The sequence below is a fragment of the Streptomyces sp. BK340 genome, from assembly GCF_007827595.1.
In the GTDB taxonomy this organism is placed as follows: domain Bacteria; phylum Actinomycetota; class Actinomycetes; order Streptomycetales; family Streptomycetaceae; genus Streptomyces.
Genome location: NZ_VISR01000005.1, coordinates 228,217 through 340,154 on the forward strand (window position 1 = coordinate 228,217; position 111,938 = coordinate 340,154).

104 protein-coding genes, 1 tRNA gene, 6 pseudogenes and 1 riboswitch (1 of these 112 running past the window's edge) are annotated in these 111,938 nt (G+C 71.6%); of the genes and pseudogenes, 55 read left to right on the plus strand and 56 right to left on the minus strand.

Features of this window, described 5'->3' with window-relative positions; genetic code table 11:
* The 3 genes from FB157_RS12875 to FB157_RS12885 form a co-directional block, all read right to left on the minus strand.
* Positions 1–705, minus strand: partial view of a Stp1/IreP family PP2C-type Ser/Thr phosphatase gene (locus FB157_RS12875; protein WP_145879434.1) — the beginning only. It extends 837 nt beyond the left edge of the window; only the first 705 of its 1,542 coding nucleotides appear in the window; the start codon lies at positions 703–705; the stop codon falls past the left edge of the window.
* Positions 706–837: 132 nt separating this feature from the next.
* A complete protein-coding gene (locus FB157_RS12880) occupies positions 838–1,356 on the minus strand; it encodes an FHA domain-containing protein (protein WP_145879050.1) in 519 nt (172 codons plus the stop codon).
* 10 nt (positions 1,357–1,366) lie between these two features.
* Positions 1,367–2,215, minus strand: coding sequence for a DUF3662 and FHA domain-containing protein (locus FB157_RS12885; protein ID WP_145879053.1), 849 nt, complete (start codon positions 2,213–2,215; stop codon positions 1,367–1,369).
* A 394-nt stretch (positions 2,216–2,609) separates the two neighbouring features.
* Here FB157_RS12885 and FB157_RS12890 point away from each other — a divergent pair.
* Positions 2,610–2,693, plus strand: a tRNA-Leu gene (locus tag FB157_RS12890).
* 263 nt (positions 2,694–2,956) lie between these two features.
* Here the strand turns inward: FB157_RS12890 and FB157_RS12895 are convergent.
* From FB157_RS12895 to FB157_RS12905, 3 genes are read right to left on the minus strand one after another with little or no spacing between them, the layout of a single operon-like run.
* Positions 2,957–3,412 carry a hypothetical protein gene (locus FB157_RS12895; RefSeq protein WP_145879055.1) on the minus strand — a complete coding sequence of 152 codons (456 nt, stop codon included), beginning with the start codon at positions 3,410–3,412 and terminating at the stop codon, positions 2,957–2,959.
* A 29-nt stretch (positions 3,413–3,441) separates the two neighbouring features.
* Positions 3,442–4,371, minus strand: coding sequence for an NAD(P)-dependent oxidoreductase (locus FB157_RS12900; protein WP_145879057.1), 930 nt, complete (start codon positions 4,369–4,371; stop codon positions 3,442–3,444).
* Between the two features lie 29 nt (positions 4,372–4,400).
* Positions 4,401–5,045 carry a ScbA/BarX family gamma-butyrolactone biosynthesis protein gene (locus FB157_RS12905; RefSeq protein ID WP_145879059.1) on the minus strand — a complete coding sequence of 215 codons (645 nt, stop codon included), beginning with the start codon at positions 5,043–5,045 and terminating at the stop codon, positions 4,401–4,403.
* On the opposite strand from FB157_RS12905, the gene FB157_RS12910 reads away from it, so the two are divergent.
* The gene (locus tag FB157_RS12910; RefSeq protein ID WP_145879060.1) at positions 5,035–5,661 is read left to right on the plus strand and encodes a ScbR family autoregulator-binding transcription factor; all 627 of its coding nucleotides are present in this window, start codon (positions 5,035–5,037) and stop codon (positions 5,659–5,661) included. The two genes, FB157_RS12905 and FB157_RS12910, sit on opposite strands and share 11 nt — an antisense overlap.
* Positions 5,662–5,700: 39 nt before the next feature.
* Here the strand turns inward: FB157_RS12910 and FB157_RS12915 are convergent, their stop codons facing one another.
* Entirely contained in the window at positions 5,701–6,075 is a 375-nt protein-coding gene (locus FB157_RS12915; RefSeq protein ID WP_145879062.1) for a helix-turn-helix transcriptional regulator, read from the minus strand.
* A 459-nt stretch (positions 6,076–6,534) separates the two neighbouring features.
* Between FB157_RS12915 and FB157_RS47245 the strand changes: the two genes are divergently transcribed.
* From FB157_RS47245 to FB157_RS12940, 5 genes are all read left to right on the plus strand, one after another.
* Entirely contained in the window at positions 6,535–7,212 is a 678-nt protein-coding gene (locus FB157_RS47245) for a hypothetical protein (RefSeq protein ID WP_186581478.1), read from the plus strand.
* Between the two features lie 97 nt (positions 7,213–7,309).
* Positions 7,310–8,743 carry a DUF2252 domain-containing protein gene (locus FB157_RS12925; protein WP_398946594.1) on the plus strand — a complete coding sequence of 478 codons (1,434 nt, stop codon included), beginning with the start codon at positions 7,310–7,312 and terminating at the stop codon, positions 8,741–8,743.
* A gap of 40 nt (positions 8,744–8,783) precedes the next feature.
* Positions 8,784–9,260 (plus strand): hypothetical protein, encoded by a 477-nt coding sequence (locus tag FB157_RS12930; RefSeq protein ID WP_145879064.1) that lies wholly within the window; start codon positions 8,784–8,786, stop codon positions 9,258–9,260.
* 49 nt (positions 9,261–9,309) lie between these two features.
* Complete coding sequence (locus FB157_RS12935; protein ID WP_145879066.1) at positions 9,310–10,122, plus strand: hypothetical protein; 813 nt, start codon at positions 9,310–9,312, stop codon at positions 10,120–10,122.
* 50 nt (positions 10,123–10,172) lie between these two features.
* On the plus strand, positions 10,173–10,502 hold the full coding sequence (locus FB157_RS12940) for a rhodanese-like domain-containing protein (protein WP_145879438.1): 330 nt from the start codon (positions 10,173–10,175) through the stop codon (positions 10,500–10,502).
* A gap of 18 nt (positions 10,503–10,520) precedes the next feature.
* Here FB157_RS12940 and FB157_RS12945 read toward each other — a convergent pair whose 3' ends face one another.
* From FB157_RS12945 to paaA, 6 genes are all read right to left on the minus strand, one after another.
* Complete coding sequence (locus FB157_RS12945) at positions 10,521–11,654, minus strand: acyl-CoA dehydrogenase family protein (RefSeq protein ID WP_145879068.1); 1,134 nt, start codon at positions 11,652–11,654, stop codon at positions 10,521–10,523.
* A gap of 124 nt (positions 11,655–11,778) precedes the next feature.
* Positions 11,779–12,843: a 2Fe-2S iron-sulfur cluster-binding protein gene (locus FB157_RS12950; RefSeq protein WP_145879070.1), complete on the minus strand. Its 1,065-nt coding sequence runs from the start codon at positions 12,841–12,843 to the stop codon at positions 11,779–11,781.
* Positions 12,843–13,370 carry a 1,2-phenylacetyl-CoA epoxidase subunit PaaD gene (gene paaD / locus FB157_RS12955; RefSeq protein ID WP_145879072.1) on the minus strand — a complete coding sequence of 176 codons (528 nt, stop codon included), beginning with the start codon at positions 13,368–13,370 and terminating at the stop codon, positions 12,843–12,845. The genes FB157_RS12950 and paaD overlap by 1 nt, the downstream gene beginning before the upstream one ends.
* Positions 13,364–14,083, minus strand: coding sequence for a 1,2-phenylacetyl-CoA epoxidase subunit PaaC (paaC, locus tag FB157_RS12960; protein ID WP_145879074.1), 720 nt, complete (start codon positions 14,081–14,083; stop codon positions 13,364–13,366). Before paaC ends, paaD begins: the two co-directional genes overlap by 7 nt.
* Entirely contained in the window at positions 14,080–14,367 is a 288-nt protein-coding gene (gene paaB / locus FB157_RS12965; protein WP_145879076.1) for a 1,2-phenylacetyl-CoA epoxidase subunit PaaB, read from the minus strand. Before paaB ends, paaC begins: the two co-directional genes overlap by 4 nt.
* A complete protein-coding gene (gene paaA, locus FB157_RS12970) occupies positions 14,364–15,365 on the minus strand; it encodes a 1,2-phenylacetyl-CoA epoxidase subunit PaaA (protein ID WP_145879078.1) in 1,002 nt (333 codons plus the stop codon). The genes paaB and paaA overlap by 4 nt, the downstream gene beginning before the upstream one ends.
* Before the next feature lie 308 nt (positions 15,366–15,673).
* Between paaA and FB157_RS12975 the strand changes: the two genes are divergently transcribed.
* From FB157_RS12975 to FB157_RS12985, 3 genes are read left to right on the plus strand one after another with little or no spacing between them, the layout of a single operon-like run.
* Positions 15,674–16,480, plus strand: a complete 807-nt coding sequence (locus FB157_RS12975; protein ID WP_145879079.1) for a DUF5819 family protein — start codon at positions 15,674–15,676, stop codon at positions 16,478–16,480.
* Positions 16,477–17,697 carry an HTTM domain-containing protein gene (locus FB157_RS12980; RefSeq protein ID WP_145879081.1) on the plus strand — a complete coding sequence of 407 codons (1,221 nt, stop codon included), beginning with the start codon at positions 16,477–16,479 and terminating at the stop codon, positions 17,695–17,697. Before FB157_RS12975 ends, FB157_RS12980 begins: the two co-directional genes overlap by 4 nt.
* Positions 17,694–18,449: an RNA methyltransferase gene (locus FB157_RS12985; RefSeq protein WP_145879083.1), complete on the plus strand. Its 756-nt coding sequence runs from the start codon at positions 17,694–17,696 to the stop codon at positions 18,447–18,449. The genes FB157_RS12980 and FB157_RS12985 overlap by 4 nt, the downstream gene beginning before the upstream one ends.
* Here FB157_RS12985 and paaN read toward each other — a convergent pair.
* The gene (gene paaN / locus FB157_RS12990; RefSeq protein ID WP_145879085.1) at positions 18,446–20,137 is read right to left on the minus strand and encodes a phenylacetic acid degradation protein PaaN; all 1,692 of its coding nucleotides are present in this window, start codon (positions 20,135–20,137) and stop codon (positions 18,446–18,448) included. The two genes, FB157_RS12985 and paaN, sit on opposite strands and share 4 nt — an antisense overlap.
* Before the next feature lie 160 nt (positions 20,138–20,297).
* Between paaN and FB157_RS12995 the strand changes: the two genes are divergently transcribed.
* Positions 20,298–21,812: a 3-hydroxyacyl-CoA dehydrogenase gene (locus FB157_RS12995; protein ID WP_145879087.1), complete on the plus strand. Its 1,515-nt coding sequence runs from the start codon at positions 20,298–20,300 to the stop codon at positions 21,810–21,812.
* On the plus strand, positions 21,809–22,396 hold the full coding sequence (locus FB157_RS13000; RefSeq protein ID WP_145879089.1) for a TetR/AcrR family transcriptional regulator: 588 nt from the start codon (positions 21,809–21,811) through the stop codon (positions 22,394–22,396). Before FB157_RS12995 ends, FB157_RS13000 begins: the two co-directional genes overlap by 4 nt.
* A gap of 2 nt (positions 22,397–22,398) precedes the next feature.
* Here the strand turns inward: FB157_RS13000 and FB157_RS13005 are convergent, their stop codons facing one another.
* Positions 22,399–22,893 carry an Lrp/AsnC family transcriptional regulator gene (locus tag FB157_RS13005; RefSeq protein WP_385163586.1) on the minus strand — a complete coding sequence of 165 codons (495 nt, stop codon included), beginning with the start codon at positions 22,891–22,893 and terminating at the stop codon, positions 22,399–22,401.
* A 175-nt stretch (positions 22,894–23,068) separates the two neighbouring features.
* On the opposite strand from FB157_RS13005, the gene pdhA (FB157_RS13010) reads away from it, so the two are divergent.
* The 5 genes from pdhA (FB157_RS13010) to FB157_RS13030 are packed head-to-tail and all read left to right on the plus strand — an operon-like array spanning position 23,069 to position 28,811.
* Positions 23,069–24,214, plus strand: a complete 1,146-nt coding sequence (gene pdhA, locus FB157_RS13010) for a pyruvate dehydrogenase (acetyl-transferring) E1 component subunit alpha (protein ID WP_145879091.1) — start codon at positions 23,069–23,071, stop codon at positions 24,212–24,214.
* Positions 24,211–25,215: an alpha-ketoacid dehydrogenase subunit beta gene (locus tag FB157_RS13015; protein WP_145879093.1), complete on the plus strand. Its 1,005-nt coding sequence runs from the start codon at positions 24,211–24,213 to the stop codon at positions 25,213–25,215. The genes pdhA (FB157_RS13010) and FB157_RS13015 overlap by 4 nt, the downstream gene beginning before the upstream one ends.
* Complete coding sequence (locus FB157_RS13020) at positions 25,215–26,525, plus strand: dihydrolipoamide acetyltransferase family protein (RefSeq protein WP_145879094.1); 1,311 nt, start codon at positions 25,215–25,217, stop codon at positions 26,523–26,525. The genes FB157_RS13015 and FB157_RS13020 overlap by 1 nt, the downstream gene beginning before the upstream one ends.
* Before the next feature lie 46 nt (positions 26,526–26,571).
* Positions 26,572–27,462: an NTP transferase domain-containing protein gene (locus FB157_RS13025; protein WP_145879096.1), complete on the plus strand. Its 891-nt coding sequence runs from the start codon at positions 26,572–26,574 to the stop codon at positions 27,460–27,462.
* A complete protein-coding gene (locus FB157_RS13030) occupies positions 27,459–28,811 on the plus strand; it encodes a molybdopterin molybdotransferase MoeA (RefSeq protein ID WP_145879098.1) in 1,353 nt (450 codons plus the stop codon). Before FB157_RS13025 ends, FB157_RS13030 begins: the two co-directional genes overlap by 4 nt.
* 235 nt (positions 28,812–29,046) lie before the next feature.
* Here the strand turns inward: FB157_RS13030 and FB157_RS13035 are convergent.
* A pseudogene (locus FB157_RS13035) lies at positions 29,047–29,931 on the minus strand (recombinase family protein); the annotation flags it as partial.
* 56 nt (positions 29,932–29,987) lie between these two features.
* Between FB157_RS13035 and FB157_RS13040 the strand changes: the two are divergent.
* Both FB157_RS13040 and FB157_RS13045 read left to right on the plus strand, forming a co-directional pair.
* Positions 29,988–30,683: pseudogene (locus FB157_RS13040) on the plus strand (potassium channel family protein); the annotation flags it as partial.
* A 47-nt stretch (positions 30,684–30,730) separates the two neighbouring features.
* Positions 30,731–31,711 (plus strand): NAD(P)H-quinone oxidoreductase, encoded by a 981-nt coding sequence (locus FB157_RS13045; protein WP_145879102.1) that lies wholly within the window; start codon positions 30,731–30,733, stop codon positions 31,709–31,711.
* Positions 31,712–31,724: 13 nt separating this feature from the next.
* Here the strand turns inward: FB157_RS13045 and FB157_RS13050 are convergent, their stop codons facing one another.
* The gene (locus tag FB157_RS13050) at positions 31,725–32,378 is read right to left on the minus strand and encodes a hypothetical protein (protein WP_145879103.1); all 654 of its coding nucleotides are present in this window, start codon (positions 32,376–32,378) and stop codon (positions 31,725–31,727) included.
* 164 nt (positions 32,379–32,542) lie between these two features.
* Between FB157_RS13050 and FB157_RS13055 the strand changes: the two genes are divergently transcribed.
* Positions 32,543–33,079, plus strand: a complete 537-nt coding sequence (locus FB157_RS13055; RefSeq protein ID WP_145879105.1) for a bacterial proteasome activator family protein — start codon at positions 32,543–32,545, stop codon at positions 33,077–33,079.
* Between the two features lie 112 nt (positions 33,080–33,191).
* Here FB157_RS13055 and FB157_RS13060 read toward each other — a convergent pair whose 3' ends face one another.
* Positions 33,192–34,823 carry a protein kinase domain-containing protein gene (locus FB157_RS13060; RefSeq protein WP_145879107.1) on the minus strand — a complete coding sequence of 544 codons (1,632 nt, stop codon included), beginning with the start codon at positions 34,821–34,823 and terminating at the stop codon, positions 33,192–33,194.
* Between the two features lie 343 nt (positions 34,824–35,166).
* On the opposite strand from FB157_RS13060, the gene FB157_RS13065 reads away from it, so the two are divergent.
* Entirely contained in the window at positions 35,167–36,786 is a 1,620-nt protein-coding gene (locus FB157_RS13065; RefSeq protein WP_145879109.1) for a protein kinase domain-containing protein, read from the plus strand.
* A 37-nt stretch (positions 36,787–36,823) separates the two neighbouring features.
* Here the strand turns inward: FB157_RS13065 and FB157_RS13070 are convergent, their stop codons facing one another.
* Positions 36,824–37,867: a phosphotransferase gene (locus FB157_RS13070; protein ID WP_186581479.1), complete on the minus strand. Its 1,044-nt coding sequence runs from the start codon at positions 37,865–37,867 to the stop codon at positions 36,824–36,826.
* 220 nt (positions 37,868–38,087) lie between these two features.
* A pseudogene (locus FB157_RS48350) lies at positions 38,088–38,724 on the minus strand (DNA-binding response regulator).
* 341 nt (positions 38,725–39,065) lie between these two features.
* Here FB157_RS48350 and pdhA (FB157_RS13080) point away from each other — a divergent pair.
* Genes pdhA (FB157_RS13080) through FB157_RS13090 form a run of 3 tightly spaced genes read left to right on the plus strand, consistent with a single transcriptional unit; the run spans position 39,066 to position 42,705 of the window.
* Positions 39,066–40,277, plus strand: coding sequence for a pyruvate dehydrogenase (acetyl-transferring) E1 component subunit alpha (pdhA, locus tag FB157_RS13080; protein WP_145879111.1), 1,212 nt, complete (start codon positions 39,066–39,068; stop codon positions 40,275–40,277).
* 2 nt (positions 40,278–40,279) lie between these two features.
* Positions 40,280–41,266, plus strand: a complete 987-nt coding sequence (locus FB157_RS13085) for an alpha-ketoacid dehydrogenase subunit beta (RefSeq protein WP_145879113.1) — start codon at positions 40,280–40,282, stop codon at positions 41,264–41,266.
* 11 nt (positions 41,267–41,277) lie between these two features.
* On the plus strand, positions 41,278–42,705 hold the full coding sequence (locus tag FB157_RS13090) for a dihydrolipoamide acetyltransferase family protein (RefSeq protein ID WP_145879115.1): 1,428 nt from the start codon (positions 41,278–41,280) through the stop codon (positions 42,703–42,705).
* A gap of 72 nt (positions 42,706–42,777) precedes the next feature.
* Here the strand turns inward: FB157_RS13090 and FB157_RS13095 are convergent, their stop codons facing one another.
* Positions 42,778–43,743 (minus strand): Bro-N domain-containing protein, encoded by a 966-nt coding sequence (locus FB157_RS13095; protein ID WP_145879116.1) that lies wholly within the window; start codon positions 43,741–43,743, stop codon positions 42,778–42,780.
* A gap of 339 nt (positions 43,744–44,082) precedes the next feature.
* Between FB157_RS13095 and FB157_RS13100 the strand changes: the two genes are divergently transcribed.
* Complete coding sequence (locus FB157_RS13100; RefSeq protein ID WP_261386292.1) at positions 44,083–44,844, plus strand: hypothetical protein; 762 nt, start codon at positions 44,083–44,085, stop codon at positions 44,842–44,844.
* 142 nt (positions 44,845–44,986) lie between these two features.
* Positions 44,987–45,886, plus strand: coding sequence for an alpha/beta fold hydrolase (locus tag FB157_RS13105; protein WP_145879118.1), 900 nt, complete (start codon positions 44,987–44,989; stop codon positions 45,884–45,886).
* A gap of 108 nt (positions 45,887–45,994) precedes the next feature.
* Here FB157_RS13105 and FB157_RS13115 read toward each other — a convergent pair whose 3' ends face one another.
* The 3 genes from FB157_RS13115 to FB157_RS13125 all read right to left on the minus strand — a co-directional run bounded on the left by FB157_RS13115 (position 45,995) and on the right by FB157_RS13125 (position 47,958).
* The gene (locus FB157_RS13115) at positions 45,995–46,447 is read right to left on the minus strand and encodes a hypothetical protein (RefSeq protein ID WP_145879119.1); all 453 of its coding nucleotides are present in this window, start codon (positions 46,445–46,447) and stop codon (positions 45,995–45,997) included.
* Positions 46,444–46,986, minus strand: a complete 543-nt coding sequence (locus tag FB157_RS13120; protein WP_145879121.1) for an RNA polymerase sigma factor — start codon at positions 46,984–46,986, stop codon at positions 46,444–46,446. The genes FB157_RS13115 and FB157_RS13120 overlap by 4 nt, the downstream gene beginning before the upstream one ends.
* 66 nt (positions 46,987–47,052) lie before the next feature.
* Positions 47,053–47,958: a D-alanyl-D-alanine carboxypeptidase family protein gene (locus tag FB157_RS13125; protein WP_145879123.1), complete on the minus strand. Its 906-nt coding sequence runs from the start codon at positions 47,956–47,958 to the stop codon at positions 47,053–47,055.
* Positions 47,959–48,146: 188 nt separating this feature from the next.
* Between FB157_RS13125 and FB157_RS13130 the strand changes: the two genes are divergently transcribed.
* Together FB157_RS13130 and FB157_RS13135 are read left to right on the plus strand one after the other, a co-directional pair.
* Positions 48,147–48,797 carry a GntR family transcriptional regulator gene (locus FB157_RS13130; RefSeq protein ID WP_145879125.1) on the plus strand — a complete coding sequence of 217 codons (651 nt, stop codon included), beginning with the start codon at positions 48,147–48,149 and terminating at the stop codon, positions 48,795–48,797.
* The gene (locus FB157_RS13135; protein ID WP_145879127.1) at positions 48,794–50,089 is read left to right on the plus strand and encodes a nitrate/nitrite transporter; all 1,296 of its coding nucleotides are present in this window, start codon (positions 48,794–48,796) and stop codon (positions 50,087–50,089) included. Before FB157_RS13130 ends, FB157_RS13135 begins: the two co-directional genes overlap by 4 nt.
* 54 nt (positions 50,090–50,143) lie before the next feature.
* Here FB157_RS13135 and FB157_RS13140 read toward each other — a convergent pair whose 3' ends face one another.
* Positions 50,144–50,968: a maleylpyruvate isomerase family mycothiol-dependent enzyme gene (locus tag FB157_RS13140; protein WP_145879129.1), complete on the minus strand. Its 825-nt coding sequence runs from the start codon at positions 50,966–50,968 to the stop codon at positions 50,144–50,146.
* A 181-nt stretch (positions 50,969–51,149) separates the two neighbouring features.
* Between FB157_RS13140 and FB157_RS13145 the strand changes: the two genes are divergently transcribed.
* Complete coding sequence (locus FB157_RS13145) at positions 51,150–51,968, plus strand: carbon-nitrogen family hydrolase (protein ID WP_145879130.1); 819 nt, start codon at positions 51,150–51,152, stop codon at positions 51,966–51,968.
* Between the two features lie 189 nt (positions 51,969–52,157).
* On the opposite strand, the gene FB157_RS13150 is transcribed toward FB157_RS13145, so the two are convergent.
* Both FB157_RS13150 and FB157_RS13155 read right to left on the minus strand, forming a co-directional pair.
* Complete coding sequence (locus tag FB157_RS13150) at positions 52,158–52,652, minus strand: LURP-one-related/scramblase family protein (protein WP_145879132.1); 495 nt, start codon at positions 52,650–52,652, stop codon at positions 52,158–52,160.
* Positions 52,649–53,764, minus strand: coding sequence for a helix-turn-helix domain-containing protein (locus FB157_RS13155; RefSeq protein ID WP_145879134.1), 1,116 nt, complete (start codon positions 53,762–53,764; stop codon positions 52,649–52,651). Before FB157_RS13155 ends, FB157_RS13150 begins: the two co-directional genes overlap by 4 nt.
* Before the next feature lie 51 nt (positions 53,765–53,815).
* Here FB157_RS13155 and FB157_RS13160 point away from each other — a divergent pair, with 51 nt between their 5' ends.
* The 3 genes from FB157_RS13160 (at position 53,816) to FB157_RS13170 (ending at position 57,082) form a co-directional block, all read left to right on the plus strand.
* Complete coding sequence (locus tag FB157_RS13160) at positions 53,816–54,202, plus strand: cupin domain-containing protein (protein WP_145879136.1); 387 nt, start codon at positions 53,816–53,818, stop codon at positions 54,200–54,202.
* Positions 54,203–54,348: 146 nt separating this feature from the next.
* Positions 54,349–55,200, plus strand: a complete 852-nt coding sequence (locus FB157_RS13165) for a calcium-binding protein (protein ID WP_145879138.1) — start codon at positions 54,349–54,351, stop codon at positions 55,198–55,200.
* A 55-nt stretch (positions 55,201–55,255) separates the two neighbouring features.
* Entirely contained in the window at positions 55,256–57,082 is a 1,827-nt protein-coding gene (locus tag FB157_RS13170; RefSeq protein ID WP_145879140.1) for an NHL domain-containing thioredoxin family protein, read from the plus strand.
* 21 nt (positions 57,083–57,103) lie between these two features.
* Here FB157_RS13170 and FB157_RS13175 read toward each other — a convergent pair whose 3' ends face one another.
* The 3 genes from FB157_RS13175 to FB157_RS13185 form a co-directional block, all read right to left on the minus strand.
* Positions 57,104–57,355: a DUF6458 family protein gene (locus FB157_RS13175; protein ID WP_145879142.1), complete on the minus strand. Its 252-nt coding sequence runs from the start codon at positions 57,353–57,355 to the stop codon at positions 57,104–57,106.
* 106 nt (positions 57,356–57,461) lie between these two features.
* The gene (locus tag FB157_RS13180; RefSeq protein WP_145879144.1) at positions 57,462–58,760 is read right to left on the minus strand and encodes a M18 family aminopeptidase; all 1,299 of its coding nucleotides are present in this window, start codon (positions 58,758–58,760) and stop codon (positions 57,462–57,464) included.
* Between the two features lie 94 nt (positions 58,761–58,854).
* Entirely contained in the window at positions 58,855–60,681 is a 1,827-nt protein-coding gene (locus FB157_RS13185; RefSeq protein WP_145879146.1) for an acyl-CoA dehydrogenase, read from the minus strand.
* Between the two features lie 141 nt (positions 60,682–60,822).
* On the opposite strand from FB157_RS13185, the gene FB157_RS13190 reads away from it, so the two are divergent.
* The 4 genes from FB157_RS13190 (at position 60,823) to FB157_RS13205 (ending at position 65,721) form a co-directional block, all read left to right on the plus strand.
* Positions 60,823–61,305, plus strand: a complete 483-nt coding sequence (locus tag FB157_RS13190; RefSeq protein ID WP_145879148.1) for an SseB family protein — start codon at positions 60,823–60,825, stop codon at positions 61,303–61,305.
* Positions 61,306–61,480: 175 nt separating this feature from the next.
* Positions 61,481–63,424, plus strand: coding sequence for a YncE family protein (locus FB157_RS13195; RefSeq protein WP_186581481.1), 1,944 nt, complete (start codon positions 61,481–61,483; stop codon positions 63,422–63,424).
* Between the two features lie 133 nt (positions 63,425–63,557).
* Positions 63,558–64,535, plus strand: a complete 978-nt coding sequence (locus tag FB157_RS13200) for a pirin family protein (RefSeq protein ID WP_145879152.1) — start codon at positions 63,558–63,560, stop codon at positions 64,533–64,535.
* Positions 64,536–64,674: 139 nt separating this feature from the next.
* A complete protein-coding gene (locus tag FB157_RS13205; protein WP_145879154.1) occupies positions 64,675–65,721 on the plus strand; it encodes an AI-2E family transporter in 1,047 nt (348 codons plus the stop codon).
* Here FB157_RS13205 and FB157_RS48355 read toward each other — a convergent pair.
* Positions 65,691–65,849 (minus strand): annotated as a pseudogene (locus FB157_RS48355) (ATP-binding protein); the annotation flags it as partial. The gene FB157_RS13205 and the pseudogene FB157_RS48355 overlap by 31 nt on opposite strands.
* A gap of 174 nt (positions 65,850–66,023) precedes the next feature.
* Between FB157_RS48355 and aspS the strand changes: the two are divergent.
* A complete protein-coding gene (aspS, locus tag FB157_RS13215; protein ID WP_145879156.1) occupies positions 66,024–67,787 on the plus strand; it encodes an aspartate--tRNA ligase in 1,764 nt (587 codons plus the stop codon).
* A 106-nt stretch (positions 67,788–67,893) separates the two neighbouring features.
* On the opposite strand, the gene FB157_RS13220 is transcribed toward aspS, so the two are convergent.
* The gene (locus tag FB157_RS13220) at positions 67,894–68,613 is read right to left on the minus strand and encodes a nucleotidyl transferase AbiEii/AbiGii toxin family protein (protein WP_145879158.1); all 720 of its coding nucleotides are present in this window, start codon (positions 68,611–68,613) and stop codon (positions 67,894–67,896) included.
* 92 nt (positions 68,614–68,705) lie between these two features.
* Here FB157_RS13220 and FB157_RS13225 point away from each other — a divergent pair, with 92 nt between their 5' ends.
* Positions 68,706–69,053, plus strand: coding sequence for a DoxX family protein (locus FB157_RS13225; RefSeq protein ID WP_145879159.1), 348 nt, complete (start codon positions 68,706–68,708; stop codon positions 69,051–69,053).
* A 122-nt stretch (positions 69,054–69,175) separates the two neighbouring features.
* Here FB157_RS13225 and FB157_RS13230 read toward each other — a convergent pair.
* The 4 genes and pseudogenes from FB157_RS13230 to FB157_RS13245 all read right to left on the minus strand — a co-directional run bounded on the left by FB157_RS13230 (position 69,176) and on the right by FB157_RS13245 (position 71,926).
* Positions 69,176–69,522 (minus strand): annotated as a pseudogene (locus FB157_RS13230) (hypothetical protein).
* A gap of 164 nt (positions 69,523–69,686) precedes the next feature.
* Complete coding sequence (locus FB157_RS13235) at positions 69,687–70,298, minus strand: Uma2 family endonuclease (RefSeq protein WP_145879161.1); 612 nt, start codon at positions 70,296–70,298, stop codon at positions 69,687–69,689.
* 49 nt (positions 70,299–70,347) lie between these two features.
* A pseudogene (locus FB157_RS13240) lies at positions 70,348–71,230 on the minus strand (helix-turn-helix domain-containing protein).
* A 222-nt stretch (positions 71,231–71,452) separates the two neighbouring features.
* The gene (locus tag FB157_RS13245) at positions 71,453–71,926 is read right to left on the minus strand and encodes an ATP-binding protein (protein ID WP_145879163.1); all 474 of its coding nucleotides are present in this window, start codon (positions 71,924–71,926) and stop codon (positions 71,453–71,455) included.
* Between the two features lie 155 nt (positions 71,927–72,081).
* Here FB157_RS13245 and FB157_RS13250 point away from each other — a divergent pair, with 155 nt between their 5' ends.
* Together FB157_RS13250 and FB157_RS13255 are read left to right on the plus strand one after the other, a co-directional pair.
* Positions 72,082–72,945, plus strand: coding sequence for a helix-turn-helix transcriptional regulator (locus FB157_RS13250; protein WP_145879165.1), 864 nt, complete (start codon positions 72,082–72,084; stop codon positions 72,943–72,945).
* Positions 72,942–73,151: a DUF397 domain-containing protein gene (locus tag FB157_RS13255; RefSeq protein ID WP_145879167.1), complete on the plus strand. Its 210-nt coding sequence runs from the start codon at positions 72,942–72,944 to the stop codon at positions 73,149–73,151. The genes FB157_RS13250 and FB157_RS13255 overlap by 4 nt, the downstream gene beginning before the upstream one ends.
* Positions 73,152–73,170: 19 nt before the next feature.
* On the opposite strand, the gene metG is transcribed toward FB157_RS13255, so the two are convergent.
* The 5 genes from metG to FB157_RS13280 all read right to left on the minus strand — a co-directional run bounded on the left by metG (position 73,171) and on the right by FB157_RS13280 (position 80,778).
* Entirely contained in the window at positions 73,171–74,886 is a 1,716-nt protein-coding gene (gene metG / locus FB157_RS13260; protein ID WP_145879169.1) for a methionine--tRNA ligase, read from the minus strand.
* A gap of 176 nt (positions 74,887–75,062) precedes the next feature.
* A complete protein-coding gene (locus FB157_RS13265; protein WP_145879171.1) occupies positions 75,063–76,919 on the minus strand; it encodes a VWA domain-containing protein in 1,857 nt (618 codons plus the stop codon).
* 122 nt (positions 76,920–77,041) lie between these two features.
* The gene (locus FB157_RS13270; protein ID WP_145879172.1) at positions 77,042–78,982 is read right to left on the minus strand and encodes an FUSC family protein; all 1,941 of its coding nucleotides are present in this window, start codon (positions 78,980–78,982) and stop codon (positions 77,042–77,044) included.
* A gap of 38 nt (positions 78,983–79,020) precedes the next feature.
* Complete coding sequence (locus FB157_RS13275) at positions 79,021–79,980, minus strand: endonuclease/exonuclease/phosphatase family protein (protein WP_145879174.1); 960 nt, start codon at positions 79,978–79,980, stop codon at positions 79,021–79,023.
* A 9-nt stretch (positions 79,981–79,989) separates the two neighbouring features.
* Positions 79,990–80,778 carry an alpha/beta fold hydrolase gene (locus FB157_RS13280; protein WP_145879176.1) on the minus strand — a complete coding sequence of 263 codons (789 nt, stop codon included), beginning with the start codon at positions 80,776–80,778 and terminating at the stop codon, positions 79,990–79,992.
* 123 nt (positions 80,779–80,901) lie between these two features.
* Here FB157_RS13280 and FB157_RS13285 point away from each other — a divergent pair, with 123 nt between their 5' ends.
* On the plus strand, positions 80,902–82,227 hold the full coding sequence (locus tag FB157_RS13285) for a PLP-dependent aminotransferase family protein (protein ID WP_145879446.1): 1,326 nt from the start codon (positions 80,902–80,904) through the stop codon (positions 82,225–82,227).
* 211 nt (positions 82,228–82,438) lie between these two features.
* Here the strand turns inward: FB157_RS13285 and FB157_RS13290 are convergent, their stop codons facing one another.
* Positions 82,439–83,383: a hypothetical protein gene (locus FB157_RS13290; protein WP_145879178.1), complete on the minus strand. Its 945-nt coding sequence runs from the start codon at positions 83,381–83,383 to the stop codon at positions 82,439–82,441.
* Positions 83,384–83,614: 231 nt separating this feature from the next.
* On the minus strand, positions 83,615–84,061 hold the full coding sequence (locus FB157_RS13295) for a hypothetical protein (RefSeq protein ID WP_145879179.1): 447 nt from the start codon (positions 84,059–84,061) through the stop codon (positions 83,615–83,617).
* A 164-nt stretch (positions 84,062–84,225) separates the two neighbouring features.
* Here FB157_RS13295 and FB157_RS13300 point away from each other — a divergent pair, with 164 nt between their 5' ends.
* The gene (locus FB157_RS13300) at positions 84,226–85,368 is read left to right on the plus strand and encodes a PP2C family protein-serine/threonine phosphatase (protein WP_261386306.1); all 1,143 of its coding nucleotides are present in this window, start codon (positions 84,226–84,228) and stop codon (positions 85,366–85,368) included.
* A gap of 64 nt (positions 85,369–85,432) precedes the next feature.
* Complete coding sequence (locus tag FB157_RS13305; protein ID WP_145879183.1) at positions 85,433–86,491, plus strand: hypothetical protein; 1,059 nt, start codon at positions 85,433–85,435, stop codon at positions 86,489–86,491.
* A gap of 5 nt (positions 86,492–86,496) precedes the next feature.
* Here the strand turns inward: FB157_RS13305 and FB157_RS13310 are convergent, their stop codons facing one another.
* From FB157_RS13310 to FB157_RS13320, 3 genes are all read right to left on the minus strand, one after another.
* A complete protein-coding gene (locus tag FB157_RS13310) occupies positions 86,497–88,470 on the minus strand; it encodes an Ig-like domain repeat protein (RefSeq protein ID WP_145879185.1) in 1,974 nt (657 codons plus the stop codon).
* Between the two features lie 119 nt (positions 88,471–88,589).
* On the minus strand, positions 88,590–89,831 hold the full coding sequence (locus FB157_RS13315) for an amidohydrolase (RefSeq protein ID WP_145879187.1): 1,242 nt from the start codon (positions 89,829–89,831) through the stop codon (positions 88,590–88,592).
* Between the two features lie 46 nt (positions 89,832–89,877).
* Positions 89,878–91,443: an LCP family protein gene (locus FB157_RS13320; RefSeq protein ID WP_186581483.1), complete on the minus strand. Its 1,566-nt coding sequence runs from the start codon at positions 91,441–91,443 to the stop codon at positions 89,878–89,880.
* A 203-nt stretch (positions 91,444–91,646) separates the two neighbouring features.
* Between FB157_RS13320 and FB157_RS47255 the strand changes: the two genes are divergently transcribed.
* Both FB157_RS47255 and FB157_RS13330 read left to right on the plus strand, forming a co-directional pair.
* Positions 91,647–91,913: a hypothetical protein gene (locus FB157_RS47255; RefSeq protein ID WP_186581484.1), complete on the plus strand. Its 267-nt coding sequence runs from the start codon at positions 91,647–91,649 to the stop codon at positions 91,911–91,913.
* Between the two features lie 133 nt (positions 91,914–92,046).
* Positions 92,047–93,390: a transcriptional regulator gene (locus FB157_RS13330; protein WP_145879193.1), complete on the plus strand. Its 1,344-nt coding sequence runs from the start codon at positions 92,047–92,049 to the stop codon at positions 93,388–93,390.
* A gap of 9 nt (positions 93,391–93,399) precedes the next feature.
* Here the strand turns inward: FB157_RS13330 and FB157_RS13335 are convergent, their stop codons facing one another.
* The 3 genes from FB157_RS13335 to FB157_RS13345 are packed head-to-tail and all read right to left on the minus strand — an operon-like array spanning position 93,400 to position 96,151.
* Positions 93,400–94,983, minus strand: a complete 1,584-nt coding sequence (locus tag FB157_RS13335) for a transglycosylase domain-containing protein (protein WP_145879195.1) — start codon at positions 94,981–94,983, stop codon at positions 93,400–93,402.
* On the minus strand, positions 94,980–95,651 hold the full coding sequence (locus FB157_RS13340) for a hypothetical protein (protein ID WP_145879197.1): 672 nt from the start codon (positions 95,649–95,651) through the stop codon (positions 94,980–94,982). The genes FB157_RS13335 and FB157_RS13340 overlap by 4 nt, the downstream gene beginning before the upstream one ends.
* Positions 95,648–96,151, minus strand: a complete 504-nt coding sequence (locus tag FB157_RS13345; protein WP_186581485.1) for a sigma factor-like helix-turn-helix DNA-binding protein — start codon at positions 96,149–96,151, stop codon at positions 95,648–95,650. Before FB157_RS13345 ends, FB157_RS13340 begins: the two co-directional genes overlap by 4 nt.
* 115 nt (positions 96,152–96,266) lie before the next feature.
* Here FB157_RS13345 and FB157_RS13350 point away from each other — a divergent pair, with 115 nt between their 5' ends.
* Complete coding sequence (locus tag FB157_RS13350) at positions 96,267–96,770, plus strand: SigE family RNA polymerase sigma factor (protein WP_145879200.1); 504 nt, start codon at positions 96,267–96,269, stop codon at positions 96,768–96,770.
* Positions 96,760–97,482 (plus strand): L,D-transpeptidase, encoded by a 723-nt coding sequence (locus tag FB157_RS13355; protein WP_145879202.1) that lies wholly within the window; start codon positions 96,760–96,762, stop codon positions 97,480–97,482. The genes FB157_RS13350 and FB157_RS13355 overlap by 11 nt, the downstream gene beginning before the upstream one ends.
* A gap of 189 nt (positions 97,483–97,671) precedes the next feature.
* Here FB157_RS13355 and FB157_RS13360 read toward each other — a convergent pair whose 3' ends face one another.
* Complete coding sequence (locus tag FB157_RS13360) at positions 97,672–98,454, minus strand: hypothetical protein (protein ID WP_145879204.1); 783 nt, start codon at positions 98,452–98,454, stop codon at positions 97,672–97,674.
* 340 nt (positions 98,455–98,794) lie between these two features.
* On the opposite strand from FB157_RS13360, the gene thrS reads away from it, so the two are divergent.
* The 3 genes from thrS to FB157_RS13380 all read left to right on the plus strand — a co-directional run bounded on the left by thrS (position 98,795) and on the right by FB157_RS13380 (position 103,364).
* On the plus strand, positions 98,795–100,033 hold the full coding sequence (gene thrS, locus FB157_RS13365; RefSeq protein WP_145879206.1) for a threonine--tRNA ligase: 1,239 nt from the start codon (positions 98,795–98,797) through the stop codon (positions 100,031–100,033).
* A 31-nt stretch (positions 100,034–100,064) separates the two neighbouring features.
* Positions 100,065–101,030, plus strand: coding sequence for a nucleoside hydrolase (locus FB157_RS13370; RefSeq protein WP_145879208.1), 966 nt, complete (start codon positions 100,065–100,067; stop codon positions 101,028–101,030).
* Positions 101,031–101,431: 401 nt separating this feature from the next.
* A riboswitch (cobalamin riboswitch) is annotated at positions 101,432–101,578 on the minus strand.
* Positions 101,579–101,717: 139 nt separating this feature from the next.
* Entirely contained in the window at positions 101,718–103,364 is a 1,647-nt protein-coding gene (locus tag FB157_RS13380; RefSeq protein WP_145879209.1) for a glycoside hydrolase family 13 protein, read from the plus strand.
* On the opposite strand, the gene FB157_RS13385 is transcribed toward FB157_RS13380, so the two are convergent.
* A complete protein-coding gene (locus FB157_RS13385) occupies positions 103,361–104,113 on the minus strand; it encodes a DUF4142 domain-containing protein (RefSeq protein ID WP_145879447.1) in 753 nt (250 codons plus the stop codon). The two genes, FB157_RS13380 and FB157_RS13385, sit on opposite strands and share 4 nt — an antisense overlap.
* A 252-nt stretch (positions 104,114–104,365) precedes the next feature.
* Between FB157_RS13385 and FB157_RS13390 the strand changes: the two genes are divergently transcribed.
* Positions 104,366–105,052, plus strand: a complete 687-nt coding sequence (locus tag FB157_RS13390) for a DUF6445 family protein (protein ID WP_145879211.1) — start codon at positions 104,366–104,368, stop codon at positions 105,050–105,052.
* 331 nt (positions 105,053–105,383) lie between these two features.
* On the opposite strand, the gene FB157_RS13400 is transcribed toward FB157_RS13390, so the two are convergent.
* Positions 105,384–105,674: a DUF2871 family protein gene (locus FB157_RS13400; RefSeq protein ID WP_398946619.1), complete on the minus strand. Its 291-nt coding sequence runs from the start codon at positions 105,672–105,674 to the stop codon at positions 105,384–105,386.
* Between the two features lie 479 nt (positions 105,675–106,153).
* Positions 106,154–106,429, minus strand: coding sequence for a hypothetical protein (locus tag FB157_RS13410; protein WP_145879215.1), 276 nt, complete (start codon positions 106,427–106,429; stop codon positions 106,154–106,156).
* Between the two features lie 148 nt (positions 106,430–106,577).
* Between FB157_RS13410 and FB157_RS13415 the strand changes: the two genes are divergently transcribed.
* The 4 genes from FB157_RS13415 to FB157_RS13430 all read left to right on the plus strand — a co-directional run bounded on the left by FB157_RS13415 (position 106,578) and on the right by FB157_RS13430 (position 109,663).
* Complete coding sequence (locus FB157_RS13415; protein WP_145879218.1) at positions 106,578–107,111, plus strand: NUDIX hydrolase; 534 nt, start codon at positions 106,578–106,580, stop codon at positions 107,109–107,111.
* 59 nt (positions 107,112–107,170) lie between these two features.
* Positions 107,171–107,890, plus strand: a complete 720-nt coding sequence (locus tag FB157_RS13420) for a DUF4328 domain-containing protein (RefSeq protein WP_398946622.1) — start codon at positions 107,171–107,173, stop codon at positions 107,888–107,890.
* A gap of 64 nt (positions 107,891–107,954) precedes the next feature.
* Entirely contained in the window at positions 107,955–108,620 is a 666-nt protein-coding gene (locus tag FB157_RS13425) for an SDR family NAD(P)-dependent oxidoreductase (RefSeq protein WP_145879220.1), read from the plus strand.
* 95 nt (positions 108,621–108,715) lie between these two features.
* Positions 108,716–109,663: an MIP/aquaporin family protein gene (locus FB157_RS13430; RefSeq protein ID WP_145879222.1), complete on the plus strand. Its 948-nt coding sequence runs from the start codon at positions 108,716–108,718 to the stop codon at positions 109,661–109,663.
* 2 nt (positions 109,664–109,665) lie between these two features.
* Here FB157_RS13430 and FB157_RS13435 read toward each other — a convergent pair whose 3' ends face one another.
* The 3 genes from FB157_RS13435 to FB157_RS13445 all read right to left on the minus strand — a co-directional run bounded on the left by FB157_RS13435 (position 109,666) and on the right by FB157_RS13445 (position 111,929).
* A complete protein-coding gene (locus tag FB157_RS13435) occupies positions 109,666–110,019 on the minus strand; it encodes a transcriptional regulator (RefSeq protein ID WP_145879224.1) in 354 nt (117 codons plus the stop codon).
* Complete coding sequence (locus FB157_RS13440; RefSeq protein ID WP_145879226.1) at positions 110,016–110,480, minus strand: hypothetical protein; 465 nt, start codon at positions 110,478–110,480, stop codon at positions 110,016–110,018. Before FB157_RS13440 ends, FB157_RS13435 begins: the two co-directional genes overlap by 4 nt.
* 123 nt (positions 110,481–110,603) lie before the next feature.
* Positions 110,604–111,929, minus strand: coding sequence for a hypothetical protein (locus FB157_RS13445; protein WP_145879228.1), 1,326 nt, complete (start codon positions 111,927–111,929; stop codon positions 110,604–110,606).
* Positions 111,930–111,938 lie beyond the last annotated feature (9 nt).

The window sequence follows — 111,938 nt, forward strand, 5'->3', positions numbered from 1 at the left end:
GGCGACGATGACGGTGATGTTGTCGGGGCCGCCGCCGCGCAGTGCGAGCTGGATCAGCTCCTGCACGGTCTCTTGCGGGCCCTGGTAGCTGGCGAGGGTCTCCTCCATCGTCTGGTGGGAGACGACGCCGGACAGGCCGTCGGAGCAGATCAGGTAGCGGTCGCCGGCCCGGACCTCGCGGATCGACAGGTCGGGTTCGACGTGGTCGCCGCTGCCGAGGGCGCGCATCAGCAGGGAGCGCTGCGGATGGGTGGTGGCCTCTTCCTCGGTGATCCGGCCCTCGTCGACGAGCCGCTGCACCCAGGTGTGGTCCTGGGTGATCTGGGTCAGCACCCCGTCGCGCAGCAGGTACGCCCGCGAGTCGCCCACGTGCACGAGACCGAGCCGCTGCCCGGTCCACAGCAGGGCGGTGAGGGTGGTGCCCATGCCCTCGAGCTGGGGGTCCTCCTCGACCATGGCGCGCAGCTGGTCGTTGGCGCGCTGCACGGCGGTGCCGAGGGAGGTGAGGATGTCGGAGCCGGGCACGTCGTCGTCGAGCGTGACCAGGGTGGAGATGACCTCGGAGGAGGCGACCTCGCCGGCCGCCTGGCCGCCCATGCCGTCGGCGATGGCGAGCAGGCGCGGACCGGCGTAACCGGAGTCCTCGTTGCCCTCCCGGATCATGCCTTTGTGCGATCCGGCGGCGAAGCGCAGGGACAGGCTCATGCGCACCTCGCCAGTCGGCTCCGGGTACAGCCGGTCGTGTCGAGCCACACTGCCCACCCTCCGGTCGGGAGCGCGCCGGAGACCGGGGTGCGGCCTGCCGCTGCGTGCTCGCTCCGCTCGCTCATTGTCGTACTACTTCCGCAGCTCGATGACGGTTTTGCCGATGCGGATCGGCGCGCCCAGTGGGATCGGTGTGGGGGTCGTCAGCCGGGACCGGTCCAGGTAGGTGCCGTTGGTGGAGCCGAGATCCTCGACGATCCACTGTCCGTCGCGGTCCGGGTAGATCCTGGCATGGCGGCTGGAGGCGTAGTCGTCGTCCAGCACGATCGTGGAGTCGTGTGCCCGGCCCAGGGTGACGGTCTGGCCCTGCAGCGCGACGGTGGTGCCGGTCAGTGTGCCTTCGGTCACAACCAGCTTGCTGGGGGCGTTGCGGCCGCGCCGCCCGCCGCCGCCCTGCTGGGCGCGCTGCTGCGGTGGTGCGGGCTGCTGCCGGGCGGCCTGCTGCGGACGCGCGGCCTCTCTGCGCGCCCCGCGCTGGGTGACACGCGTACCGAACAGGTCGCTCCGGATGACCTGCACGGCCACGATCACGAACAGCCACAGTACGGCCAGGAAACCCAGCCGCATGACCGTGAGGGTCAGCTCTGACATTGCCCCCGCTTCACCCTTCGGCTTGCCGGTAAATGATGGTGGTGCTGCCCACGACGATCCGCGAGCCGTCGCGGAGCGTAGCGCGGGTGGTGTGTTGCCCGTCCACCACGATGCCGTTGGTGGAACCGAGATCCTGGATCGTCGAGGGCGTTCCGGTCCGGATCTCGCAGTGCCGGCGGGAGACGCCGGGGTCGTCGATCCGCACGTCGGCGTCGGTGCTGCGGCCCATCACCAGCGTCGGCCGGGAGATCTGGTGGCGGTTGCCGTTGATCTCGATCCAGTAGCGGGTGCGCCCGCCGCTCGCCGGGGCGGCCGAGGGCCGCTGCGGGGCGGGCTGAGGGTAGCCGTAGCCGCCGGGGCGCCCGCCGGGCGGCGGCGCGGACGGCATCGGAGGCGCACCGGCGGGAGCGGCGGGCGGGTAGCCGGAGCCGCCCTGGCCGGGGCGGCCGGCCGGAGCCGAGGGGGCCGCGCCCTGCTGGCTGGCGGAGGAGGCGAGGGTGCGCGAGCGCACCCGGTAGAGCCCGGTGTCGAGGTCGTCCGCCTTCTCCAGGTTGACCTTGATCGGGCCCATGAAGGTGTAGCGCTGCTGCTTGGCGTAGTCGCGCACCATGCCGGCCAGCTCGTCGCCGAGCTGCCCGGAGTAGGGGCTGAGGCGCTCGAAGTCCGGCGCGCTCAGTTCCACGATGAAGTCGTTGGGGACCACGGTGCGGTCCCGGTTCCAGATGGTGGCGTTGTTGTCGCACTCGCGCTGGAGCGCACCGGCGATCTCCACCGGCTGGACCTCGGACTTGAAGACCTTGGCGAAGGTGCCGTTGACCAGACCTTCGAGGCGCTGCTCGAACTTCTTCAGGACTCCCATGGGGCACCTCCTCCGTCGCTGACGCTGCTTCCTTGCCCTGCTCTGTGCCGCTGTCCTGCCCGGTACTGCTTACTGATCGTATCTACGCGTCCGGCAATCAGCCGGTTCCCCGATCGGCTCCCCTTCGAACTCCTCCAGACAAGGATCGTAGAGGCGGGCACTGACCAGTGTCCCGCACCCTGCTGTGGTCCTGGCCCGCCTCCTGGGGAGATGCCCGTGACCGGTACGAGGTTGATACGTGAACAGGGACTCCCTGAAACGTGGCCGGGTGGCCGGTGCGGGGCGGGGCCCGGCGGCCGGGAAGGGATGTGAACCCACCCCGTACGACGTGCTAATGTTCTGCATGTCGGAAGGGGCCAGCCCGAAAGGGACGGAGCCGGAAGACACACCCAATGCGCGGGTGGCGGAATAGGCAGACGCGCTGGATTCAGGTTCCAGTGCCCGCAAGGGCGTGGGGGTTCAACTCCCCCCTCGCGCACAACGAGAAACCGATGAAACGGGTCTCTGCCGGTGACGGAAGTCACCGCAGGGGCCCGTTTCTCGTTGTGTCCGGGTTTGTGAGGGATCGCACAGCCTGGAGATCGCCGCCGCCCGCCCCGCCGGTGAGTTATTTCACGGACGGGGCCAAGGGTTCTGCCGCGGGTGATGCCGTGTTGTTATCGAGGCCGGCCCGGGCGGGCGGCAGATGTGCCGTTGCGGTCCGCGTGGATCACGCACCGGCTCGTCGTGCGTGGCCGCCCTTCAGGAGGCAGCCGGGGTGGCGGTCGAGGCCGGTGTCCTGCCGGGCGCGGCGGGCTGTCCGGTGAGGACGACGAGGTGCCACGTTCCCTCGTCGCGGGTCACCGTGAAGGTGTCGTGCATGGGTTTACCCGCCCTGTCGGTGGCGGAGAGACGGGCGCTGCCGGTGTCGGGGCCCATGTCGTGGTCGATCTCGAGGCCGCTGATCCTCCATCCTCGTCCGCCCTTGTCGGCGAGGATCTTCGCCGCTTCTCGTCGGGACCAGGGCTCGTCCTTGACGCCGCTGATCCGGATGAGGCCGGTCGTACTGCGGGCGTTGAGAGCGGAGACGTAGTCGGTGACGGCCCGGCGCACGCCGTCGGCGGGTGAGGCAGCGGGTTCGGATCGGTCGTGGTCCGACGAGCAGCCGGGCAGGGCCAGTAACGCGAGTGCGGCGACGGCGGTGAGGCGACGGTTCACGGCAGGGCTCCTTCTTCGACGTCGTACGGTCAGACGGCGAGCAGACTCCGGCGGTACCACCCGGCCGACTCGGCGAAGTCGGTCTCGAAGTCCGGGCCGGGTGTCAGACGCAGCTCGCGCCAGAGTGGGGCACCGTCGAACCAGTGGTCGGTCCGCAGCATGTCGAGCGCGTGCGACGTCCGAGTGTCCGCCGCCAGGTGCGTCCGCGCACGGGACACCGACAGATCTTGTCGCGGCCAGGGGAGCGAGGCACACGCGGCAACCGCGCGCAGCAGCGTCGCCGCGCGGACCGGCACCGGGTGAGTCGCGTGGTACGTCAGGGACTTGAGGTCGGCCGCGGGCGCGAGACCGGCACCGACCACGAGGCGGGCCAGGTCCCGCGCGGAAACCAGCGAGATCTGGGAGGTCCAGCCCTCGACGCTGCCGGGCAGCGCGCGCAGGAGCCCGGCGAGAGCCGGGACGACCCACATGTCCCCCGGGCCGTGGACCAGATGCGGACGCAGGACGGTCCCGCCGGCTTCGAGAACGGCGTCCTCAGCCACGGCCCGGCTCATCGACGTGGGTGAACCCGGGTTCCGGACGAGCTGCCCGGGTGCGGCGTCCCGGAAGGTGCCGCGGCCGCAGACGGACGCCGTGCTCACATAGACGATGCGGGACACCCCGGAGCGGCGGGCTTCGGCGACCAGGTTTCTCGTTCCCCGGGCGTTGACGGACTCGTTGCTGTCGGGTGCCGCGCCGATGTACGACGCGCAGTGCAGCACGACGTCCACCCCCTCGCACACGCCTCGCAGCGAGCCCGGGTCGGTGAGATCGGCGGGCACGATGCGATGCCCGGTCCCGGCGGCGAGCACCGGACGACTGTGCGACAGCAGGGTGAGGGCCACGCCCTGCCGCGCGGCCTCCTGGACCACATGGCCGCCGACGAAGCCCGCGGCGCCGGTGATCAGAACGGTACGCACGTTGAGACTCTCCGGATGACGTGTGGGGATCAGACGACCGGACGCCGCCGGGTCAGGTCCGCGGTGAAGACCTGCTGTCCCTGCTGAGTGCCGGTCACCTGCACCCGGAGGTCTCCTGCCGCGTCGGGGTCGTCGGCACGGGCCTCGATCCAGCACGGGACGTCGAGTCCGGCGTAGCGCGTGAAATCGGTTTCCAGGCCCAGCAGAAGGGCGCTGGGCTGCCCTGTCGCAGCACGGGCGGCCTGTCGGGCGGCCTCGATCAGGGCCATGCCGGGGACATGGTCCACCGGGTGGTCGAAGAAGCCCGAGTGCCCGGTGTCGACGCGGAGCTCCCACCGGGGTTCGCCGGGCTCGGCAGGAGCGGCGAGTACGACGTGCCCGGGGTTGCTGTGACCCACCTCGGCCGGGTCGACCGGTGCCGGAAGGACGTGCCCGGTGGCGGTGGGGCGCCCGTCGCGCAGCCGTCGGTAGGCGGCGGGGCTGGTGCAGCTGAAGCCGGCGCCACCGGTGGCGATGGTCAGCCCGTCGCGCCGGACGGAGACCTCGTAGCGCATGCCGGAGATGGTTCTGCCCCTGCGGACGATGTCGTGGCACACCGTGTGCAGTTCGACGTCGGTCGGGGCGGAGCCGACCTCGAACGCCGAAGCGGAGGCGGTGAAGAACATGTCCCGCATCGGGATCCTGGAGGCCGCAGCCGCTGTGTTCGGCGAGCGCGGATACGACGCGGCGAGCACGAACGAGATCCTCGCCAGAGCCGGTCTCACCCGCGGCGCGCTGTACCACCACTTCCCCTCGAAGGAGTCGATCGCGGCAGCGGTGCTGGAGGCGCAGGGCGAGGCCTTGGTGGTGCCGGACCAGCCGGTGAAGTTGCAGGCCGTCATCGACCTCACCCTGGCGTTCTCGGTCCGGCTGCAGACGGACATGGTGCTGCGGGCCAGTGTGCGGCTGGCCGTCGAACAGTCGTCCTTCTCGACCTCGGCACAGGCTCCCTACAACCAGTCGATCACTTTGGTGGAGGACCTCCTGCGGCAGGCCGAGAAGCAGGGCGAGCTGCTGCCGGGGGCCGATCTGGCGGAGGTCGCCTCGACGGTCGTCGCCGCTTTCACCGGCATGCAGGTGATGTCGGAGGCCTTCAGCGGCCGGCAGGATCTGCCCGCCCGGATCTCCACACTGTGGCGACTGCTCCTGCCCGGAATCGCCGCGCCGGGCATGCTGCCGCGCCTGCGTACCAGTTGTCCGCCCGAGCCGGAGAACCCGACGGGTGCTTTTGGCGGGACGGCACCCGCATGACGGATGCGCCCGGGGTGCAGAGGCGGTCCGGGCCCGGAGTCACGAGGGAAGGAGAGCCGCCGTGTGCTCCTTTCCGACGGCCCGTTCGAACTGCTCGATGAGCGAGGCGATGCGCTCTTCGTCGCGCCGGTAGTGGGTCCACTTCCCGACGCGCGTGGAGCGCACGAGACCCGCACGTTCGAGCACCGCCATATAGGCGGAGACGGTGGACTGCGCGAGTCCCGTCCTGGCCTGGATGTGGCTGACGCAGACACCGACCGCGCGCGGGTCCGTGACGGCGGGATCGACCGGGAAGTGCGCTTCCGGTTCACGCAGCCACTGAAGCACCTGGAACCGCACGGGGTTGGCGAGCGCCTTGAGGGGTTCGAGCAGGGCCGCGAGGTCGCCTGTCACGGGCAGGTCGTTTGTCGTCATGGGCCTTCCGGTGCTGACGCGGAGCCGACTATGGTCGCATCGACGATAATCGATGCGTTGTACCTTCGCGAGCTGCGGGCGGTTCCCTCCGGGGTGGCCGGAGGGGATTCGGTATCGGCCTCATGGAACTCGGTAACCGGTCGACGCCGTATTCGGTAATCGCCAAAATAAATCGGGGTCGAGAGCCCGGAAGGCTCTCGGTCCATTTTTTTGTTTTGCCGAAGTTTGACCTCCGCGGCCCTGCTGTGCAGCGTCTTTGAAATCCTCTGGCGTTCCCTTGCAGAGGCTCACAGAGACTTGACAGAAGCCTGTGGAGGCTTGAAGAAGCCTGTATCGGAATGTGTTGAATCGGGTTCGGGCGGGCGGAAATAATTCATTTCACACTCGCGAATGAGAATTCCCCGCGCCCAAAGACGAGCGTGTGATGTTGCCGCCCAGAAGACCCGGGAGGCGATGCTTGTGTCCCGCTCTCCGTCCCTTGCTCCTTCCTCCGTCCACCCCGCACCGGCCACTGCCGCACGACCCGCGCTCGTCGAGGACGTCCTCAGTACCAAGGACCGCATACGCGTGGCCGGGTTCTTCCCCGGCCTGAAGGCCGCGGTGGCGAGCGGCTCCCTCTCCGTCTTCGACGGTGTCAAGATCGCCCAGGTCTTCACGCCGCTGATGCTCCAGGCCGCCGGCGCGCAGAGCACGCACGAGTCCTTCGCCCGCAGCGTCGCCTCCTATATGGACGAGTCCGTCCGGCAGAAGCCCCTGGTCGGGGAGCCGTACCACGTGGTCGCCGTGAAGGCGCAGAACCCGGACGCCCTCGCGGTGGTCCTGGACGGGATGCGAGCGGCCTTCCCGCTCACGGACGTCGAGCCGCACAAGACCTACGCGCCGACGCAGGCGAACCTCTACGTCCGCTCCGGAGCCAAGCCCGAGTTCGACGCGTTCGCCGCCTCCTTCACGGACGCGACGACCTGGGAACTGAAGGAACCGAGCGTGAACGATCAGGGCGGTGGGAGCGGCATCGAAGGTCGGCATGCCAAGATCGTATCGACGTACCGCGATACGTCAATCCATGGAGGTGGAGGGTCGATGGAGGTGGAGGGTCACGGGGTTCTCCACAGGCGCTTACTTGTCCACAGGGTGTGACGCGTTTCGGCCACCGGTTGTACCGTCTGCACGAGTTGATGTTCGAGCTGATCCGCGTGCGAGTACGCGTGCGGTGTCTTCGGGGGAGGCGGTCGCGGTGACCGAGAGCGGTGCGGGAGTGGCGGAATCGGCCGAGCAGGCGGCGGCACCCCGGCTGCCCCGGATGCGCGGGTTCGCCGAGTGGCCGCCGCAGGGCTCGCCCAAGGAGGAGGGCAAGGCACTGCGGGCGAGCGTGCCGCGCAGCGCACACCGCACCCTCGACCTGGACGGCGCCCGCCCGGACGCGGTCACCGCGGTCGAGGAGTCCAACGCCGGCCGCATCCCCGAACTGACGCCGATACGCGTGGGCCGGATGGCGGCCACGCCGTTCGCCTTCCTGCGCGGCTCGGCCGGACTCATGGCCCACGACCTGGCGCGCACCCCGATGACCCGGATCGGCGCCCAGATATGCGGCGACGCGCACGCGGCCAACTTCGGCCTGTACGGCGACGCCCGCGGTGGCCTGGTCATCGACCTCAACGACTTCGACGAGACCGTGTACGGCCCCTGGGAGTGGGACCTGAAGAGGCTCGCCGCCTCGCTGGTGCTGGCCGGGCGCGAGGCGGGCGCCGACGAGGACACCTGCCGCAAGGCGGCAGGCGACGCGGCAGGCGCCTACCGGCGCACCATGCGGCTGCTGGCCAAGCTGTCGGTGCTGGACGCCTGGAACGCCATCGCGGACGAAGAACTGGTCTCCCACACCGACGCCCACGACCTGCTCGGCACCCTGGAGCGCGTCTCCGAGAAGGCACGGGCCAACACCAGCGGCCGGTTCGCGGCGAAGTCGACCGAGGAGGTGGCCGGCGGCGGACGCCGCTTCGTCGACGCACCGCCGGTGCTGCGCCGGATCCCGGACGCCGAGGCGGCCACGGTGGCCCTGGCCCTGGAGCCGTACGTGGCGACGCTCTCCGAGGACCGGCTCCCCCTGCTGGCCCGGCACGCGGTGCACGACGTCGCCTTCCGGGTCGTCGGCACCGGCAGCGTCGGCACCCGGTCGTACGTGGTGCTCCTGCTGGACCACCGCGGGCAGCCGCTGGTGCTCCAGGTGAAGGAGGCCCGCCCGTCCGCGCTGGTCCCGCACCTGGCCACGGCGGGCTTCGAGGCGGCGCCGGTGGAGCACGAGGGACGCCGGGTGGTCCTCGGCCAGAAGCGGATGCAGGTGGTCAGCGACATCCTGCTCGGCTGGACGACGGTGGACGGGCGGCCCTACCAGGTGCGCCAGTTCCGCAACCGCAAGGGCAGTGTCGACCCGGCCGCGCTCGCCGCCGACCAGGTCGACGACTACGGCCGGATGACCGGCGCCCTGCTGGCCCGCGCCCACGCCCACAGTGCCGACCCGCGCCTGATCGCCGGCTACTGCGGCAAGAACGACGAGCTGGACACGGCGATGGCCGACTTCGCCGTCGCCTACGCCGACCGCACCGAGGCGGACCATGCCGAACTGCTGGCGGCGGTGCGGTCGGGGCGGATCGCGGCCGAGACCGGCGTGTGACGGTGGGGACTGGGAAGGGGAGGGCCGAGGTGGTGGTGAGGTGAGGTACGTCGAGCTGACCGACGACGAGGACGGGTACCCGGGGTTCATCGACCCCCGGCCCTACCTCGACCGGCTGCCCGCACTCGCGGCCGAACTGCCGCCGGGCGCCCGCGCGTTCGCCACCGACCCCGGACACTACGACTTCGGCGGCAAACGCTGCGTGAAGGACCTCCGGCCCGAGCGGGTGCGCCGCACCCGCGACGGGGACGTCGAGATCCGCTTCCGGCACAACTGCTTCAAGCACGACGAGGACCTCCTCGTCCGCTACACCGGCGTCTCCCGCTTCCAGTCGGACGTCCTGGGCGTCTGCGACCCCGCCTCCCTCGGCGACGTGATCCTCGACGAGATCCTGCCGCACCCCGGCGGCTGCACCCACGAGCTGGCCTGCCGGCCCGGCACGCTCGTGGTCGCCTGCCGGGACCTGGAGGCCGAATGGGTACCGGCCGACTGCCCGGACGCGCCACCGGCAGGCTGAGCCGGGGCGTCTACGGCGACGGGTTTCGGCCGTGGCCTACGCTGGTCGGGTGACGACCCCGGAAGCTGAGCAGTCCCAGGCACCGCGGCCCGAGGAACGGCTGGAACAGGCCGTGCGGGCCGCCGAGCAGGCGTTGATCGAGTACGAGATCGCCGTGGAGACGTACCGCGTCGAGGTCGAGAACTTCTCCCGGCTGCACGAACAGAGGCTCGGCCCGCTCTACTCCCGCATCGAGGAGCTGGACGCGCTGATCGCCGAGGCGAAGGCCGCCCGCACCGGCGACCCCGAGGACATCCGCCGGGCCGAGGAGGCCCGCGCCCAGGTGCTGCCCATCCCCGGCGTCGAGGAACTGCTGCACGGCTGGATGGACGGCAACGGCCTGTTCCCGGAGGCCGCCGCCATGCTCACCGACCAGGCGGTACGGCCCCCCGAGCGGGTGCGGCCCAGCGAAGAGGCCCGCAAGCTCTACCGCGACCTCGCCCGCAAGGCCCACCCCGACCTCGCCCAGGAGGAAGCGGAGCGGCTGCGGCGCGAGGAATTCATCACCCGCGTCAACGCCGCCTACGCCCGCGGCGACGAGATCCTCCTCGCCGAACTGGCCGCGGAGTGGGCGGCGGGCCCCGTGCCGCCGGAGCGGCGCCCCAGCCCCGCCGAGGAGCTGTACGCCCGCCTGGAGTGGCTCACCCAGCGCAAGGAGATGCTCACGCTGATCGCCTGCGAGCTCGAGGACGGCGCGATCGCCGGCATGCTGCGCCTGGCCCCCGACGACCCCGACGCCCTGCTGGAAGAGATCGCGACCCGCCTCCGCGCCGACATCGAGCAGCGGGAGACCCTGCTGGCGGGCCTGCAGGGGCAGGGGTGAACCCCGGCGTCGGTCGGGGTAGCGTCGGGGACATGAGTTTTGGAGCTGCGGTGCCCACGGTCGAGGTCACGGACCTCAAGGACGACGACTTCCTGCTGGACGTCCGCGAGGACGAGGAGTGGGAGGCGGGCCACGCCGCGGGGGCGCTGCACATCCCCATGAGCGAGTTCGTCGCCCGCTACGGCGAGCTGACCGAGGCCGCCCCGCAGGACGGCCGCGTCCACGTGATCTGCCGCTCCGGCGGCCGCTCCGCCCAGGTCGCGATGTACCTGGGCCAGCAGGGCGTCGACGCCGTGAACGTGGCCGGCGGCATGCAGGTCTGGGAGGCCACGGGCCGCCCGGTGGTCACCGACGCCGGGGCACCCGGCGTGGTCGTCTGACCTTCTCGGCAGGCGCTGTCAGCTGAGCGGGTGGGCCGCCAGCAGGTCCCCGAGCGTCTCCTCGTACGCCGCCGCCGGGCCCAGCGCCAGCTCCAGCTGCTTGGCCCAGGCGTGGTACCGGTGCAGCGGGTAGTCGGTGTCCGCACCGAACCCGCCGTGCAGGTGCTGCGCCGTCTGCACCACGCGGCGCACGCCCTCGGCCGCCCAGATCTTCGCCACGGCGACGTCTCCGGCGGCGGGCAGCGCCCCCGGTGCTCCCGAGGCGATCCGCCAGGCCGCCTGCCACAGGGTGGCCTCCATGGCACGCAGATCGATGTACCGGTCGGCGGCCTGGACGGCGACCGCCTGGAAGGTCGCGATCGGATGGCCGAACTGTTCCCGCTTGCCGGTGTACTCCCCGGTCATCCTCAGTACGCGTTCGCCCAGACCGAGGGCCAGCGCACAGGTGCCGGTGGCCAGCAGCGCGTGCAGCCACTCCCAGGCACCGTCGGCCTCGATCACGTCACCCGCCCCGATCCGTACGGACCGCAGCCGCAGCTCGGCCAGCCGCTCCCCGCTGGTGGAGAACTGTTCCGCGAGCACCAGTCCGTCCTGCGTGCACGGCACCACCGCGAGCACGGTCCGGTCGGCGTCGGTGTGCGCCGGCACGAGGACCAGGTCCGCGTCGTACGCCCACGGCACCGCCGTCTGCACCCCGTCCAGCACCCAGGCCGGACCGTCCCGCCGCGCGGTGACGGCGAGCCCCGCCGGGTCGTGTCCGGTACGGCCGTGCGCGGCGACGGTCAGCACCAGTTCACCACGTCCCGCCCGGGCCAGCAGCCGCTCTGCCGACTCCTTGGCGCCATAAGCCTGTACGACCGCGGCGGCCGCGCTGTGTTCCAGCAGCGGCACCCGGGCGAGCACCCCGGCGGACTCGCGCAGTACCAGGCACAGCGCGACGGCGTCGAGCCCTGCCCCGCCGTACCGCTCGTCCAGCAGCAGGCCGGTCAGGTCCGCGCCGGCCAGCCGGGACCACAGCGCCCGGTCGAAGCCCTCGGCCACGGCGCCGGTGGTGAGCGCCGGACTGGGCACCGTGTCCGGCGCCACCCCGGCGAACACCCCCCGCGCCGCCTCGGCCGCCGCCAACTGCTCCTCGCTGAAGGTGAAGTCCACGGCCTGTCCTCCCGGCGGATCCGGTCATCTGACGGTTCGTCCGGCGCATTCGCCTGACGGGGCGTCAAGATAGAACAGGTTCTAGAAGAAGGGAACGGGGAGGGAGCCGCCTCCGAGGCAGGCCTCAGCGGTCGAAGTCCAGCTCCACCTTCTCCGTGAGCGGATGCGACTGGCAGGCCAGCACATATCCGGCGTCCGTCTCCTCCGCCTCCAGCGCGAAGTTGCGGTCCATGCGCACCTCGCCCGAGACCAGGAAGGCCCGGCAGGTTCCGCACACCCCGCCCTTGCAGGCGTAGGGCGCGTCGGACCGGTTGCGCAGAACCGTCTCCAGCAGGGACTCGCCGTCCTGGACCGGCCAGGTGCCGCCGCGTCCGTCGAGCCGGGCGGTGACGGTGCTGTGCGCGGGTACCGGCACACCGGCCGCCGGGGCCGCCCCCGCGTCCACGTGGAAGATCTCCTGGTGGACGAGGGCCCGGTCCACGCCCAGCTCGCGCAGCGCCTTCTCCGCGCCCTCGACCAGCCCGAACGGCCCGCACAGGAACCATCCGGCCACCCGGTCCACCGGCAGCAGCGCCGGCAGCAGCCCCGTCAGTCGCTCCCGGTCGAGCCGGCCTGAGGGCAGGCCGGCCTGCTGCTCCTCGCGGGAGAGCACGGTCACCAGCTGCAGCCGCTCCGGGTAGCGGTCCTTCAGATCGGCGGCCTCCTCCAGGAACATCGTCGAAGCGGCCGTGCGGTCACTGCGGATCAGGCAGAACCGGGCCTCGGGCTCACGCGCCAGCAACGTGGAGACGATCGACAGCACGGGGGTGATGCCGCTGCCGCCGACGATCGCCGCGTACAGGCCCGGTGCCGGTTCGAGGGTGAAGCGTCCGGCCGGGGTCATCACCTCCAGCTCGTCGCCGACGTTCACCTCCTTGAGCGCGTATGTCGAGAACGCGCCGCCCTCGACCAGCCGCACGCCCACCCGCAGCGTGGCCGGGCCCTCGCCGTCCGGGTCGGGAGCCGGGGAACAGATCGAGTACGTCCGCCGTATCTCGACACCGTCCTCACGCCGCCGCAGGGCGAGGTGCTGGCCCGGTGCGTGCCGGTACTCCTCGCGCAGCTCGGGCGGGACGGTGAGGGTGAGCGCGACGGAGTCGTCGGTGAGCCGGTCGACCGCGGCCACCGGGAGCGGGTGGAAGCGTGCCATCACAGCTCCTTGAAGTGGTCGAACGGTTCACGGCAGGACAGGCAGCGGCGCAGCGCCTTGCAGGCGGTGGAGGAGAACCGGCTCAGCAGCTCGGTCTCCGCGGACCCGCAGTGCGGGCAGCGCACCGGGTCGGTGTCCTCGGTGAGGGTGCGGGTCGCGCCCAGGGTCAGCGTCACCGGTCCGGAGCCATGGCGCACGCGCGGGGGAGCGATGCCGAACTCCTGGAGTTTGCGGCGGCCTTCGGGGGTGATGTCGTCGGTCGACCAGGCGGGGGTGAGTACCGTGCGGACGGTGACCTCGCGCATGCCGTGGGCGCGCAGCACCTGCTCGATGTCCACGCTCATCGCCTCGACGGCGGGGCAGCCGGTGTAGGTCGGGGTCAGGTCGACCTCGACCGTGTCCGGGCCGCTGATGTGCACCGCGCGCACCACGCCCAGCTCCTGGAGCGTGAGCACGGGCAGTTCGGGGTCGGGCACCGAGCCGGCCAGCTCCAGCAGCTCCGCCTCCAGGGCGGTGGCGGTCACCATGACGCCCCCGGGTGGCTGCGGTGCAGGTGCTGCATCTCGGCGAGCATCCGCCCGAACGACTCGGTGTGCAGGCCCTGCCGGCCGGCGCCCGCCGCCCACGCTCCGGTGCGCGGCCCCTCGGGGACGGTCAGGGTGGCGCGGCCGAGGACGTCCGTCATGGACCGGAGCCACTGGGCCTCCATGCCCGCCCAGTCGGCGTCCAGGCCGTCCACCGGCTGGAACATCTCCCCCGTGAACCGCCACAGCGCCTCGCAGGCCCGCTGCATCCGCTCCCGGCTCGTCTCGGTGCCGTCGCCGAGCCGCAGCGTCCACAGCTCGGCGTGGTCGCGGTGGTAGGCGACCTCCTTGACGGCCTTCGCGGCCAGCGGGGCGAAGGGGCCGTCGGTCGCGGCCAGTTCGGTGTAGAGCAGCTGCTGGTAGGTGGAGAAGTACAGCTGGCGTGCGATGGTGTGCGCGAAGTCGCCGTTGGGCTGCTCGACCAGCTGGAGGTTGCGGAAGGAACGCTCCTCGCGCAGGTAGGCCAGCTCGTCCTCGTCGCCGGCCGTCGAGAGCAGCACGCGGGCCTGGCCGAGCAGGTCGAGGGCGATGTTGGCGAGGGCGACCTCCTCCTCCAGGACGGGAGCGTGCCCGGCCCACTCCCCCAGGCGGTGGGAGAGCACCAGGGCGTCGTCGCCGAGGGCGAGGGCGGCGGTCGTGGTGACGGTCGCGGTCACAGGTGCTTCACCCCTTCCGGGATCTCGTAGAAGGTCGGGTGCCGGTAGGGCTTGTCCGCGGCCGGTTCGAAGAACGGGTCCTTCTCGTCGGGCGAGGACGCGGTGACGGCGGCGGCCGGGACGACCCAGATCGAGACGCCCTCGCCGCGCCGGGTGTACAGGTCGCGGGCGTTGCGCAGGGCCAGCTCCGCGTCCGGGGCGTGCAGGCTGCCGGCGTGGGTGTGGGAGAGGCCGCGCCTGGAGCGCACGAAGACCTCCCACAGGGGCCAGTCGGTGTTGGTCATGCCTGCTTCGCTCCCGTCTCACCGGTGTGCTTGGCCGCGTAGGCGGCGGCCGCTTCCCTTACCCACGCGCCCTCGGCGTGGGCGTTTCTGCGCTGGGTGATCCGCTGCTCGTTGCAGGGGCCGTTGCCCTTGAGGACGTCCCAGAACTCGGTCCAGTCGATCGCGCCGAAGTCGTGGTGCCCCCGCTCCTCGTTCCACCGCAGGTCCGGGTCGGGGAGGGTCAGGCCCAGGGATTCGGCCTGTGGCACGCAGATGTCGACGAAGCGCTGGCGCAGCTCGTCGTTCGAGTGGCGCTTGATCTTCCACTCCATGGACTGCGCGGAGTGCTGCGACTCGTCGTCGGGCGGGCCGAACATCATCAGCGAGGGCCACCACCAGCGGTCCACCGCGTCCTGAGCCATCGCGTGCTGCTCCTCGGTGCCCTTGCTGAGGGCCAGCAGCAGCTCGTACCCCTGGCGCTGGTGGAAGGACTCCTCCTTGCAGATCCGCACCATGGCGCGCGCGTACGGGCCGTAGGAGCAGCGGCACAGGGGGACCTGGTTGGTGATCGCGGCGCCGTCCACCAGCCAGCCGATCGCGCCGACGTCGGCCCAGGTCAGAGTGGGGTAGTTGAAGATCGAGGAGTACTTCTGGCGGCCGCTGTGCAGCTTGTCGAGCAGCTCGTCACGGCTGGTGCCGAGGGTCTCGGCCGCGCTGTACAGGTACAGGCCGTGGCCGGCCTCGTCCTGGACCTTGGCCATCAGGATCGCCTTGCGGCGCAGGCTGGGCGCGCGGCTGATCCAGTTGGCCTCCGGCTGCATGCCGATGATCTCGGAGTGCGCGTGCTGGGCGATCTGCCTGACCAGGGTCGCGCGGTAGGCCTCGGGCATCCAGTCGCGGGGCTCGATGCGTTCGTCGGCGGCCACGGCCGCGTCGAAGGCGCGCTCGAACTCCGCCGTGCCGTCGGCGGTGGTCCGTGCGCCGTCCGTGTCCGTGCGGTGCGCGGCTGCTGTGGCCATGCCTTCCCCCTGACCTCGGGCTTTCCTGGAACATGTCCCGACCGATCGTTCGGTCCGTGCGCAATCAATGGTGTGCCGGGCCGCTGCGGGTGTCAACCGCTGTGGAAAACCTTGCGCGCCACCTGTGGATAACCGCGGGTCGGCGGCACGGCGTGGCGAGAGCCACTGAGCCGGCCCGTACCTGGGGCTGCGCCGGACGGCCGGTGCTGAGTACCGTTCCGTGCGAGTGCCGAGGAGTGGCGCTCGGGAAGAACGCGGCGCCTGTGGCGGTGCCGCGACGGCCGAGTGGAAGCGGGGGACGGGGCGGAATGGACGCGTACGACGAGGACTCGCAGGCCCTGCGCGGGCCCGACGGGTCGACCGGGGCGCGTCGCCCACCGGACCCGGAACAGCACGGGGATCCCGCGCCGGAGGCCTCCGGCGACCCCGACGGCTCGCCGGCTCCCGACTCCCCGGCCCCGGCGCCCCGCACCGGCGTCGCCGCCCTCTCCCCCGGCTACCAGGTCGGCGCCGCCGTGGCGCTCGCGATCGTGGCCGTCGCCGCCTGCGTGCATCTCGGCATGGTGTTCCTGAGCCTCGCGCCGGCGAACACGGTGACCAAGCAGCACGGCAAGGCGATAGAGGAGTGGGTGTACCCGGAGTTCGAGCAGAACTGGAAGCTGTTCGCCCCGAACCCGCTGCAGCAGAACATCGCCGTCCAGGTGCGCGCGGAGGTGCGCATGAAGGACGGCAGCCTGCGCACCACCGGCTGGACCGACCTCTCAGCCCAGGACGGCGCCGCCATCGACGGCAGCCTGGTGCCCAGCCACACCGAGCAGAACGAGCTGCGCCGCGGCTGGGACTTCTTCGTCGCCACGCACGGCACCGACAACCGGCCCGTGGGCATGCGCGGCGCGCTCTCCGAGCAGTACGTGCGCCGGATCGTGGTGATGCGCATGTACCGGACCGACCCGATCAGCAGGGAGGGCGTCATCCAGCGCGTGCAGGTCCGCTCCAGCACCACCAATGTGCAGCCGCCGAAGTGGAGCCGCGAGAAGATCTCCGACAAGCCCTTCTACCGGCTGCTGCCGTGGTGGACCGTGACCCCCGACGAGGCCGCCGGAGGTGTGCGGTGAACCGCCTCTCCCTGACGGTCTCGCGCGGCATCGCCCGCGTCACCGAGTCGGCGCTCGGCCCGTACCAGAGCGCCGTCATCCGCATCGGCTTCGCCGCGACCTGGCTGCTGTTCCTGCTGCGCGAGTTCCCCCACCGCCAGGAGCTGTACGGTCCCGACGGCCCCTGGGGCTGGGGCCTCGCCCAGCAGCTGATCTCCGACAACCACGCCTTCACGGCCCTGATGTGGTCCGACGGACAGGCCTGGTTCGAGACCTTCTATCTGCTGGCGATCCTCGCCGCCGCGGCCCTGCTGCTGGGCTGGCGCACCCGGACCGCCTCCCTGCTGTTCATGGTCGGTGTGCTGTCGCTGCAGAACCGCAGCGTCTTCGTCGGTGACGGCGGCGACAACGTGCTGCACCTGATGTCCATCTACCTGGTCTTCACACGCTGCGCCCAGGTGTGGTCGCTGGACGCGCGCCGGGCGGCCCGCGACGAGGCGGCACGTGCGCGTGGGGAGCAGGTCCGCCCCGACCGCGTGGGACCCGTGCTGTGGGCGGTCCTCGGGCTCGCGCTCAGCGGAGTGACGCTGGCCGGCCGGTTCGACAGCGGCCGGCTGGTGCCCGCGCTGCTGTGGACGGCGTGGGTCGGGCTCGGCCTGTGGTGGGCGATACGGCGCTGGGCGAGGTCGCAGCAGCCGCGGATCCTGCTGGACGTCATCGCCAACATCCTGCACAACGGTGCCCTCGCCGTGATCATGGCGGAGGCCTGCCTGATCTACGCCACCGCCGGCTGGTACAAGATCCAGGGCTCCCGCTGGCAGGACGGCACCGCCGTCTACTACCCGCTCCACCTGGACTACTTCTCCCCCTGGCCGGGCCTTGCCGACCTGATGTCCTCCAGCGGCACGATGATGATGATCGTGGCCTACGGGACGGTCATGGTGCAGGTCGCCTTCCCGTTCACGCTGTTCAACCGGCGGGTCAAGAACGTCCTGCTGGTGCTGATGATGGCCGAGCACGCCGTGATCGCGGTCGTCCTCGGCCTGCCGTTCTTCTCGCTGGCGATGATCACCGCGGACGCGGTCTTCCTGCCGACGTCCTTCCTGCTGCTGCTCGGCGGCTGGGTGGCCCGGGCGTGGGGCCGGCTGGGGCGCCGCGGCGCCGGTGGCGACCCCACGCTGCCGACGCAGCGCACCCCGGAGGACAGCACGCCGGGACGCGTAGGGTTCACGGCATGACCGACCCCGTGACCCGGTGGCGCGAGCGCGCCGACGGCGCCGTGCTGCTCGACGGCTTCCACGCCCTCAAGCACGCGCTGCGCTTCGGCGCGGAGGTGCCCGTCGCGGTCACCACCGACCGGCGGGCGGCGCTCGCCCTCGCCGGGGAACTGGCCGGGGACGTCAGGGACGCGCTGGACGCGCTCCTGACGGAGGTGCCGCGGGAGACGTACGCCTCGCTCGTGCCGCGCCCCCATCCGACGGGCGTGGCCGCCCTGGCCGTACGGCCGCCCCGCGAGGCCGGTCTGCGGGCGCTCGCCCACACGCCCCGCACCGCGCCGATCGTGGTCCTCGACAACCCGCGCAACCTCGGCAACGCCGGGGCCGTGATCCGGCTGGCCGCCGGTTTCGGGGCGACCGGAGTGGTCACCACGGGCAGCCTCGACCCCTGGCACCCCACCGTGGTGCGCGGCGGGGCAGGACTGCATTTCGCGACGGCCGTGGAGCGGCTCGAGATCGAGGAGCTGCCCGCCGGGCCGCTGTTCGCCCTGGACCCCGAGGGCGACGACATCCGGGGCACCAAGCTGCCGGACGACGCCCTGCTCGCCTTCGGGTCGGAGCGCAGCGGTCTGTCGGCCGAGCTGCGCGCGCGTGCCGACCACCTGCTGGCGCTGCCGATGCGCCCCCAGGTCTCCAGCTACAACCTGGCCACGAGCGTGGCCATGACGCTGTACCACTGGAGTGCGACCGGGGGCGCACCCACGGCTTCCTAGACCTCCCGGCGGACCTCCACCACCCGGAAGCGGTTGGCCACGAACGCGCCGTCGGTGAGGGCCGCGTTCGCCGCCGGGTTTCCGCCCGAGCCGTGGAAGTCGGAGAAGGCCGCCGTCTGGTTCACGTACACCCCGCCGATCAGGTTGAAGGACAGCTGGGCAGCCTCCTCCAGGCAGACCTCCTCGATGGCCTGCGCGACGTCCTGGTCGGTGGTGTAGGCGCCGACCGTCATGGCGCCCTTGTCGCGGACCGTGCGGCGCAGCAGCTCGACCGCGTCGGTCGCCGAGTCGACCGCGACGGCGAAGGAGACGGGGCCGAAGCACTCGTTCATGTAGGCGGCCTCGTCGTCCGGCTTGGCGCCGTCCAGCTTGACGATCACCGGGGTGCGGACGACCGCGTCCGGGAACTCCGGGTTGCTGATCTCGCGCGAGGCCAGGGCGACCTCACCGAGGCCGGCCGCCGCCTCCAGGCGGGCCTTGACGTCCGGGTTGACGATCGCGCCCAGCAGGGCGTTGGCGCGGGCGTCGTCACCGAGCAGGCCGTCGACCGCGCGGGCCAGGTCGGCGGTCACCTCGTCGAAGGTCTTGGGGCCCTCGTCGGTGCGGATGCCGTCGCGCGGGACGAGCAGGTTCTGCGGGGTGGTGCACATCTGGCCGCTGTACAGGGACAGCGAGAAGGCCAGGTTGGACAGCATCCCCTTGTAGTTGTCGGTCGACTCCACGACGACCGTGTTGACGCCGGCCTTCTCCGTGTAGACCTGCGCCTGGCGGGCGTTGGCCTCCAGCCAGTCGCCGAAGGACGTCGAGCCGGTGTAGTCGATGATCCGGATCTCGGGGCGGGTGGCGAGCGTCTTGGCGATGCCCTCGCCGGGGCGCTCGGCGGCGAGCGCCACCAGGTTCGGGTCGAAGCCCGCCTCGGTGAGGACCTGCCGGGCGACCTGCACGGTCAGCGCGAGCGGCAGCACCGCGCGCGGGTGGGGCTTGACCAGGACCGCGTTGCCGGTCGCCAGGGAGGCGAACAGGCCCGGGTAGCCGTTCCAGGTCGGGAAGGTGTTGCAGCCGATGACCAGGCCGATGCCGCGCGGGACCGGCGTGAACTGCTTGGTCAGCGCCAGCGGGTCGCGCTTGCCCTGCGGCTTGGTCCACTCGGCCGTCTCGGGGGTGCGGACCTGCTCCACGTATGCGTAGGCCACCGCTTCCAGGCCGCGGTCCTGGGCGTGCGGGCCGCCCGCCTGGAACGCCATCATGTAGGCCTGTCCGCTGGTGTGCATGACCGCGTGCGCGAACTCGTGCGTCCGGTCGCTGATCCGCTTCAGGATCTCCAGGCAGACCACCGCGCGGGTCTCCGCGCCCGCGTCCCGCCAGGCGCGCTGTCCGGCCTTCATCGCGGGCAGCAGCACGTCGACGTCCGCATGCGGGTAGGTCACGCCCAGCTCGACGCCGTACGGCGAGAGCTCGCCGCCGACCCAGTCGTCGGTGCCGGGCTGGCCGAGGTCGATGCGGGTGCCGAGGAGGGCGTCGAAGGCGGCCTTGCCCGCAGCCGGGTCCAGGCTGCCGTGCTCGCCGTAGGCCTTCGGATGCTCGGGATGCGGGGACCAGTACGCGCGCGTGCGGATCGCTTCCAGGGCCTGGTCGAGAGTGGGCCGGTGCTTCGCGATCAACTCGTGCGCGGTCAGTTCGGCGGCCATGCGGGACCAACTCCTCGTCTGGAGAACTCTTCGTCGAGTTCATGACCTGGGTGGAAACAGAGGCGGGAAAGGGCGGTCAGAGCTAGAGTAACCGAACGATCGGTCGGGACAAGAGGGCCTGCCGCATCCGTGGACAACGTCGTGCGGGAGGATCGCGCACATGACAGCACTCGACCTCAGCAGGCCCGTGGCCGTCGTCGGCACCGGCACCATGGGCCAGGGCATCGCCCAGGTCGCGCTGGCCGCCGGCCACCCGGTGCGGCTCTACGACGCCGTGCCCGGGCGGGCCCGGGAGGCGGCCGAAGCGATCGGCGCCCGACTCGACCGGCTCGTCGCGAAGGACCGGCTCACCACCGCCGACCGGGACGCGGCCCGCGCCCGGCTCACGCCCGCGGACAGCCTCGCCGAGCTGTCCGACTGCACGCTGGTGGTCGAGGCCGTCCTGGAACGGCTGGACGTCAAGCAGAAACTCCTGCGCGAGCTGGAGGACGTCGTCGCCGACGACTGCCTGCTCGCCACCAACACCTCGTCCCTGTCGGTGACGGCCATCGGCGGCGCGCTGGTCAACCCCGGCCGCTTCGTGGGCCTGCACTTCTTCAACCCGGCCCCGCTGCTGCCGCTGGTCGAGGTCGTCTCCGGGTTCGCCACCGACGTCACGTCGGCCACGCGCGCGTACGAGACCGCCCGCGCCTGGGGCAAGACCCCGGTGGCCTGCGCGGACACCCCCGGCTTCATCGTCAACCGGATCGCCCGGCCCTTCTACGCCGAGGCCTTTGCGGTGTACGAGGCCCAGGCCGCCGACCCGGCCACCATCGACGCGGTCCTGCGCGAGTCGGGCGGCTTCCGGATGGGCGCGTTCGAGCTGACCGACCTGATCGGGCAGGACGTCAACGAGTCCGTCACCCACTCGGTGTGGCAGTCCTTCTTCCAGGACGTCCGCTTCACGCCCTCGCTGGCCCAGCGCCGGCTGGTCGAGTCCGGGCGGCTCGGCCGCAAGAGCGGGCACGGCTGGTACGACTACGCCGAGGACGCCGAGCGTTCCGAGCCGCACACGGCCGAGAAGGAGCGGCCGCCCGTGTACGTCGTCGCCGAGGGCGGCCTGGGCCCGGCGGCCGAACTGCTCACGCTGGTCCGTGAGGCGGGCATCGAGGTCCGCGAGGAGGACGAGGACAGCGGCACCCGGCTGGTGCTGCCGAGCGGCGGCCAGCTGGTCCTCGCCGACGGCCAGACCTCCGTGGAGTTCCGCGACGTCGTCTACTTCGACCTCGCCCTCGACTACCGCAAGGCCACCCGCATCGCCCTGTCCGCCTCCCAGGACACCGCGCCGCAGACCCTCGCCGAGGCGATCGGCCTCTTCCAGGCGCTCGGCAAGGAGGTGAGCGTCATCGGTGACATCCCCGGCATGATCGTCGCCCGCACGGTCGCCCGGATCGTGGACCTCGCCCACGACGCCGTCGCCAAGGGCGTGGCCACCGAGGAGGACATCGACACCGCGATGCGCCTCGGCGTCAACTACCCGCTCGGCCCCTTCGAGTGGAGCCGCCGGCTCGGCCGCGGCTGGGCCTACGACCTGCTGGACGACCTGCACCTGCGCGACCCCTCCGGCCGGTACGCGCCGTCCCTCGCGCTCTACCGGCACGCGTACGCCACCGACAAGCGGGAGGGCACCTCATGACGACCGCAAGGCGCGACACTTACACCCCCGAGACGCTGCTCTCCGTCGCCGTCCAGGTCTTCAACGAGCGCGGCTACGACGGCACCTCCATGGAGCACCTGTCCAAGGCGGCAGGCATCTCCAAGTCGTCCATCTACCACCACGTCAGCGGCAAGGAGGAGCTGCTGCGCCGAGCCGTCAGCCGGGCGCTGGAAGGCCTGTTCGGGATCCTCGAGGAGGAGCACGCGCGCGTGGGGCGCCCCGTGGAGCGTCTGGAGCACGTCGTGCGGCGCATGGTCGAGGTGCTGATATCCGAGCTGCCCTACGTCACGCTGCTGCTGCGCGTGCGCGGCAACACCGAGACCGAGCGCTGGGCGCTGGAGCGGCGCCGCGACTTCGACCACCGGGTCGCCGAACTGCTGAAGGCCGCCGCCGACGACGGTGACGTACGCGGCGACGTGGAGGTGCGGCTGGCCACCCGGCTGGTCTTCGGAATGATCAACTCCGTCGTGGAGTGGTACCGGCCCGACGCCCGTGGCGCCAGCGGCCGCGAAGTGGCCGACGCCGTGGTCCTGCTGGCCTTCGCGGGCCTGCGGCAGAACTGAGCTCAGGTCGGCTCCAGGTCCTCCTCCTCGAACACCAGCAGGGTGCGGGTGCTGAGCACCTCGGGGATCGCCTGGAGCCGGGTGAGCACCAGCTCGCGCAGCGCCTTGTTGTCGGGCGTGTGCACCAGGAGCAGGACATCGAAGTCACCGCCCACCAGAGCGATGTGTGAGGCGCCGGGCAGCTGCCTGAGCTGGTCGCGAACCGTGCGCCAGGTGTTCTGGACGATCTTCAGCGTGACGTACGCCGATGTGCCGTGCCCTGCCCGCTCGTGGTCGACGCGGGCGCTGAACCCCCTGATCACACCGTCCTCGACGAGACGGTTGATCCGCGCGTAGGCGTTGGCGCGCGAGACGTGCACACGCTCGGCGACGGAACGTATCGAGGCGCGGCCGTCCGACTGCAGGATCTTCAGGATGTCCTGGTCTATGGCGTCCAGCGGACGCGGCGGCGGCAGCACGCCGTCCTGCGGTCCATCGGCCATTTGTTCAGCTGCCATGTCCCCCCGCTCCCTCGCCGTGGACGTCCTGCATTCATTGCAGGATGTGGAGAACCGTTTGTCCACAGCCTGACGGGGCCTGTAGCCAAAATGTGCCAACGACCGAACAATCGGTAGGTGAGGCGGGTCACAGCCGACACGCCTCCCGTAGCCGCTCCCACGAGGAGGTGCCGTCATGACGGTCATGGAGCAGCGAGGCGCGTACCGGCCTTCGCCGCCGCCCGCCTGGCAGCCCCGTATGGACCCCGCGCCGCTGTTGCCCGACGCCGAGCCCTACCGCGTCCTCGGCACCGAGGCGGCCGCCAAGTCCGACCCGGACCTGCTGCGCCGGCTGTACGCACAGCTGGTGCGCGGCCGCCGGTACAACGCCCAGGCCACCGCGCTCACCAAGCAGGGCCGCCTCGCCGTCTATCCGTCCAGCACCGGCCAGGAGGCCTGCGAGGTCGCCGCCGCCCTGGCTCTCGAGGAGCGCGACTGGCTGTTCCCCAGCTACCGCGACACCCTCGCCGCCATCGCCCGCGGCGTGGACCCCGTGGAGGCCCTCACCCTGCTGCGCGGCGACTGGCACACCGGCTACGACCCGTACGCGCACCGTGTGGCGCCGCTCAGCACCCCGCTGGCCACCCAGCTCCCGCACGCCGTCGGCCTCGCCCACGCCGCCCGCCTCAAGGGCGACGACGTGGTCGCGCTCGCCATGGTCGGCGACGGCGGCACCAGCGAGGGCGACTTCCACGAGGCGCTGAACTTCGCCGCCGTCTGGCAGGCACCGGTGGTCTTCCTGGTGCAGAACAACGGCTTCGCCATCTCCGTCCCGCTCGCCAAGCAGACCGCCGCGCCCTCCCTGGCCCACAAGGCCGTCGGCTACGGCATGCCGGGCCGGCTGGTCGACGGCAACGACGCGGTCGCCGTGCACGAGGTCCTCGGCGACGCCGTGCGGCGCGCCCGCGCGGGCGGCGGCCCGACCCTGGTCGAGGCGGTGACGTACCGCATCGAGGCGCACACCAACGCCGACGACGCCACCCGCTACCGCGGCGACTCCGAGGTCGAGGCCTGGCGTGCACACGACCCGATCCTGCTGCTGGACCACGAGCTGACCGCGCGTGGCCTGCTCGACGACGCGGGCCGGGAGGCCGCCCGGCAGGACGCCGAGGAGATGGCTGCGGACCTGCGTGCACGCATGAACCAGGACCCCGAGCTCAACCCCATGGACCTCTTCGACCACGTCTACTCCGAGACCACCGCGCAACTGCGCGAGCAGCGCGCCCTGTTGCGTGCCGAGCTGGAGGCGGAGCAGGACGACCAGGAAGGCGACCACCGATGACCACCGTCGCCGTCAAGCCCGCCACCATGGCGCAGGCCCTCACGCGCGCGATGCGCGACGCGATGGCCGCCGACCCCACCGTGCACGTCATGGGCGAGGACGTCGGCACCCTCGGCGGTGTCTTCCGGGTCACCGACGGGCTCGCCAAGGAGTTCGGCGAGGACCGCTGCACCGACACCCCGCTGGCCGAGGCGGGCATCCTCGGCACCGCCGTCGGCATGGCCATGTACGGACTGCGTCCGGTCGTGGAGATGCAGTTCGACGCCTTCGCCTACCCGGCGTTCGAGCAGCTGATCAGCCATGTCTCCCGGATGCGCAACCGCACCCGCGGCAGGATGCCCCTGCCGATCACGGTCCGCGTCCCCTACGGCGGCGGCATCGGCGGAGTCGAGCACCACAGCGACTCCTCCGAGGCCTACTACATGGCCACCCCGGGCCTGCACGTCGTCACCCCCGCGACCGTCGCCGACGCCTACGGGCTGCTGCGCCAGGCCATCGCCTCCGACGACCCGGTCGTCTTCCTCGAGCCCAAGCGGCTGTACTGGTCGAAGGACTCCTGGAACCCCGAGCACCCCACGGACGTCGAGCCCATCGGCCGTGCGGTGGTGCGCCGCCCGGGCAGCAGCGCCACGCTCATCACCTACGGTCCGTCCGTGCCGGTCTGCCTGGAGGCCGCCGAGGCCGCCCGGGCGGAGGGCTGGGACCTGGAAGTGGTCGACCTGCGCTCCCTTGTGCCGTTCGACGACGAGACGGTCTGCGCCGCCGTCCGCCGCACCGGACGCGCGGTGGTCGTGCACGAGTCGACCGGATTCGGCGGCCCGGGCGGCGAGATCGCGGCCCGCATCACCGAGCGCTGCTTCCACCACCTGGAGGCGCCGGTGCTGCGCGTGGCCGGCTTCGACATCCCCTACCCGCCGCCGATGCTGGAGCGGCACCACCTGCCCGGCGTCGACCGCATCCTGGACGCCGTGGCGCGCCTGCAGTGGGAGGCCGAGGGCTGATGGCACAGGTGCTGGAGTTCAAGCTCCCCGACCTCGGCGAGGGTCTCACCGAGGCGGAGATCGTCCGCTGGCTGGTGCAGGTCGGTGACGTCGTCGCCATCGACCAGCCGGTCGTGGAGGTCGAGACGGCCAAGGCGATGGTCGAGGTCCCCTGCCCCTACGGCGGCGTGGTCACCGCCCGCTTCGGCGAGGAGGGCACGGAACTGCCTGTCGGCGCCCCCCTCCTGACGGTGGCGGTGGGACCCCCGGCTTCCCAGGTCACCGGCGGGGACACCGAGGGTTCGGGCAATGTCCTGGTCGGCTACGGCACCTCCGAGGCGCCCGCACGGCGCCGGAGGGTGCGGTCGGCGGCCCCTGCCAACGGGACGGTGAAGGAGCCCGCTCCGGCATCGCCCGCCCCCGCGGTCGCGGCGGCACCCGTGCTCGCCGAGGGCCCCGTCCCCGTGATCTCCCCGCTGGTGCGCCGGCTCGCCCGGGACAACGACATCGACCTGCGGCAGCTGGCCGGTTCAGGTCCCGACGGGCTGATCCTGCGGGCCGACGTCGAGGGCGCCCTGCGGGCCAAGGCCACCCCTGCCCCCGTGGCGGCGGAACCGGCCGTCCCCGTGTCCCCCGACCGCAACGGCATCCGCATCCCCCTCAAGGGCGTCCGCGGTGCCGTCGCCGACAAGCTGTCCCGCAGCCGCCGGGAGATTCCCGACGCGACCTGCTGGGTCGACGCCGACGCGACGGAACTCATGCGCGCGCGGGCCGCGATGAACGCGGCCGGAGGACCGAAGATCTCGCTCCTCGCACTGTTCGCCCGCATCACCACCGCCGCCCTCGCCCGCTTCCCCGAGCTGAACTCCTACATCGACACCGGCGCCCGCGAGGTCGTCCAGCTCGACCACGTGCACCTCGGGTTCGCCGCGCAGACCGAGCGCGGGCTGGTCGTGCCGGTGGTCCGGGACGCCCACGCACGCGACGCCGAGTCGCTGACCGCGGAGTTCGCCCGCCTCACCGAGTCCGCCCGGGCCGGGACGCTGACCCCCGGGGAACTCACCGGCGGGACCTTCACGCTGAACAACTACGGGGTCTTCGGCGTCGACGGCTCCACCCCGATCATCAACCACCCCGAGGCCGCCATGCTCGGCGTCGGCCGCATCGTCCCCAAGCCCTGGGTACACGAGGGCGAGCTGGCCGTGCGCCAGGTCGTCCAGCTCTCGTTCACCTTCGACCACCGGGTGTGCGACGGCGGCACGGCAGGCGGTTTCCTGCGGTACGTGGCGGACTGCGTGGAGCACCCGGCGGTGCTGCTGCGCACGCTGTGACGCACGCGAAGGCCTGAAGGAGCAGGAGGCAGGACATACTCGGGGGGTGACCGACAACGCTCCCGCCGCCCCCGGGACAGCCCCGCCGTACGACGCCGTCGTGCTGGCCGGCGGCGCCGCCCGGCGGCTCGGCGGGGCCGACAAGCCCGGGCTGCGGGTCGGCGGGCGCGCACTGCTCGACCGGGTGCTCGCGGCCTGCGCCGGGGCGGCCACGACCGTCGTCGTCGCCGCCCCCCGGCCCACCGCACGCCCGGTGCGCTGGGCGCGCGAGGAACCGCCCGGCGCCGGACCGGTCGCCGCACTGGAGGCCGGGCTGCGGTCCAGCACCGCCGAGCACGCCGTCGTCCTCTCCGCCGACCTGCCCTTCCTCGAAGCGGCCACGCTGGAGCGGTTGTTGACGGCCCTGCGGGACACCGGGGCCGACGGCGCGCTGCTCACCGACGCCGACGGCCGCGACCAGCCGCTCGTGGCCGCCTACCGCACCGCCGCCCTGCGCCGCGAACTGGCCGCCCTCGCTGCCGGACCCGACGGCCTGACCGGCCTGCCCCTGCGCCGGCTGACCGGCGCCCTCGACCTCACCCGCGTCCCGGACCCGCTCGCGTCCTTCGACTGCGACACCTGGGACGACATCGCCGACGCCAGGGCGCGCATCAGGGAGCATGGGCACGTGTTGGATGAATGGATCTCCGCAGTCAAGGACGAGCTGGGCATCGACCTGGACGTCGACACCGGCGTCCTGCTCGACCTGGCCCGTGACGCCGCCCATGGAGTGGCCCGGCCCGCCGCGCCCCTGACCACCTTCCTCGTCGGCTACGCCGCAGCCCTCGGTGGCGGCGGCCCCGAAGCCGTCGCCGAAGCCGCGCGCAAGGCCGTCGCCCTGGCGCTGCGCTGGGAGGAAGAGAACAGCGGGGGCGCGTCCGCCCCGGACGCGGGATGACCGCCCCCGGCATCCGGGCCGGTGCGCCCGCCGAGGACAGCGACGACCTCGACGTCGAGGAGGCCCTGGCCCTCGTGAGGGAACCCAAGGACGACAGCAGCGGCCCCGCGCCCTCCTCCACCGGTGCCCGGCAGCGGCACGAGCGGCACAAGGCCACTCCCTGGCCCCGCGCCCGCGAGATCGCCGCCCGAGCCGCCCGCTCGGTCAACCGCCGCACCCCTGTCTCCGTCTCCCTCGCCGACGCCCTCGGCCTGGTCCTCGCCGCCCCCCTCGACGCACTCACCGACCTGCCCTCGTTCGACACCTCGGCGATGGACGGCTGGGCGGTCGCCGGACCGGGCCCCTGGGAGATCCGGGACGAGGGCGTACTCGCCGGACACGCACAGCCCGAGCAGCTGACCGACGGTGAGGCCGTCCGCATCGCGACCGGTGCCCGCATCCCGGCCGACACCACCGCGGTGCTGCGCACCGAACACGGCCGCACCGACGCCCAGGGCCGCCTCCACGCGACCCGGGAGGTCAGCCACGGCCAGGACATCCGCCCGCGCGGCCAGGAGTGCCGCAACGGCGATCAGCTGCTCCCCGTCGGCACCCTCGTCACCCCGGCCGTGCTGGGCCTCGCGGCGGCCGCCGGGTACGACACGGTCACGGCCGTCCCCCGTCCCCGCGTCGAAGTCCTCGTCCTCGGCGACGAGTTGCTCACCGAGGGACTCCCGCACGACGGGCTGATCCGGGACGCGCTAGGCCCCATGCTGCCCCCCTGGCTGCGCGCGATGGGCGCCGAGGTCACCGCCGTACGCCGGCTGGGCGATGACGCCAAAGCCCTGCACAAGGCGCTCACGGTCTCCGGAGCCGACCTGATCGTCACCACCGGCGGCACCGCGGCGGGACCCGTCGACCATGTCCACCCCAGCCTGGAACGCATCGGCGCCGAACTCCTCGTCGACGGTGTCAAGGTGCGCCCCGGCCACCCCATGCTGCTGGCCCGCACCAAGGAGAACCAGCACCTGGTCGGCCTGCCCGGCAACCCCCTCGCGGCCGTCTCCGGCCTGCTCACGCTCGCCGAGCCCCTGCTGCGGACCCTCGCCGCCCGCCCCGCCCCCGAGCCGTACACGCTGCCGCTCAGGGAGGCGGTGCAGGGGCATCCGTACGACACCCGGCTCGTCCCCGTGGTGCTGCGCGGCGACCGTGCCGTACCGCTGCACTACAACGGCCCGGCCATGCTGCGCGGTATCGCCGCCGCCGACGCGCTGGCCGTCGTACCGCCGGGCGGGGCACGACAGGGCGAGGAGACGGAGCTGCTGGACCTGCCGTGGGCGGCGGCCGGAATCGGGGTGTGTTTCACGTGAAACTTCCGGGCCATGACGCCATCGCCCGCCAAGCGGACGAGCGTGTGGTGACCCATCGGGTGATGGTCCGAGACCGTGCGCGCCCGCAGACTCCCGTTGGAAGGAGACGAAGACTGGGCCTGGGCCCGTGAACAGGCACGGAACGCACCTGCCTGGTCTGACGACGACTGGCGACGGGCAAACACGATCCTCGGTCTGCCCGTCGCCCCGCGTCTCGCTCCGCCTCAGACCGAGATCACTCCGAACCGTCCTCGGACCCAGCTCCCGCCTGATCCCCCTTCGGCCTCCACACCGGAGTCAGTCGATCACGCACCGGCTTCCCACGACCGACGGCAGGGCCGACGAGTACGGCAAGCAGTGTGTCCTCGATGTACCCGCGCTTCTCACTGAGCTGCAGGTCATCCCACGTCTCGGCGAGATCAACGGGCTCACTCTGTGCGGAGTGCCTGTGCCATAGGAATCGGTTCCGCTCCGTCGTGAGACGTCGCTTCTCGGCCTCGTGCTCCGCAAGCTGCGAAAAGTACGTCTCCGCTGTGATGATCCGCGACTTCCGGGCCTGCTTCAGGTCGTCGGTGTCTTCGAGGACGCGCTTTAGCTCCTCCTCCTTGTCCCACGTCGTGGGTGCGGGACTGGCCTGCCGCTTGGCGGCCTCCTCCTGGTGCCTGACGATCACCATCATGGATACGACCTTGTCCGTTTCCGGGCCGGGAATCCGCGTGCCTCCGCACCCTGAGTAGGGGCTGCCGCTGCTCGGACACGTGTAGTAGAAGTAGCCCTCTGGCTTCTTGAGACGCTTCTCCGCTTTGGAGATCCGAAGCTGCGCACCACAGCCGTTCCGGTCACACCGAAGGGTGCCCCGCAGTAGGGACTTGCGCGTGTTGAAGCCCTGCCCCGGAGCGGGATTCGAACCGAGTAGCTCCGTGACGGCCTCCCACTCCTCGACGGTGATCGCGGGTTCCCACTGCCCGATCACCGGCTTCCCGTGGTCGTCCAAGACGATCTCGACGCGCTTGTTGGTCGTTCCCGTGACGGGGTCAACGTCTATGACCTGGCGCGAGCGGTACCCGCACAGCCGAGGGTTACGGATCACGGCTTTGAGCCCCGCGTGTGACCAGGTGCGGCCGGACGGGCCCGCTGTACAAGGTCGTTGTCCATGGCCTAAGGGTACTTCCGGAAAACCGCTGGAGGTCCGCCTTGCGCGACCACACCGTCGTCGTCGGCTTCGGCACGAAGGGACGGTCGGCCGTCCAGACCGTCTGCGCGACGGGTCTGAAGAAGGAGCAGGTGGTCGTGGTCGACCCCAGTTCCAAGGTGATCGACGCGGCGACCTCCGAGGGCTACGCGGGCGTCATAGGCGACGCCACCCGCAGCGAGGTGCTCAAGCGTGCCGAGGTGCACCGGGCCCGGCAGATCATCGTCGCCCCGCAGCGCGACGACACCGCCGTCCTCGTCACCCTGACGGCCCGGCAGCTCAACCGGAGCGCGAAGATCGTGGCCGCCGTCCGTGAGGAGGAGAACGCGCCGCTGCTCAAGCAGTCCGGCGCCGACGCCGTCATCACCAGCTCCGGCGCGGCCGGCCGGCTGCTCGGCCTGTCCGTGCTCAGTCCCGCGGCCGGCATGGTCATGGAGGACCTGATCCAGCAGGGCAGCGGGCTCGACCTCATCGAACGCCCGGTGGTCCGGGCCGAGGCGGGCAAGTCCCCGCGCGAGACGGACGACCTGGTGGTGAGCGTCGTACGCGGGCACCGGGTGCTCGGCTACGACGACCCCTCCATCGGCACCCTCCAGCTGACGGACCGACTGATCACCATCGTCCGGGCGACCCCTGGAGCGCATGTCGCCCCGCACACCCGCCCGCTGCCCCGCGACTGAGCGGGCCTGCCCCGGAGAGGACACCGGCGGGGAGTAGCGTCGCGCTCATGCATGCGATCACGATTCCCGAACCTGGTGGTCCCGAGGCGCTGGTGTGGGGCGAGGTGCCCGATCCGGTGCCCGGCGCGGGGGAGGTGCTGGTCGAGGTGGTGGCCAGCGCCGTCAACCGTGCCGACATCCTGCAGCGGCAGGGCTTCTACAACCCGCCGCCCGGCGCGTCCCCGTACCCCGGCCTGGAGTGCTCCGGCAGGATCGCCGCGCTCGGCCCCGGGGTCTCCGGCTGGGCCGTCGGCGACGAGGTGTGCGCGCTGCTCTCGGGCGGCGGCTACGCCGAGAAGGTCGTGGTTCCGGCCGGGCAGCTGCTGCCCGTGCCCCGTGGTGTGGACCTGAAGCGGGCGGCCGCGCTGCCCGAGGTGGTCTGCACGGTCTGGTCCAACGTCTTCATGATCGCCCATCTGCGCCCGGGCGAGACGCTGCTGGTGCACGGCGGCTCCAGTGGTATCGGCACGATGGCGATCCAGCTGGCCAAGGCCGTCGGCGCCAAGGTCGCGGTGACCGCGGGGACGAAGGAGAAGCTGGAGCACTGCGCCGAGCTGGGCGCGGACGTGCTGATCAACTACCGGGAGCAGGACTTCGTCGCCGAGATCGGGCAGGCCACGGACGGCGCGGGTGCCGATGTCATCCTCGACAACATGGGCGCGAAGTACCTGGACCGCAACGTCCAGGCCCTCGCCGTCAACGGGCGGCTCGCGATCATCGGCATGCAGGGCGGGATCAAGGGTGAGCTGAACATCGCCGCCCTGCTGAACAAGCGAGCCGCCATCAGCGCGACCTCGCTGCGGGCCCGGCCGCTGAACGAGAAGGCCGCCATCGTGGCCGCCGTTCGCGAACATGTGTGGCCCCTGCTCGCCGCGGGCCAGGTCCGCCCGGTCGTCGACAGCGAGCTGCCGATGCCGGAGGCGGCCGAGGCACACCGGGTGGTGGAGGCGAGCCGGCACGTCGGCAAGGTGCTGCTGGTGGCGCCGTAGCAGGCCGGTCGGATCAGCTGCGCCGTACCCGCAGGCCCACGAATGCCAGACCCAGGCCCAGGCCGATGAGGACCAGACCGGAGCCCAGCGGCAGGATCTGCAGGGTCGGTTCGGCGGAGGTCCGGCCCTGTTGAACGGCGTTCTGGCCCGCGGGCTGCTGCGGGGGCCGGGCGGGGTTCAGTCCGGCCTCCGCGGGCGACTCGGAGGCCGCCGGCGCCTGGTCCGGGATCACCGCGGTCTCCGCCTCCTCCGGGTAGCCGTCCTCCGGATCGGTGTCGGGGGCCCCGGTGACCGTGCCGGTGTCGTCGTCGCCCTCCTCCGCGGCGGCAGGTCCGTCCGGTCGGCCCGGCCGCAGCCTGCCTTCACCGGCACGGCTCCCGGCCCGGGACGGCTCGGCGGGAGCGGAGGGCGAGGCGGAGGCCGAGTCGGAGGCCGAGTCGGAGTCGGAGTCGGCGTCGGAGTCGGAGTCGGAGTCGGAGTCGGAGAACCGTGCCGCCGGCGAGGCCGTGACCCGCAGGGCGGGGGACGGGGACGCCGAGGGCACGGGGGAGTCCGGCGGGGCGGTCTCCGCGCCGTATGCGATGGCCGTGCCGCACACCGGCACGGCTGCCGCGAGGACGAGCAGCATCCGCAGCAGGCGGAGCGTCAGTCGCAGCCATGGAGTCACGTCGGTGACCTCCCAGAGCCAAGTCGTCGAACATCGACGGAATCCAGCCTCACATTTCATGGCAGACAGGGCATTCCGGATTGGGCCGACAGGTCTAAACGGTGGATCAGTCCCAAGAGGGGGCACGACGGTGATGAGGTGTAGGCGTGCGAGAGAATGGCGGCATGGAGATGCCGAGGAACGAACGGTCGCCAGAGAATCCCCAGATCCTGGTCGTGGGCCAGGACGGCATGACGATTGGCGGCGGCGGAGACGAGGACTCCCGCGAGACCCCGCTGACGGAGCAGGTCGAGCAGCCGGCCAAGGTCATGCGGATCGGCAGCATGATCAAGCAGCTCCTCGAGGAGGTGCGTGCGGCTCCCCTGGACGACGCGAGCCGGGCCCGGCTGAAGGAGATCCACCGCAGCTCGGTCAAGGAGCTGGAGGACGGGCTGGCGCCGGAGCTGGTCGAGGAGCTGGAGCGGCTCTCCCTGCCGTTCACCGACGACGGAACCCCGAGCGACGCGGAACTGCGGATCGCACAGGCCCAGTTGGTCGGCTGGCTGGAGGGTCTGTTCCACGGGATCCAGACGACGCTGTTCGCCCAGCAGATGGCCGCGCGGGCCCAGCTGGAGCAGATGCGCCGGGCGCTGCCGCCGGGCGTGGGCCACGAGGGCGACGATCACCACACGGGCGGCCGCTCGGGCGGACCGTACCTGTAATCCCAGGCCCACCTCAGCACGAAGGGCCCGGCGGCAGTCCGCCGGGCCCTTCCTATGTCTGCCGTTCTGCGACCGTGCCTGCCGTTCTGCGGCGGTGTCGGCCCGTGGCTGCTTAAGGGTTGCCCGACGACACGTTGAGCTGGATCTCGACGCTCTTCGGGTCGACGTCCGTGCCCTGCTTCGGGAACTGGTCGATGACCGCGCCCTCACCGTAGGTGTTCTCGTCGACTTCCTTGGTCGTGATGCGCCAGCCCGCGGCGGCCGCGCAGTCCTTGACCGACTTGATGTACTTGAACCGGAAGTCCGGGAGCGTGATCTTCTTCGGGTCGTTGTACGACTCCTGCGGCTCCGTGCACTCGGTCTTGTCGACCGTCTTGCTCGTGTCCGGACCCCGGTAGCCGTCCGCGTGGGCCGACGCGGAGGGGCTGGCGCCGCCGCCTCCCTTGTCGTCCTCGCCGCCGTTGTTCAGTGTCACCGCGACGATCAGACCGACCACCGCGACGAGGGACACCACGATCGAGCCGATGATCACCGGCTTGTTGCTCTTGCCGCCGCCTCCGCCGGAGTGGGACTGCACCGCGGTCTGGGGCGTGAGGTTGTACGGCGGCGGGGTCGCGGGGGCCTGCTGCCCGTACCCCGCGGGCGGGGTCTGGTAGCCGGCCTGCTGCGGATAGCCGTACGCCGGCGCGGGGGTCGGGGCCGGGGTGCCGTACGGGCCCGGAGCCGGGGTCGGCTGGTATGGCGTCTGGACCGGGCCGGTGGGCGCCGGAGTCGCCTGGTCGACCGGCGGGAACACCGCGGAGCCGACACCCGCGCCGCTCTGCGTCGGACCGGAGCCCGGCACGATGCTCGGCGCCGCAGCCTGGAGGGAGGCGGCGACGCGCAGGCACTCGTCGCGCATGGACTCGGCGGTCGGGAAGCGCTCGTTCGGGTTCTTCTTCAGCGCGCGGGCGATCAGCGCGTCCACCGCGGGCGGAAGGGAACGGTTGATCGAGGAGGCGGCGACCGGCTCCTCCTGGACATGCGCGTAGGCGATCGCCAGCGGGGAGTCCGCGTCGAACGGCAGCCGCCCGGTGACCAGCTGGAACAGCATGATGCCGACCGAGTACAGATCGGAGCGGGCGTCCACGCCGCGGCCCAGGGCCTGCTCCGGTGAGAGGTACTGCGGGGTGCCGACGACCATGCCGGTCTGGGTCATCGAGGTGACGCCGGACTGCATGGCGCGCGCGATACCGAAGTCCATGACCTTGACGACGCCGCGCTTGGTCATCATCACGTTGCCCGGCTTGATGTCGCGGTGGACCAGGCCCATCTCGTGGCTGATCTCCAGCGCGGCCAGCACGTCCGCGGTGACCTTCAGGGCCTTGTCGGCGGGCATCGCGCCGTACTGCCGTACGTCCGCGTCGAGCACCGAGCCGAGCGGGCGGCCCTCTACGTACTCCATGACGATGTACGGCATCGTCGCGCCGTCCAGATCGTCCTCGCCGGTGTCGAAGACCGAGACGATGTTGGTGTGCGTGAGCTTGGCCACTGCCTGGGCCTCGCGGCGAAAGCGCTCGCGGAAGGCCTGCTCCCGGCCCAGCTCGGTGTGGAGCGTCTTGATCGCGACCTGGCGGTCCAGCACGGCGTCGTACGCCAGGTGAACCGAGGCCATGCCGCCTTCACCGAGCAAGTCACGCAGCTGGTAGCGACCGCCGGCCAGCGACCTTCCCGCGTACCGGCCCTGTGCGCCGTCGTGGCTCATCTCTCCGCGTCCCCCACTGGCCGTCCGGCGCCGTCATTCAGCGAACAAGCCTTGATCGAATGTGTCATTCCCGGCCAAGTCTGCCCCAGGGCACTGACACGTCAAGCTCGGTGCCCGTTCCGTGACCGTACGCGAAAGAAGCGTCGCGGAAGCGTTACAGCGCCCGTACGACCAGTCCACGGAATTTGCACGAGAGCGCGTGCTAGGGGTTTCATGACCGGTCAGTCTCGGGCCGGTCCCGGCACCGGATCCGGACCGGTGGCCCATGCGAAGGCTGTAGCGTGGCCGACGGAGACCGTAACAACACCGCGCGCACCGCGGGCAGAAACGACGGCGAGGACCGATGGCACAGACGCACAGCGCCCAGGGCCCGTCCGACCCCGAGGCGACTGGCGGCGGCATGTCAGACACGCCGGAGATGTGGGGCAACGGCGGGCTCGTCGGCGACGGCCGGTACCGGCTGACCCACCGGCTGGGCCGGGGTGGCATGGCCGAGGTGTTCGCCGCCGAGGACGTCCGTCTGGGCCGCACGGTCGCGGTCAAGCTGCTCCGTGCCGACCTGGCCGAGGACCCGACCTCCAAGGCCCGCTTCACGCGCGAGGCCCAGTCGGTGGCCGGTCTCAACCACCACGCGATCGTCGCCGTGTACGACTCCGGTGAGGACTACGTGGGCGGCCAGTCCGTCCCGTACATCGTGATGGAGCTGGTCGAGGGCCGCACCATCCGCGACCTGTTGCTGAACGCCGAGGCGCCGGGCCCCGAGCAGGCCCTGATCATCGTCTCCGGCGTGCTGGAGGCGCTCGCCTACTCGCACCAGCACGGCATCGTGCACCGCGACATCAAGCCGGCCAACGTCATCATCACCAACAACGGTGCCGTCAAGGTGATGGACTTCGGCATCGCCCGCGCCCTGCACGGCGCTTCGACAACGATGACGCAGACCGGCATGGTCATGGGTACCCCGCAGTACCTCTCGCCCGAGCAGGCGCTCGGCAAGGCCGTCGACCACCGCTCCGACCTCTACGCGACCGGCTGCCTGCTGTACGAACTTCTCGCGCTCAGGCCCCCGTTCACCGGTGAGACTCCGCTGTCGGTGGTCTACCAGCACGTACAGGACATCCCGACCCCGCCGTCCCAGTTCGCCGACGCCTGTCCGCCGGAGCTGGACGGCATGGTGATGCGCTCGCTCGCCAAGGAGCCCGACGACCGGTTCCAGACGGCCGAAGAGATGCGCGGCATGGTCCAGTACGGCCTGCAGATGCTGTACGACCAGGGCGGCCACACCGGCACCTGGAACACCGGCCCGGTGACGACGCACGAGGGCCGGCACACCCCGGCGGGCGGCTTCGCGGGGACGACCGCGATGCAGCACCCCGGCGAGTTCGGCGCCGGCACCACGCAGATCCCGCAGCCGATCCTGCCCGGCGGGTACGGCAACGGCGACGACGGCGGCTTCGAGGGGCACGGCAACAGGGGCAGCGGCCGCGGCAAGCTGTGGATCCTCGCGGTCCTCGCGGTGATCGCGATCGCGGCCGGTGTCGCGATCGCGATGAACAACACGGGAGACGGCAAGGGCGCGGGCACCGATCCGACGCCGAGTCACTCGCAGACCACGAAGGACGACAAGCCCTCCAAGACGCCGACGGACGAAGACACCGGCCGGCCCACGGACACGTCCACGGACGACAACTCGAACACGGGCGGCAGCTCGGGCTGGACGCCGTCGTACACACCGTCGACGGCCCCGTCCGACACGGAGACCTCCGACCCGACCACCGAGCCGACCTCGCAGGAGCCGACGGATCCGGCGACCACCCCGACGGACGGCGGCACGGACACCGGCACCACGGACGGCGGCACGGACACCGGCACCACGGACGGCGGTACGGACACCGGCGCCACGGTCGGTGGCACGGACACGGGCACCACGGACGGCACCACGGTCGGCAACGGCACCACTTGAAGGCCGCCGACGCCGTCCACCCCGCCGACCCCCTAGTTCACCCGACGAAGGCGTCGCACACCGCGTCGTACTCCCGGGTCCACCACACCGCGAGCGCCGAGGCGGCCGGGAACTGGCAGTCCGCGCGCGTGTCGCCGCGTTCGTAGTGCCAGCGCAGCATCCAGAAGTCGTTCAGGCGTTCCCACCACACCCGGTGCACGGCCGCCGCGAGCTCCGAGGGAGTGGCGCCGGCCGCGCGCCGGTACGCGCGCGCGTACGCCAGCACCTTGGGCAGGTCCAGCGCCCCCGCGGGCCGTACGAAGAAGATCGCGGCGGCGCGTACGGCCTCCTCGGCGCGGGGCTGCACGCCGAGCCGGTCCCAGTCGACGATGGCGGCCGGGGCGTCCCCCTTGTAGAGCAGGTTGAAGGGGTGGAAGTCGCCGTGCACCCAGCCCACCGAGGCGCCGCGCGGGGGGCGCCGGTCGGCGTGCTGCTCCAGGAGGGAGCGGCGTTCCAGGAGGCGGTGACGGGCCAGTTCGTCGAAGGCGTCGGCGGGTCGGTGGCGGCGGACGTGGGCGAGCAGGTCGTCGATGAGGGCGAAGGTGTCCGCCGGGTCGGCGCTCTCCACGGGATGTGGGCTCGTGGCCGGGCGCGTGCGCGCCTTGGGAGGCATCACGCGCTCCAGACAGGCGTGTACGGCGCCCAGGAGCGCCCCCAGGCGTGCGCTCTCCCCGCGGGTCAGCTGCCCGCCGTGGCGGTGCCTGCCGTCGATCCAGGGGTGCAGGGCGTAGGCGTGGCCGCCGACGACGGCGACCGTACGGCCCTCGCGGTGGGCGAGCGGCTGGGCGACCGGGACACCGAGGTCGGCCAGCCGCTGGGTGGCCCGGTGCCGGCGTTCGATGGCGGCGGGGTCGGCGGTGTCCGGGTCGAAGTGGTGCTTGAGGAAGTAGCGGCCGCGGGTGGTGCACAGCCGGTAGCCGCGGTTGAGCAGGCCCTGGTCGACGGGTTCACAGGTGAGGGCGGTACCGGCGGCGTACAGGCGCAGCAGGGCGCCCAGAGGGGGCGCGTGGGGTACGGGGGGTGGTACACATGAGCGCGGCACGCGCCAGATGTTAGGGCACGAAAAGCGGCTGTGAGCTGGGGCTTGTCACAGGCAGTCGCCGCTGGTCGCTTCCGGTCACGCTGCGCACCGTGATGAACTCGGCCCTTCGAAAGATCCGATGAAAGGCCGGGCTTTCGGGTAAAGGAGCGGCAAAACCTGACCGGGCCGTCAATGACTTTCATGCTTTTTCCGACTGCATGCGCGTCATATGCGCGACCGCTCAGGAATGCGGTTTCATGCCGAGTCCGGCGATCATGCCGGAAACGTATTTCTTGATCGTTTTCCGGCGGGGTGCAACCGGCGGGATGCGACCTGTCGCCGATCTGCCGGCCGGTGCGCCCTTCGCCGGTCAGTTCGAGGATCTTGTGCCCCTGCCCGGTGTGCCCGTCCGGTCCGCGGTCGGTGCGCGCGCTGCCGCCGTCGCGCAGCCGCTCCGGGGCGCGAGCCGTCGCGACCGGGCCGGACCGGGAGGCGCCGACGGCCACGGCCCTTACGTCGCACGGAAGTTGTTCGCCTACGTCGCACGGCAGTCGTTCACCGCGGATCGCCTTCGACGCGTGTCCGCAGACCCCGGCCACGAGCGCGCCGAAGAGGGCCTCGTCGTCCGTGAACGGGGTCGGCGTCAGGCACCCGACCGTCCCGTCCAGGGGCCGCATCCCCCGGCACGCCCCGACCCGCTGCCGTCCGGGAGCCGGCACGTCGAGCACCGCGCGGCCGGGCCGGGTGGCCGGAATCCGTACCGGTGCACCGGCCGCCGCAGCGGCCTCCCCGACCACCTCGGCATCCGCTTCGACGCAGAGCGTCTCGTGCACTCCGCGGCGCACCGCCTCGTGGTCGCCGAGCGGGAATAACCGGATTTTTCACTCTTCGTGTACGAGGGCGGTGTCACACATTGACTCTTCCCGTGCCCGGGGTGGCCGGGATAACGTGCCGTTGCTCCGGCCTCCTGCAAGGCTGTGACCAGCGGCCTTCCAGCCTCTGCGGATTTACTTGGAAATCCAAGCAAAAACGCAGGTCAGGAGGGGTTTCACAGAAATGTGGAGCACTGGGTAACGTGAAAGTTGCAGGGCGCTCGCCGGGGCACCTGTCACGCCTGTTCCCGGCCGAGTGGCACCCACCCCGTGCCCGGTGGTCGAGAACAGGTGAGCCGCACTGGCCTACCGGCAACCCCGGGGGCCGGACCGACGGAGGAGCACACGTGACCGTGGACAGCAGTGCCGCGCGCAAGCCGCGACGCAGCGCCGCAGGCAAGGCCGGCACCACCGGCACCAGTACCGGGACCACCGGCACCAAGCGCACCACCCGCACCACCAAGAAGAGCGTCGACCCGGAGCTCGTTCAGCTCCTGACGCCCGAGGGCAAGCGGGTCAAGAACGCGGAGTACGACGCCTACGTCGCCGGGATCACCCCCGAAGAGCTGCGTGGCCTGTACCGCGACATGGTGCTCACCCGCCGGTTCGACGCCGAGGCCACCTCCCTGCAGCGCCAGGGCGAGCTGGGCCTGTGGGCCTCGCTGCTCGGCCAGGAGGCCGCCCAGATCGGCTCCGGCCGGGCCCTGCGTGACGACGACTACGTCTTCCCGACCTACCGCGAGCACGGCGTCGCCTGGTGCCGCGGGGTCGACCCGGCCAACCTGCTCGGGATGTTCCGCGGCGTGAACAACGGCGGCTGGGACCCGAACGGCAACAACTTCCACCTGTACACGATCGTCATCGGCTCCCAGACGCTGCACGCCACCGGCTACGCGATGGGCGTGGCCAAGGACGGCGCGGACTCGGCCGTCATCGCCTACTTCGGCGACGGCGCCTCCAGCCAGGGCGACGTGGCCGAGTCGTTCACCTTCTCCGCGGTCTACAACGCGCCGGTGGTCTTCTTCTGCCAGAACAACCAGTGGGCCATCTCCGAGCCCACCGAGAAGCAGACCCGTGTGCCGCTCTACCAGCGTGCCCAGGGCTTCGGCTTCCCGGGCGTGCGCGTGGACGGCAACGACGTGCTGGCCTGCCTCGCGGTCACCAAGTGGGCGCTGGAGCGTGCCCGCAACGGCGAGGGTCCGACCCTGGTCGAGGCGTACACCTACCGCATGGGTGCCCACACCACCTCCGACGACCCGACCCGCTACCGGGGTGACGAGGAGCGGCAGTCCTGGGAGGCGAAGGACCCGATCCTGCGCCTCCGCCGGTTCCTCGAGGCCTCAAACCACGCGGACGAGGGATTCTTCGCGGAACTCGAGTCCGAGTCCGAGGCGTTGGGCAGGCGAGTGCGCGAAGCGGTCCGCTCCATGCCGGACCCGGACCACTTCGCCATCTTCGAGAACGTGTACGCGGACGGGCACGCGCTCGTCGACGAGGAGCGAGCCCAGTTCGCCGCCTACCAGGCGTCGTTCGCGGACGTAGAGGCAGAGGGGGTCTGATCATGGCAGCCGAGACCAAGACCATGGCGCTGGCCAAGGCGATCAACGAGTCGCTGCGCCGCGCACTGGAGACGGACCCCAAGGTCCTCGTCATGGGCGAGGACGTCGGCAAGCTGGGCGGTGTCTTCCGCGTCACCGACGGCCTGCAGAAGGACTTCGGCGAGAGCCGCGTCATCGACACCCCGCTCGCCGAGTCGGGCATCGTCGGCACCGCGATCGGCCTGGCCCTGCGCGGCTACCGCCCGGTGGTGGAGATCCAGTTCGACGGCTTCGTCTTCCCGGCCTACGACCAGATCGTCACGCAGCTGGCGAAGATGCACGCCCGTGCGCTGGGCAAGGTCAAGATGCCGGTCGTCATCCGCATCCCCTACGGCGGTGGCATCGGCGCGGTCGAACACCACTCCGAGTCCCCCGAGGCGCTGTTCGCGCACGTGGCGGGCCTGAAGGTGGTCAGCCCCTCCAACGCGTCCGACGCGTACTGGATGATGCAGCAGGCCATCCAGAGCGACGACCCGGTAATCTACTTCGAGCCCAAGCGCCGCTACTGGGACAAGGGCGAGGTCAGCACCGAGGCGATCCCCGGCCCCCTGCACAAGGCCCAGGTCGTCCGTGAGGGCACGGACCTGACCCTGGCCGCGTACGGGCCGATGGTGAAGCTGTGCCAGGAGGTCGCCGCCGCGGCCGCCGAGGAGGGCAAGTCCCTGGAGGTGCTGGACCTGCGCTCGGTCAGCCCCCTCGACTTCGACTCCATCCAGGCCTCGGTCGAGAAGACCCGCCGCCTGGTCGTCGTGCACGAGGCCCCGGTGTTCTTCGGCTCCGGCGCGGAGATCGCCGCCCGGATCACGGAGCGCTGCTTCTACCACCTGGAGGCCCCGGTGCTCCGGGTCGGCGGCTACCACGCCCCGTACCCGCCGGCGCGCCTGGAGGAGGAGTACCTGCCGGGTCTGGACCGGGTGCTCGACGCCGTCGACCGTGCCCTGGCGTACTGAGGAGAGGGTTCGTGACGACGATGACGGAAGCTTCCGTGCGCGAGTTCAAGATGCCCGACGTGGGCGAGGGACTCACCGAGGCCGAGATCCTCAAGTGGTACGTCCAGCCCGGTGACACGGTCACCGACGGCCAGGTGGTGTGCGAGGTCGAGACCGCCAAGGCGGCCGTCGAACTCCCCATCCCCTACGACGGCGTGGTCCGCTCACTGCACTTCCCCGAGGGCACCACGGTCGACGTGGGCACGGCCATCATCGCGGTGGACGTGGCCGGCGGCGCACCGGCGCAGGCTCCCGCCGAGCAGCCGAAGGCGGAAGAGCCCAAGGCGGAGGAACCCAAGGCGGAGGAGCCCAAGACGGAGGGCCGCCAGCCGGTCCTGGTCGGCTACGGCGTGGCGACCACCTCCACCAAGCGCCGCCCGCGCAAGGGCCCGGAGGTCACGGTCCCGGCCGCGGCCCAGGCCGTCCAGAGCGAGTTGAACGGGCACGGCGCCGCCGTCCCCGCCCAGGCCCGCCCGCTGGCCAAGCCGCCGGTGCGCAAGCTGGCGAAGGACCTCGGCGTCGACCTCGCCACGGTCACCCCGTCCGGCCCGGACGGTGTGATCACCCGCGAGGACGTCCACGCCGCGGCGACCCCCAGGGCCGCCGAGCCGGCCGTGGCCGCCCAGGTCACCGCCCCCGCTGCGGCCGCTCCCGCCGTGACGGCTCCTGCCGCGACCGCCCCCGTGGCGTACGACGGCGCCCGCGAGACCCGCATCCCGGTCAAGGGCGTCCGCAAGGCGACCGCGCAGGCCATGATCGGCTCCGCGTTCACGGCGCCGCACGTCACGGAGTTCGTGACGGTGGACGTGACGCGCACGATGAAGCTGGTCGAGGAGCTCAAGCAGGACAAGGAGTTCCAGGGTCTGCGGGTGAACCCGCTGCTCCTGATCGCCAAGGCCCTGCTGGTCGCCATCAGGCGCAACCCGGACATCAACGCGTCCTGGGACGAGCCCAACCAGGAGATCGTGCTCAAGCACTACGTGAACCTGGGCATCGCGGCGGCCACCCCCCGCGGCCTGATCGTCCCGAACATCAAGGACGCCCACGCCAAGACGCTCCCGCAGCTGGCCGAGTCCCTGGGCGAGCTGGTGGGCACGGCCCGTGAGGGCAAGACGTCCCCCGCGGCGATGCAGGGCGGCACGGTGACCATCACCAACGTCGGCGTCTTCGGCGTCGACACCGGCACGCCGATCCTCAACCCCGGCGAGTCCGCGATCCTGGCGGTCGGCGCGATCAAGCTCCAGCCGTGGGTCCACAAGGGCAAGGTCAAGCCGCGCCAGGTCACCACCCTGGCCCTCAGCTTCGACCACCGCCTGGTCGACGGCGAACTCGGCTCCAAGGTGCTCGCCGACGTGGCGGCCGTCCTGGAGCAGCCGAAGCGGTTGATCACCTGGGCGTGACAGCCCTCGGCCCTGTAGCCTCTGAGGCCTGAAGGGGGCGGCCGCAACTTTGTCTTGCGGCCGCCCCCTCTCTCAGGGCTGGTTCAGCACATACACCGGTGCGCCGTCCTCAGCCGCGCCCCGTGAACGGATGCAGGCGTGCTTGCGCAGCAGGCGCAGGCATTCGTTGACGCGGCGCACCGACAGCCCCGTACGGGCCGCGATCGATTCGAGCGGCTCGCGCAGCTCACCGCTCTCGACGAGAACCGGGGCGATCACCACAGCAACCGTCCACACGTCCTCCGTCACGGACAGCCGTTGCCGCCAGTCGGCCAGCACGGTCTCCGTGGTGGGGTGACCGGTGGGGGCGGCGCGGACGAGGGTCAGGGCGTCGAACCGGTCTGCGATGCGTTCCAGCGCCCGGACCATGGCCTGTTGCACGGCGAGTGTGGCCTTCTGCGTCGCCAGCGTCTCCCTCTGGACGGCCAGCATCTCCTTCTGCAGCTCGACCGATTCGCGCTGCCCGTTCGCCAGCTCCTCGTCCAGCTGAAGGTTGTGCGCCTCAAGCCGGACGATGGCCTCCGCGACCTGCTCCGGCATGGCGTACGCGATGGGCGCGCCCGGTTCGGCCGGCTGCACCTCGGCCTCTTCGAGAGTGTAGGAACCCTCTCGCTGCACGGTCTCGACGACCTCGGCGACCCACTGCTTGAAGGGGGCGCAGGAGGGTTTCGTGCAGGCCTGGACGAGCAGGATCAGGCCCTGGAGATCGATCAGATTCATGTCTCGGCGCCACTCCCGACCTGCGGGAATGCTGAGACCGTAACCTCCAGTTACGTTCTCGAGGATCTCTCGGTGCTCTTCCGGGACATGGTCGGCGAGAGCCTTCCTCGAGTTGGTGTGCCCGAGTTCCCGGCAGACATCCACAGCCGGAAACCAATGCGTCCCGTCCGGCATGGTCAGCCGTCGTACCCGGGCTCCGGTGGCCGCGTACACGAAGTCGCTGATGTCGATCGCTTCGTGCCGTCCGGCGGGCTTCGCCTGCTTGCTGGGTTCGTTCATGTGAACCACCTCCGCTGCGGAAGGTAGAGCGGAGGAAATCGAATATGCCAACTGCAATCTGGATATTCATCATTGAGAGGGAAGATCGCCGATTCAGCTGGCGTGGACCGCTATTGAGCGAGAGTGATCTCAACTGCCTTAAATTGACCGCATGGTAGCGGGGGTAAATAGTGCGACGCGGCATGCGAAGAGACGGACCGGGAGGAGAAGGGCGGGCAGAAGAGGCCCGTCCCGAAAGGGGCATTGGCCAGAACCCTGACAGGGCATCAGGGGTGACTCCGGGTCGTGCCGGGGATGTCACCGATGGTGGTCGAGTGACAGCAGCGGCACGTTGGGCGCATGACGAAATCCACTGCTGCTCGCCCGACTTCCGCCACCGCCCGCCGTCTCGCCGCTGTCGCCGGCGCCGCCGTCCTCGCCGGTACCGCAGCGGTGTGCGCGCCGGGTGTCGCCTACTCCGCGCCTCGTTCCACCACCGCGTCCACCACCGCGTCCGCGACCGGCTTCGGCGACTGTCCCGCTCTGCCCGACGGTGTCGACCCGGCCCGCTGGAGGTGCGAAGTGCACACCGCCGCACCGCGGTTGACCATGGGCGCGGTCACAGTGGATCTGGCCCCGATCACCATGACGCATGCCGAGGGTCCTCTGCCGGACGGCAGCAACGGGCAGGTGTGGGGAGCGATGCACAGCACGCCGACCGCCGTGCCGGGCGGGCTGACCGGCACCCCCGCGGGCGATCACGCGCCGGCGCTGGGGATGGCGATACAGCCGGAGTACGGTGGCCGGTCCGACTTCTACACCGGCACGTTCAGCCTCCGCTTCCGGCTCGTGGGTCCGCTGCTGCCGCACGGCTGCACCATCGGCGCGAGCGCACCCGTCGACTTCCGGCTGAAGCGCTCGGGCCCCTCCAAGTGGGTCTCCCAGGATCCGCCGGTGATCGAGTTCTCGGCGTACGACGACACCTTCACCGCTCCGGCGGCCGAGCACTGCGGTCCGCTCACCCCTTCCCTCAACCGACGGCTCGGCCTGCCGGCGGCCGGCCACAACCTGATGTCCTACGACGCCTCCTACACCTTCAAGACGTACGACCAGCTCTCGTGAGAACCCGGCCCTGGTGCCGGACGGGAAGGAGAGACGAGATGAGCTGAGATGAGAAAGGAGGGAACCTTTCGCACCCACCCCTGCTCCTGACCCGGCGACGCGGACCCGACGGGGGACCGCACGGGCCCGAGAGGGGTCATGGATGGCACCGCACACCGTGGTCGTGTCCGACCGGCCGATGCCGGAGGACATACGTGCAGAGCACCGCAGGCTGGAGGTCCGGCGCACCCGGCTGCACCTCGCCGAGTACGGCGGCAACGGCACCCCGCTGCTGATGCTGCACGGCTTCCCGCAGCACTGGTACGCCTGGCACAAGGTCGCCGCCCTGCTTCCGGACGGATACCGGCTGATCTGCCCGGACCTGCGCGGCTTCGGCTGGTCCGAACCCACCCCGCACGGCTACGACATGGACGCCCTGGCCGAGGACGCCCTCGCACTGCTGGACGCGCTCGGGCTGGAGCGGGTCGGGCTGGTCGGTCACGACTGGGGCGCGTACCTGGGGTTCCGGCTGTGCCTGCGGGCGCCGGAGCGGTTCACCGGGTACCTGGCCCTGAACATGCCCCACCCCTGGCCCCGGCACCGGGCGGTCCTGCCCAACCTGTGGCGGATGTGGTACACCGCGTTCGTCGAGTACCCGGTGCTCGGGCGGGCCGTACTCCGGCACCGGCCCGGCTTCACCCGCTTCCTGCTGCGTCACCAGGCGGCCGACCCGGGCGTGTGGACGGACGCCGATCTCGCCGAGTACGCGGCCGCGACCTCCGTCAGCGCGCCCGCCGCACAGTCCCTGTTCTGGCAGTACGTGCTGCACGACATCCCCGCGCTGGTCCGCGGCACCTGGCGCCGGCACCGGCTGACCGTGCCCACGCTGCTGCTGGGCGGGGAGCGGGACGTCGTGGTCCCGCCGTCACTGCTCGCGGGGTCGGAGCCGTACGCCGACGAGCTGACCGTGCGGCTGGTGCCGGGGGCCGGGCACTTCCTGCCGCAGGAGCGGCCGGAGGCGGTCGCCGAGGGGATCGGGGAACTGTTCGCCGTGCCGCGCTAGCTGTACTCGCGCCCTGGCTGCACTTCTACGACACTGGCCGCCGGCACACTGCGCTCGGCGGCCGGCCACCGATCACCCGACTGTCACCAAAGTCATGACCGAGTACAGCTAGCGCAGTGCCGCACGCTCGGCGAGCCGGTGGACGAACGCCCGCCCGCGCGGCTCGCCGAGCGTTCGGCCGTAGATCCACTGGACCGGGCGCAGGGCGGCGGGGCGGGTGGCGCCGAGGACCGCGAAGCGTGTGCCGGAGCCCTCAGGAACGGCCGCCATGCCGCCCACGATCAGGCGGGACTGCATCAGGCACCAGCCGGGGGCGAGGCGTACCTCGAAGGCTTCGCGCAGACCCGAGCGGCCCACGGCCAGGGCCTGCTTGCGGTCCGCGTCGCCCGGCGGGACGCGGAACTCATCCAGGAAGGGGACCAGATGGGGCAGTTCGGCCGAGAGGTCGGAGGCGACCGCCCAGACCTGCTCGTACGGCAGCGGGAGGTGCTCCTCGCCGTACAGGCCGGCGTGCAGACCGGCGGCCAGGACGCGCAGGCGTCGTACGGGATCGGTGTTCATCGCGACCACGCCTTCCGGAACGCGGAACGGGCCCGGTGCAGCCGGGACTTGACGGTGCCCGTGGGGACCCCGAGCAGTTCGGCCACGGCGGCCTCGTCCAGGCCCTCCAGCTCGCGCAGGACCAGGACCGCGCGGTGCCGTACCGGCAGCCGGGCGAGCACGTCCCGGACGTCGGCGGGCAGCTCGCCGTCGGTGCCGGTGCGCAGTCCGCCGAGCCGCGACAGGTCGGCGGGGTCGGCCGGTTCCTCGACCGCGGTGCGCCGGGCGATCCGAACCGCCTCGCGGACGGCGACCGTACGCACCCAGCCGTAGAAGGCGAGCGGGTCGCGCAGGCCGCGCAGCCCCTTGAAGACCGCGACCAGCGACTCCTGTACGGCGTCGGACACGTCGTCCGGCGCGATCGGGCGGCACAGCCGGGTCACGTAGGGCGTCACCAGCGTCAGCAGCTCGTCCATGGCCAGGGCGTCCCCGCCCTGCGCGGCCCGGACGAGCGGGGCGGCCGTCTCCCACGGCTCGGCGGTGTCCCCCTGTGTGTCCATGACGGGGGCACCCTACGCGACGGGCCCGCCGCGTTCCCGCGACGGGCCCGGTTGCCTCGAGTGGCGTCAGCCGAGCTTGGCGAAGCCGTAGTTGAGGAGCTTCTTCGCGTCCGCCTCGCGCTGGGCGATGGAGGTGGAGGCGAGGACGGTGCCGATGACCGTCTTGCCGCCCCGGGTCGCGGCGAAGACCAGGCAGTACTTGGCCTCGGGGCCGGAGCCGGTCTTCACGCCGATGGTGCCGCTGTAGCTGTTGAGGAGCCCGTTGGTGTTGACCCACGGGTTCATCGTGCGGGTGCTGCCCGTCTTGGTGATCGTCTGCGCCGTGTACGACTTCGTCTTGACGACCGTGCGGAACGTGGAGCTCTTCATCGCGCTGCTGGCGATCTTCGTCAGGTCGCGCGGCGTCGAGTAGTTGTTGCCGTTGCCGATGCCGTCGAACGAGTCGAAGTGCGTGTGCGTCAGGCCGAGGTTCTTGGCGGCGGTGTTCATCTTGCCGATGAAGCTCGAGACGCGCTTGGCCATGGTGGAGCCGCTGCCGTACTTGTCGGCGAGCGCGTAGGCGGCGTCGCAGCCGGACGGCAGCATCAGGCCGTACAGCAGCTGGCGCACCTTGACCTTGTCGCCGACGATCAGGTGCGCCTGGGAGGCGTTGTTCCTGACGACGTAGTCGCTGTACTCCTTCTTGATCGTCACCTTGGAGTCGAGGTTGAGGTTCGACTGGGCGAGCACGACCTTGGCGGTCATGATCTTGGTGGTGGAGCCGGTGGCGAGCGTCGTGTCGGCCGCCTTCTTGAACAACGTCGAGCTGTTCGCGTTGTTCATGAGGTAGCCGCCCTTGGCCACGATCGAGGGCGTCGTGACGGCCTGCGCGGGCGTCGCGGTGAAGGCACCGGTGGCGAGCAGGGCGCCGGAGGTGACGGCGAGAGCGGTTGCTCGGCGGAAGCGGCGGGTGCCTTTAATGCCGGTATTCAAAGTGAGATACCCCGATTGTCTTGAATGCCCCTACTGTGCGGCCAAGTTGAGGTGGCAAGGGAGCAGGGCCGCAGATGTGTGACACGTAAGTAGCACAGAAGGTTGTGTGGTCGCTGGGGGAGATCTGCATCACGTCCGCATGATGGACGAAACTGCTCATGCGTACGTGTTGTATCTATCCTGTGGGCATGGCCACGCCCACGAAGCAACCACCCGCCGCCGACCGTGTCTACAGCCATGTGAAGCAGGGCGTCCTCGACCGCCGCTACGAGGGCGGGACGCTGCTCACCGAGGGGGAGCTCGCCGAGGCCGTGGGGGTCTCTCGCACGCCGGTCCGGGAGGCGCTGCTCAGGCTGGAGGTGGAGGGTCTGATCAGGCTGTACCCGAAGAAGGGTGCCCTGGTCCTGCCGGTCTCCGCGCAGGAGATCGCCGACGTGGTGGAGACCCGGCTGCTGGTGGAGGAGCACGCGGCCCGCAAGGCCGTACCCGCCCCGCCGGCGCTGCTGGAGCGGCTGGCGGAGCTGCTGGAGCAGCAGAAGACGCAGGCCGCGGCCGGTGACCTGGCCGCGGCCGCGAAGACCGACCGCTGCTTCCACGCCGAGATCGTGCGCAGCGGCGGCAACGAGATCCTGTCCCGGCTCTACGACCAGCTGCGCGACCGGCAGCTCAGGATGGGCGTGGCGGTCATGCACTCCCACCCCGACCGCATCACCAAGACGCTCGCCGAGCACGCGGAGATCCTCGAGGCGCTGCGCTCCGGGGACGCGGAGGCGGCCGTCGGGGTCGTGCACCGGCACGTGAGCTGGTTCTCGCACCTCGCGCGGGGTGAGGTCCGATGAGCAACGCCACCCTGCCGGGTGACCCGCCGGGCGGGCGTCGCGCCGTCGCGGTGTGGTCCGTGGGAGTCTCGGTCTACTTCGTCGCCGTCATCTTCCGGACGTCGCTGGGTGTCGCCGGGCTGGACGCGGCCGACCGCTTCCACGTGGGCGCCTCCGCCCTCTCGACCTTCTCGATCCTCCAGCTGCTGGTCTACGCAGGCATGCAGATACCGGTGGGCCTGCTCGTCGACCGGCTCGGCACCAAGAAGGTGCTCGGCATCGGCACGGTGCTGTTCACGGCGGGCCAGCTCGGCTTCGCCTTCTCACCCTCCTACGGCACGGCGCTCGCCTCACGGGCGCTGCTCGGGTGCGGTGACGCGATGACGTTCATCAGTGTCCTGCGGCTCGGCACCCGCTGGTTCCCGGCCCGGCGCGGGCCGCTGGTCGCCCAGCTCGCGGGCCTGGTCGGCATGGCGGGCAACCTGGTCTCGACACTGGTCCTGGCCCGGCTGCTGCACGGCCTCGGCTGGACCCCGGCGTTCGCGGGCAGCGCGCTGGCCGGTGTCGTCGTGTTCGTCCTGACGCTGCTGCTCCTGAGGGACCACCCCGAGGGGCACGAGCCGGGGCCGGTCCCGCACCAGGGTGCGGCCTACGTCCGCCGGCAGATCGCGGCGTCCTGGCGGGAGCCCGGGACCCGGCTGGGGCTGTGGGTGCACTTCACGACCCAGTTCCCGGCGATGGTGTTCCTGCTGCTGTGGGGGCTGCCGTTCCTGGTCCAGGCCCAGGGGCTGTCCCGGGCCACGGCCGGTGAGCTGCTGACGCTCGTCGTCCTGTGCAACATGGTGATCGGGCTGGTCTACGGCCAGATCGTCGCCCGGCACCACGCCGCCCGGCTGCCGCTGGCGCTGGGCACGGTCGGGGCGACGGCGGCGCTGTGGGCGCTGACCATTCTCTGGCCGGGCGAGCATGCGCCCATGTGGCTGCTGGTGGTGCTCTGCGCGGTGCTCGGCGCGTGTGGGCCGGCGTCGATGCTGGGGTTCGACTTCGCGCGGCCGGCCAACCCGCCCGAGCGGCAGGGGACGGCGTCGGGGATCACCAACATGGGCGGGTTCGTCGCCTCCATGACGACGTTGTTCGCGGTCGGGGTGCTGTTGGACGCGACCGGGGACGACTACTCGGTGGCCTTCTCCGCGGTGTTCGTGCTGCAGGCGCTGGGAGTGAGCCAGATTCTGCGGCTGCGGGGGCGGGCGGCCCGGCGGGAGCGGGAGCGGCTGGTGGCGAGCCGGGTGGAGACGGTGCACGTGCCCGCCTGAGTTTCTTGCCCCCGTCCGCGCACCGCCCGTTTCCGGTCAGGCCTCCGGCAGGCCCTACGGAGTCACCGTGAAGTTGCGCAGGATCGCCGCCGTCAGGTCCGGGTCGCCCTCCGTCTTCAGCCGGTCCGCGACCGCCTCCGGGGTCACGCGGCCGCATGCCAGGCGGACGTACGTCTCCCAGTCGAGGGTGAGCGTGGCGGCGGGGCCCAGGGCGGGGGCGGTCTCCAGGCTGCCGCGGCCCTGGATGTCCACGCGGATGGTGCGCAGGAACTCGATCGGGCCGTGCACGTCGAAGACGATGGCCGAACTGCGCGGCGCGTTCGCGTCCTTGGCGACCACCTTGGGGAGCGCGGCCAGCAGGAAGTCGCGGGTGATGTGCGCGCCCGGCGAGTCGAGGTTGCCGGGGCGGCCGAGGGCCGTGCGCAGGTCCTGCTCGTGCACCCAGACGTCGAAGGCGCGGGTGCGCATCGCCTGTTCGAGGGTGACCTCGGTGCCCAGCGGGCCGCGCACCTTGGTGCCGGGGTCGCGGGACTCGTTGCGCAGCTGGCGGTTGCGACGGATGACCGTGTACTCCAGCTCGGCCGTCATCTCCGGCGCCGTGTGGTGGCGGCGGACGTCGACCTGCATCTCCATGTAGCGCTGGTGCTCGTTGGTGACGTGAAAGAGGTCTCGGGGGAGGGTGTGGATGGGACGCGGGTCGCCGAGCATCTCGCAGTCCAGACCGATGACGTGCGAGACCACGTCACGGACGGACCAGCCCGGGCAGGGCGTCCGTCGGTTCCACTCGCCCTCCGGGAGCGCGCCGACCAACTCGGATATCGCGTCGATGGAGTGGGTCCAGGCGTCGGCGTAGGGCTGGAGGGTGGGATGCAGACTCACGGAACGGGACCCCTCGGCGGTTGGTACACGGGCGGTTGTGGCGGCGTTGCCAGTGGGAGGTGGCTGCACTCGGCGGGTGTCTCGAGTCGCTAAGTTACGCTGCTGTGAGGCACCCCGGCAGTGCTTTCGTGTGACGATCGTAGGCCCGTGTGGACGACTCGAATGCCAGGGCGGTGGTAGTGTGCGCGCCTCGTTGATCCAGATTGCCGTGGACCAGGGCGAATCGGTTGCCGATCGGCGGCAGCGTGTGGCCTCGTTGGTCCGGGAACAGGCCGGGTCCGACCTGGTCGTTCTGCCCGAGCTGTGGACCACGGGCGCCTTCGCCTACGAGGAGTTCGGCCCGGAGGCCGAGCCGCTCGAAGGGCCGACCTACGAGGTGATGGCCAAGGCGGCGAGCGACGCGGGCGTGTGGCTGCACGCCGGCTCGATCCCGGAACGGGCCCCGTCCGACAGCGGCTCCGCCGCGGGCGACGCTCCCCTCTACAACACGTCTCTCGTCTTCTCCCCCTCCGGTGAGCTGGCCGCGGCCTACCGCAAGATCCATCGCTTCGGCTTCGACAAGGGCGAGGCCGTGCTGATGAGCGCCGGGCGTGACCTGGTGACGGTCCGGCTGCCCGGGACCACCCTCGGCGTGGCCACCTGCTACGACCTCCGTTTCCCCGAACTCTTCCGCTCCCTCGTCGACGCCGGCGCCGAGACGCTGGTGGTCCCGGCGGGCTGGCCCGAGCGGCGACGCGCGCACTGGACGCTGCTGGCCCAGGCGCGGGCGGTGGAGAACCAGGCGTTCGTGCTCGCGTGTGGAACGGCCGGCACGCATGCCGGAGTTCCCCAGGCGGGTCACTCGATCGTGGTGGATCCCTGGGGCGAGGTGCTCGCCGAGGCGGGCGCGGGCGAGGAGATCCTCACGGTCGACTTCGACCCCGCGAAGGTGACGGCGACCCGCGAACAGTTCCCGGCCCTGAAGGACCGGATGCTGGGCCTGGCACCGCCGCGCCGCTGAACAGCCCGGGCGGCCACAGGAGACCCTAGGGGGTTTCGTTCGGATCAGCCCGGGTCCGTGACGCCCGGCACGGCACCTCGCCGCGTTGTCGGACCACCCGAGTACGCCCAGTACGCGGGTGATCCTCCGCCTTGCGATGCACCGCACCGGACGCGGCGGCCTGATCCGACCTGATCCAGACGAAACCCCCTAGTCGTCCTCCCGCTCCCGCTGTGCCAGATGGATCACGCACACCGCCACCGCGATCAGCAGGGCCGGGTCGGCGTCGTCACGCACGATGTCGACGCCGTACGTGTCCCGGAGGTGCAGCCACCGGCGGGAGATCACCGCGAGGAGCTCGCCGTCGTACTCGATGGCGAACTCGTGGTCGAGGATCTTGCCGCTGACGTCCAGTTCGGTGCCGTCCACGAGCGCGACCCGGTAGTGGTTGCGCAGCAGAGAGAGCCGTTTGCGCTTGATCGTGGCCAGGCCTTCGCCGTCCCGTTCGATCACCATGGTGTCGCGCAGGGCGAGCATCTTCTGGTGGATGTCGATCAGGACGCGCCCCTGTGCGTCCTTCAGCTCGAAGGTGTCCCGCAGCCGCATGGCCTTGCCGTCGACGAGGAAGACCTTCCGGCCGTGCTCGTCCTCGATCCAGTAGTCGTCACCGATGCCGAGGAGCCGGTCGCGTACGAGGAGTCTCATGCGGGGACCGTTCCCCGGCCCGGCGGGATCATCACGGAACCCGGGGGAACGGACCCGGGGGCCACGGAGCCGGCGGTAGCGGAGCCGGTGGGAACGGAACCGGAGGGGGCGGAGCCGGACGTAGGGGCGGGCTCCGGTCCGAACCGCCTGCGGTAGTCCGACGGGCTCAGCCCCGTCTCGCGGCGCAGCCGCGCGCGCAGGTTGGCCGCCGTGCCGAGGCCGCTGCGGGCCGCCACGACGTCCAGGCGCTCCTCGCCCCGCTCGATCAGCCGGCAGGCGAGCGCGACCCGCTCCCCGGTGAGCCAGGCCAGCGGGGTCGTACCCAGCCGGGCGCGGAAGCGGCGGTGCAGGGTCGCGGGGGAGACGGCCGCGCGGGCGGCCAGGTCCGCCACCGTCAGCGGCTCGCCCAGCCGTTCCTGCGCCCAGGCCAGCAGCGGGCCGAGCGACTCGTCGGGGACCGGGGGCAGCGGGCGTTCCACGAACTGCCGCTGGCCGCCGTCCCGGTGGGCGGCGAAGACCAGGCGGCGGGAGACCGCGTTGGCGATCTCCGCGCCGTGGTCCCGGCGCCAGATGTGCAGCCCGAGGTCGAGTGCGGCCGCGCTGCCGGCGGAGGTCAGGACGTCGCCCTCGTCCACGAACAGCACGTCGGGCTCCAGCCGGACCTCCGGGTGCAGCTTCCGGAAGGTGTCGGCCCACAGCCAATGGGTGGTGGCCCGTCTTCCGTCGAGGAGCCCCGCCTCGGCGAGCGCGAAGCTGCCGGTGCAGAAGCTCACGACCCGGGCGCCACGCGCGTGCGTGCGCCGGATCGCGTCCAGGACCTCGGGCCCGCGGGGTACGACGTTGTCCGGGCGGCCGGGCACGACCAGGGTGTCCGCCTCGTCCACCGCCTCCAGGCCGGGCACCGCGGCCAGCGTGAAGAAGCCGTGGTTCATCCGCACCTCGGGCGTCGGCGCGCACAGCGTCACCGCGTACAGGGGCCGGGGCAGGCCCAGTTCGGGGCGCGGCAGCCCGAACAGTTCGGTCGCGACACCGACCTCGAACGGGTTCGTGCCCCCGTCGACGATCACGGCGACCCGGTGGGGCCGCACGGGCTGAGAGGAATCTTGCGGCATGTGCGATTTCTAGCACTCGTCGGCCGCCCCGGCGCCCCGGACGATGAACGCATGGAACCGATCTCCCTTCAGGCGGCCCTCGCCTCCTTCTCCGAGCAGTGGAGCCCGCGCATCGTCACCGCGGTCAACGACTACGACGTCCGCATCGCCAAGGTCGAGGGTGAGCACGTCTGGCACGTGCACGACGACACCGACGAGTTCTTCCTGGTCCTCGACGGCGAGTTGCACATCTCCCTCAGGGAGCCGGCCGGCGAACGCACGGTCGTCCTCCCCAGGGGCTCGGTGTTCACCGTCCCGCGCGGCACCTGGCACAAGCCGTACGCGCCCGTGCCCAGCGGGATCCTGGTCTTCGAGCCCACCGGCACCTTCTCGGTGGGCGACCGGCACGACGAGGTGCCGGAGCACGTGGACGCGACCACCGGCCACGCACTCACCTGACCCGGCACCGGAATCGAGCGGGAGGATAGGTGTCTCGCAGGTGAACTTCCAGTTCATGTAAGGAAGTTGCCCAACCAGGCGGGCGGGCGCCGAGTCGGACGTCGCGTAGGCCGCACAGGCTCCGCACGTTCCTTTCGGAGGTCCGCATGCCCTCTCGTCCCGCCCGGCACCGGGTCGTACGAGCCGTCACACTGGCCCTCGGCACGGCCCTGGCCGTGCCGCTCACCCTGTCCGGCAGCGCCGATGCCGCCCCGCAGCCGGCCACCGCTTCGGTCAACCAGTACGACTGGCAGCTCACCTACAAGGCCGCCCCCGGCCAGACCAACAAGGCCACCGTCACCGCGTCGCTCACCGCCGACCGCACGGGCATCACCTACGTGATCGACGACGTCGTCCCGATCAACGCGGGCCACGACTGCGCCCACCCCGACAGCGCGGACCGCACGAAGGTCTCCTGCACGGTCACCGACGTGGACAGCCAGGACCCGTACGCCGCCCTGATCATGAACCTCGGCGACGGCAACGACACGGTCGCCTACGACAACACCACCGACCAGGTCTACTACTACGCCGAGATATCCCTCGGCACCGGCAACGACAGGCTGACCGACAGCGGCCGCCTCGACGGCGCCTACGCCTCGGGCGACGCGGGCAACGACACCCTCACGGTGGGCGCGGAGGGCCTGGCCTGGGGCGGCGACGGCAACGACACGGTCTACGCGAGCGGCGGCGACAACATCGTGCAGGGCGGCAGGGGCGACGACGCGCTGCACGGCGGCGCCGGGAGCCAGTACCTCTCCGGCGACGACGGCAACGACAGGATCTCCGGCGGAACGGGCGCCGACACGCTGTACGGCGGCAAGGGCAACGACGTCCTGTACGGAAACAGCGGCAACGACAGGCTGTACGGAAACAGCGGGAACGACAGGCTGTACGGCGGCGCCGGCCGCGACACGCTCTCCGGCGGCCCCGGCACGGACGTGATCCGCCAGGACTGAGGGCCCGGGCGGGCGCGCCGGCCCGCTGTCGGTGCCGGGTGGCACCCTTGGGATCATGACCGACTCCGCACCCCGCCGCCGCGCCCGTGTTCGCGCCCCCCAGCTGGTCGGCAAGGGCGGCTGGCTGAACACGGGAGGCAAAGAGCTGACGCTCGCCGACCTGCGAGGTAAGTGCGTTGTTGTGGATTTCTGGACCTTCTGCTGCATCAACTGCCTGCACGTCCTGGACGAGCTGCGCGCACTGGAGGACAAGCACCGGGACACGGTGGTGGTCATCGGCGTGCACTCGCCGAAGTTCGTGCACGAGGCCGAGCACGGCGCGGTCGTGGACGCGGTGGAGCGGTACGGCGTCGAGCACCCGGTGCTGGACGACCCCGAGCTGGCCACCTGGAAGCAGTACGCGGTCCGGGCCTGGCCGACCCTCGTCGTCATCGACCCCGAGGGCTACGTGGTGGCCCAGCACGCCGGTGAGGGCCATGTGCACGCCATCGAGCGGCTGGTCGGGGAGCTGGCGGCCGAGCACGAGGCGAAGGGCACCCTGCGCCGCGGCGACGGGCCGTACGTGCCGCCGGAGCCCGAGCCGACGGTGCTGCGCTTCCCCGGCAAGGCGCTGCTGCTGCCGGGCGGGACGTTCCTGGTCAGCGACACCACCCGGCACCAGCTGGTGGAGCTGGCCGAGGACGCCGAGACCGTCGTACGGCGGATCGGCAGCGGCACGCGCGGGTTCGCCGACGGCGGGCCCCAGGAGGCCTCCTTCAACGAGCCGCAGGGCCTCGCGCTGCTCGACGACGGCACGTCCGTGATCGTCGCGGACACCGTCAACCACGCCCTGCGCCGCCTGGATCTCGCCACCGGCGAGGTGACCACCCTGGCTGGCACCGGCCGCCAGTGGCGGCAGGGGTCCCCGGCCTCCGGCCCGGCCCGCGAGACCGACCTCTCCTCCCCCTGGGACGTGGCGGTCTTCGGCGGCAGGGTGTGGATCGCCATGGCCGGCGTCCACCAGCTGTGGACGTACGACCCGGCCACGCGGACCGTCGCCGTGGGAGCAGGCACCACCAACGAGGGCCTGGTCGACGGCCCCGGCGCCGAGGCCTGGTTCGCGCAGCCCTCCGGCCTCGCGGCCACCGCCGACCGGCTCTGGCTCGCCGACTCCGAGACCTCCGCACTGCGCTGGGTGGACCCGGACGGACATGTCCACACCGCCGTCGGCGAGGGCCTGTTCGACTTCGGCCACCGGGACGGCGCCGCCGGCCAGGCCCTGTTCCAGCACCCGTTGGGCGTCACCGTCCTCCCGGACGGATCGGTCGCGGTCGCCGACACCTACAACCACGCTCTGCGCCGCTACGACCCCGCGACCGGCGAGGTCAGCACCCTCGCCACCGATCTGCGCGAGCCCAGCGATGTCCTCGTCGTCGGCGAGGACATCGTGGTCGTGGAGTCGGCCCGGCACCGTCTGACCCGGCTGCGGCTGCCGGAGGAGGCGGTACGGGTGGCGGCGGTCGCCCCTCGCAGCCGGCGCGCGGCCACCGAAGTCGCCCCCGGTGAACTCCGGCTGGACGTCGTCTTCCAGGCCCCGTCGGGCCAGAAGCCCGACACCAGACATGGCCCCGCCACCCGTCTCCTCGTCTCCTCCACCCCGCCCGAACTGCTCCTGAAGGGCGAGGGCGCCGGCACGGATCTGTCCCGCACCCTGGAGTTCGACCCGGCCGTCACGGAGGGTGTCCTGCACGTCTCCGCCATGGCGGCGTCCTGCGACGACGATCCGTCCGTCGAGTACCCGGCCTGCCACGTCCACCAGCAGGACTGGGGCGTCCCGGTCCGCCTCACCGAGGGCGGCGCGGACCGGCTGCCGCTCGTCCTGGCCGGGATGGCCGAGCAGTAGCCGAGCGGTGGCCGGGGAACCTCACACGCCGTACCCGTCGCTGTAGCCGCCGCCGTGGTGATGGTGGTGGGGTTCCTCCTCGACCACCGGCGTCGGCGGCACCACGATCCGTCGGCGCCGTGCGATGCCGCTGAACGTGGCGGTGCCGATGAGCCCGACGGCCATCAGGATGACGCCGACGATGTGGAGGTCGACTCCCTGCATGTGCCAGTCGGTCGCGAACGTGAGGATGGCTCCCACGGCGATGAGGATGATGCAGCCACCGAGGCCCATGAGTCGTCGCCTCCCCTTCCGGTCCGGAATCTGCGGACCTTCCGGGTACCCGGCGTCGCCCGGGGCATGCCCCGGGCGGCTGGGTCGGGGAGACGGGCGGTGGGGCTCAGTCCGCCAGGAACGCCGTCAGTGCGTTCGCGAGCAGGAACGGGTCGTCGGCGCCGCACAGTTCGCGCACGCTGTGCATCGACAGGATCGCCACGCCGATGTCGACGGTCCGGATGCCGTGCCGGGCCGCGGTGATCGGGCCGATCGTGGTGCCGCAGGGCATCGAGTTGTTGGAGACGAAGGTCTGCAGCGGCACGCCCGCCTTCTCGCAGGCCGCGGCGAACACCGCCCGGCCCGAACCGTCCGTGGCGTAGCGGTTGTTGACGTTGACCTTGAGGATCGGGCCGCCGTTGACCCGGGGGTGGTGCGTCGGGTCGTGCCGCTCCGCGTAGTTGGGGTGGACGGCGTGGCCCGTGTCGGAGGACAGGCAGACCGTGCCGGCGAAGGAGCGGGCCCGGTCCTCGTACGAACCGCCGCGCGCGAACACCGAGCGCTCCAGCACGGTGCCGAGCAGCGGGCCGTCCGCGCCGGTGTCCGACTGCGAGCCGTTCTCCTCGTGGTCGAAGGCGGCCAGCACCGGGATGTGGGTGAGCGGGGCGCCGGAGGTCGCGGCGGAGGCCAGGGCGGCCGCGCCCGCGTGCACGGACAGCAGGTTGTCCATCCGGGGACCGGCGACCAGCTCGCGGTCCCGGCCGAGATACGCGGGCGGCTCCACCGAGTGCGTCATCAGGTCCCAGCCGGCCACCGAGCCCGCCGGGAGTCCCGCCTCCGCCTCCAGGAACGCGATCAGCTCGCCGTCGCGCAGGTCGTTGCCGAGCCCCCACACCGGCTGCAGATGGCGCTGCTTGTCGAGCTTGAGGCCCTCCGAGGACACCGAACGGTCCAGGTGGATGGCGAGTTGGGGCACCCGCAGCAGCGGCCGGTCCACGTTGACCAGGACCGTGCTGCCGTCGCGCAGGGTCAGCCGCCCGGCCAGGCCCAGGTCCCGGTCGAGCCAGGAGTTCAGCAGCGGGCCGCCGTAGATCTCCACCGCGACCTGCCGCCAGCCGTGCGCCCCGGCGTCGGGCTGCGGCTTGACCCTGAGGTTGGGCGAGTCGGTGTGCGCGCCGATGATCCGGAACGGCGTGTGCGGCTGGGCGCCCTCGGGGACGTACCAGGCGACGATCGCCCCGCCGCGCAGCACGTACCTGCCACCGCTCGCCCCGTCCCAGGCGTCCGTCTCGGCGACCTGCCTGAAGCCCGCCTTCTCCAGCCGCTCGGCGGTGTTCGCCACGGCGTGGTACGGCGACGGGCTCGCCGCCAGGAAGGACATCAGGTCGTCGGTGTGGCCGCGGTCGAAGCGGGCTGGTGCGCTCATGGGCTTACCTTAACGACGTGCGTGGGCCCGCCCCCGGTACGGGAGCGGGCCCACGCAGGCGATCAGTGGGGTGCGGAGCGGGTCGTTCGGAAGGTCAGAACGCGGCCTCGTCCAGCTCCATCAGGTCCAGGTCGACCTTCTCCGAGATCTTGCGGGCCAGGGTGACGCCCGGCAGGACGTTGGCCGCGAAGAACTTCGCCGCCGCGATCTTGCCCGTGTAGAACGCCTTGTCCTTGGCGGAGGCCGTCTGCAGCTTCTCGGCGGCGATCGCGGCACCCTTGAGCAGCAGGTAGCCGACGATCACGTCACCGGAGGCCAGCAGCAGGCGGGTGGTGTTCAGACCCACCTTGTAGATGTTCTTGACGTCCTGCTCGGTGGCCGCGAGGTCGGTCAGCATCAGGCCGACGATCGCCTCCAGCTCCACGGCCGCCTTCGCGAGGTGCTCGCGGGCGCCCGCCAGCTCCTCGCCGCCGGTGCCGAGCGCCAGGAACTTCTTGATGTCCTCGGCGAGGGAGTTCAGGGCCGCGCCCTGGTTGCGGACGATCTTCCGGAAGAAGTAGTCCTGGCCCTGGATCGCGGTCGTGCCCTCGTACAGGGTGTCGATCTTGGCGTCGCGGATGTACTGCTCGATCGGGTACTCCTGCAGGAAGCCGGAGCCGCCGAAGGTCTGCAGCGACTGGGCGAGCTGCTCGTAGCCCTTCTCGGAGCCGTAGCCCTTCACGATCGGCAGGAGCAGGTCGTTGAGCGCGTGCTCGGCCTTCGCGTCCTCGCCGCTCGCCTCCTTGAGCGCGATCGTGTCCTGGACCGAGGCGGTGTAGAGGACGAGGGCGCGCATGCCCTCCGCGTACGCCTTCTGCGTCATCAGCGAGCGGCGCACGTCCGGGTGGTGCGTGATGGTGACCTTGGGCGCGGCCTTGTCCATGAACTGCGCGAGGTCGGGACCCTGGACGCGCTCCTTGGCGTACTCCAGCGCGTTCAGGTAGCCCGTCGACAGCGTGGAGATCGCCTTCGTGCCGACCATCATGCGGGCGAACTCGATGATGCGGAACATCTGGCGGATGCCGTCGTGCTTGTCGCCGATCAGCCAGCCCTTGGCGGGGTGGCGGTCGCCGAACGTCATCTCGCAGGTGTTGGAGGCCTTCAGGCCCATCTTGTGCTCGACGTTGGTGGCGTAGACGCCGTTGCGCTCGCCCAGCTCGCCGGTCTCGAAGTCGAAGTGGTACTTCGGGACGAGGAAGAGGGACAGGCCCTTGGTACCCGGGCCGGCGCCCTCGGGACGCGCCAGCACGTAGTGGAGGATGTTCTCCTCCATGTCGTGCTCACCGGAGGTGATGAAGCGCTTCACGCCCTCGATGTGCCAGGAGCCGTCCTCCTGCTCGACCGCCTTGGTACGGCCGGCGCCGACGTCCGAGCCCGCGTCGGGCTCGGTGAGCACCATGGTGGAGCCCCAGGTCCGCTCCACGGCGATCTGCGCGATCTTCTTCTGTACGTCGTTGCCCTCGTCGTAGAGGATGCCGGCGAACGCCGGGCCGGAGGAGTACATCCACACGGCCGGGTTCGAGCCGAGGATCAGCTCCGCGTACGCCCAGATCAGGGACGGGGGAGCCGTGGTGCCGCCGATGCCCTCGGGCAGGCCGAGCCGCCAGTACTCGGAGTCCATGAAGGCCTTGTAGCTCTTCTTGAAGGACGCCGGGACCGGGGCGGTGTTCGTCTCGGGGTCGAAGACCGGCGGGTTGCGGTCCGCGTCCGCGAAGGACTCTGCCAGCTCGTTCTCGGCGAGGCGCGTCAGCTCCTCGAGCACGCTCTTGGCGGTCTCCGTGTCCATCTCCTCGAAGGGACCGGTGCCGTACAGCTTGTCGCGGCCGAGTACTTCGAAGAGGTTGAACTCGATGTCGCGGAGATTGGACTTGTAGTGCCCCATGGTGACGGCTCCGTATAGGACTCGGCGAGGCACTGACTCCTCGCATCGTTCACGTACCAACAAGTAGCTACGATGATGCTACCCGTCGGTAATAAGAAGCAACCCCGAACCGGTCATCTGTGACTCAGTACGCTTTGCCTCATGTACGGATACGGCCAGCCCATGGACGGGGGCGCTGCCCAGCAGGGGTACGCCCAGCCGCAGCAGCAGATGCCGGGCGGTGTCGGCGGCTACGGGCAGCAGCCGCCGCTGTACCCCGAGCCGTCCCCGCCCTCGCTCGCGGACGCGGTGCGCGCGTTCACCACCGGGCAGGTGACCGCGGAGGACTTCCAGCAGGTCTTCGCCACGTCGAAGGTGTACTGCCCGCGCGGTGACACCCCCGGCTTCCTGGCCCTGCACAACACTCAGCAGCCGGTGATCCCGATGTTCACCTCGCTCAAGGAGCTGCGCCGGTACGCGGGCAAGGAGTCCAAGTACTTCGTCATCACCGGCGCCGAGGTGATCGACCTGCTGCCGACCGGGTACGGCTTCGTCCTGGACATGGAGGGCGAGCACCGGATGGTGTTCGACGCCAAGGCGGTGGAGCAGATGGTGGAGTTCGCGATGCGGCGCATGTACGGCTAGACGCCGTTACGCCCTCATTACTCCCTCTTTACTTGTCGCACGCATGCCATAGAGTTGGCCCCCTGCAGCCGCGCCCTGCACGCCACCGCCCTCCGGCCGTCGCGTCCGGGTGCCGCGCGGCGCTCTCATCTCCCGGCGAACCCGGGATCTCCTGTGGGGGTTCATCACTGTGCCCATGCGCAGCACCTCGGCCGCGACGGCGCTCGCGGTCCTCTTCGGCTCGGTCGCGCTGAGCGTTGCCGCGGCGGGCTCCGCCTCGGCCGAGTCCGCCGTGCTCACCCAGCCCGTCGGCCTCGTCGCGGACGGCGCCCTCCAGCGTGTCTTCGTCGCCGACCAGGACAACGGACGGATCCTGGCCACCGACTACAAGGGCACCCTGGTCGGCGTGAACGTCGGCTTCGGCCGCCCCAGCGATCTCGCGCTCTCCGACGACGGCCTCACCCTGTACGCGGCTCTGCCCACCAGTCACGAGATCGTCGCCCTCGACGCCGCCACCCTGCAGGTCAAGACCCACTACGCCCTCGGCGACGGCGTCGACCCGCGCGAGGTCGCCTTCGCGGGCGGACGGCTCTGGTTCTCGTACCGGACCACGGGCGAGGACAGTGCCTTCCACGGCAACCTCGGTGCCATCGACCCCGCTGCCGCCGACGCGGCCGCCGCGGTGGCCCTCGGACAGCTCCCGGACACGGTCGCCCCGTACTACAACGCGGCGGTCCTCGACGCCGACCCGTCCGCACCCGGTCGGCTGGCCTTCCTCGACAGCGGCGACAGCCCGGGCGCGGTGAACGTGCTCGACGTCTCCGGAGCCACCCCGCAGGTGGTCGCCAAGAGCGACGGCGGGTACAACTTCGCCGACGTCGACCTCGTGGCCGGCGGCTCCCAGGTGCTGTTGAACGGCTCCCGGAAGCTCTCGTACGCCGACGGGACCTTCACGGAGGGCGGGAGCCTGACGGAGACGGGCTGGTCCGGTGACGTCTCGCCGAGCGGTCTGGTCGCCCAGGCCTACGACCGTCATGTGAACGTCTACAAGCAGGGCGCCGACGTACCGGTGCGCCGCTTCGAGACGGGCACGTCGTCCAGCATCGGCGATGTGGCGTGGGCCCCCGACTCCTCGCGGCTGTTCGCCCTCGCCGGCACGGGCAACACCTTCACCCTGAAGGCGTACACCGGCCCGACGCTCAGCGTGCCGACCCTCACCGCCGACGCGCCCGCCTCCGCGACCCGTGCCAAGCAGCTCACGGTCAAGGGCAGGATCACGGCGAACGTGCCGCTCCCCACGGGCGCGAAGCTCGCGGTCACCCGGACCGACCTGGACAGTCCCGGCGGCAAGGCCCTGCCCGCCGTCACGGTGAAGGCGGACGGCACCTACTCCTTCACGGACACCCCGCCGGCCGGCGGCACGGTCACGTACAAGGTCACTTACGCGGGCGACGCCGAGCACACGTCGGCCACCGCCTCCGACAAGGTCGCGGTCTCCCGCGCCGCGACGACGCTGACCTTGAACAACAACGGCAAGCTGTACAACCACGGCGCCGATGTGACGTTCACCGCACACCTCGGCACGACGTACAAGAACCGCAAGGTCGAGATCTACGCGGACCCCTTCGGCTCGGACAAGCCGAAGAAGCTGGTGAAGTCCGGCACCGTCAACACCAGCGGCAACCTGTCCGTGACCCTGGACATGTCCCGCGACACCGCCGTCACCGCGGTCTTCGCGGGCGACTCCCGCTACCGGCCGAAGACCACGAAGGTCACGGCGTACGCCCGGGTCAGCGTCTCCACCGCCGTCTCCCGGCACTACAAGACGGCCAAGATCGGCTCGACGTCGTACTACTGGTTCCACAAGAGCACCGATCCCCTGCTCACCACGACGATGAGCTACTACCCGGGCCGCAAGCAGCGCTTCGATCTCCAGGTCTACTACCAGGGCTCGTGGCACCCGGGGGACTCGCAGTACTTCCCGCTCGGTACGAACGGGAAGTCGGCCGTCCAGCTCGGGGCGCCCGGTGAGTCGGGCATCCGGGCCCGGATGCGCTCCGTGTACGTCAACGGCTCGTCCGGTGACTCCGTGAACTCCACGACGTACGGCTCCTGGAAGTACCTGTACTTCAGCAACTGACCCAGCCGACCCGAGCGCCCGGCTGCCCGTGCGACATCGACGGCCCGGAGGGAATGCCCTCCGGGCCGTCGGTGTTGTGGGTGGCAGAAAGTTCAACGCTCAACTAAAGTGGGCGCACAAGGAGGTACCGACCATGCCTGCAGTGACCGTCGAGAACCCGCTGACGCTGCCCCGTGTGACCGCGCCGGCCGACGCCGTGGCACGCCCCGTGCTGGCCGTCACGACCGCTCCGAGCGGTTTCGAAGGTGAGGGTTTCCCGGTGCGCCGGGCGTTCGCCGGAATCAACTACCGCCACCTCGACCCGTTCATCATGATGGACCAGATGGGCGAGGTGGAGTACGCGCCGGGCGAGCCCAAGGGGACCCCGTGGCACCCCCACCGCGGCTTCGAAACCGTCACCTACATCATCGACGGGATCTTCGACCACCAGGACTCCAACGGCGGTGGCGGCACGATCACCAACGGCGACACGCAGTGGATGACCGCGGGCTCGGGCCTCCTGCACATCGAGGCCCCGCCGGAGTCGCTGGTCATGTCCGGCGGTCTGTTCCACGGTCTGCAGCTGTGGGTGAACCTCCCGGCCGCGGACAAGATGATGGCCCCGCGCTACCAGGACATCCGCGGCGGCAACGTCCAGCTGCTGACCTCCCCCGACGGCGGCGCGCTGCTGCGCGTCATCGCGGGTGAGCTGGACGGCCACCAGGGCCCCGGCATCACCCACACCCCGATCACGATGATCCACGCGACCCTCGCCCCGGGCGCCGAGATCACCCTGCCCTGGCGCGAGGACTTCAACGGCCTCGCGTACGTCCTGGCGGGCCGTGGCTCGGTCGGCACCGAGCGCCGCCCGATCCAGCTGGGCCAGACCGCGGTGTTCGGCACTGGCTCCTCGCTGACCGTGCGCGCGGACGAGAAGCAGGACTCGCACACCCCGGACCTCGAGGTCGTCCTCCTCGGCGGCCGGCCGATCCGTGAGCCCATGGCCCACTACGGCCCGTTCGTCATGAACACCAAGGACGAGCTGATGCAGGCCTTCGAGGACTTCCAGAAGGGCCGCCTGGGCACGATCCCCGCCGTCCACGGCATGTCGGAGACCGGCCCGCAGGACTGACGTACCAGGACCAGGGACCGCACCCCGGGGGTCCAGGAGGCTCGGCCTCCTGGACCCCCGGAGCCTGTCTCCCGGCCCGCCTCACCCGCCCGGAGTCCCGTGGCAGGACAGCCGGGACCGCCCGTGATCCGCTGGAAGCGTGTCGTTGCTGCCCGAGCCTGTTCGCCGGCTCGCCGCCTGGTGTGCCGTGCTGCTGCTCGTCGCCGGCGTCGGGTGGGTCGGGGTGCTGCTGTGCGGGGAGTTCAGGACCGCGGTCATCCCGGTGCTGCTCGCCCTGCTCGGGAGTGCCCTGCTCGGGCCCCTGCACCGCAGACTCGTGGCCGCGGGGGTGCAGCGGTCGCTCGCGGCCGGGGTGACCTGTGTGGCCGTCGTGGCCGTCGTCGGTGGCGCCGTCTACATCGTCGTCGCCGCGCTCATCGACACCGGCGACCAGATCATCGCCTCCCTCCGGGAGGCCGCCAGGTCGGTGGCGCAGCACTTCGGAGCCGCAGGGACCGGGCTGGACGACCTCGCGGCCAACTCGCGCAAGCTGCTCAGCAAGTTCGGCGGGACGGCGGCCTCCAACGTCATCAGCGGGGTCAGCGTCGTCGGCGAGAGCATCGCCATCGCCGTTCTCGCGCTGCTGCTCGTCTTCTTCTTCCTGCGCGACTCCCACCGCGTCGTCGACAACCTGCGGGCCGTCGCGCCCGGGGGCACCGCCGACACCCTGGAGGCCATGGCGCGGCGCTCCTACGAGGCCGTCGAGGGGTTCATGCGCGGCACCACCGTCATCGCCCTCATCGACGCGACCCTCATCGGCATCGGCCTGCTGATCCTGCGCGTGCCCGGCGCCGTCGGCCTCGCCGCGCTCGTCTTCGTCACCGCCTACATCCCCTACCTCGGAGCCTTCCTCTCCGGCGCGATCTCCGTGCTGGTCGCCCTCGCCGACCGCGGCTTCGTCATCGCGCTGTGGGCGCTCGGGGTCGTGGTCGCGGTGCAGGTGCTGGAGGGGCATGTGCTCCAGCCGGTGATCCAGAGCCGGACCGTGCAGATGCACCCCGCGGTGGTGATGCTGGCGATCACCGCCGGCGCGTCCGTCGCGGGCATCCTCGGCATGCTCCTCGCGGTGCCCCTGACCGCCGCCGCCTTCGCCGTCGTCCACGAACTGCACGCGCGTTACGGCGCGCCCGCGCCGTCGGACTCGTAGAGCTCGAACCAGATGCTCTTGCCCGCCCCCCGGGGGTCCACCCCCCATGCATGGGCGAACAGTTCGATCAGGAGCAGGCCGCGGCCGGAGGAGGCCAGCCCGCCCGGGTCGCGCAGGCGCGGGAGGTCGCTGGTGGACGTGTCGCCGAAGGGTCCGGGCCGTGCAGGGCAGGTGGGAGGAAAACGTGGGGAGCCGATCTTGGCCTGGCCGGTACCCTTGATGGGTCCGGGCCCCGTGTCCGGCTACCGCCGGAGCGGCAGCCCCGGCACTCATCACCCCACCACGAAGGACGATGAACGACGATGCATCGGTACAGGTCCCACACCTGCGGCCAGCTCCGCGCCTCTGACGTCGGCACCGACGTCCGGCTGAGTGGCTGGCTGCACAATCGGCGCGACCTGGGCGGCATCCTCTTCATCGATCTGCGCGACCACTACGGCATCACGCAGCTGGTGGCCCGTCCCGGCACGCCCGCCTACGAGGCCCTGGACAAGATCTCCAAGGAGTCCTCGGTCCGCGTCGACGGCCGGGTTGTTTCACGTGGAACCGAGAACGTGAACCCCGACCTGCCCACCGGTGAGATCGAGGTCGAGGTCGGCGAGGTCGAGCTGCTCGGCGCGGCCGCCCCGCTGCCCTTCACGATCAACGCCGAGGACGGGGTCAACGAGGAGCGGCGCCTGGAGTACCGCTTCCTGGACCTGCGCCGCGAGCGCATGCACCGCAACATCATGCTGCGCACGGCCGTGATCTCCGCGATGCGGCACAAGATGGCGGCGATGGGCTTCAACGAGATGGCGACGCCGATCCTGTCCGCCACCTCCCCCGAGGGCGCCCGCGACTACGTGGTCCCCTCCCGTGTGCACCCGGGCAAGTTCTACGCGCTGCCGCAGGCCCCGCAGCAGTTCAAGCAGCTGCTGATGATCTCCGGCTTCGACCGCTACTTCCAGATCGCGCCCTGCTTCCGCGACGAGGACGCCCGTGCCGACCGCTCGCCGGGCGAGTTCTACCAGCTCGACATCGAGATGTCCTTCGTCGAGCAGGAGGACATCTTCCAGCCGGTCGAGAAGCTGATGACGGAGCTCTTCGAGGAGTTCGGAGGCGGCCGTCACGTCACCTCTCCCTTCCCGCGGATCCCGTTCCGCGAGGCGATGCTGAAGTACGGCTCCGACAAGCCGGACCTGCGCGCCAAGCTGGAACTGGTGGACATCACCGATGTCTTCGAGGGCTCGGAGTTCAAGGCGTTCGCGGGCAAGCACGTGCGTGCGCTGCCGGTGCCGGACGTCTCCGCGCAGCCCCGCAAGTTCTTCGACCAGCTCGGTGAGTACGCGGTCGAGCAGGGCGCCAAGGGTCTGGCCTGGGTGCGCGTGGCCGAGGACGGCTCGCTGTCCGGCCCGATCGCGAAGTTCCTGACCGAGGACAACGTCGCGGAGCTGACCAAGCGTCTGTCGCTGGCCGCCGGCCACGCGGTCTTCTTCGGCGCGGGCGAGTTCGACGAGGTCTCCAAGATCATGGGCGCGGTCCGCGTCGAGGCGGCCCGTCGCGCCGGCCACTTCGAGGAGGGCGTCTTCCGCTTCTGCTGGATCGTCGACTTCCCGATGTACGAGAAGGACGAGGAGACCGGCGGGATCGACTTCTCCCACAACCCCTTCTCGATGCCGCAGGGCGGCCTGGAGGCCCTGGAGACCCAGGACCCGCTGGACATCCTCGGCTGGCAGTACGACATCGTCTGCAACGGCGTCGAGCTGTCCTCCGGCGCGATCCGGAACCACGAGCCCGAGATCATGCTCAAGGCCTTCGAGATCGCGGGCTACGACCGGGACACCGTCGAGGAGAAGTTCGCGGGCATGCTGCGCGCCTTCCGCTTCGGCGCCCCGCCGCACGGTGGCATCGCCCCGGGCGTGGACCGCATCGTCATGCTTCTCGCCGACGAGCCCAACATCCGCGAGACGATCGCCTTCCCGCTCAACGGCAACGCCCAGGACCTGATGATGGGCGCCCCGACCGAGCTGGACGAGACCCGCCTGCGGGAGCTGCACCTGAACATCCGGAAGCCGCAGCCGAAGTAAGGCACAAGCAGGACGGAAAGGGCTCGGGACCGGCATCGGTTTCGAGCCCTTTCCCATGCGCATCTCGATTCACAGCTCTCTCCGACAGCGGCAGCTGACACCCACGTCAGCCGTCACCGCCCTGCTCGCCCTCCGGGTCGTTCTCCGTGCCGTTCTCCGCGTCGGGTGAGGCACCGTCCTCCAGCAGCCGCTCGGCGATGTCGTCGGACCAGCGCTGTGCCCAGGCGCGCAGGGCGGTGACCTGCGGTTCGGTCAGCCCGTGCCGGACGAAGTCCGCATCCGCGTACCAGTCCGTGCCGGTGAGGCGGGACTGGAGGGTGGGCAGGTCGAAGGGGTCGTGGGCGTGCCGGCGGCCCAGTGCCTCCAGATCGGGGAGGGAGAAGCGGGTCGCCGCCGCCTGCGCGTCGATCAGGTCGACGGCCGAGCCCCGGTCGTACAGGGCACGGATCTTCGTGCCGACGGCGTCCTCCAGGGAGAGGGCCGGGCCGTACTCGGTCAGTTCCGGAGGCTGCCAGAAGACCTCCTTGTGCAGCGCGAGCACGCACGGCTCACCGGTCGGCGGGTCCGTGACGGTCAGCTGCGCGGTGAGCGCGGTGACGGCCCCCGGCCGCACCTGCCGCCCCCGCACCTCCAGTGCCGCGCCGACGGCACCGGCGATCCGGTCCATGGCCTCGGCACTCTCGGTCGCGAAGTCGAGGTTGGCGTGCGGCCGCTCCAGCAGCCCGTGCGCCTGCAGGGCGTAACCGCCGGCGAGCACGAGAACGTGGGGGCTGCCGACGGAGACGACGTCCGCGAGGAGCCGGCGGTGGGGTTCGGGAATGTTCACGGGAAGATTTTTCTGGCTTCCTGTCACACAGGGGCGACGACGCGGGTCAGAGGGGTGTCCGTCACTCAGTGATCGCTCGTTGGGAGCCTCTCATGCGTACCGCACACATCGTCGTCACCCTGCTCGCCGCGCTGATGGCCGGGTTCTCCGGGACCGTCTTGCTCCTGCGGGCGGAGTGGATCGTGCAGGCGCTCACCGACTACCGGGTGCCGCAGGGGTGGTGGACTCCGCTGGGGGTGGCCAAGGCCGCCGGCGCCGTCGGGCTGGTGGTGGGGCTGTTCGTGCCGTTCGTCGGGGTGCTGGCGGGTACCGGGCTGGTGGTGTACTTCCTCGGCGCCGCCGTGACCGTGGCCCGGGCCCGGTGGTACTCGCACGTTCCGTTTCCGCTCGTCTACGCCGCGCCCGTGGTCGGAGCGCTCGTGCTCGGGTACCTGGCCTAGCCGGAAGGAAAAGCGTGCGGCGCGGCAACTTTCCCGGGAGCGGCGGCCACTGAGGGGTCGTAAGGCTTCTTCAGCAGACCCCAAGGACTCCTCCGCGCCGAAGGCGTCCTCCCACTTCCAGCTCAACCGCGTACTGCCTTCATGGCTTCGTCCAAGACGGCGCTCAGCTCCCGCAGGGCTTCCTGAGAGGTGGCAGCGTCCTCGGCCTCCAGGTGCTCTGTGCCCGAGCGAAGCGGGAGGACAGGTCGGGGCGGCGGGCGATCTCGATATCCCTGGCCCAGATGAGGACCCAGCTCTGCACGGGGCTCAGAGACTGCCACTCGACGGCTTTGGCGAAGGCGTCGTCCTTCGTGGTCTGCATCTCGTCCAGATGCCCGGGGGCAACGACGGCGAGGGCCGCGCGGAGAGCATCCGGGGTCAGCTCGGGGCGGGGGATCAGCTCGCGTCCGTGGTCGGCCATTGCGCTCATGGTGCCCTCCAGAAATGCCCCCGCCAGGGTATCCGGCCAGGCTTGGAGCGACGGAAACTCCTGCGTCGTCACGGTCATGCCAGGCAGCCTCCATCAGGTCGGATCGGCAGTCGGAGCTGAACCACCGAGGGGCCTGAGCGGCAGGGGTCTGCTCGGGGCGGGGCTCACTGCTGCTCGCCGGTCCGGCTTTCGTAGCGTGGCAGATCCCGGGTAGAGATGGTCCAGTCGCCGATGGTGACGTCCTCGCCGTAGACGAAGTCCTTGCGGGTGGCGTAGCGGGGGCCGTCGGGGGTGGCGTGGATGTCGGTGAGGACGGCGCCGGTGCCGGTGCGAGGGTCGAAGACCGCGTAGACGGGGATGCCCATCAGGGGGTAGTCACGCGCCTTGCTCACCCAGTCGTTGTCCGGGTTGGAGCGGGAGACGACCTCGATGGCGGCGATGAGGGTCCGGGGATCGATGGAGCCTTCGGTGCCCAGATCGGTCCAGGCGATCACCATCACATCGGGGTGGCGCATGATGCCCTCGGGCTCATCCTCCACATCGGGGGTGCCGTTGTGGGCCAGCAGCTCGTCAGGCAGCAGCTTCTCCAGGCGGCGGCTGATGTGTGCTGCCGTGACCTCGTGCGGTCCTCCCGGCGACATCATGTCGTGAACGATCCCTTCCTTGGTGATCTCGAACTTTCCGGGGAGGGTGTCGTCCATGGACTGGGTGACATCCCGCATGGCCCGGTAAAGATGAGAGGCGCCCTGCTGTGCGTTGTCCGGTGCGATGGTCATGGCACTCGCTCCTCGTCTGTGCCCAGGGGCAAGGATCGTCGCTTTCATGCTAGGCGGCCTCCGGGAGATCGGATCGGCAGTCGACGCAGCGGCTGCCCGGTTCGGGCGAGCGGAAGGCACGGTCGCAGCCGTCGCAGTTCCGGAGCGGGTGTCTGACCGCCGGTGTCAGTGACGTCGGAGAGTCGAACGGGGGCGGAGGCGGAAGCTGCGCGGCCAGGCGGTGGGCCAGGAAGGCGGCCGGACGGATCAGGGGTTCCGACGGCAGGTTCTCGGTCAGGGCGTGGCGTACGGCGGTGGGGGCGATGTCGCGTTCCAGCCAGGCGGCGACACCTGGGGCGAGGTACTCGGCGTCGGTGGCGGAGAGGAGCAGGCGGGGGTCGAGGCGGCGCAGGCCGGCGAGGACGTCGAGGGCCGCCCGGAGGAGGGCGGGAGAACTGGTCGAGGGCTGGGGTACGGCGGGGAGGCGCTTGCGCGGGGGTGGCTTGTCCGCTGCGGCCGTGCGTCGGGCGGGCCTGTTGGGGGTCTCGGCCGGGGCGATCCGGTGCCCTGGCCTGTTGCAGGAGACCGTGCGGGTGACGATCCGGCCGCCCGGGACGCGCTCTCGGGTCCGGCGGAGGTAGCCGTGGGCTTCGAGTTCGCGCAGGGCGGCGGCGATGCGCGTGGGGCCCTCGGGAAAGCGGGCAGCGAGCGTCTTGATGTCGACGGGGGAGCCGGTGGGGAGGGACTGGATGTGGCACGCCAGTCCGATCGCGAGGAGGGACAGCTCGCGGTGCTGGGTGAGGTGGTTGCCGATCACCGTGAAGCGGGTGGTGTGGCGGGCGTTGTCGTGGGACGACTCCGCCCGGGTGCGCCTGCCGGTCCCGGTGAGGGTGGTTTTTGCCCGGGATACGGGACTGGGCGTGCGGGGGCGCGCTAGGGTTTTCGGTGTCCATCAGGAAGGGCCTAACTTCCTCGGTGGTCAGGCCCTCGCACTGGGATGCCAGTCCCGGCGGGGGCCGTCGCATGTTTGCGGTTGATCTGTGTCGCTCGCGCTGAGCGTAGGGCAGGCAACCGGTCCCGAATCCAGCTGAGTTGGGCATGTTCACCCGGGGGGTGAGTTTGGCCTGCGGGCGGGAGGGGTGGGGCTTGGTGGGGTTTCTTTCTCCCGGTGTTTCTTAGGGAAGAGCGCAGGTCGCACCGGAGTGTGGTGCGCTGTGCTCCGGTGCGGAGAGGTGGAGTTCGGCCCAGACGGTCTTGCGTGGGGTGGGGCCGGGTTCGACTCCCCAGCGGTCGGCCAGCGCCTCTACGAGGAGGAGGCCGCGTCCTGTTTCGGCATCCGGGGTGGGGAGTCGCCGGCGGGGGCGGTCGTCACCGCGGGTGTCCGTCACTTCGATGCGGAGTACGTCGGCGGTGGCCTGAAGAGCGAGGTGGAAGCTCCGGCCGGGGAGCCGCCCATGGGTGGCCGCGTTCGCGGCGAGTTCGGCGACGACGTGTTCGGCGGTCTCGGTGAGGCAGTGCGGAAGGTCCCAGGTGCGAAGCCATTCCGTGGCGAGCAGGCGGGCGAGGCGGGCGCCGCGCGGGGTGGGTGACAGCAGGGCGCTGAAGTAACGCGTGCGGGGGTGGAGTTGGGTGGCGTTTTCCTGGTTCACGTGACTGAGCGTGGTGGTGCGCGCTTACCGTGAACAGTGACTCAGCCGGTCCGTACGGTGACTGTCCGGAGTTTGTCCGGTGGTGTCGGCGCTGTCGGCAGAGGCGGTCCGGGTAGGGGGCGTTGCGGCGCGGACGTACGACGGAGGGACGCGGGATGGAGCACGTGAGCGGTGACGAGGGGCGGCTCAAGGGTGAGGCTGACGAGCCGGGGTGGGAGGTGGATCCGGATGACGAGTGGGGCGTGGCCGTCATCACCACCGTGGGGCGGCAGTTGAAGCTGAGGCGGCGGGCCGCCGAGTTCGGGGTGGCGGTCGGGTACGGGGAGGACCTCGTCTACAAGATCGAGGGCGGGAAGCGGATTCCTCGGCAGGAGTACCTGGACAAGGCCGACGAGGTGTTGGGCGCGGGTGGGCTCATTGCGGCGGCCTGGGAGGACGTGAAGAAGGTCCGGTATCCGAAGAAGGTTCGGGAACTGGGCAAGCTGGAGGCCAAGGCGGTCGAGATCGCTCTGTACGAGAGCCACATCATCGCTGGGCTATTGCAAACGCCGGAGCATGCTCGATCCGTTATCGGGGCAGCGCAGCCGCCGTACTCGCCGGAGGATGTCGAACGCATGGTGGCGGCTCGTCTGGCCCGGCAGTCGGTCTTCGAACGCTCGCCCGCGCCGGCGCTCAGCTTCGTCCTGGAAGAGGGGGTCCTGCGGCGTCCCATCGGGGGCACAATGGTGTGGCGTCAGCAGCTTGAACGTCTGCTGGAGGTGGGGCGGTTGCACAACGTCGTGCTTCAGGTGATGCCGATGAACTGCGACACCCACTCCGGCCTGGACGGTCGGATCGAGCTGCTGAAGTTTCCGGACGGCACGGCTGTGGGGCGCTCGGATGGCGCCTTCAACGGCCGGACGACCTCCGAACCCAAACACCTGCGCATTCTTGAGCTTCGCTATGGCACCATCCGGGCTCAGGCGCTCTCGCCAGGGGAGTCGCTGGCGTTCATCGAACAACTGCTGGGAGAAACATGATCCGCAAGACCACTGCCGGGGACACCTCCGAGCTGGCGTGGTTCAAGAGCAGCTACAGCGGCGGCAACGACGGCAACTCCTGCGTTGAGCTTGCCGTCACCCCCGGCACCGTGCACGTTCGCGACTCCAAGAACGCCGAGGGCCCACGGCTTGCGCTCGCCCCCGACGCGTGGGCGAACTTTGTGACCTACGCGTCGGGAAGCTGACCCCGCACCACTTTCGGTGTTACGCCGGCTCGCCGCCGAAGCGCTCCTTGTACGTCTCCAGGTCCTCGTCCGTCAGCTTGGCGAACAGGACCGGCGGGACCGTGAAGGGGGTGCCGGCCGGGACGGAGGTGAGGGACTTCGCCGCCTCCGGGGTGGCCCAGGCCGCGGTGTCGTCCGCCAGGGAGAACGCCTCCCGCATGGTCTTCGCCGTCGCCGGGATGAAGGGCTCGGAGATCACCGAGTAGAGGTGGATGAGGTTCATCGCCGTGCGCAGGGTGAGGGCCGCGCCGTCCTTGTCGGTCTTGATCTCCAGCCAGGGGGCCTTCTCCTCCAGGTAGGAGTTGCCGGCCGACCACAGGGCGCGCAGCGCGGCGGCCGCCTTGCGGAACTGGAGGGCCTCCATGTGCTCCTCGTACTCCGCCAGCAGGCGCGCGATCTCCTCGCCGAGCCGCGTCTCCGCCGCACCCGGCTCGCCGCCCGCGGGGACGTCGTCGCCGAAGCGCTTGCGGGAGAAGGACAGGACGCGGTTGACGAAGTTGCCGAGAGTGTCGGCCAGGTCCTTGTTCACCGTGGCCGTGAAGTGCTCCCAGGTGAACGACGAGTCGTCGGACTCGGGCGCGTTGGCGATCAGGAAGTAGCGCCAGTAGTCGGCGGGGAGGATCTCCAGGGCCTGGTCGGTGAAGACGCCCCGCTTCTGCGAGGTGGAGAACTTGCCGCCGTAGTACGTCAGCCAGTTGAAGGCCTTGACGAAGTCGACCTTCTTCCAGGGCTCGCGCACGCCCAGCTCGGTGGCCGGGAACATCACCGTGTGGAACGGGACGTTGTCCTTGGCCATGAACTGCGTGTAGCGGACGTCGGTGTCGACGTCGTACCACCAGGACTTCCAGTCGCGGTTCTCCGGGTCCTGGTCCGCCCACTCCTTGGTCGCGCCCAGGTACTCGATCGGGGCGTCGAACCAGACGTAGAAGACCTTGCCCTCGGCCGCCAACTCCGGCCAGGTGTCCGCGGGGACCGGGACGCCCCAGTCCAGGTCACGGGTGATCGCGCGGTCGTGCAGGCCCTCGGTCAGCCACTTGTGGGCGATGGAGGAGGCCAGCTGCGGCCAGTCCTTGTCGTGCCGGGCGACCCACTCGCGGACCTCGTTCTCCAGCTTGGACTGGAGGAGGAAGAGGTGCTTGGTCTCGCGGACCTCCAGGTCCGTGGAGCCCGAGATCGCCGAGCGGGGGTTGATCAGGTCCGTCGGGTCCAGGACGCGGGTGCAGTTCTCGCACTGGTCGCCGCGGGCCTTGTCGTAGCCGCAGTGGGGGCAGGTGCCCTCGACGTAGCGGTCCGGCAGGAAGCGGCCGTCGGTGGGCGAGTACACCTGGCGGATCGCGCGCTCTTCGATGAAGCCGTTCTCGTTCAGCTTGCGGGCGAAGTGCTGCGTGATGTCGCGGTTCTCGGCGCTGGAGCTGCGGCCGAAGTAGTCGAAGGCCAGTGCGAAGCCGTCGTAGACCGCCTTCTGCGCGTCGTGCGCCTGGGCGCAGAACTCGTCGACCGGGAGGTTCTGCTCCTTGGCGGCCAGCTCGGCGGGGGTGCCGTGCTCGTCGGTCGCGCAGATGTACAGGACGTCGTGGCCGCGCTGGCGGAGGTACCGGGAGTACACGTCCGCCGGGAGCATGGACCCCACCATGTTGCCCAGGTGCTTGATCCCGTTGATGTAGGGAAGGGCGCTGGTGATGAGGTGTCGAGCCATCGGGGGCTGCTCCCAGGTCGCTACGGGTACGAACCTTGAAATCGTAGCCGACGTGTGTATGCCGCCCGCTTCCCGTTTTACGGGGTGAGAAGCGGGCGGCATGGGGGTGCGGGGGGTTATCGGCTGTTACAGCCGGTTATGGCCGGCGTGGGCCGGTTGTGGCTGGGTGCGGTTTGTTACGGGCGCCAGTTCGCCAGTACGCCCTCGTACAGCTCCGTGTCCGTCAGCTCGCGCGGGGTCGGGCCCGCGTGGAAGAAGGACGTGTTGCCGGTCTTCAGCTTGCGGAGGTAGTCGAAGGCCTTGTTGTCGTGCTCGCCGAAGGCGACGAAGGAGAAGAACACGGAGGGGTGGTTCTTCGCCGCCTCGGTGAGGGACTGGGTGGCGGGGGTCTTCGCGTCGGGGGCGCCGTCCGTCTGGAAGATCACCAGGGCGGGGGTGGTGTCCCCGCCGCTCTTCTCGCGGTGGGCGAGTACGGCTTCCACGGCGGCGTGGTAGCTGGTACGGCCCATGCGGCCGAGGGTGGCGTGGACGTCGTCGATCTTGGTCTCGTGGTCCGGGGTGAGGGTGAGGTCGGTGGTGCCGTCGACCTCCGTGGAGAAGAAGACGACGTGGACCGTGGCCTCGGGGTCGAGGTGGGCGGCGAGGGCGAGGGTCTGGTCGGCGAGGGCCTGGGCGGAGCCGTCCTTGTAGTACCCGCGCATGCTCGCCGAGCGGTCGAGCACGAGGTAGAGCTTCGCTCGGGTGCCGGTGAGGTCGGTCTTCTCGAGGGTGGTGGTGGCTGCGTTGTAGGCGGTGGTGAGGGCGGGGGTGAGGGCGGGGGTTGCCTCCGGCTGCGGTTCCGCCTCGGCGGTTGCCTCCGGCTCGCGCTGCGGTTCCGCCTCGGCTTCGCCTTCGGCGGTCTCGTTCCCACCCGCACCACCCGTGCGGGTCTCGTTGTCGGGTGCGGGTGGCCCCTGCGGGGCGTCCTCGCCGTCGGCGGCCTGCGGGTCGTCGTCCGCTGCCTCCGCCTCGGCCGCCAGCGGCTCCGCAACGGGCTCGGGCTCGGGCTCAGGGGTGGACTCGGCGGCGGGCTCCGCCACCACGACGGGCTCCGCAACGGGCTCGGGCTCGGCCTCGGCCGTGGGCTCCGCGACCCGCTCGGGCTCGACCGCCGTCTCCGCAACCGGCTCGGCTTCGGCCTGGGCAGCGGGCTCCACCACCGGTTCGGGCTCGGCCGCCGGCTCGGGCTCAGGTTCCGCAGCGACCTCGGCCGTCGGCTGGGGCTCGGCGACGGGCTCCGCCACCGCCTCGCTCTCCGGCTCGGCCTCAGCGGCGGGCTCCGCCACCGGCTCGGCTTCTGCCGTCGGCTCGGCCTCAGCCACGGGCTCCGTAACCGGCTCGGCTTCTGCCGTCGGCTCGGCCTCAGCGGCGGGCTCCGTCACCGGCTCGGCCTCCGCCACCGGCTCCGTAACCGGCTCGGCTTCTGCCGTCGGCTCGGCCTCAGCCACGGGCTCCGCAACGGGCTCGGCTTCTGCCACCGGCTCGGCCTCCGCCACCGGCTCCGTAACCGGCTCGGCTTCTGCCGTCGGCTCGGCCTCAGCCACGGGCTCCGCAACGGGCTCGGCTTCTGCCACCGGCTCGGCCTCCGCCACCGGCTCCGTAACCGGCTCGGCCTCTGCCGTCGGCTCGGCCTCAGCCACGGGCTCCGCAACGGGCTCGGCTTCTGCCACCGGCTCGGCCTCCGTCGCCGGCTCGGCCTCTGCCGTCGGCTCGGTCTTGGGCTCGGGGGCAGGTTCCGGTGTCGGTTCTGTCGGCTTGGGGGCCGTTACGTTGTCGAAGGCTGCCGACACCAGATCGTGCTCGTCCGGTGAGGCCGAGCGGGGCTCGGGGATCTCGGGGGTCGGGGTGGGGGCCGGCTCGGTTGCCGGGGAGGGGATCGGTGCCGGCTCTTGGTGCTGCTCCTGCGAAGGAACGTGTTCCGCACCCTCTGCTTCGGCGGCACGCGCTTTGCGTGACCGGCCGAACGCGTTCCGCAGGAGAGTGAGAATGCCCATGTGCGCAACCCTTCGCGTGAGTTGATGCCCGTCAATCCCTGGCCAGGACGGACACGTAAGGTTAGCGGCCTGGGATTGCAATCTTGGGGAGGGGCGAGTCTCAGCCGAGTCTCGACCGCATGTCAGTGTGGCGACGTGATGGCCCTCGCCGCAGCCACTTCCTGGCGGAGGGGCTCCAGAACGCTCCCCGACGGGCCCGTGAGGTCCGTGCGGACTGCCACCAGGGTCTCTGCCTCTCGGACTCTGTCCGACAATTCTCTCAGCTGAACGGACACTTGGGAGATTTCGGCCGGCGACGGGGGCGGGGCTCCGTGTCTCACCCGGACCCGGGCCGCTGTCGTCGCGTCGATGATGCGTTCCACCGCGACCACCAAGGGCCACCAGGCCGCCGCGCGGCGGCCGGTCGGCGGGGGTTCCGTCAGGGCCCGCTGGAACTCCGTGCGGATGGTCGAGAGGTCGCGGTAGAGGCGGCGGCGCATACGGGCGCGGGCGGCGGGGTCGGTGTCCGCGCCGAACGCGGCGTCGACGTAGGCCGCCGTGTCCGCGACGGCGTCCGCCAGGCGGTCGCCGACCCGGGTGTGCCAGCTCTCCGGCCACAGCAGATAGCCGGCGATCAGGGCGATCGCGCAGCCCATGAGGGAGTCCAGGAGGCGGGGGAGCAGGAGGGCCGTGCCCTTGTGGTTCAGGATGTCCGAGAGGAGCAGGATGACTGGGGTGATGGCTGCCGTCTGGTATCCGTAGCCGCGGGGAGTCAGGGCCGGGATCAGCGGGGCGAGCACGAAGACGACGGGGACGTCCCACCAGCCGGGGGGTACCTCCGCCAGTACCGCCGCCGCGATCACCAGGCCCGCCACCGTGCCCAGCGCCCGCAGCAGTGCCCGTGAGAAGACCGAGCCGAAGTCGGGCTTGAGGACGAAGGTGATGGTCAGGGCCACCCAGTAGGAGCGCGGGACGGCGACGAGGGAGACCAGGGCCTGCGCGATGCCGATGCACAGTGCCAGGCGCAGGCCGTAGTGCCAGGAGTTCGCGGAGAGGACCACGTTGCGGGCCGCGCGGGCCGTACGGATGCTCGGGTTGGCGGGGCGGCCCAGGCGGTCGTCGATTCCGCGGGGGTCCACGTCGGGGGACGTGACGACCTCGGCCGTGTGGCGCAGGGCGAGGTCGACGGCCCGGGCCGTCTCCGTGGTGGGGGTGGGCAGGTGTGGCAGGGCTATCGGGCCGGTGAAGCCGGTCTCGATGGCCTCGGCCAGGTGGCGGACCGCCTCCGGGACCTCCGGCGGGAGCGGCCGGCCGGTGAGGTGGACGGCGGGGGCCGCCTCCACCACGGGTGTGATCGCGTTCAACTGGGCGAGGAGCCTGGTGAGTTCGCGGCTGCGGCCGTGCTGGCGGGCGCGGTGGGCGAGGATGAGGTCGTAGGCCTGGTTGAGGGACTCGGTGACCTCGACGCGGATGGTGGTGTAGCGGTCCGGGTCGGCGCAGGCTGCCAGCAGGTCGGCCACCTTGCGGTAGGCGGCCCCCACCGACCCGCGCTCCGGCACCCCGGCCCGCAGGGGCCAGGCGAGCAGTGCCAGGGCGAGGACGAGCAGGCCGCCGCCGCTCATCAGGACCGGGGGCAGCCACCAGGGGCCGGGGAGCGGGAGTCCGGCGCCGATCACGGCGTTCAGGAGCAGCAGCAGTCCTGACACGGAGGACACCGCGCCGATCGTCGAGATCATTCCGGACACCAGGGCGACGCCGGTGACGGCGGCCACCGCGTACCACCCCTGGCCGTACACCAGCGAGCCCACGGTGACGCCCACCGCGCCGAAGAGCTGGGGGACCGCGATGTTGACGATGCGCATGCGGTAGGCGTCGGCGGTGTCGCTGATGACGCCGGACAGGGCGCCCATGGAGGCCAGCGCGCCGTACGTCGGCTGTCCGGCCGCGAGTCCGATCGCCAGGGGGAGCGCCATCGCGACAGCGGCCCGGACCATCGCGGCCCGGTTGAGGGGTGCCCGGTGGGGTCTGAGGTTCCGGACCAGCCAGTCGGGAGGGGTGAGGCCGATGGGGAACTCGCGGGGCATGCACCCATTATGGCCGCTTCGCTCCGGCCTCCTGGGGGTCATCTGCGCTGGTGGAGCGTGATGTCGACGACGAGTGCGCGGTGGTCGGTACCGGTCAGGCGCAGGAAGCGGGCGTCGGTCGCGGAGAAGTCCGGCGTGGAGAGCAGGACGTGGTCGATCTGGGCGCCGATGACCGAGGACGTGCGGGAGGGCCAGCTCGGGGTGCGGTCGTGACCGGCGAGGCGGGCGGCGTCGGTCAGGCCGGCGTCCAGGACGCGGCGGAAGGCCGCGTGGTCCTGGGAGGCGTTGAAGTCACCCGCGAGGATCGTGGGCGTGCGGGGGGCGGCAGCGGCGAAGGCGCGCAGCCGGCCCAGTTCCCGCCGCCAGAGGCCGACCTGGCGGGCGAGCGGGGGCATGGGGTGGGCGAGCTGGACCCGGACGGCGTGGCCGCGTACGTCGGCGACGGCGCCGGGCATGCCCATCGTGCCGCGGACGCCGGCCGTGCCCTTGAGCGGGAAGCGGCTCAGTATGAGCGAGCCGTGGGAGCCGCCCGCGGCCACGGCCTGCCGGTGGGGGTAGGCGTGCGCGAAGTCCCCTTCCAGCGTGGCCTGGCAGGTGTACTCGCACTCCTCGACGAAGACCAGATCGGGGCGCAGCCGGCGGATCTGCGGGACCAGGGCGGGGGTGCCGCGCCCGAACTCGACGTTCGAGGTCAGCACACGCAGGGCGGCGAGGGGCGGGCCGGCGGGTTCCGCGGTCTTCCCGTACGGCTCCAGGTACCAGGCCAGCAGCCCCAGTACGGCGACTCCCCACACCAGTCCCGGCCACCAGCGGGTGAGGAGCGCGCACAGCAGGGCGACGCCGGTCGGCACGAGCAGCCAGGGCAGGAAGGCGAGCAGCTGTGGCACGGGCGTGATGCCGTCGGTGCCGGCCACGCGACAGCCGACGACCACGCTGACCCCGGCGAGGAGCAGTCCCGCCGACCAGGAACCGAGTCCGCGCCCAGGGCTTCGTGTCACTCCCCGAGACTACGAGCGTGAGTCGACCTCGGTCAGGAACTTCTCCAACACCTGGTTGAACTCCTCCGCCCGCTCCAGGTTCGGCATATGGGCCGCACCCGCGACGACGTGCAGTACGGAGTCGGGCAGTGCCCGGTGCATCGCCTCCGCGTCCGCCACCGGGGTGTACGTGTCGTCGGCGCCCACGACGACGAGTGCGGGCACGGCCACCCTGGTCAACAGGGGACGGTAGTCCGGGCGTTCGGCGCGGCCGCGCAGGGAGGCCGCGGCGCCCTCGGGGGCGGTGGCCGCCATCATGCCGTGGACGTGGGCCTTGACCTCGGGGCCGGCGTACGGGGCGACCATCTTCTCCAGGACCTCGTCGGCGTAGCCGCGCATTCCCTCGGCGAGCAGCCGGTCGGCCATGGCGTTCCGGCTCCGTCTGCCCTCGGGTGTCTCGGGGTCGGGGAAGGTGTCGGCGAGGACCAGGCCCCGGACACGGCCGCCGAAGCGGTCGTAGCACTCCATGGCGATCTGGCCGCCCATGGACAGCCCGGCCAGGACGAAGGAGTCCACCCCCAGGAAGTCCAGCAGTTCCTCGATGTCCTGGGCGTGGCGGGCGAGCGGGACGGTGCCGGGGGTGACCGGGGAGGAGCCGTAGCCGCGCAGGTCGGGGGCGATCACCCGGCGGCCGGCGGAGAAGGCGGCCAGCTGTGGGGTCCACATGGTGCGGTCGAAGGGGTGGCCGTGGACGAGGACGAGGGGGACCCGGGAGGAGACTTCGGGGGTTTTGTCCTCGTACGAGAGGAAGGGTGGCATGTGATCGACCCTAGGTGCCCCCAACTCCTCGGTGCAATAAAATCTTTGCCCTCGGTGCAATCGGATGCGCCGGTACGGCAGGTGACTTGTGACGGCAGGTGACCTGTGACCGCAGGGGGGCTTGTGGACGACTACCGGCGTATCGCCGACCGGATCGCGGGTGACATCGGCGGCGGCCGGCTCCGGCCGGGGCAGCGGCTGCCGCCGCAGCGGGCGTTCGCCCGGCGGCACGGGATCGCCGCGTCGACGGCCGGGCGGGTGTACGCCGAGCTCGTCCGCCGCGGGCTGGTGGTGGGCGAGGTCGGGCGCGGTACGTTCGTGCGGGCCACGGCGCCGGACGTGCAGCCGGGGCGCGCGCTGACCGAGGCGGCGGACGGCGCGCCCGTGAACCTGGAGCTCAACTACCCCTCCGCGCCCGGCCAGGCGGAGCTGCTGGCCCCCGCGCTCGCGTCCCTGGTGCGGCCGGACGCGCTGGCCGAGGCGATGCGGCCCGCCCCGGCCGCCGGCAGTGCGGCGGCGCGGGAGGCGGTCGCGGGGCTGCTGGCCGGCGGTGGTCCACGGCCCGACCCCGACGGGATCCTCTTCACCGGCAACGCCCGGCAGGCCATCGCCGCGACACTCGCCTCCCTGGTGCGGCCGGGTGGGCGGGTCGGTGTGGAGCCGTTGACGTATCCGCTGGTCAAGGAGATCGCGGGGCGGCTCGGTGTCACCCTGGTCCCGCTTGCGGCGGATGCGGAAGGGCTGCTGGCGGAGTCCGTCGCGACGGTTCACCGCACCTCCCCCCTGTCCGCGCTCTACCTTCAGCCGACGCTGCACAATCCGACCTCGCTGACCCTGAGTGCGGAGCGGCGGGTGCGGCTGGCCGAGGTCGTCCACAGCCTGGGGATACCGGTCGTGGAGGACCGGATCTGGTCCTTCCTGCGCCCGGGCGGCGAACCCGCGCTCGCCGGTCTCGCGCCGGAGCTCGTGCATGTCGTCGACGGGCTGTCCAAGCGGGTCGCTCCGGGGCTCACGGTGGGGTTCGTGGTCGTGCCGGGCGGGCGGGTGGAGGCGGTGGCGCGGGCTGTTCGGTCCGGGGGGTGGAGTGCGGGGTGCTTCGCGCTGGAGGCGGCCGTGCGGTGGATCGGGGACGGGAGCGTGGCGCGGCTGACCGAGGCGAAGCGCAGGGATGCGGGGCGGCGGCAGCGGGTGGTCGCCGAGGAGTTGGCGGGGTTTGCCGTGCGGGCTGATCCGGCGGGGTACTTCGCGTGGTGGGAGCTGCCTGCGGGGTGGCGGGCGGACACGTTCACGGCGGCAGCGCGGGCGCGTGGGATCGCGGTCACCCCGGGTACGGCCTTCTCCGTGGATCCGAGCCGTACGCCGGATGCCGTGCGGGTCGGGCTCGCGTCGGTGCCGGAGGAGGAGCTGGTGCGGGCGTTGCGGGTGCTGGTGGGGGTTGCGCGGGGGTAGGCCGCCTCGGCGGTTGCCTCCGGCTGGAGCTGCGGTTCCGCCTCGGCTTCGCCTTCGGCGGTCTCGTTCCCACCCGCACCACCCGTGCGGCTCTCGTCGTCGGGTGCGGGTGGCCCCTGTGGGGCGTTCTCGCCGTCGGCGGCTCGCAGGTCGCCCTGCGCCGCGGCTTCGCCTTCGGCGCATTGAGGCGGCCTGCGGGCCGTCCTGGGGCTCAGGCTCTGGCTCGGGTCGGGGCCGGAGACTGGGCCGGGGTGGGGGCCGTGGCGTCCTCGTGGGGGTGGCGGGACGGGCGGGGGAGGCGCAGGCGGCGGGTCACCCAGGTTGTCAGGGCCACCGTGAGGCCCAGGGCCAGCAGGAGCCAGGACGTGGTGCGCAGGGTGGCGGTCAGGGCGTCGTAGATCGCGGCCGCCGCGGGGTGCGGGACGTCGGCGGGGAGGCCGGCGAGGGTGAGGCTGCGGCCGATGGTGAGGGCGAGGACGAGGAGGGCGCCGCCCAGGGCCGTGCCCAGCGCGGTCGCCGCGACGGCGCGGCGGCGGCGGACGGCCAGGGCGATCCCGGCGACGGCGAAGACGACGGCCGTGACCGGGAGCCAGAAGCCGGCGACTTCGAGCACGTGGAATCCCTTCCTGAGCCGGCCCACCTCGGCCGCCCGGAGCACGGGGACCGCGGTGTGCTCCACCGGGATGCGGGCGGCGAGCGGAATGTGGTCGTCGGTGAGCTGCTGCTTGACCTGGGCGGTGACGGGAGCGAGGTCCACGGTGACCGGGCCCTCGCCCGCGTCCTCGGCCGGGTCCTCCGCGCGCAGGGCGCGCAGGACCGCGTCGTGCGTGACCCGGTTGCCGGTGTCCCAGGCCAGCCGGAAGGCGCGGGTCTGGGTGAAGGAGCGCACCGCGTCGTGCACGAACGGGGCGACCGAGCCCCGTACCCCGCGGACGTCCATCCGCTGGTCCACCTCGCGCAGGATGCCGTCCCCGACCGTCTTCGCCACGGCCTCCCGCACGTCCGGATCGGCCGCGAGCGGGGCCATCGTGGTGACGTACCGGCCCGTGTCGGCGAGCCCGTACGACGCCCAGGCGGCCAGCGCGCCGAACGGCACGAGCAGGCAGGACAGGGCGATCAGTACGGCCGACAGGGAGCTCCTGAGGCGTGGGGGCACGCTTCCAGGCAAGGCCCGCGGGGCCCCGGGAGCGAGCGGTACGACTGCATTCGGGGGAAATGTCAAGCCGAACGGCCGCGCCGCCTGGCGGAGCAAGGCATTCCGCTCTCCGGTGGAGGGTTCCTCCGAACGGGTGTTTCCTGGTGCTGGTGAGGAGGGAGTTACAGGGGAGTGCGTGGGCCCCGGCCGGAGAACGGCCGGGGCCCACGCGCGTCCCGTGTACTCGGCTGCTCAGCGGATGCGGTTTCCCAGCCCGTCCTCGTGCGTGTAGTAGCGGTAGAACAGCACGCCGCCCACGACCACGGCGAACGCCACGCCCAGGCCCGCCGACGCCAGGACGGAGTGGCCGCGGCCGCTCAGGCTGTACAGGAAGCCGACCGCGATGCCCGTGAAGGCGGCCCACAGCGCCGCGTGCAGTTCGCGCGGCATCCGCGGGGTCAGGGCCGCGAGCCCCATCCAGACGGCCGCGAACACGATGGCCGTCACGAAGCCGAACAGCAGGTTCCAGCCGGTGATGGGTCCGCCGTAGCGGGTGTTGGCCGCGGCCCAGTACCCGTAGATGAGCCCGAGCACGACGGGAACGGCGACCTTGGCCACCGCGTGCGTGCGCTCGCTGAAGACGTCGGGATTACGACCGCCCCGGATCATGCCGCCGGTCGCGGGTGCCGCATGCGCCATGAGAGCACTCCTCTCTCTCCTCGCCCCCGCCTACCAGAGCACACCTGGGGGGACGCCCTGGCAAGTCGGCCGGACGGGTGACGGGTGCCCGGATGCGGCGCCGATGCTCCCGTGTTTCGCTGAATTTCTCCGAAGACATGGAGGGCTGCCCGGCCGTGACGGACATGGAGTACCGGCTCCGGCGGCAGTTGCTGCGGATCCATGGCCGGAGCATCGCCTGGGTGCCGCCCCTGCTGCTGCTCGTCGCCATCGTGCTGGTGGACATCAACACCACCGAGCGGTTCCGGATCGTCTCCTGGATCGTCCTGGTGCCCGGCATCGCCGCCGCGCTCTGCGGTGTGTGGGGGACGGCCGCCTTCGCCGTGCTGTCGCTGGCGACGTACGTCGCCGTGGACAGCCTCTGGCCGGGCGCGTACCAGGCCGGACTCGCCGACTTCGTCCTGGTCGCCCTCGGCGGTGCCCTCGGTGTGCTGGTCTCGGCCGTGCGGGTACGCCGGGAACGCCAGATGCTGCACATCCGGGACATCGCCGAGACCACCCGGCGTACCGTGCTGCGCCCGCTGCCGTCGGTCTGGGGAGGCCTGGAGCAGGCGGGGGCCTACCTGGCCGCCGACGTCGAGGCCCAGGTCGGCGGGGACTTCTACGACATCCAGCCCGGCCCGCACGGCACCCGCGTCCTCTTCGGGGACGTGCAGGGCAAGGGGCTGGGCGCGGTGGAGACGGCGGCCGCGCTGCTCGGCACCTTCCGGGAGGCCGGCTACCACGAGCCGGACCTGGCGACCGTCGCCCGGCGGCTCGAGGTGCGCATGGTCCGCCACCGCAGGCACACCACCGCCCTCGGCGGGGACGACGCCGACCGCTTCGCCACCGCCGTCCTGCTCTGCTTCCCCGAAGACGCCCCGGACACGGTCGACCTGATCAACTTCGGGCACGAGCCCCCGCTCGTCGTCGGAGCGCACGGGGTGCGCCCCCTGCCCGGCGGCGACGGCCTGCCGCTCGGGTTCGGCGACCTCGGGACCGGATGCCCGCCGCTGCACCGGGTGCCGCTCGGGCGCGAGGAGACCCTGCTCATGGTCACCGACGGAGTCACCGAGGCGCGGGACGCCGCCGGGAAGTTCTACCCGCTGACCCGGGAAGTGGCCCGGGCCGTCGAGACCGACCCGGGGCGGGCCGAGCCGCGGCGCCTGGTGCGCCGGGTCCGTGACGGGGTGCTGCTGCACAGCGGCGGCCGCCTGGAGGACGACACCACGATCTTCGCCGTCCGGCGGGCGGGCGAAGACCCCGTACGGGGACGTTTGCAGTCCTGAGACGCACCTTTGCACCAGCAGCGGTTACGGTGCTGGCTGTAGGGCGATCTAAGGGGGAGGGACGATGCCCGGAACCGTGCTGCTGCTCGCGGCCTCGCCGCTGGGCCGGGGGCGCCTGGTGGACGCGGCCGGGGTGCTGCCCGTGCTGGCCGCGGTCGCCCCTGGCGTGCTGTCCGGCACCGACACCGCGAACGTGGTCGAACTCGCCGACCCGCTCGAGCCGCAGGCCGTCCTCACCCGGCTGCGCGCCGCCGCGGCCGCGCCCGGCCCGCTCACCGTGTACATCACCGGGCAGCTCCATCTGGACCGCCGCCAGCACCAGCCTCACCTGGCCCTGGCCCGCACCACCCCGGCCACCGTCCGCTACACGGCGCTGCCGTGGCACTGGATCAGGGAGGAACTGCGGCTGCGCTCGGCCGGGTCCACGGCTCTCTTCGTCGACCTGCACGCGGACGCCGAGACCTGGCAGCACCTCGCCCGGCGGCCGCTCGACTCCGGTCGCACCAGCGCGGTGTACGGCCGCATCGCACCCCCCTCGAAACAGCGGGGTCCGGCCGAGCCGTCGTACATGAGGGCGGTGGCGACGCTGTTGCGCAGCGGACACCGGCCGCCGTTGGAGCAGTTGCACCAACAGGCCCTGGCACGGATCGCCGACGAAGCACCGGGGAACATCGTGCTCACCGCGCGGCCCCGGCCGACCGGTGATCCCCACGCCGCCATCAGCGCCGCCGTCCAGGCCGGGCGGCACGCCGACGCCGACGCGCTCGCCGCTCGGCACGAGCAGGGCGCCGTGCACAGCCACGGTCCCGCCTCCGACGAGGCGCTGCACTGGGCCGAGGTCCGGGCCGATCTGGCCATGTTCGCGGGGGACCCAGTGCGCAGCTGCCGGGCCTGGCTGCGGGTGGCCGGGGTGCGGCTCGCTGCCGGGCAGGCGGTGGACACGCCCGCCGTGGAGGCGGCCGTGGACCGGGCCCACCATCAGTGGGGGTGCATCAAGGACGCGGCGCGGGCCCGTGAACTAGGGCCCGCGCTCGCGGAGTTGAGGTTCCGGGTACCGGGCCGCCGGCAGGGCGCGCTGGAGAACGTCCAGCGGCACCTGCGGCAGCTCCAGTCGGCCGGGTAGCGGCCTCAGCCGGTGAAGGTGAAGTACTTCCAGGCGCCGTGCGTCGTGGAGTTCACCGTGTCACCGGAGGAACTGTTGATGTACGACGAGCGCACCCGGAACCGCCAGCCGACGTCCTCGGCGTGGTTCCCGGTGATCTGCACCCGGGACACGCCGTCGGGGCCCAGCGCGAAGTACGAGGGGTCGCCGGGGTACCAGCGGCCCTGGTAGTACACCTCGAACTCGAACTTCTGCTTACGGCCCGGGAAGAACGGCATCTTCGTCGTGATCAGCGGGTTCCTGCTCTTGTGGAAGAAGTAGTACGTGTGGCCCCACGCACTCTTCGCCTTGTAGTGGTTGCTGACCGACGTGGACACGCTCACCCTGGCGCCGACGGTGCTGGAGACCGACCGGGGCTGGTAGCGGGCGTCGCCCGAGAACTTCGCGGTGACCTTGGTGTCCCGCTTCAGGTCCAGCGTGACCGACAGGTTGCCGGCGGAGTTGACCTTGCCGGACTTCACCAGCTTGTTCGGCTTGTCGGAGCCGAACGGGTCGGCCCAGATCTCCACCGTGCGGTTCTTGTAGGTGCTCCCCAGGTGGGCCGTGAACTTCACGTCCTTGCCGTAGGAGTACACCTTGCCGTTGTTGTCGACCGACAGCGCCGGCTTGGCGCGGGAGACGTCCACGGTGTCGGTGCCGGAGCCCGCCGCGTGGTCGGTGTCGCCCGCGTAGGCCACCTTGTACTTCACCTTGCCGCCGGCCGGCGGGGTGTCGGTGAAGGAGTAGCTGTTGTCCGCCTTGACCGTCACCGAGGGCAGGGTCTTGCCGTTCGGGGAGTCCAGGTCGGTGCGGGTGACCGTGAGCTTGGCGCCGGCGGGGAGCGCCACCTTGGAGGTGACCTTGCCCTTGACGGTGAGCTGCTTGGCGCGGGCCGCGGTGGCCGGGGCGTCCACGGTGACGGTGGTCGTCGCCTTGGTGGGGGCGTCGAACACACGCAGGGAGTAGACACCGTCGTTGTTGTACGACACCGCGAACAGGCGGGAGGCGTCGGGCGCCCAGCCGAGGGTGGAGTCGGCGAGTTCGTCGGAACCGCTGATGTGGTCCGTGTCCGGGAAGTCGTACTCGCGCACCGACGTGGTGGCGCCCGGCTTGTAGACGAAGATGTCCGGGTTGTACCAGCCGTCGACGCCCGCCGCGACGGTCCCGTCCGGGGCGACCGCCACGGCGTTCGGGTAGGTGGCGCTGGGATAGCTGCCGTCCGCCGTGAGGTCGGAGGTCTTGAACACCGGGTGGTTGTACGGGTATCCGCTGGCCACGACGACGTCCTGGCCGTTCGGAGTGACGGCGATGTCCCGCGTGTTCTCGCCGGCGCTGGCGGAGGCGAGCCGGTTCGGGGTGCCGGACGTGACGTCGTACGAGACGACCTTGCCGGAGCTGTCCCCGGTCTGGGCGCCGACCAGGGTGTCCGAGCCGGGCGCCGCGTCGAGGATCGGCGCGCTGTACCAGCCGTTGTCCAGGTCCAGGGTGACGTCGTGCTGCTCGCTCGCGAGGTCGACGGAACCGATGTTGCCCGCGGCGGCGCCGCCGTAGCCGAACCAGAGCTTGCCGCCCGCGAGGGCGACGCTGCGCGGCTGGTCGGCCTTGACCTCGTAGCGCGTGGTCTCGGTGACGGTGGCGGTGTCGAAGACCGCGATGGCGTCGAGCCCCGGCACGGCCGCGTAGAGCGTGCCGGAGTCGGCGGACAGTTCGAGGCCGCTCACGCCGGTCAGGTTCGCGGTGAGCTGCTTGACGACCTTGCCGGCGTAGTCGGTGACGACGATCTTGCCGTTGGCCGGGTCGCTGATGAAGACCTGCTGGTGGGCGCCGTCGACCACGAGGTCGGCGGTCTGCTTGACCGGCAGGATCCTGCTGGAGTCGGCGGCTGCCGGAGTGGCGGCGAGGGCCGCCGAGCTGAAGAGGACGGCCAGGGTGGTGGCAGTCGTGAGGGTGCGCATACGCACGCTGATTCGAACCCCCCGGAACGAATGAGTGAGGTGAGCGCCACGCGGCACGGCTGATGTACGAGCCCCCTGTGTGCCGTCCGTGGCGGATGGGTGAAGACTAGGTCGCGAAGACTAGGTCATGCCACTGACAAAAATGCGAGCGCCCCCGAGACCAGGGTCCGGACACCCGGGGCGATCGTGGACAGGTCGGGTGCGAAGCGGGGGCTGTGGTTGCTCGGCACGGCCGCGAACTTCTCCTGGAAGGTCGCGCCCGGTGCCTTCTCCCACACCTCGGCCGCGGTGGTCGTCACGAACCAGTACGAGTACGGGATCGAGCCCAGCGCCAGCTCCGGGAAGTCCTCGCTGCCCATCGCCGGGCCCGGGTCGAACACCGTGTCCGCGCCGAAGACCTCGCGGTGCACGGCGGCCACCGCGGTGTCCGTGCCGACGTCGTTGACCGTCTCCGGGAAGGTGTCGCCGAGGGTGATCCCGGGCTCGCGCGGGCAGCCGGCGGCCAGGCACTCGCCCTCGGCGATCCGGCGGATCGCGGCCAGCATCCGCTCCCGCACCTCATGCGACTGGGTGCGCAGGTTCAGCTCGATGCGCGCCTCGGAGGGGATGATGTTGTGCCGGGTGCCGGCCTCGATCCGGCCCACGGTGAGCACCGCGGACTCGCGGGCGGCCAGTTCCCGGGAGACGACCGTCTGCAGCCGGGTGACCAGGTAGGCGGCGGTCACCACCGGGTCCACGGTCGACTCGGGCCGCGAACCGTGGCCGCCCCGGCCGTGCACCACGACGGTCACGTCCGTCGACGCCGACATGATCAGGCCCGGCGCGTGCGGGTACAGGCCCGCCGGGCCCGGGGCCGCGTGCTGCCCGAGCAGCACGTCCGGGCGCCCGAAGCGCTCGTACAGCCCGTCCGCGACCATCCGGGCCGCGCCCTGCCCGGTCTCCTCGGCGGGCTGGCCCACGACCAGCAGGGTGCCGTTCCAGGTCTCCCGCCCGGCCGCCAGCGCAGCGGCCGCGCCCGCCAGCCAGGTGACGTGCAGGTCGTGTCCGCAGGCGTGCATCACCCCGTCCGTCCGCGAGGCGTAGGGCAGCCCGGTCTCCTCCTGCACCGGCAGCGCGTCCATGTCGGCGCGCAGCAGCACCGTCGGCCCGTCACCGTTGCGCAGCACTCCCGCGACCCCGGTGCCGCCGATCCCCTCGGCCGTCTCGAAGCCGGCCTCCTTGAGCCGCCCGGCGAGCTTCCCGGCGGTGCGGTGTTCGCTCAACGACAGCTCGGGGTGACGGTGCAGGTCGCGGTAGAAATCCTCCAGGCCCGGGACCGGGAGTCCGTCGGTGAGATCCAGAGCGGTGCGCGCCGCGGGAGAGGTCACGGGGGAAAGGGTAGGCCCCCGGCGGGACACCGGGGGAGAGCCCGGCTCACCAGGTGAACCCCTTCTGCACCTCCATGCACGCGTCCTCCTTGTCGCCGGACAGCACGGCCGCCGTCGACGGAGTCCTGTCCGCGCTCCTGCTCTTCGGATAGGTGTCGCCGGTACGCCAGTCCGCGCCGACGATCAGGGTGACGCCCGAGACGTCGGTCGAGCGGTGCACCTGGCCCAGCGGGACGCCGAGCGCCTTGGCCACGGCCTGCGCGTCACCCTCGAGATCGGCACTGGGGTACAGGACGAGGGTCTTGGCCTCGGTGGCCGCGCCGACGTCCGCCCCGGCCCGGGTGAACCCCTTGCCCTGCAGGACCTGGGTGACCGCCCTCGCCCGCGCGGGCGTCGGGGCCTCGGTGGACGTCCCGGTGCCGTTGCGGACCTGGACCGCGAGGGTGCCGGCCGGGGTCGAGGGGGCTTTCGCCTTCTGCTCCGACTTGTGCTTGGCGCCACGGCCGTCCAGCGGGGTGTCGTCGCGGACCATGGAGAGGAGCTGGTCGGCGTCCTCGGGGTCGGGCACCAGCCGGTTGTGGTCCTGCGACCACTGCACGGTGGGCAGCGTCGTCATCGTGATCCGCTTGGTCGGGACCTTCTGCAGTTCCCCGGCCAGGTCGTAGAGCTTCTTGACCGTGCCGAGGCCCTCGTCGACCGTGAGCGCCTTCGTCGCGGCCTCCGCGAGCCTGCGCATCTCGGTGGGGTTGCCGAGCGTCGCGTTCGCGCGCAACTGGCGGACCATCGAGTTCATGTACATGTGCTGGGCGTGGGTGCGGCCGATGTCGGTGCCGTCCTCGAAGCCGTAGCGGGTGCGCAGCCACTGCAGGGCCTGTTCGCCCTTGACCGGGTGCGTGCCCGCCTTCAGCTTGAGGCCCGAGCCGTGGCCGTCGGAGGTGTGCGAGTAGACGTTCTGTCTGACGCACACGGGGACGCCGCCGATGGCGTCCGCCATGTCCACCACGCCGGAGAAGTCGACCATCATGAAGTGGTCGATGTGGATGCGGGTGAGCTTCTGCCAGGTGGCGACGGTGCAGCCCGGGCCGCCGCGGCCCAGCGACTCGTTCGCCATGGCCAGCGAGAGCGCCTCGTACTTCTTGCTGTCGGTGGTGCACCTGGGGATCGGGATCATCGTGTCGCGCGGGAGGCTGACCACGGACATGTTGCTGCGGTCGGCCGAGACGTGCAGCAGCATCTGGACGTCGGCGAGCGGCGGGCGGCCCACGTCGGCCTTGGAGCCGCCGAGCTTCAGGTCCTTGGCGGTGTTCCGGCTGTCCGAGCCGATCATCAGGATGTTCAGCGGCGTCTGGCCGGCCGCGTTCGGGGTCGCCTCGGGCACGTCGGAGTCGCCCAGGTTCCGCTGCGCCTTCTTGATGTTGGCGTTGAGGTGCTCGTAGTAGAGGTAGCCCGCGCCCGCGGTCCCGAGTATGACGACGGCCAGGGTGGCCGCCGACCAGCGCAGTATCCGGCGCCTGGGGCGCGGGGCGCGGGGCTTGGTGTCGCCGCCTCCGCGGCCGCCGCCCCCGCCGTGCCGTCCCCGGTTCTTCGGCCGCGCCTGCGCGTCCAGCGTCATTCCCCTGCCCTTCCCGCCCTGACGAAGCGCACATCGACCTCGTCGCGGCTGCACCGGATCGCACACACTAACGGCGTGGTCATCCATGCAGGGGCTGGTGGTGAGATATGCCACTCGCGTACAACCTTCTCCGGGGGTTGACGAAGTGCCCTTGTTCCTTTGGTGGTTCTCGTCGGTCTTCGCTTCCGGGAAGGTGTCGCCGGGTGATTCGTCCGAACGTCGCGTCGTCTTCGCTCAAGGTCCGCAGGACGTCCACATCGGGCGAGCCCGAGGCGGGTGGGGGGTGTCAGGGCTGGGGCTGCTGCACGGCCGGCGGGCTCGGCGGGGCATCCGTCGCCCGGGCCGGTCCCGCGTTCGCCGCCGTGATCAGTGCCGCGATCGCGAGCACGGCCGCTGCCACGCCCCGGGCGGCCGGGGTGCCCCGGCTCGGCCGGGGCCGGGAGAGGGGCAGTGCGGTGGGGCGCCCGTAGGGTGCGGATGTATGTCCGTGCACGGCGACCTCGCAACAACAGCGGCCTGTTAAGCATGTTTAATTCGCCGTTTAACCTAGGGGTGCGGAACCCGAACGGCAAGAGGTGCCAGGGGAGTTGGGGGGAGCAGCACATGCGGGAGCGGGACGACCCCGAGGTCGTCGGCCGGCGCGTACAGCAACTGCGCACCGAACGTGGCCTGACCCAGCGCCAGTTGGCCGAACCGGCGTACACCCCCGCCTACATCTCCACCCTGGAGGCGGGCCGGGTCCGCGCCTCCGACGAGGCGCTCGGGCACATCGCGGACCGCCTCGGCGTCGCCTTCGAGGAGCTGGCCGTCGGCCGGCCCGCCCATCTCGCCACCGCCCTGCGGCTGCGGCTCACCGAGGCCCAGCGCACCCTCGCCGACGGCAAGGCGGAGGAGGCGGCCGGCCAGTACACCGCGCTGCTCGCCGAGGCGGACACGCACAGCCTGGTCGCCGAGCAGGCCAGCGCACTCCTGGGGCTCGGCGAATGCGCCCTGGAGACGGGCGAACTGTCCCGGGCCCGCGACCACTTCGAGCGGGCCGAGCACCGCCTCGCGGAGGAGACCCTTCCCAGCCGCGTCCCGGCCGTGCGCGGCCGCGCGATCGCCCACTATCTCGCCGGCGAACTCCGCTACGCCGTCTACCTCCTGGAATCCACCCTCGACGAACTCAACCGCGGCGGCCTGCACGACCCCGAGGCTCTGCTGCTCCTGTACGCCAGCGTCATCGGCCCCTACATGGACATGGGCGCCCACGCCCGCGCCGCCCAGGCCGCCGAGTTCGCCCTGGCCCTGGCCCCGCAGGCCGCCGACCCCGCGCTGATCGCCCGGATGCACCGCTCGGTCGCCCGCACCCTGCTCGCCGAGGGCCGGGTCGCCGAGGCCGACGCCTCCCTCGCCAAGGCCGCCGAGCTGTACCGCCAGCTGCGGCTGCGCACCGAACTCGCCAACTGCCACTGGATGCGCGGCTACGTCTGCGCCCAGAACGGCGACCTGGACCGGGCCGAGGCCGAACTGCGCCAGGCCCTCACCATGCTCGCCCAGACCCGGGCCGCCCTCTACCGCAGCCAGGCCGCCGTGGAACTCGCCGACGTCCTGCACCGGCGCGGCAAGTCGGCCGAGGCCGCCGACCTGCTCAACGACGTCCTCGGCGGCCTCTCCTCCGAACGCGGCGCCGTGCACGCCGCGGCCGCGCACCGCCTCCTCGGCATCATCGCCGAGGACGCCCGCGACACCGAGGCCGCCGAGGAGCACTACGTCCGCGCCCTCAGCCTCCTGGAGCGAGCCGGCGCGGCCGGCGACCTGGCCGACCTGTGCCGCCTCCTCGGCGACCTGCTGCGCCGTACCGGCCGCGTCGAGGCGGCCCTGGACGCCTACCGCACGGGCCTCGGCCACCGCACGGCGCCGGGCACCACGACCCTCGGCCCGGCGCCCGCGCAGCCGCCCCTGTGACCACCGCCCTCACCCGCTCACAGGCGTCGCCGCCTTGGACGTGAACACGTCCGACCGGACCCCGGTGACCAGGTCCCCGGCCGAGGACGGGAGGTGGGCCGGTCGCGCCCGGTGCCCCTTCGTCGCCGGATGCTCGGCGAACAGGGCGGTCGTGAGGGCGAGCCGCCCGGTGTACGCCGACTCCCACAGCGTCCGGGTGCCGGGGCCCGTGCCCGCACCGCCGGTGTACGTCACCGGCTCGCCCGGGACCGCGTACTTCGCCGCCGCCGCGGCCATGACCGAGCCCATGACCCGGTGCCGGTCCGGACGGGCCGTGTACACGGTGTCGCCGCCCCGGGTGATCCGCTGCACCGTGTACGGCGTCGCGTAGGTGCCCTGCGCCGCCGCACTCGCGTAGGCCGAGGCCACGGTCAGCGGTGTCGGTGCCGCGGTGCTCGCCAGCTCGGTCAGCGGCGCGCCGAGCGGCAGGCCGCTGAACGGCCGCAGTGCCGTACCGGCCTCCACCGCGCCCGACAGGGCGTCGTTGAAGGGCTGGTGGGCGTAGTCCGTACCGCCGTACAACACCCGGACCGCGCCGTCGCCGGGGACCATGGCGATCACGGCCGCGTGCAGCTTCGTGCCCTTCGGCAGACCCGCGGACCGCTGGCGCACCCGCTCCGACACCGCGTACTGCGTGCTCAGGTCGAAGGTCGTACGGACCGTGTAGCCGCCGCGCGCCAGCTGGTCCTGCGTGATGCCGAGACGGCGGGCGGCCTCGGCGGCGGCCGCGTCGATCAGGTACTGGCGCTGGCCGTCCGTGTCGCCGGGCGGATAGAAGCGGAAGGCCGGGAAGGCGGCCGAGGAGCGCTGCGCGGGCGTGATGCTGCCCGCGGAGCGCATCGCGTCCAGGACCCAGCGCCAGCGCTTCTGCAGCGTCGTGGTGACCTTCGTGTCCGAGCCCGTCCGTTCGTAGAACGTCGGCCGGTTGATGATGGCCGCGAGCGCCGCGCCCTGCGACACCGTGAGGTCCTCGGCGTCCACGCCGAAGTAGTTCCGCGCCGCCGACTCGATGCCCGCCGCGCCCCGGCCGAAGTAGACGGTGTTGAGGTAGCCCTCCAGGATCGAGTCCTTGGAGCGGGTGCGGTCCAGCTTGACGGAGATCAGCGCCTCACGTGCCTTGCGGGTCAGGGACTGCTCGGGGCTCAGCAGGGCGTTCTTCACGTACTGCTGGGTGATCGTCGAACCGCCCTGGCGCTCCCCGCCGGACAGCGTGGCCACGGCCGCGCGCACGATCGCGCTGGGCGAGACGCCCGAGTCCGTGCGGAAGGAGCGGTTCTCGGCGGCGATCACCGCGTCCTGGACGTGCCGCGGCACCTGCGCCAGGGACACGTCCTGCCGGTCCACCGGTCCGCGCCGGCCCAGGTACTCCCCCTCCGCGTCCAGGAAGACCGTGCTCTGGCTGACCGTCTCCGGGTGCGGTTCGGGGACGGCCGTGAGCAGGTACGCCACCCACACCGTGCCGACCAGCGCGAGGCACAGCGCGAGCAGCGTCCCGAGGATGCGCCGGGCCCAGCGGCCCCGGCGGCGGCGCAGATGCTTGAGGAGACGTTTCACCGGCCCACCCCGCCCCGCGCCAGGACCTCGCCGCCGGCGTCGTAGACCGTGACCCGGGTCCGCAGCAGCTCCTGCTTGTCGGCCGGGAGCCGAGGCGTGGCGTACCAGACGTCCCAGCCCGGGTCACCCGCGAGGGTGAGCACGGTCGCGGTGGTCCTGCCCGAGGGCATCCGCACCTCGACGCGGGCGGCCGGTCCGCCGCCGCGGTGCACGCCGGACAGCAGCAGCCCGCTCCGGCCGGTCACCTCCAGCCGGAGGGTGACGGTCGGGGGTGCCGCGGAGAGCCCCGAGACCGGCAGGGACTCGCCCCCGCCCTGCGGCGACGACCAGTGCGCGCCGTCCTTCGTCAGCCACAACTCCTGGCCGGACAGCGGCCGTACGTGCTCACCGGCGGCCACCACGCGCACGGTTCCGGCGGCCACCGACCGTCCGGGAGCGGAGGGCTCGCCCCCGGAGGCGCCCGTCAGCCGCCGGCCGGCGTAGCCGAGCGGGACCAGCACGAGCAGACAGCAGGCCAGCAGCACGGTGATCCGGCGCCTCCGGCGCCGCGCCCGGCCCTCCCGCTCGATGGCGGCGAGCGGGACGGGCGTGCGGGGCGCCTCGTCGCGGGCGGCGGCGAAGGCCTCGCCCAACTCGTCTTCCAGGGGCTGTGTCTGCCTGTGCCTCATATCGCCCCCAGGGCCTTCAGCCCCCGTCGCTCGTACGACTTCACCGCGCCCACCGACCAGCCGAGCATCTCGGCGATCTCCAGCCGTCCCAGGTCCTCGCCGAGCCGCAGGACCAGTACCACCCGCTGGCGCGCGGGCAGGGCGGCGAGGGCGCGGGTGAGCGGGCCCTGCGGCGCGGGTCCCGTGCGGTGCGGCCGGCGGCCGAGACGGCGGCCGAGGTGACGGCCGAGGTGACGGCCGAGGTGGCGGCCGAGATGGTGGCGCACCAGCAGCCGTCGTACGTAGAAGTCGGTGTCGTTGCCCGGGATGCGCCGCCAGCGGGCGTACGCGTCGGACAGGGCGGTGCGCGTCAGGGCGTCGGCCTCGGCCGCGTCGCCGGTCAGCAGATGGGCCGTGCGCAGCAGACGCGGCCAGGCCACGGCGGCATAGCCGCCGAACTCGGTCCGGCGGCCGGAGCGACCGGCGCGATGACGGGTTCGGCGGTCGGCTCTGGTCGTCATCGGGTTCCCCCTGCGATGTGTTTCGATGTGCGGCGTACGGGACCTGTACGCACCGCGAAGCGGTCCGGGTTGCACGGCGGTACGGGGAAGTTGGGGCACGAGTGGCAGGGGAGGCATGACCGAGGACGAGTTCGACGCGTTCTACGCCGCCGCTTTCCCCCGGCTGACCGGCCAGCTCTACGCGTTCACCGGGGATCACGGCGAGGCGCAGGACGTCGTGCAGGAGGCGTTCGTACGGGCCTGGGACCGGCGGCGCGACTTCCTCGCGGACGGGGCGCCCGAGGCGTGGGTCAGGACCGTCGCGATGCGGCTCGCCGTCAGCCGGTGGCGGCGCGCCAGGCGCTGGCTCGAGCTGGTGCGGCGCACCCCGCCGCCGGAGTCCGTGCCCGGGCCCGACCCCGAGCGCGCCGCGCTCGTCTCGGCGCTGCGCACCCTGCCCGAGGCCCAGCGGATGGCCGTCGTCCTGCACCATCTGTGCGACCTGAGCGTGGAGCAAGTAGCCTCGGAAACCGGCGCCCCGGTGGGGACGGTCAAGGCCCGTCTGTCCCGTGGCCGCGCGGCACTGGCCCGGGTGCTGGCCCCGGGCGAGGGGGAGAGGGAGGGCGACCGTGTCCGATGACCGCGACCACGACACCGGCCGCCGACCCGGACTCTCCGGCGCGCTGCGTACGTTGGCCGAGGAGAACCAGTCCCCGCCGCCCGTCGCCGGTGCCGAGGTCCGCCGCCTGGCCGTACGGCGCGGCCGTCGCCGGCGCACCACCGTCGTGGCCTGCGGAGTGGCCGCCGCGGCGGCCCTCGCCGTCACGGTGACCGTCGGCCTCGGACCCGGCCACGACTCCGGCTCCGGCCACGACTCCGGCCGCCGCACCGCTCCGGCCGCCAGTCCCCGGCTGCGGACCAGCCCGGCACCCACCCCGACTCCGGCCGTCGCCGCCGACGCCGTCGTCGACCTCACCGGGATGACGATGACGGTCGACGGGCGGATCATGCCCATCTCCTCCGGAGTTCCCGAACTGCCCACCCCCACCGGCAGGTTCACCGTATTCGCCAAGTCCCTGAAACGGCCGATGGAAACGGGCGGCGGCAGCGGCACCTCGGTGCCGAGCGTGCCGTGGGTGATCGAACTGCGCTCCGTGGACCGGAAGACGACCACCGCCATCGCCCTCACCTACGACCTGAAGGCCCCCGGCACCTACGCGTCCACCGGCGGCTGGATCGGCCTGCCCGAGGACGACGCGAAGTGGGTGTACACACGGCTGGACAAGGGTGCGGTGGTGCTGGTGACGGGGCGGACGCCGTCGCTGCGGCCCTCCGTGTCCACGCCGTCCTAGGCCCTGTCGTCAAATTCCCGTCTGCCCCACGACGCCTGGCACGCACTCTCGCCGCACCGGGCGAAAGCCCAAGTACGTCCAGTACGAGGACTTCCGCCCGGCACGCCGAGAGCACGCACCAGACGCCGCGAGGCCGCCCTTCGGGCGACGACGGGAATTTGACGACAGGACCTAGCGCGAGTGCGTGGGTCAGACCTGGGCCCGGCCCTGCTTGCGTACGTCCGCCAGACGGAGTGCGCCGATCTGCACGGCCAGTTGTGTCGCGTCGTTCCCCACGTCGCCGAGGCCGGCGTTGGTCAGGGCGAAGGCGTCCTCGCCGACGCGGACGGCGGCCACGTCCATCGTCAGGAAGACGTCCTGGTCGTCGGAGGTCCTGGTGGCGACGGTGACGCGCAGCCCCTGGCGCACGTCCCCGACCTCCGGCAGCGGGGCGTCCTGGACCTGGACGTCCTCGACCAGGCCGTTCTCCGTGGTGGCCGTGAAGCGGGCGCACTGGACCGGCATCGTCTGCAGCCACCTCAGCGCGGCGTCGACGTCGGACGGACGACGGGCGGCGATCTGGTAGCGGAGCTGGGCCTCGGTGTCGTCGTCGTCGAGGCCCACGGCGACCCGGGCGGGGGCGCCGAGGAGTTCGTCGGAGTAGAGCGCGTCGAGCAGGCGCTGGCACTCACCGGCCGTGGTGGCCGCCTTCAGCAGCGCGTCCCGCCAGGTGGCCGCCCCGCGCGTCGCGGACCAGGGGGCACCGAGATCGGTCTCCGTGATGAGCGCGGCCCGGGCCTGGTCGTCGGTGAGCGTGGATCCGTCGGCCCGGGCCGAGGGCTTCGCCGAGGGAGAGGGCTTGTCCACGGTGGGCAGGGGCTGGTGCGCGGACGGCGGGCGCTCCAGGCCGAGGGTCGCGCAGCCGGTGAGGGTGAGGAGGCCGGTGGCGAGGGCGGCGAGAGGGAGGGCGTGGGGGCGTATGGCGGCGGTCATCTGGGGGTGCCTCCCTGGCGGGGCAGGTGGGGGTGGAGGTGCCTCCTCTCACGGCACCATCGCCGCGACCCGCTCACCAGCGCTCCGGGCCGTCCGGGTGAGGGCGGGAAAACCCGTCCGGGTGAGCGGCGGGGAAGGCCCGGGGAAAACCGGTGGCCCTGCGGCCGGGGCCGCCGTTACGGTCGCCCCATGAAGCGCGCCCAGCCGTGTCCGCAGAGCACGACGACGCCGGAGACCGTCCCGGCGCGCTGACACCTGACCCAGTCCGAAGCCCCGGGGCCAACGCCCCGGGGCTTCGGCATGCACCGGGGTGTTCGCCTCCCGCACCGAGGAGACCCCGATGACCGACCCGACCGGCGACCGCGTCGCCGACCACCGCCGCCTCGGCCGTGAACTCGGCCTGTTCGACACCGACCCGCTGATGGGCGCGGGCCTGCCCTACTGGCTCCCGGACGGGGCCGTCGTACGGCACACCCTGGAGGAGTACGTCCGGGAGGCGGAACGCGCCGCCGGCTACCGGCACGTGTACTCGCCCGCGCTCGGCAAGCGCGAGCTGTACGAGACCTCCGGCCACTGGGACCACTACAGCGACGACATGTACCCGCCGATGGACCTGGGCGCGGAGGAGGTCGTCCTGCGCCCCAGCCTCTGCCCCCACCACGCCCTGATCTACCGCTCCCGCTCGCACAGCTACCGCGAACTGCCCCTGCGCATCGCCGAGCTGGGCACCATGTACCGCGCCGAACGGTCCGGCGTCCTCGGCGGCCTGACCCGGGTGCGCGCCATCCAGCTCAACGACGCCCACATCTTCTGCACCCTGGAGCAGGCCGTCGACGAGGCCCGCGCCGCGCTGGAGCTGATCGCCCGCGCCTACGCCGACCTCGGCATCGAGGCCGTACGCCACCGGCTCTCGCTGCCCGGCGAGGGCGGCAAGTACGTCGCCGACCCGGAGCTGTGGCAGCGGGCCACCGCGCTGCTGAAGGAGGTGCTGGACGGGGCCGGCGTGGCGTACGAGGAGGCGGAGGGCGAGGCCGCCTTCTACGGTCCCAAGATCGACGTGCAGATCGCGGACCCGGCCGGCCGCGAGTCCACCCTGTCCACCGTCCAGATCGACTTCCACCAGCCGGCCCGCTTCGACCTGCACTACATCGGCGCCGACGGCGCGAAGCACCGGCCGGTGATGGTGCACCGCAGCGTCATCGGCAGCGTGGAGCGGGCCGTCGCCCACCTCGTCGAGGCGCACGAAGGGGCCTTCCCGGCCTGGCTCGCGCCCGTACAGCTGGCCGTGCTGCCGGTCGCGCAGGAGCAGGTGGAGCGGGCGGCCGCGGTGGTCCGGGAGGCGGCCGCACTGGGCCTGCGCGCCGAACTCGCCGACCCCGGACAGGGCACCCTCGGCGCCCGCATCCGCGCGGCCCGCCTGGTCCCGTACCAGGCGGTGATCGGCGACCGCGAGGCCGGCGCGGGCCTCGCGGCCCTCCGCCTGCGGGACGGCCGCCGCCCCGGCGCCCTCCCCGTGCCGGAGTTGCTGCGCCACGTCGCCGAACGCGTGGCGGCGAAGGGCACCGCACTCTGGTCCTGACCTACTGTCGCCATGACGGAAGGAGTCCGACGTGACCGGTCAGCCCATTCCCGTGATCATCGACTGCGACACCGGCGTCGACGACGCCCTGGCCCTGCTCTTCGCCGTACGCCACCCCGGCCTGGATCTCAGGGCGGTGACCTGCGTGGCCGGGAACACCGACGTCGACGGGGTGGTCCGCAACACCCTGACCGTGCTGGAGGAGGCGGGCGCCCCCGACATTCCGGTGGCACGCGGTGCCGAGCGCCCGCTGATCGAGCCGGCCCGCTCGGCCCGGCACGTGCACGGCGTGGACGGCATGGGCGACCTCGGCCTGCCCGCGCCCAGACGCGGCCGCGCCGCCGTGGACGCCGTGACCCTCCTGTACCGCGAGATCCTGGGCTCCCGGACGCCGGTCACCCTGATCCCGACCGCACCGCTCACCAACATCGCGCTGCTGCTGCGCACCCATCCGGAGGTGACCCGGAACATCGAGCGGATCGTGTTCATGGGCGGCGCGGTCGCCACCGGGAACGCCACGCCGGTCGCCGAGTTCAACGTCTGGCACGACCCGGAGGCGGCGGCGGTCCTGCTCACCGCGGGGGTGCCGATCACCATGTACGGACTCGACGTGTTCACCCAGGTCGTCGTACCGGGCACGGACGTACGGCGGCTGCGGGAGAGCAGGGAGCCGGGCACCCGGCTGGCCGGTGAACTGCTGGCCCACCGCCCGTCCGCACCCGGCCCCGACGGTGACGACCCGGCCGGCGGCCTCGGTGACGCGGGCGCGGTGTGCGCGGTCGCGGACCCGGCCGGCATCACCACCCGCCTGCTGCCCGTCGAGGTCTGCCTGGCCCCCGGCCCGACCCGCGGTCAGACGATCGTCGACCGTCGCCCCCGCCCCGGCGAGTCCGAGATCCACGGCGGCGCACGCGAACAGGCGCTGGTGGAGGTGGCGTTGGCGGTGGACGTGGAGCGGTACGTGAAGCTGTACCTGGAGACGGTGGCGCGCCGCTAGGTCCTGTCGTCAAATTCCCGTCGTCGCCCGAAGGGCGGCCTCGCGGCGTCTGGTGCGTGCTCTCGGCGTGCCGGGCGGAAGTCCTCGTACTGGACGTACTTGGGCTTTCGCCCGGTGCGGCGAGAGTGCGTGCCAGGCGTCGTGGGGCAGACGGGAATTTGACGACAGGGCCTAGGGGGTTTCGTTTGGATCAGGTCGGATCAGGCCGCGGCGTCCGGTGCGGTGCATCGCAAGGCGGAGGAGCACCCGCGTACTGGGCGTACTCGGGTGGTCCGACAACGCGGCGAGGTGCCGTGCCGGGCCTCGCGGACCCGGGCTGATCCGAACGAAACCCCCTGGGGCAGGTTCGGCGGGGCGGACACCGGTCCGGCCGGCGGCACGTCCGGCCTCAGTCGGAGGCCGCCGGCACCCGGGCCGCCCACCGTAGGGTCATGCGTTCGCCGTTCCTGCCTTCCCGGTCGCAAGACCAGTGGCCCGGCGGCTGCCGGACGGAACGGGAACTCCCCGATCACAGTGGCGAGGGCCGCGTCGACCTTGCATCGACTTCCCGAGCACCACGGCCCGTTCACCGTAGGCGGCGATCCTTTTGCCTGCAAAGCCGCGCGCCTGTCCTGGTATTGAAGATCACACAGCCGGGCGGACGGCGGTCAAGGTTCCGTTTCCGGGCAATGTGGACAGAGTCCGTGTATGCCAGACCTCTCCTCCAGGAATCCCGACTGGTGGCGCCAGGCCGTCATCTACCAGGTCTATCCGCGCAGCTTCGCCGACGCCGACGGCGACGGCCTCGGTGACCTCAGGGGCGTCACCGGGCGCCTGAACCATCTCGCCACGCTCGGCGTGGACGCCCTGTGGCTCAGCCCCTTCTACCCCTCCGAACTCGCCGACGGCGGCTACGACGTCGCCGGTCACCGGGACGTCGACCCGCGCCTCGGCACCCTCGACGACTTCGACGCGCTGACCGCCGAGGCCCACCGGCTCGGTCTGAAGGTCGTCGTGGACATCGTCCCGAACCACACCTCGCACCTGCACCCCTGGTTCCAGGAGGCCCTGCGGGCCGGACCCGGATCCGCGGCCCGCGAACGCTACGTCTTCCGCCCCGGCCGCGGTGGTTCCGGTGAACTCCCGCCCACCGACTGGCAGTCGGTGTTCGGCGGCAGCGCCTGGCGACGTGTCCCCGACGGCGACTGGTACCTGCACCTGTTCGCGCCCGAACAGCCCGACCTGAACTGGGAGAACGAGGAGGTCCGCGCCGACTTCCGCACCACCCTGCGCTTCTGGTCCGACCGGGGTGTCGACGGCTTCCGCATCGACGTCGCCCACGGCCTGGCCAAGGACCTGGCCGACCCGCTTCGGGACCTGGGCGGTCTGGGCGCCGCGGGCGAGGAGGCCCTGCAGCGGGTGGAGCCCGGCACCCACCCCTACTGGGACCGCGACGAGGTCCATGAGATCTACCGCGACTGGCGCAAGATCCTCGACGCCTACAGCCCGCCGCGCACCGCGGTCGCCGAGGCCTGGGTCCCGGACGCCCGCCGCGCGTTGTACGCCCGCCCGGACGAACTCGGCCAGGCCTTCAACTTCGAGTATCTGCAGGCAGGGTGGGACGCGGAGGAACTCCGTCAGGTCATCACCGGATCACTGGCGACGGCCCGGGCCGCCGGTGCTTCCGCCACCTGGGTGCTCTCCAACCACGACGTCGTCCGCCACGCCTCGCGCCTCGTGCTTCCGCCGGGCACCGACGAGAACGCCTGGCTGCTGTCCGGCGGCACGGTGCCGCCGGCCGACCGGGCGGCGGGCCTGCGCCGGGCCCGGGCCGCGACCCTGCTGATGCTGGCGCTGCCCGGATCGTCGTACGTCTACCAGGGCGAGGAACTCGGCCTGCCCGAGGTCGCCGACCTGCCCGCAGAGGCGTTGCAGGACCCGATCTGGGAGCAGACGGGCCATGCCCGCAAGGGCCGCGACGGCTGCCGGGTGCCGCTGCCGTGGACGACCACCGGGCCCTCGTACGGCTTCGGGTCCGGGGCCGCCTGGCTGCCGCAGCCGGCGTCCTTCGCGGCCTACGCCGTCGAGGCCCAGTCCGGTGCCGAGGGCTCCACCCTGGAGCTGTACCGCACCGCGCTCAGGCTGCGCCGCAAGCTGCTGGAGGGCGAGACGCTGACCTGGACACCCGGTGCCCCTGCGGGGGTGCTGGACTTCGCCCGCACCGAGACCTGGCGCTGTGTCACCAACCTCACCGCGGAGCCGGTACACCTGCCCCGGGGTGAGGTGCTGCTCGCCAGCACCCCGCTCGCGGAGCCGGGCGTGCTGCCGCCGGACACCACGGTGTGGCTGACCTAGCCCACGGTCGGGCTGGGGGCAGGTGAGGCGCCCCCGGAGCCGCCGCCGTTGCCGCCGGTGAGGCCGTCGATGTTCACCGGGGTGGAGGTGGGGTTCGGCGGCGGCGTGAGCACGACCTGCGGCTGGCCCGCCGGCGGGGGCGGCGGGGTCAGGTCCGAGCTGGGCAGCTTCGGCGGGGTGGTCTGCTGGAAGAGGGTCTGGTCGAAGTCGACCAGACCGGTCTTCTCCATGACCGTGATGTGGTCGAGCACGGTGTTGTTGGCCTGGTCGGCGAGGGCGCGCACCAGCGAGTTCTTGGTGGTGGACCGGATCTTCGCGATGGTGTTGAAGATCGAACCATGTGTCATCCGCAGGATGTTGGCGAAGTCGGTGTCGAACTTCTTGCCGCTGTCCGACTTCAGTGTGTTGACGAAGCCCTCCTGCTGCGGGCTGGCCACGTTGGGCAGCGTGATGTTCAGCATCGGCGCGATCTTGCGGCAGGAGGCGTCCAGCGCTGAGTGCCCGTCGATCAGGTGCTTGCTGGCCTCGAGGACGCCCTTGGTGGTGCCCTTCTGCAGCCCGATCTGCCCCACCGGGTACTCCCACAGGCCGGCCGCGCGCACCTTCACCACGAAGTCCCGGTCGGACTCGGTGAGCGGACCCCACTGGGTGTTGGCGATGACACGGTCCGGAGAGCTCGAGACGGTGCTGACACCCAGCATGCTCGGGTAGGCGAGCGCGCCGAGGGTCAGGGCCATTGCTCCGCCCACGAAGAGAGTTCCCGTCGCGTTCCGCGAGATGCGCACCGTGCCTCCTGCCTGGCCGTGGATCCGCCTGTAGGCGGTTCGGACGCACAGCAGTACGGATGCGGAGGTCATTTGTGTCGGTGGTTTCGGGTAAAGATTCGCCCCGGTCGTGCCTGAGGGGCCGAGGACCGCAGTTGGTGAAAGGTTGACCTTCCCGCAGGAGAGTTGACTCTTCCTCGGGAGAAGCGAGGGGAAGCGCGGCCCTAGATTCGCCGCATGCCCCCACAGCCACCTCCGAGAACGCCCGCCGCACTGCCCGTCCTGCCCTACCGCAAGCCCACCAAGGGCCGCGACTACTGGGTCCTGGACGACGTCCTGCCGGATGTCGACGCGGTGCGCGAGCGGTGTCTGGCGAAGGACGACTGGGTCAAGGGCTACCCGTACACCTCGGAGACCTGGCCCGGACTGCGTGCGATGCCCGGCCTGGAGCCCGGTGAACTCGGCCGCATCGAGAAGCTGGTGAAGCAGGCGACCGGGGCCAGGGAGCTTTGGGTGCAGCAGGCGCCCGGCGGCGGCACCCTCAACCACAACTGCGTGCAGGTGGTCGGCGAGGGCGAGAGCGAACCGCGCCCGCACACCGACTCGCGTGCGCTGTGCCGGTACGCGGCCGTGCTGTACCTCAACCCGCAGGTGCCCAAGGACTGCGGCACCAGCTTCTTCCGCCAGTCCCTGCCCGGCGGCCGGCTCGGCGGCAACGTCGTCCAGGCCCCGCACAACAACCTCGTCGAGGCACTCGGTACCCGCTTCGTCACCCCGGACGCCTTCGAGGAGGACGTCCGCGTCCCGCACCGGTACAACCGCCTCCTCCTCTACAACGCCAACCTGGTGCACAGCGCGACCGGTTACTTCGGCAAGGAGCTGGCGCAGAAGCGGATGACGGCCGTCTTCTTCTGGATGGCCTGAGCGGCACCGCCCCGGCCCGCCGGCCCACCCGTACGGAGCAGCCCCCGTGGTCTCCGGGCCGGACGGGCCGGATCGTCGTACCTACGACCGACCCGGGGACGACGGCGGAGGTACGGCCATGACGCAGCACACCCGTCCGGCACGGGCGGGGAAGACCGACTGGGCCGAGGGGGGACTCGTCTTCGCGGGAGTGCTGCTCCTGCTGGAGGGCGTCCTCGCCGTCCTCCAGGGCATCTCCGCGATCGCGGCGGCCGCGACCACGTGGCGCGCTGGAGCCTCGGCGTCCTGGCGAAGCCGCAGTCGGCCGGCGTCACCTTCCGACAGGCCCTCGTCAACGGTGAGTTGGGCATCCTGGAGAAGCTGACGGGGCTGCGTCCACAGGGCGGGTGACTACGGCGTCCTCGGCCCGGGAGGCGCCGGGCAGGCACTTGCCGACCATGACGAAGAAGAGCACCAGGCCCGCCGTCAGCAGGGCATGGCCGAGGCCGGCGATACCGGCGACGGCGTCCGAGCCGGAGCGGCCGAGGACCGTCGGCGTTCCGTGCAGGGTCATCATGCCGACGGTCACCGCCAGGCCGGCGTTGCAGGTCCGGAAGAACCAGCCGGACAGCCGTCTGGGCACGCCGGGCCAGCGCCCACTGATCGTGCGTCGCCTTCGTGATCGACCCGGCCCAGCGCGAGGAGGACTCCCCGCTCAGGGCCCGCAGATCCCGCCCGGCCAGCGTGCCGAGGTGGTCACCGATCAGCTGGGCTCCCGGCCGGGGTTCCTCGCACGAGAGCACGTAGATCGCGGCGCCGACGGGGCCGAGATAGAGGGTCACCAGGACCCAGCCCCACTTCATCACGGTGAGTTCGGGGTTCTTCGTGAATGCGTCGTACGCGACGTAGACGGTGGACAGGACGACCAGGAGGAACCAGACGTACATCAGTGCGTCGGCCGTGGTCCCGCTGATGCCGCTGCCGGCCACATGCATGTGCGCTCCGTCCCTTGACGATCCGCTCGACGGCCGAGATGCCATGTCCCGCAAGCAGTCATGGTGCTCCAGGGCCATGTCTCGGGGCGGCCCGACGCACCTCGCCGCTACTTCTGGGAGGCCGCTCTCACTCCAGCGGCCCCGTGGGCTCATCGGCTTCGCCGTGCAGGTCCCGGTGGAGGCGTTCCCTGGCGGCCGCGAGGTGTTGGCCGTAGTCGGGCATGAAGATTTCGGGCAGGGCTTTGTCCAGGGTTCCGGAGATGCTGTAGATCGGTGACCAGACGGCCCGGTCGGGCAGGATGCCCTCGAGGTCGTTCGACTGGAACATCGCGTGATGGAGCCAGTCGGACAGCACGAGTGCCTGGTCGCGGGTGAGTCTGATGGTGATCGTGTCGTCGTCCACGACCTCAACCTACAAAGGGGACACCGTACCCATCGGGTTCGTGCCAGTACTGCCGATCTGTGCGGTTTCATCCGCACGGGATGCGGAGGGGCGCGTCGCCGTGACCCTCTCTGGGAGGCTGCGGGCAGCCGGTGGAAAGGGTGCCTTGATGGAGTGGAAGACCTATGGGGAGCGGCGGATCTACTCGAATCCGTGGGTGAATCTGTGCCTGGTGGACGTGCAGCAGCCTGATGGGCTGCGGTGGGAGTACCACGTGGTGCGGCTGCGGCATCTCGCGGTGGGGGCCGTCGTCAACGACCGGCGCGAGATCCTCATGATGTGGCGGCACCGGTTCATCACGGACTCGTGGGCCTGGGAACTCCCCATGGGGCTGATCGAGGAGGGGGAGACGCCGGAGCAGGCGGCGGCGCGTGAGGTGCTGGAGGAGACCGGCTGGCGTCCCGGGCCGCTGAAGCCGCTGATCTACGCCGAGCCGGCCAACGGGATCACCGACTCGCAGCATCATGTGTTCCGTGCGGACGGGGCCGCGTACGTCGGGCCGCCGACCGAGCAGAACGAGTCGGACCGGATCGAGTGGGTGCCGCTCGCCGAGGTGCGGGGAATGATCGACCGGCGCGAGATCGTCAGCAGCGGGTCGCTCGTGGGGCTGCTGTACGTGCTCATGGACGAGGGCATGCGCTGATCCCCTCGCGGCTGGCGTGTCCCTGGCAACTCCGCGTGGCCGTGCGTCAGGATGATGAGGTGAACGAACAGATAGTGGAGTCCGCCACGCCCTCCCGCTCCCTCGGTCTGAGGCCCATCGTGGTGTCCGGGCGGCTGACTGCCGGGTCCCTGCTGCTCGCGGGGCTCGCATGGGTCGTGCGGGCCGGGTGGGAAGTGCGGCTGGCCATGGCCGGGGAGCCTGCCTCGGGGCCGCCGGACCAGGGGGACGGGGTGCACCGGGCGCTCAACGGGCTGGAGGACTCGTACCACCTCGTCACCAGCATCGGAGGCGGCGCCGCCTTCCTCTGCGCGCTCCTCTTCCTCTCGTGGATGTGGCGGGTGCGGGACAACGCGCGCGTGCTCACGGGCCAGCCGCCGAAGTACGCCGGGATCTGGGTCTACCTGGGGTGGCTCGTGCCCATCGTCAACCTGTGGTTCCCGCGCGGCATCGTCGCCGACGCCTTCCGGACCACCGCTCCGGGACGGAAGCTGCCCGTCTCGGTGAACGTGTGGTGGGCGCTCTGGGTGATCGGGATGCTCGGCGGGGTGGGCATCATGTACCGCGACTCCACCGACAAGCTCATCGCCCGCGCTTACACCGAGGTGTGGCCGCTGCTCGTGTCCGACGCCGCGGTCATCGGTGCCGCCGTGGCCGGCGCGTTCGCCGTGCGGGCCGTCACCGCCGTACAGGTGGAGCGGATTCGCCAGGAGCAGCCGGGTGTGGCGGCGGTGTCCGCCGCCGGCGCCGTCGAGGGCTGAGACCCGTCACCGTCCTGCCCGGGCGCGGGTGGTGGGGTGCCGTCGCACGGGCAAGGATTTACCCATGAGCACCATTGCCGTCGTCGGCGCCGGGCCCGGGCTGGGTGCCGCCGTCGCGCGCCGGTTCGGGCGGGAGGGGTACGACGTCGCCCTCGTCGCCCGGGACCGGGAGCGACTGCAGGTCCTGGTGGGCGAGCTTGCCGACGAGGGTGTCGTCGCGCGTGGGTTCCCCGCCGATGTGCGTCGGCCGGAGCAGCTGGTGGCGGCCCTGAAGGATGCCGCGGCCGTGCTCGGGACCGTCGAGGTGTTGCAGTACAGCCCGGTCCCGCACCGGGACTTCATGCGGCCCGTGCTGGAGACCCGGCACCGGGACCTGCTCGGGCCGATCGAGTTCTCGGTGTACGGGCCGGTGGCCGCCGTGCAGCAGGTGCTGCCCGGTATGCGGGCGCTGGGGCGGGGGACCATCCTCTTCGTGAACGGCGGGACGGCCGCCGTGCCGCATCCCGAGCGGGCGGGCACGTCGATCGCGTTCGCCGCGGAGAGCGCGTACGGGCATCTGCTGCACGACCGGCTCGCCCGTGAGGGGATCCATGTCGCCCAGCTGGTGATCCCCGGGGCCATCACGCCCGGGCATGTGCGCAAGGACCCGGCCGTGCTCGCGGAGACCCTGTGGGGCATGCACCGGGAGCGGCACGGCTTCCGGCACTACGCCGACGACCTCGACAGCTGACCCGGCGGCCCGGAGATCGCTTCGCCCTGCGTGAAGAGCATTTGTGGGCCAATATGGTCGTATCGGGCCGCATTGCTCTCTTCAAGGGGGCCGCAATGGCTGTCGAAATCCGTCCGCTCATCAAGCCCTCCCAGTTCAGGCGCCGGGGTGGCCTGCTGGGCGAGTGCATGGCGGAGTTCCTCGGGACCTTCGTCCTCATCTCCTTCGGCTGCGGCGTGGTCGCGATGGCGGTGGCCGGACTGCCCGGTTCGGGCCGTGCGGCGACCCCCACGACGATCTTCCTCGCGGCCGGCGACTGGCTGCTGATCGCGTTCGGCTGGGCGTTCGCCGTCTGCTTCGGTGTCTACGTCGCCGGCGGTGTCAGCGGTGCCCACCTGAATCCGGCGGTGACGCTGGCGATGGCCATCCGTCGCGGGTTCGCCTGGACCAAGGTCCTGCCGTTCATGCTGTCGCAGGTGATCGGCGCGTTCGCGGGTGCGGCACTGGTCTACCTCGTGTACCACGACGCGATCAGCGCCTACGACCACGCCGCGACGGGGCCGAAGGTGAACGGGCGTACCAACGCCACGTTCTCCATCTTCGCGACCTTCCCGGCCGCGTACTTCCACGGCGGCATCTGGGGGCCGCTGATCGACCAGATCGTCGGTACGGCCTTCCTGCTCATGCTGATCGCCGCCCTCATCGACCTGCGCAACCAGGCCGTGAAGGCCAACCTCGGCCCGCTGCTGGTGGGCTTCGTGGTCGCCGCGATCGGCATGTCCTACGGCGCCAACGCGGGGTACGCCATCAACCCGGCCCGCGACTTCGGACCGCGGCTGCTCACCTACGCGGCAGGGTGGCAGAGCTATGCCTTCCCGGGCAGCGTGTCCGGCGTGTACAGCGGCTACTGGTGGATCCCGATCGTCGGGCCGTTCGTCGGCGGGATCATCGGGATCCTGATCTACGACCTGTTCATCGGCGATGTCCTGCTCGTGCGCTCCGAACTGGGCGAGCTGCCCGAGCCGGGCCGGGTCCGGGGGACGGAGGAGGTCGACGAGGAGTAGTACTAGTCCTCGTCGGGCTCCGACCGGTCCCCTTCGGACCCCGCTGCCGCCCTGCGGGCCGCCGACGCGATCTCCTCCAGCGCCGTCAGGTGGCCCGTCAGCGCGCGCCGGCCGGTGAACGTGAGGGCGGCCCAGGTGCGCGGGCGCTTGCCCAGGTAGCCCTTGCGGATGCTGACGTAGCCCGTCTTCTCCAGGGCGGAGAGCGTCTTGCTCAGCGTCGAGTCGGACACCTGGCAGTAGTCCCGCAGGACGGCGAACTCCGCCTCCCCGCACGCGGAGAGGTAGGCGGCGAGGGCCAGCCGGGTGGGGTGGTGGAGTTCCCGGTCCAGGGCGGGGGGCTGAGGCGTTCCGGTCATGCCGTGCCCACCCCGGTGGCCCGCAGCAGGTGCTCCAGGCCGCCCGCGAGACCGAAGGCCACCAGCCAGCCCGTCGTGCCGTACGGGATCGCGGCCAGCAGGCTCACGGCGATGGCGGCGAGGGGGAGCAGCCAGGTCCGCCAGGCGTACCGGCCGGGCTCGCGACGCCGGTCGAACCAGCGGGTGACGCCGCCGTGGTGCGCGCCGATCCAGACCAGGGCGAAGAACGCGGCCAGGCTCAGCAGCCCGCCGGTCAGCAGCCACGCCGCCCACCCCGGCCGGCTGCCGGCGAGGCCCAGTGCGATGAAGCCGGCCGCGAAGGTCAGGGCCTGGCCGACGGCGTAACCGCGGGGCCTGGTCCGCCGGTCACCGGCCGTGCGTGCCGCGGCCTGGGCGGCTCGTGCGGCGGTCAGCGCGTCCTGTGCCTGCCGTGCGTCGATGGGGTCCCCCGTGCTGGCCATGTGTGTACCTCCGGTGTGGGTGGGGCAGTTGGTCGGACCGCCCACTGGTCACCTTCAGGATGGACAGTACTTTCCAAGAATGCAAGTACTTTCAGCGGCTGGTCCGTTACCCCGCACGCGGTCTCACCATCCCGTCAGCAGCAGGTGGTTGAGGAGCAGCGCGAGCACCGCCTGCGCGGTGAGCCAGGCCCGGGGGTGGGGCAGATACGCGCACGCCGGCAGCAGCCACATCGCGAACGGCAGCCAGATGCGCTCGGTCTCGGCCTTGCTCATCCCGGACAGGTCGGCGACGAGGAGGGCGACAAGGGCGGTGCAGACGAGGACCGCCAGGCGGACGGCGGCGGGGTCGGTGCGGCGGGTGAGGGCCGTGGCCGTGCGGCGCAGGCCCGCCGCCGTCGCCGGACCCGTGATCAGCACCGTGCAGGCCAAGTTGGCCCACACCCAGTAGCCGTAGGGACGCTTGCCGCCGACGCCCTGGTAGTAGCGGGTCACCAACAGGTGGTACGCCGTCCACCAGTCGAAGCCCGCGAGCGTGAACGCCAGCGGTACGACGGCGAGTCCGGCGAGGAGGGCCAGGAGGAGCGCCGGGCGCTCGCGCACCCCGTCCCGGCCCAGCAGCAGGACCGCCGCCGCGACGAGGGCGAAGAGCGTGAGGCCGTACGACAGGTAGCAGGTCAGGCCGAGGAGCAGGCCGGAGGCCGCCGCCCGGAGCAGGGAGCGGCGGGTGACCGCGAGGGCGAGCAGGGCCACGGACCAGGCGGCGACCGCGGCGAAGTACGCGTCGGCGGAGGTGCCCAGCCAGACCGCCGCCGGGGCCAGTACCAGGAAGGGGGCCGCCCGCCGGGCCAGGGTCTCGTCCGCCAGGGCGCGGACGGCGACCAGGACCGCCACGCAGGCCGTCGAGCCGAGGGTCACGCACCACATCCCGGCCCAGCCGCCGCCCCGCAGCCCGATCCGGTCGAGGAGGACGAAGGTGAGCGTCGCACCCGGCGGGTGACCGGCGACATGGGCCGGCCAGGGGGCGGGGGTGCCGCTGACGATGTGATGGGTGAAGTCCCGCAGGGTGGCCGGGATGTCATGGAAGCGGCCGATGACCCGGAGGTACTCCTCACGGGTGGTGAGGCGGGCCGCGATGCCCCGGTGCCAGCCGTCGACGAGGGCGAGGGAGAGGATCCAGGCCATGGCCGACGCCCAGGCCGTCACCAGCAGGGCACGCCACGGCAGCCGGGCGGCCAGGGAGGGGCCGTAGGCCACGCCGGCCGCCGCGAGGAGGACGGCGGCCGGCGTGCCGGGGCCCACGTGCGGGTCCCACTCGGCCAGTACCGGCGGCCAGTGCACGAACAGGACGCGGTAGGTGTCCTGGAGGTGGCGGCCGACCAGGACGGCCACCGTCACGAGCAGGGCGGCGGCCCCGGCGGCGTACAGATCACGGCGGAGGGAGCGGGTCACGTCGGCACG

Bases quoted from the DNA above. Each gene is read 5' to 3' on its own strand.
- FB157_RS12905 (WP_145879059.1), bottom strand. From the start codon at position 5,045: ATGCGGGACATGTTCTTCACCGCCTCCGCTTCGGCGTTCGAGGTCGGC.
- FB157_RS13120 (WP_145879121.1), bottom strand. From the start codon at position 46,986: ATGGACACACAGGGGGACACCGCCGAGCCGTGGGAGACGGCCGCCCCG.
- FB157_RS13095 (WP_145879116.1), bottom strand. From the start codon at position 43,743: ATGAACGAACCCAGCAAGCAGGCGAAGCCCGCCGGACGGCACGAAGCG.
- FB157_RS13270 (WP_145879172.1), bottom strand. From the start codon at position 78,982: ATGCCCCGCGAGTTCCCCATCGGCCTCACCCCTCCCGACTGGCTGGTC.
- FB157_RS13105 (WP_145879118.1), top strand. From the start codon at position 44,987: ATGGCACCGCACACCGTGGTCGTGTCCGACCGGCCGATGCCGGAGGAC.
- FB157_RS13115 (WP_145879119.1), bottom strand. From the start codon at position 46,447: ATGAACACCGATCCCGTACGACGCCTGCGCGTCCTGGCCGCCGGTCTG.
- FB157_RS13030 (WP_145879098.1), top strand. From the start codon at position 27,459: ATGACCGCCCCCGGCATCCGGGCCGGTGCGCCCGCCGAGGACAGCGAC.
- paaA (WP_145879078.1), bottom strand. From the start codon at position 15,365: ATGGCCACAGCAGCCGCGCACCGCACGGACACGGACGGCGCACGGACC.
- FB157_RS12915 (WP_145879062.1), bottom strand. From the start codon at position 6,075: ATGACGACAAACGACCTGCCCGTGACAGGCGACCTCGCGGCCCTGCTC.
- FB157_RS13390 (WP_145879211.1), top strand. From the start codon at position 104,366: ATGCCCCCACAGCCACCTCCGAGAACGCCCGCCGCACTGCCCGTCCTG.
- FB157_RS13065 (WP_145879109.1), top strand. From the start codon at position 35,167: ATGGCACAGACGCACAGCGCCCAGGGCCCGTCCGACCCCGAGGCGACT.
- FB157_RS13170 (WP_145879140.1), top strand. From the start codon at position 55,256: ATGACCGACTCCGCACCCCGCCGCCGCGCCCGTGTTCGCGCCCCCCAG.
- FB157_RS13320 (WP_186581483.1), bottom strand. From the start codon at position 91,443: ATGACGCTGGACGCGCAGGCGCGGCCGAAGAACCGGGGACGGCACGGC.
- FB157_RS13155 (WP_145879134.1), bottom strand. From the start codon at position 53,764: ATGCCGCAAGATTCCTCTCAGCCCGTGCGGCCCCACCGGGTCGCCGTG.
- FB157_RS13340 (WP_145879197.1), bottom strand. From the start codon at position 95,651: ATGAGGCACAGGCAGACACAGCCCCTGGAAGACGAGTTGGGCGAGGCC.
- FB157_RS12880 (WP_145879050.1), bottom strand. From the start codon at position 1,356: ATGTCAGAGCTGACCCTCACGGTCATGCGGCTGGGTTTCCTGGCCGTA.
- FB157_RS13440 (WP_145879226.1), bottom strand. From the start codon at position 110,480: ATGGCCAGCACGGGGGACCCCATCGACGCACGGCAGGCACAGGACGCG.
- FB157_RS12885 (WP_145879053.1), bottom strand. From the start codon at position 2,215: ATGGGAGTCCTGAAGAAGTTCGAGCAGCGCCTCGAAGGTCTGGTCAAC.
- FB157_RS13250 (WP_145879165.1), top strand. From the start codon at position 72,082: ATGGAGCACGTGAGCGGTGACGAGGGGCGGCTCAAGGGTGAGGCTGAC.
- FB157_RS12910 (WP_145879060.1), top strand. From the start codon at position 5,035: ATGTCCCGCATCGGGATCCTGGAGGCCGCAGCCGCTGTGTTCGGCGAG.
- FB157_RS13195 (WP_186581481.1), top strand. From the start codon at position 61,481: ATGCGCAGCACCTCGGCCGCGACGGCGCTCGCGGTCCTCTTCGGCTCG.
- FB157_RS12985 (WP_145879083.1), top strand. From the start codon at position 17,694: ATGACCGACCCCGTGACCCGGTGGCGCGAGCGCGCCGACGGCGCCGTG.
- FB157_RS13380 (WP_145879209.1), top strand. From the start codon at position 101,718: ATGCCAGACCTCTCCTCCAGGAATCCCGACTGGTGGCGCCAGGCCGTC.
- FB157_RS13200 (WP_145879152.1), top strand. From the start codon at position 63,558: ATGCCTGCAGTGACCGTCGAGAACCCGCTGACGCTGCCCCGTGTGACC.
- FB157_RS12975 (WP_145879079.1), top strand. From the start codon at position 15,674: ATGGACGCGTACGACGAGGACTCGCAGGCCCTGCGCGGGCCCGACGGG.
- FB157_RS13000 (WP_145879089.1), top strand. From the start codon at position 21,809: ATGACGACCGCAAGGCGCGACACTTACACCCCCGAGACGCTGCTCTCC.
- pdhA (WP_145879091.1), top strand. From the start codon at position 23,069: ATGACGGTCATGGAGCAGCGAGGCGCGTACCGGCCTTCGCCGCCGCCC.
- paaD (WP_145879072.1), bottom strand. From the start codon at position 13,370: ATGGTGACCGCCACCGCCCTGGAGGCGGAGCTGCTGGAGCTGGCCGGC.
- FB157_RS13180 (WP_145879144.1), bottom strand. From the start codon at position 58,760: ATGAGCGCACCAGCCCGCTTCGACCGCGGCCACACCGACGACCTGATG.
- FB157_RS13305 (WP_145879183.1), top strand. From the start codon at position 85,433: ATGCCCGGAACCGTGCTGCTGCTCGCGGCCTCGCCGCTGGGCCGGGGG.
- FB157_RS13330 (WP_145879193.1), top strand. From the start codon at position 92,047: ATGCGGGAGCGGGACGACCCCGAGGTCGTCGGCCGGCGCGTACAGCAA.
- FB157_RS13430 (WP_145879222.1), top strand. From the start codon at position 108,716: ATGGCTGTCGAAATCCGTCCGCTCATCAAGCCCTCCCAGTTCAGGCGC.
- FB157_RS13130 (WP_145879125.1), top strand. From the start codon at position 48,147: ATGGCCACGCCCACGAAGCAACCACCCGCCGCCGACCGTGTCTACAGC.
- paaN (WP_145879085.1), bottom strand. From the start codon at position 20,137: ATGGCCGCCGAACTGACCGCGCACGAGTTGATCGCGAAGCACCGGCCC.
- FB157_RS12950 (WP_145879070.1), bottom strand. From the start codon at position 12,843: ATGGCACGCTTCCACCCGCTCCCGGTGGCCGCGGTCGACCGGCTCACC.
- FB157_RS13055 (WP_145879105.1), top strand. From the start codon at position 32,543: ATGGAGATGCCGAGGAACGAACGGTCGCCAGAGAATCCCCAGATCCTG.
- FB157_RS13045 (WP_145879102.1), top strand. From the start codon at position 30,731: ATGCATGCGATCACGATTCCCGAACCTGGTGGTCCCGAGGCGCTGGTG.
- metG (WP_145879169.1), bottom strand. From the start codon at position 74,886: ATGGCTCGACACCTCATCACCAGCGCCCTTCCCTACATCAACGGGATC.
- aspS (WP_145879156.1), top strand. From the start codon at position 66,024: ATGCATCGGTACAGGTCCCACACCTGCGGCCAGCTCCGCGCCTCTGAC.
- FB157_RS13435 (WP_145879224.1), bottom strand. From the start codon at position 110,019: ATGACCGGAACGCCTCAGCCCCCCGCCCTGGACCGGGAACTCCACCAC.
- FB157_RS13100 (WP_261386292.1), top strand. From the start codon at position 44,083: ATGACGAAATCCACTGCTGCTCGCCCGACTTCCGCCACCGCCCGCCGT.
- FB157_RS13165 (WP_145879138.1), top strand. From the start codon at position 54,349: ATGCCCTCTCGTCCCGCCCGGCACCGGGTCGTACGAGCCGTCACACTG.
- FB157_RS13015 (WP_145879093.1), top strand. From the start codon at position 24,211: ATGACCACCGTCGCCGTCAAGCCCGCCACCATGGCGCAGGCCCTCACG.
- FB157_RS13415 (WP_145879218.1), top strand. From the start codon at position 106,578: ATGGAGTGGAAGACCTATGGGGAGCGGCGGATCTACTCGAATCCGTGG.
- FB157_RS13265 (WP_145879171.1), bottom strand. From the start codon at position 76,919: ATGGGCATTCTCACTCTCCTGCGGAACGCGTTCGGCCGGTCACGCAAA.
- FB157_RS13225 (WP_145879159.1), top strand. From the start codon at position 68,706: ATGCGTACCGCACACATCGTCGTCACCCTGCTCGCCGCGCTGATGGCC.
- FB157_RS13160 (WP_145879136.1), top strand. From the start codon at position 53,816: ATGGAACCGATCTCCCTTCAGGCGGCCCTCGCCTCCTTCTCCGAGCAG.
- FB157_RS13300 (WP_261386306.1), top strand. From the start codon at position 84,226: ATGGAGTACCGGCTCCGGCGGCAGTTGCTGCGGATCCATGGCCGGAGC.
- FB157_RS13295 (WP_145879179.1), bottom strand. From the start codon at position 84,061: ATGGCGCATGCGGCACCCGCGACCGGCGGCATGATCCGGGGCGGTCGT.
- paaB (WP_145879076.1), bottom strand. From the start codon at position 14,367: ATGACCAACACCGACTGGCCCCTGTGGGAGGTCTTCGTGCGCTCCAGG.
- thrS (WP_145879206.1), top strand. From the start codon at position 98,795: ATGACCGACCCGACCGGCGACCGCGTCGCCGACCACCGCCGCCTCGGC.
- FB157_RS13185 (WP_145879146.1), bottom strand. From the start codon at position 60,681: ATGGGGCACTACAAGTCCAATCTCCGCGACATCGAGTTCAACCTCTTC.
- FB157_RS13360 (WP_145879204.1), bottom strand. From the start codon at position 98,454: ATGACCGCCGCCATACGCCCCCACGCCCTCCCTCTCGCCGCCCTCGCC.
- FB157_RS13190 (WP_145879148.1), top strand. From the start codon at position 60,823: ATGTACGGATACGGCCAGCCCATGGACGGGGGCGCTGCCCAGCAGGGG.
- FB157_RS13085 (WP_145879113.1), top strand. From the start codon at position 40,280: ATGGCAGCCGAGACCAAGACCATGGCGCTGGCCAAGGCGATCAACGAG.
- FB157_RS13150 (WP_145879132.1), bottom strand. From the start codon at position 52,652: ATGAGACTCCTCGTACGCGACCGGCTCCTCGGCATCGGTGACGACTAC.
- FB157_RS13345 (WP_186581485.1), bottom strand. From the start codon at position 96,151: ATGACGACCAGAGCCGACCGCCGAACCCGTCATCGCGCCGGTCGCTCC.
- FB157_RS13235 (WP_145879161.1), bottom strand. From the start codon at position 70,298: ATGACCATCGCACCGGACAACGCACAGCAGGGCGCCTCTCATCTTTAC.
- FB157_RS13005 (WP_385163586.1), bottom strand. From the start codon at position 22,893: ATGGCAGCTGAACAAATGGCCGATGGACCGCAGGACGGCGTGCTGCCG.
- FB157_RS12995 (WP_145879087.1), top strand. From the start codon at position 20,298: ATGACAGCACTCGACCTCAGCAGGCCCGTGGCCGTCGTCGGCACCGGC.
- FB157_RS13350 (WP_145879200.1), top strand. From the start codon at position 96,267: ATGACCGAGGACGAGTTCGACGCGTTCTACGCCGCCGCTTTCCCCCGG.
- FB157_RS13280 (WP_145879176.1), bottom strand. From the start codon at position 80,778: ATGCCACCCTTCCTCTCGTACGAGGACAAAACCCCCGAAGTCTCCTCC.
- FB157_RS13135 (WP_145879127.1), top strand. From the start codon at position 48,794: ATGAGCAACGCCACCCTGCCGGGTGACCCGCCGGGCGGGCGTCGCGCC.
- FB157_RS13175 (WP_145879142.1), bottom strand. From the start codon at position 57,355: ATGGGCCTCGGTGGCTGCATCATCCTCATCGCCGTGGGAGCCATCCTC.
- FB157_RS13060 (WP_145879107.1), bottom strand. From the start codon at position 34,823: ATGAGCCACGACGGCGCACAGGGCCGGTACGCGGGAAGGTCGCTGGCC.
- FB157_RS13425 (WP_145879220.1), top strand. From the start codon at position 107,955: ATGAGCACCATTGCCGTCGTCGGCGCCGGGCCCGGGCTGGGTGCCGCC.
- FB157_RS13255 (WP_145879167.1), top strand. From the start codon at position 72,942: ATGATCCGCAAGACCACTGCCGGGGACACCTCCGAGCTGGCGTGGTTC.
- FB157_RS13020 (WP_145879094.1), top strand. From the start codon at position 25,215: ATGGCACAGGTGCTGGAGTTCAAGCTCCCCGACCTCGGCGAGGGTCTC.